Genomic DNA, 110262 nt, shown 5'->3' on the forward strand with positions numbered 1-110262 from the left:
AGAAGGCTCGGCAGAGAGCGCAGTGAAAGCTCCGGCCACTGGCGGGATATATTCAGCCGTCCGTATGCTTTGGGACGAGGCGCCGGAACCATAGAATAGCTGCGACACGATGAACGCGGGGCTTTGTCCCGCGGCTTACGTCCGCAGGCGTTTGCGCTGCGTTACGAGGCGATCAACCCCTTGACCTCCAACGTGACACGCGTTGCCTCATTGAGATCGTATTGCCCGAGATCGCCCGGCAGGACCCATGCAAAATCCTCGAACTCATCGCTGATGGAGACGCTGCGGTTGGCCGCCCTGCAATCAAAAATGAGATATATCATGTAAATCTGTTCGGACGTCCCGTCCGGGTAGGTCTTTGTCCTCACATCGTCACGGAACGTCCACGGCTGCACTGTCTCAATCGTCAGGCCGGAACCCAGTTCTTCTTCGATCTCTCGAAGCAACCCTTCCGTTATGCTCTCGCCTTGTTCCAGACCACCACCAGAAAGCGCCCATTGCCCCGGAAAGACCCCCCGGTCACCCGGCATCTTACAGAGAAGGTAAGCACCCTCGTTTTCGATCAATGGGCATACAATAATTCTTTGACGCATGGTTCTCTCAACCTATCTGACTGCTCAAGGAGATATCCGTTTCTTAAATCGTGGTAATGACCACACAAGTCCCAAAGCAACCATCACTCTATGATGGCAATGCCAGACCGCCTCAACTTTTTCAGCATGCGATGGAAAGGCAGCTTACGGATTATGTCATCGCGGCGATGGCGCTGTCGGATCGCACGCTTCCCCTGAATGATCGGCGAATGGGGCGCGGATGAACAGAGCGATTTTCTGGCCGGCAGTGGTAGCGTGGTAAGTCAATTTCATTAGTTGCGTTCGGATCGATATCCGCCATCGTTTCGCGAAGTCTAAATGGGGCCCGGACGAGACGGTATGAGAGCATTCGTTCTTCTTGCGCTTCTGTTTCAACTCGCGCTGACAGCGCCAGTTCCCGCTCTGAATCTGGAAGTATGCAATTCAGGTGAGGAAACGATCTTTATCGCTCATGCGGAGTCTTCCTTCAATTCACCGTACCGCGCCGTCGGCGGATGGACGGAATTGACGCCACATAAATGCTGGAAGCGCGAAGCGCCAAAGATGGACAGAATGTCGGTTCTCGCGGCCTACATAGATGGGCAGGGACGCCTCGGCGCCGTGCAATTCAATCCAGATTTCCGGGCGGGCGGGCAGTACTCGTTGTCCCGAGGCCCCTATTCTTTCTGCGTTCACCCAAAGGACGGGTTTTTCCGAGGACGGGTTCGCACCGCCGGTGCTCGCTGCCCGCGCGAAATGGTTCGCGTCAAGTTTCCCTTCTACATTGCAGGACAAAAAAGGCTTGGCGCTCTTGCCAGGCTGAAGGTTGCCGTGAAGCAAGGCACGCTCCATGAAGATTACGCCGTCATTCCCTGGGAGCCCGAAGAAGTTCCGCCTGACCCGCAGGAAGAGCGCTACGCGAATTCAGGCAAGATAGACCTGCTGCGCGGCCCGAGCGCACGGCAGATCGAAGCTGCGGAGTATCGGAACCTTCAGCTTCGCATGCAGATCGCGAATGCCCTGATTCTGAAGGATGCAAAGCTGAAGATTCATTCGCTTGACCTGGACAAATGTTTGTCGACCAAGGATGGGCCATTCTATTGCCGATACAAGCTCGACGCCCAGATTGAAGCGTCGAAGAAGATGCGACCGATGGCCCAGCTCCTGAACCTCGGATTTCTGTTCAAAGGCTACTATTGGTCCTCATTCACGGTAAGCCGGGGTCGCTGGGTGATCGTCAAGCAGTATGAAGGCTGCAGGGTCTCGGATGTGGATATCAGGTGCTGGAGCCGCAAATAGCTGCGGCAGAACCCGGTGCGTGGAGTGCCGGGAGCTGGCCAAATCAGCAATCGAGAGAATCAACGTGTCCCGCGCATAGGTCTGACGTGGGCCACTTTCGCGTCCAAATCATTGAAAGCCATACTCTTTGGGAGAGAGCTTGGTGCGGTCGAGAAGACTCGAACTTCCACGGGTTGCCCCACAGCGACCTCAACGCTGCGCGTCTACCAATTCCGCCACGACCGCACGCAGCTGGAGGCCGGTTCGCACCGGCACCGGGCATGTAGCAAATCGGATTTGGGGAAACAAGCGCCCTTCTTCAAAAAGACGAAAAAAATCACCGACAAAACCACAGAAGCCACACACTGGACCCGCAGCCGGTTTATCTCCATATGTGACAGGCAGTTTCAGTACCTGATGGGATGATGCGATGAGCGAACGCGGCCAGATCGACACGGAATTCCTGCCGCGCATGGCGGGCGTGCCCGTCGAATGGCGAATCGAACCGGGGCTTACCGATTACGAGAAAGCCGTCGCCTTCATGGAAGAGCGTGCCGGCCTCATTCGCGAAGGAAAAGCCGCCGAGATGGTGTGGCTGGTGGAGCACCCGCCGCTCTACACCGCCGGCACCAGCGCCAACAGCGCCGACCTGCTCGAAAAAGGCCGCTTCCCGGTCCACAAGACCGGTCGCGGCGGCGAATACACCTATCATGGGCCAGGCCAGCGGGTCGCCTATGTGATGCTCGACCTGAAGACCCGCCGCGAAGATGTGCGCGCCTTCATCGCTGCCTTGGAAGCCTGGATCATCGCCACGCTGGAACGGTTCAACGTCAAAGGAGAGCGGCGCGAGGACCGTGTCGGCGTCTGGGTGGCGCGGCCGGAGAAACCGCCCCTGCCCGGCGACCTGCCCGCCGAAGACAAGATTGCCGCCATCGGCATTCGCCTGCGGCGCTGGGTCAGCTTTCACGGCATCTCGATCAATGTCGAACCGGATCTGGCTCATTTCGGCGGCATCGTCCCCTGCGGTATAAGCGGTTACGGCGTCACCAGCCTGGTCGATCTCGGCCTGCCGGTGACGATGGAGGATCTCGACCTGGCGCTCAAGGCGGCTTTTGCGGAGGTGTTTGGCCCTGCGGAAAGCCGTTGACGTCCAGGACGGGTCCGACATGAACAGGCGGGGTGCGATCGGCAAATCGCCGGCAGCCGCGCCATTCAAGGCTTGAGAGCGTTTCGACGGTCCGGTCCCGGATGCGGCGGCGCTCTGACGGAGGAGCGCGCAATGCGATTATCACATGCCTTTGGGGCGTTTGCCCTTGTTGCCCTGACCATGGCTCATGGGGCGTTCGCCCAGCAGGCGACGGACGCCCACGCGCCCGAGATCGCCAGCGGGCTGACGGACAAAACCACGGTTCACGCAAAAGAACAGATGGTCGCGGCGGCCAATCCGCTCGCTGCGGAGGCTGGCCTCGACATCCTGCGCAAGGGCGGAAGTGCGGCCGATGCGCTTGTGGCAGTGCAGACTGTGCTCGGCCTCGTGGAGCCGCAGTCCTCCGGCATCGGCGGCGGGGCGTTTCTCGTCTGGTATGACGCGGCAAGCGGCAAGGTGACGACCTTCGACGGACGTGAGACCGCACCCGCCGCAGCCACACCGAACCTCTTCCTCAACGAACAGGGCGAGCCGCTCGCCTTCTTCGACGCCGTGGTCGGCGGACGCTCGGTTGGCGCACCCGGCGTGGTGCGCCTGATGGAAACCGTCCACAAGCGCGCCGGCAAGCTGGAGTGGCAAACACTTCTCGAACCGGCGATCCGGCTTGCCGAGGGCGGCTTTACCGTCTCGCCGCGGCTTCACGCACTGATCGAGGACGACAGGGGACGCCTCGACACGCAACCGGCCACCCGCGCCTATTTTTACGACAGCGACGGCAAGGCGCTGGCGGCCGGCTCGATCCTCAAAAACCCGGACTATGCCGCAACACTGAAACGAATCGCCGAATACGGTGCCGACGGCTTTTACAAAGGGCCGGTCGCAGAGAAAATCGTGGCGGCGGTGAAAGCGCATGACGGCAATCCGGGGCTTCTGACACTCGACGATCTCGCGGCATACGAGATCAAGGAGCGTGAGGCCGTTTGCGCGCCCTATCGTGGGCTCGAGGTCTGCGGTATGGGGCCACCCTCCTCCGGTGCCCTGACCGTCGGGCAGATTCTCGGCATGGTCTCCACATTCGACCTGGGCAGTCTCGGACCTGACGATCCCGAAAGCTGGCGCATTATCGGCGATGCAACGCGTCTCGCCTTTGCCGACCGTGGCCGCTACATGGCCGACAGCGACTTCGTCAAAATGCCGAAAGGCCTGCTCGACCAGGATTACCTAAAAGCTCGCGCGGCGCTGATCCGCCGCCCGACCGCGCTTGGCGCGGACGATGTGACCGCCGGCGACCCGCCATGGGACAAGGCGGAACTGCGCATGGACGGGATGAGCCTCGAACAGCCCTCCACCTCGCATTTCGTGATCGTCGACAGGGATGGCAATATCGCTTCGATGACGACGTCTGTGGAGAGCGCTTTCGGCTCGCGCCAAATGGCGGCGGGTTTCATCCTCAATAACCAGCTCACGGATTTCTCATTTGCGCCCGATGCCGATGGCGAGGCTGTCGCAAACAGGGTTCAGCCCGGCAAGCGGCCCCGCTCCTCCATGTCACCAACCATCGTTCTCAAAGCCGGAAAACCGCTCCACGCGCTTGGTTCGCCCGGCGGCAGCAACATTATCCCCTATGTGGCAAACACGATCATCGCGCTGACCGACTGGGACATGAACATGCAGCAGGCCATCGACCTGCCGCATCTGACCAACCGCTTTGGCACCTACACGCTGGAAGCCGGCACCAGAGCCGAGGAAATGCAGAACGACCTCGACGCACTCGGCTTCAAGACGTCCATCGGCGATCTCAACTCCGGCCTGCACGGCATCACCATCACCGCGCAGGGGCTGGAAGGCGGTGCGGACCCGCGGCGCGAAGGCGTGGCCGTCGGAGATTAGGTCGCCATGCGGCGCCAACTCGGCCACCGAAAAGGCGCCCCTAACCATTGATGAAGTATCGGGATAACCGGAAACCGGCTTTCCCGCTTCGGTGCAATGTGCCGAGAACGCTTCGCATCTGAAAAAGCACCGGACAGAGAGGCGGGCCTTCCCGCCTCTTTTTCATTCAGACGATGCCGACAGCCCTGCGCGGCACCGGTAAACGTCAGATTGCGCCGATCACCACGGCGGCCATCATGATGAAGGAGCTGACGGCAACGAGCGAGACGACATCCTGAAAAAGATCGGTCATTTATCCCTCCTGATCACTTTATAATCCCTTTATGTTCTATTTTTGTTCCTTCGTCAAGCATGCCCGACGCGCCCGATGCCGCTCGCGCCGGTCAGGGTTTACGCGGGGTTAATCCAACGGGTTTTCGGCAGCCATGCGATGGCGGCATGTGATGCGTGGACAGTGGAGCGGGAATCAGCCCTTCCAGGGAACGACCTTGCCGCCGTCCAGTGTCACCACCCGATCCATTCGCGCGGCCAGCTCATGGTTGTGGGTGGCGATCAGCGCGGCAAGGCCGGACTGGCGCACCAGCGCCTCGAGCGCATCGAACACATAGCCGGCCGTCCTGGGATCGAGATTGCCAGTCGGCTCGTCGGCAAGCAGCACGCGCGGCGCATTGGCAACCGCGCGGGCGATGGCCACGCGCTGCTGCTCGCCGCCGGAAAGTTCGGCCGGCCGGTGGCTCGCACGGTGGCCGACACGCAGATAGTCGAGCAGCTGCCCCGCCCGCTCCTTCGCTTCGGCCGGCGCCATGCCGGTGATCATCTGCGGGATCATGATGTTCTCCTCGGCGGAGAACTCGGGCAGAAGATGATGAAACTGATAGACGAAGCCGATCTCGTTGCGGCGGATCGCCGTGCGCGCGTCATCGGAAAGCCGCCCGCAGGCCCGACCGGCGATGGTGACCTCGCCCGCGTCCGGCGCCTCAAGAAGACCGGCAAGGTGAAGCAGCGTCGACTTGCCGGCGCCCGACGGTGCGACGAGCGCCACCATCTCTCCCGGTTTCAGTGCAAACGCTGCATCCTTGAGAATGGTGAGCCTGCCCTCGCCTTCGCGATAGCTGCGCTCGATGCCCTTCAGTTCGAGAATTGGTCCCGCCATCAGTCATACCTCAGCGCATCGACCGGATCGAGCCGGGAGGCCCGCCAGGCAGGAAAGAGCGTTGCCACGAAGGACAGAACCAGCGCCATGATGATGACGGCCACCGTCTCGCCCGCTTCCATCTTGGCCGGCAACTGGCTCAGGAAATAAAGTTCGGGATCGAAGATCGTTGTGCCCGACAGCCAGGAAAAGAACTGGCGGATCGATTCCACATTCCAGCAAATGACGACACCGAGGATCACGCCGGCGACGGTGCCGGCAACGCCGATCGCAGCACCGGTCATCAAGAAGATGCGCATGATGGCGCCGCTGGTGGCACCCATGGTGCGCAGGATCGCAATGTCATGCCCCTTGTCCTTCACCAGCATCACAAGGCCGGAAATGATGTTGAGCGCAGCAACAAGCACGATCATCGTCAGGATCATGAACATGACGTTGCGCTCCACTTCGAGCGCAGAAAAGAAGGTGCTGTTGCGCTGGCGCCAGTCGGACAGCAGGATGGGGCGCTGAGCGGCCTCCTCGACCTTCGGCCGCAGCGTGTCAACGGCATCGGGATTGTCGACGAAGAGTTCGATCGACTGCACGAGCCCCTCTGCATTGAAATAGAGCTGTGCCTCCTGGAGCGGCATGTAAATGATGGAGGAATCGTATTCCGACATGCCGATCTCGAAGGTCGCAGAGATCGGATAGGTTTTCACGCGCGGCGTGGTGCCGAAGGGCGTGATGTCGCCCTCGGGGGCGACCAGCGTCACGGAATCGCCGACCGTGAGGCCGAGATTCTGCGCCATACGCGAGCCGACCGCCAGCCCTTCGCCAGCCGCGAAACCGACCAGCGAGCCGTCCTTGATGTTGTCGGAAACCAGTTCGAGACGGGACAGGTCATCCGCCCGCACACCGCGCACCACGGCGCCCGTACCGGCACCGCTGCGGCCGGAAACCAGCACCTGCCCCTGCACCATCGGCATGGCAAGGCGCACGCCCTCAACGCCCTCAATCCGGCTGGCAACGGCCTCATAATCATCCATCGGCATGTCGATCGGCTGCACGATGAGATGGCCGTTGACGCCCAGGATGCGGGTCAGCAGTTCGGCACGGAAACCGTTCATCACCGCCATCACCACGATCAGCGTTGCAACACCCAGCATGATGCCGATGAAGGAGATCGAGGCGATCACCGAGATCACCGTCTCCTTGCGGCGCGACCGCAGGTAGCGCCAGGCGATCAGCCGCTCGAAACGGGAGAACGGTCCGGCGCCCAGGGGTTTTCCCGGGGCGCTCTGCGCGGTTTCTCCGCTTGTGGCGGCTTCACTCATGGCTCGACCTCAAAGGCTTTTGCGCAAACAGAAATCGCGGCGCCGCCTCATGCTGCGCCCTGAGCAAGGCGGTTGAGCGCATCCGCAACCGACAGGGAGACCCGTTCGCCGGAGGCCCGGTTCTTGAGCTCGACCTCGCCATTGGCGACACCGCGCGGGCCGACCACCAATTGCCAGGGAAGACCGATAAGGTCCGCAGTGGCGAACTTGCCGCCGGCGCGCTGGTCCGTATCGTCATAGAGCACATCCTTGCCCGCGGCCTGCAGCTTTGCATAAAGCTCTTCGCAGATGCGGTCGCAGGCCTCGTCGCCCACCTTCATGTTGATCAGACCCACATCGAACGGGGCGACGCTCTCCGGCCAGATGATGCCGTTCTCGTCATGGCTCGCCTCGATGATCGCCGCCAGAAGGCGGCTCGGGCCAATGCCGTAGGATCCCATGGACACATGATGCTCCTTGCCGTCCGGACCGGTGACGGTCGCGTTCATGGGCTTGGAATACTTGGTCCCGAAGTGGAAAATATGGCCGACTTCGATGCCGCGCGCAGAAACCTTCTCATCTTCGGAAATGGCGTCCCAGGCGGCTTCGTCGTGCATCTCGTCGGTCGCCGCATAGGGCGTGGTCCAGGTGGTGACGATGTCGGCGATTTCCGCGTCATTGCTGAAATCGATATCCGCGCCCGGCACCTGCAGTTCAAGGAACTCCTTGCGGCAGAACACCTCGCTCTCGCCGGTGGAAGCCAGAATGATGAATTCGTGGCTGAGATCACCGCCAATGGGGCCGGTGTCGGCGCGCATCGGGATAGCCTGCAGCCCCATGCGGGCAAATGTGCGCAGATAGGCAACGAACATGCGGTTGTAGGCGGCCTTCGCGCCCTCGAAGTCGAGATCGAAGGAATAGGCGTCCTTCATCAGGAACTCGCGCGAACGCATCACGCCAAAGCGCGGGCGCACCTCATCGCGGAACTTCCACTGGATGTGATAGAGATTGAGTGGGAGATCCTTGTAGGATTTGACGTAGGACCGGAAGATGTCCGTCACCATCTCCTCATTGGTGGGGCCATAGAGCATCTTGCGCTCGTGCCGGTCGGTGATGCGCAACATCTCCTTACCGTAATCGTCGTAGCGCCCGCTCTCCATCCACAGATCGGCCGACTGAATGGTGGGCATCAGGATTTCCTGGGCCCCGGCCCGGTTCTGTTCCTCGCGGATGATCTGATTGACCTTGTCGAGAACGCGCTTGCCCAGCGGCAGCCAGGAAAAGCTTCCGGCGCCCTGCTGGCGGATCATACCGGCGCGCAGCATCAGGCGATGCGAGACGATTTCGGCCTCACGAGGGGTTTCTTTCAGGATCGGCAGAAAGTAGCGCGACAGTCGCATAAACGCATCCATTGAAGCGGCTCGGACGAGCCTGTTCGGAATCAAAGTGACAAATGGTTCAGGGCCGGTGTCTTAACCATTTCGCAATGAATTGAAAAGCCGAAGCCTTGCACCGCCCCCTGCCCGCCACACAAAAGGACGGCAGCATACGGATTTGATAACAATGCATTTCAAACGCGATTTTCCTCGTGACAATTCGTCTCAACTTGATCTATGGTGCCCTCCCATAACAAGAGGGTGAAGCTGAAAATTCATCCTCATTACGCGGTCAAAGTCTTGGGAGGATGCGGTCCAGGCGCGGTTACACGCAGCCGCCGACGATGATACGGTAAAGGATCGGACGCGTTGAGTTAGCAAGGCCTCTTGGCCTTGCATTTTTTTTGGGCCAAGCCCATCCCCCATGTCTTCAGGAGATGCCTGCGCCGCGCCGAAGCGGTTGTCGCATGACGGCTGCAGATTGCGTCAGTCGAACCTGGGTACGACCCTTGGAATATCGTCGAACGAATAGCCAAGGCCCCGTGTCACAAGGATCAGGAGACCGCAGATCACCAGGGCGATGATCGTGGTGCGGATCAGGGCGCGCAGCATATGCGGCCCGCGCGGCGCGCTTTCGGTGGTGCCAAGCGTCACCTCGCCGTCTTCCTCCTGCGTGCGCAGACCGAACGGCAGCGCGATGAAGAGCACCGTCCACCAGACGATGAAAAATACGGCGAGAAGAGAAACCCAGCCCATCGATGAACCTCAGACCTGTTCGAGTTCGACAAGGGTGCCAGTAAAATCCTTGGGGTGCAGGAAGAGGACCGGCTTGCCATGGGCACCGGTCTTCGGCTCCCCGTCTCCGAGGATGCGCGCACCATCCGCCTTCAATCGGTCGCGCGCGGCAATGATATCGGCCACCTCATAGCATATGTGATGCATGCCGCCGTCCGGGTTTTTCGAGAGAAAGCCGGCAATCGGCGATCCCTCGCCAAGCGGCTCCAGCAGCTCGACCTTGGTGTTATCGAGCTCTACGAAAACCACGGTAACACCATGCTCGGGCAGCGCCTGCGGTGCGGAAACCTTTGCGCCCAGCGTATCGCGATAAAGGGCCGACGCCTTCTCAAGATCAGGCACCGCGATCGCCACGTGATTGAGCTTTCCGAGCATCGGCCTTTCTTCTCCTGCAAAACGGCGGGGTGTCTGGCGCCCCGCCCTTTGCTTATTGCGTGACGAAGACCGTCACAATGGGCTTTTTGCCCCATGCGGCATTTGCCGCATTGCGCACGGCACGCCGAACCGATTCCGACACCAGGTCGAGATCCTTTCGACGGTTGCGCGGAATGCTGCGCACGGCGCCGGATGCTGCGTCCAGCATGATGTCCTCAAGCAGTTCCCCCTGTGCATCGCGATCGGCAACGCCGATGGAGACAATATCGGGGTCGCCATCGAGATTGAAACGATCATCAAGCACAACGTTGAGCGCAACATGGCCCGCATAGGAAAGCTTGCGGCGATCGCGGATGCCCATCTCCTCGTCGTCACCCAGAAGCCGGCCATCCTTGAAGAAACGCCCATGCGGGACCTCGCCGATGATTTCGGCCGGTCCGGGGGCAAGGCGCAGCATGTCGCCATTGCGCACCTGCGTGACCTCTGGAATGCCTTCCATGGCGCCAAGCGAGCCCTGCGCCACCAGATGCGCGGCCTCGCCATGCACCGGCACGAGAATCTGTGGACGCACCCAGGAATACATGCGCTTCAATTCGCTGCGGCGCGGATGGCCGGAAACATGCACCAGCGCATCGTCATCCTCGATGATCTCGATGCCCATCTCGATCAGGCGGTTCTTGGTTTCCAGAACCGCTTTTTCATTGCCGGGAATGAGGCGCGAAGAATACACCACCGTGTCGCCCGCCGTCAGCGCAACATTGCGCATCTCGTCACGGGCGAGTTTGGCGAGGGCCGCGCGATTCTCGCCCTGGCTGCCGGTGCACAGCACCACCACCTTGTCGCGTGGGACGTGCTGGAATTCGTCCTCGTCCAGATACTCCGGCAGGCCGTCGAGATAGCCGAGTTCCGTGGCCACATCGATAACGCGTTTCATGGAACGGCCGAGCACGAGAAGCTGGCGGCCGGCATCGCGCGCGGCTTCCGCAATGGAGCGAATGCGCCCGACATTCGAAGAGAAGGTGGTGACGACGACACGGCCCGACGCCGCCTCGATCACTTCTTTCAGCCCTTCGCCCACAGCTTGCTCGGTGGGGGATTCGCCTTCGCGCATCGCATTTGTGGAATCGCAGACCAGCGCGAGAACGCCTTCATCACCGATCGCGCGGAAGCGCGCCTCGTCGGTTTTGGGCCCGATGGCGGGAGCCGGGTCGATCTTCCAGTCGCCCGTATGCACCACCCTGCCGAGCGGGGTTGTGATGGCGAGCGAAACCGGCTCGGGAATGGAGTGCGCGACGGCAACGGCCTCGATGCTGAACGGACCGATCTCGAAGGTTTCGCCGGCCCTGAAGATCTTCACCGGCACATCGGGCGCACCGGACTCGGACTGGCGCTTGGCCTCCAGAAGCCCGGCGGCAAAAGGCGTCATCCAGACATCGGCCTTGAGCAGCGGCCAAAGATCGAGCACCGCACCGTAGTGATCTTCATGCGCATGGGTGATCACGATGCCGCGCAGCCGGTCGACCTCACCGCGAATGAAGCTGATGTCGGGCAGAACCAGATCGACGCCCGGAAGCTCCGGCCCCGGAAAGGTCACTCCGCAATCGACAACGATCCATTCGCGTTTGCCGGCGGGTCCAAAACCATAGAGGCCGAAATTCATGCCGATCTCGCCGACACCGCCAAGCGGACAGAAAACCAGCTCGGCATTCTTCAGATCGCCGCTCTTGGCCTGCTTTTTTGTACTGGAACGCGCCATGGGTCCCCTTCTCTTAATCTGCCTGCGCAGAGGCGACCGCGCCGAAATGCACGTCGCCTGCTGCAATTCTCAACAATGAACCGTCCGCCTCGCGGATGACGAAGCGACAGGCCTCGTCGATGGTTTCGAACGTGCCGCGCGCCACGCGCCCGTCGACACGGATGGACACCTGAGTGCCAAGCCCTGCCGCTCGCTTGAGCCAGCGGCTGCGAATGGCATCGAGCCCGCGCCCGCCATTCCAAAGGCGACTGTTATCGACCCAGGCGTCCGAAAGCGCAAGGAAGAGATCGCCCGCATCTCCGCCAAAGCCCAGCGCCTTGAGCGAGGTGGCCGGGTAAGGTGTGTTGTCTGGATGGGAAACGACATTGACGCCGATACCAACCGCAATCGCAAAGCGGCCATCGGGCAAAATGGCCGATTCCAGCAGAATGCCGGAAAGCTTCGCCCCGTCGGCCAGAACGTCGTTCGGCCATTTGAGCGCAAAGCGCCCGCCCGGCATGTCGCCGCCATCGGCAGCAACCGCAATGTGCTTTCCCGGCACGACCGCCAAAAGCGCATCGGAGAGGGCGAGCCCGGCAACAAAGCCGAGCGTGGCCGCCGTCGCCGGCTCGAAATGACCGACATTCAGAAGCGTTGCGGCAAGATTGCCGGGCGGCGTTGCCCATTCGCGCCCCCGGCGCCCGCGCCCGCTCTCCTGTCTGGAGGCGACAACCCAGAGATTGCCGGGGTCGCCGGCGCGCGCATGATCGAGCGCCAGCGCATTGGTAGAACCGACGCTCTCATGGGCTTCCAGCCGAAACCCGGCCGATTCCGCCGACGGCGCCAGACGAAAGGCCATGACCTAGAAGAAGGTCTTTGCGGCGGCCTCGGCAAAGCGCCCGACAGGGCCACCGATCAGAACGTAGAGCAGCACGAAGGCACCCGACAGGAGCATGACGAAGCGCAGTTCGCCCGCCATGGGCTGGAAAGCGCCCGAACTCTCGTCGAACCACATGAGCTTGATGACGCGCAGATAGTAGAACGCGCTGACCACGGAAGCGACAAGACCGATCACAGCAAGCGGATAGAGCCCTGCCTCAATGGCGGGAAGGAACACGAACCACTTGCCCCAGAAGCCTGCCAGAGGCGGAATGCCTGCGAGCGAGAACATCAGAATGGTCATGACCGTCGCCATCATGGGATTGGTTGTCGACAGGCCTGCCAGATCGTCGATCTGCTCGACATTGGCGTCGTTGCGGCGCATCGCCAGGATGACGGCAAAGGTGCCGAGCGTCATGGCCAGATAGATCAGCATGTAGATCACCACGCCCTTGACGCCTGCCTCGGAATTCGCGGCAAGACCGACCAGCGCATAACCCACATGGCCGATCGACGAATAGGCCATCAGGCGCTTGATGTTGCGCTGACCGATGGCAGCAAACGCACCCAGAACCATGGAAGCGATCGACACGAAGATGATGATCTGCTGCCAGTCGCTGGCGATCGGCTCGAACGCGCTCATGGTGACGCGCACCAGGAGCGCCATGGCGGCCATCTTGGGCGCCGCCGCGAAGAAGGCGGTGACCGGGGTCGGCGCGCCTTCATAAACGTCCGGCGTCCACATGTGGAAGGGAACAGCGGAAATCTTGAAGGCAAGACCGGCAAGCACGAAGACCAGACCGAAGACGAGACCGAGCTGACGCTCCGCACCCGTCAGCGTTGCGGCGATGACGTCGAAACCGGTGTTGCCCGTGTAGCCGTAGACCAGCGAAATGCCGTAAAGCATCATGCCCGAAGAGAGCGCGCCAAGAACAAAGTATTTCAGGCCCGCTTCGGTGGAGCGCGCGCTGTCGCGGTTGATGGCGGCAACGACGTAGAGTGCGAGCGACTGCAGCTCGAGGCCAAGATAGAGCGCGATCATGTCGTTGGCCGAGATCATCAGCATCATGCCGAGCGTGGCCAGCATGATGAGAACCGGGAACTCGAACTTGTCGAATTTCTCCGCCTTGGCAAAACCGACAGACATGACAAGCGTCACAACGGAGCCGACCAGCGTCAGGATCTTCATGAAGCGGGCGAACGCATCGCTTACGAACGCGCCGCCGAAGGCGCGGCCATCGGCCGGGAAGATCACCATCAGTGCAATCACGGCGACCAGAAGCGCGACCGCAAGGCCGGTGACGGTGGAATTGGCACGGGGGCCGGAAAAGACACCGACCATCAGGAGCGCCATAGCGCCCACCGCCAGGATCAGCTCCGGCGTTGCAAGGATCAGGCTTATCGTCAGATCAGGCGTCATTCGCTTTCAATCCGTTTACTGCGCGGCAGCCGTTGCCGCTTCCCGTGCCATGTCGGCCGACAGGGAGACATTGTTCACAAGTGCTTCGACCGAAACCGCCGTCGCATCGAGGATCGGTGCCGGGTAGACACCGAAGAAGATGACCAGCACCACAAGCGGGTAAAGGATCAGCTTTTCGCGCGCGGAGAGGTCGAGCATGCCCTTGAGGCTTTCCTTGGTGAGCGAGCCGAAGATCACCCGGCGATAGAGCCAGAGCGCATACCCCGCCGACAGGATGACACCGGTGGTGGCAAAGAGCGCGACCCAGGTGTTGACCTTGAACACCGACAGAAGCGTCAGGAACTCGCCGACGAAGCCGCTGGTGCCCGGCAGGCCAACATTGGCCATGGTGAAGATCATGAACACGGTGGCGTATTTGGGCATGTTGTTGACCAGGCCGCCATAGGCCGCAATTTCACGGGTGTGCATGCGGTCATAGATGACGCCGACACACAGGAAGAGCGCGCCCGAGACGAGACCATGCGAGAGCATCTGGAAGATCGCGCCCTGCACGCCCTGCTCGTTGATGGCGAAAATGCCCATGGTGACGAAGCCCATATGGGCAACCGACGAGTAGGCGATCAGCTTCTTGATGTCTTCCTGCATCAGCGCCACCAGCGAGGTGTAGATGATGGCGATGACCGACAGGGTGAAGACCAGCGGCGCCAGGTCGATGGAGGCGACCGGGAACATGGGCAGCGAGAAGCGCAGGAAGCCATAGCCGCCCATCTTCAACAGAATGCCTGCAAGGATGACCGAACCCGCCGTTGGCGCTTCAACGTGCGCATCGGGCAGCCAGGTGTGGACCGGCCACATGGGCATTTTGACCGCGAAGGAGGCGAAGAATGCCACCCATAGCCAGTATTGCATGCCCTCCGGGAAGACATGGGTCAAAAGTGTCGGGATATCCGTCGTGCCGGCCTGCCAGTACATCGCCATCATGGCGATCAGCATCAGCACCGAGCCGAGCAGTGTGTAGAGGAAGAACTTGAAGCTCGCATAGACGCGCCGCTTGCCGCCCCACACGCCGATGATGATGAACATCGGAATGAGGCCCGCCTCGAAAAAGACGTAGAAGAGCACGATGTCGAGCGCACAGAACACGCCGATCATGAGCGTTTCCAGGATCAGAAACGCGATCATGTATTCCTTGACGCGATGCTCCACCGCGTCCCAGCTCGCCAGAATGCACAGCGGCATGAGGAAGGTCGTCAGGATGACGAACAGCATGGAAATGCCGTCGACACCCATGTGATAGGAAATGCCGGAACCGAGCCATTCGCGCTTTTCGACCATCTGGAAGCCGGGCGTCGACGCGTCGAAGCCGATCCAGATGAAGAGCGACAGGACGAAGGTGAAGACCGTCGTCAAAAGCGCAACATTGCGAATGTTCCGGCGCGCACCGGCGCCATCCTCCCGGATCAGGAGGATCAAAAGCGCACCCACCAGCGGCAGGAAGGTGACCGTGGAAAGAATTGGCCAGTCGGTCATGGCTTAGAACGTGCCTCCGAGCATCATCCAGGTAACGAGGGCCGCAACGCCGATGAGCATGGCGAAGGCGTAGTGATAGAGATAGCCGCTCTGCAGCTTTACGATCCGGTTGGTCACATCGACCACACGGGCCGAAATGCCATCCGGGCCGAGACCGTCGATGACGGCGCCGTCGCCCTTCTTCCACAGGAAGTGGCCGAGGCGCTTGGCCGGACGGACAAACAGGAAGTCATAGAGCTCGTCGAAATACCACTTGTTGAGCAGGAAGGCATAAAGCCCGCTGAACTGCCTGGCCAACTGCTTGGGACGTTCCGGGGAACGGATGTAGTAGACCCAGGCGACATAGAGGCCCAGAAGCATGGCGACGAACGGAGCAAGCTTCACCCAGACGGGCACGTGGTGGAACTCTTCCAGCATGTGATTATCCGGCAGTGTGAAGAGAGCGCCTTTCCAGAAGTGCTCATACTCGTGGCCGACGAAGAACTCCTTGAAGGCAACGCCGGCAAAAAGCGCTCCGGCTGCAAGGATGAACAGCGGCACGAGCATGACCAGCGGCGATTCGTGCACATGGTGCATCACATCGGCGGAAGCGCGCGGCTTGCCGTGGAAGGTCATGAAGATCAGACGCCAGGAGTAGAAGCTGGTGAAGACGGCCGCCACGGTGAGCAGGATGAATGAGAACGTCGCGAAATAGTTCTCTGCCGCGAACGCACCTTCGATGATGGCGTCCTTGGAAAAGAAGCCTGCCGTACCGATGACCGTCAGCGGAATGCCCACGCCGGTCAGCGCGATCGTGCCGATGATCATCATCCAGTAGGTCTGCGGGATCAACTTCCTGAGACCGCCCATCTTGCGCATGTCCTGTTCGTCGGAGACGGCATGGATGACCGAACCGGACCCAAGGAACAAAAGCGCCTTGAAGAAGGCGTGCGTAAAGAGGTGGAAGATGGCCGCGCTGTAAAAGCCGGTGCCAAGCGCGACGAACATGTAGCCGAGCTGCGAACAGGTCGAATAGGCGATGACGCGCTTGATGTCGTTCTGCACCAGACCGACGGTCGCGGCGAAGAAGGCCGTGAACGCACCTACGAAGGTGACGACCGTGAGGGCCGTGTGCGACAGCTCGAAGATCGGCGACAGGCGCGCGACCATGAAGACACCTGCCGTCACCATGGTGGCGGCGTGGATGAGCGCGGAGACCGGGGTCGGGCCTTCCATGGCGTCGGGCAGCCATGTGTGCAGCGGCACCTGCGCCGACTTGCCCATGGCGCCCATGAACAGAAGAAGGCAGATCGCCGTCAGCGCGCCGCCCTTATCAAGCGCATAACCGAGGAAGGTGAGCACGGGCTCGCCCGCCTCCGCGCCTTCAGCCGGAAGATAGGTCGCGGCGTTGGCGAAGATGGTGCTGAAGTTCACCGAACCGAACAGCATGTAGACGCCGAAAATGCCGAGCAGGAAGCCGAAATCGCCCACACGGTTGACAACGAACGCCTTGATGGCCGCGGCATTGGCCGAGGGCTTCTTGAACCAGAAACCGATCAGCAGATAGGACGCAAGACCGACGCCTTCCCAGCCGAAGAACATCTGGATCAGATTGTCCGATGTCACCAGCATGAGCATGGCGAAGGTGAACAGCGACAGATAGGCAAAGAAGCGCGGCCGATGCGGGTCATGGTGCATGTAGCCGATCGAATAGATGTGAACCAGCGCTGAGACCGTGTTGACGACGATCAGCATGACGGCGGTCAGCGTGTCGACGCGGATCGCCCAGCTCACATCCAGATTGCCCGAGGTGATGAAGGCCAGAAGCGGCACGGTGAATGCCTCGCCGCTGCCCATCGCCACCGTGAAGAAGGCCACCCAGGACAACAGCGCGGCAATGACCATGAAACCGCTGGTGATCAGCTCGGACCCCTTCGCGCCGATGGAGCGGCCGAACAGCCCGGCAATCAGAAAGCCGATAAGCGGGAGAAATACGATCGCTTGATACATGGCCGTATGCTCAGCCCTTCATCATGTTGATGTCTTCGACGGCGATGGTGCCGCGATTGCGGAAGAAGACGACGAGAATGGCAAGTCCGATCGCGGCTTCCGCCGCCGCGACGGTGAGAACGAAAAGCGCGAAAACCTGGCCGACCAGATCTCCAAGAACCGAGGAGAAGGCGACGAAATTCAGGTTGACCGCAAGCAGGATGAGCTCGACCGACATCAGGATGATGATGACGTTCTTCCGGTTGAGGAAGATGCCGAACACGCCGAGCGTGAACAGGATGGCCGAGACGGTCAGATAGTGTGCGATGCCGATTTCCAGCATGATCAGAGCCCCTCGCCCGTTTCGACTTTCTTGATTTCAATCGCCGTTTCAGGCGTGCGCGCCACCTGGACAGAGATGTTCTGCCGCTTGACGTTTTCCTTGTGGCGCAGCGTCAGCACGATGGCGCCGATCATGGCCACCAGCAGCACCATGCCGGCGATCTGGAAGAAATGGATGTAATCCGTGTAGAGAATGTCGCCGAGCGCGGCCGTGTTGTGGCGCACATCGATCGGCGGCGTGGGCTGGGCAACCTCGCCCGAAAGCTCCGGCGCGAAGGCGTAACCGCCAAGAACGATGATCAGCTCTGCGGCCAGGATGATGCCTACCAGCGCACCGACCGGCGCATACTGCAGCGCGCCGCGCTTCAGCTCCGCGAAGTCCACATCCAGCATCATGACGACGAAAAGGAACAGCACGGCAACCGCGCCGACATAGACGACCAGCATGATGAAGGCCAGAAACTCGGCGCCCGTCAGAAGGAAGAGACCGGCCGAGTTGAAGAACGCGACGATCAGATAGAGCACCGAATGCACGGGATTGCGCGCGGAAATGACCATAAAGGCCGCCGCCACGGTTAGGAAGGCGAACAGATAAAAGAAAATCGCCTCAAGTCCTGTCAGCATGGTTCCCTCGGTACCTAGCCTGCCGAAGCAGAGCGCTCCGGCTTTTCAAGAAACCCGGCAAGCCGGGCATTCACGATGCTTCGTTTAGACGGGCGCCCCGCCCCCGTCCACGGGTCAAACCGTCACCGGTATGGTGCATCCAGCGCGATGTTGCGCGCCAGTTCCCGCTCCCACCGGTCGCCATTGGCGAGCAGCTTGTCCTTGTCGTAGTAAAGCTCTTCGCGCGTTTCCGTCGCGAACTCGAAGTTCGGCCCCTCGACGATGGCGTCAACCGGGCAGGCCTCCTGACAGAAGCCGCAATAGATGCACTTCACCATGTCGATGTCGTAGCGCACCGTCCGGCGCGTGCCGTCATTGCGGCGGGGCCCCGCCTCGATGGTGATGGCCTGCGCCGGGCAGATCGCCTCGCACAGCTTGCATGCAATGCAGCGCTCTTCGCCATTGGGATAGCGGCGCAATGCGTGCTCGCCACGAAAGCGCGGGCTGACCGGGCCTTTTTCATGCGGATAGTTCAGCGTGTATTTCGGAGCAAAGAACTGCCGCATGGACAGGATGACAGCCCCGACGAACTCTTTGAGAAGCAGCGATTTGGCTGCCTGTGCAAGCGCACTCATCGATTTTCTCCGAAGCGTGTTTCAGGGATGAAAAAGGTCATGGTCATGCCATCCCCGTGATTTTCAGGAAGGCCGCGGTGGCAACGACCATGAAGAGCGACAGCGGCAGGAACACTTTCCAGCCAAGGCGCATCAACTGATCGTAGCGGTAGCGCGGCACGAAAGCCTTCACCAGCGCGAACATGAAGAAGACCATGCACATCTTCAACACGAACCAGATCACACCCGGCACCCAGGTGAAGGGCGCGAAGTCGAGCGGCGGCAGCCAGCCACCCAGGAACAGGATGGTGGTGAGCGCGCACATCAGGACGATTGCCACATACTCGCCGAGGAAGAAGAGCAGGAACGGCGTCGAGGAATACTCGATCATGTGACCGGCCACGAGCTCGGATTCAGCCTCCACCAGATCGAAGGGAGGACGGTTCGTCTCGGCGAGCGCCGAAATGAAGAACACGATGAACATGGGGAACAGCGCCAGCCAGTTCCAGTCTAGGAACGTGTTGGGCAGGCCGAGCATGGTGCCGAGACCGTCGCCCTGCGCGAGCACGATGTCGGTCAGGTTCAGCGAGCCGACCGTGAGCAGGACGGTGACGATCACGAAGCCGATGGAGACCTCATACGAGACCATCTGTGCCGCCGAACGCAGCGCGCCAAGGAACGGATATTTCGAGTTGGACGCCCAGCCGCCCATGATCACGCCATAGACTTCCAGCGAAGCGATGGCGAAGACATAGAGAATGCCGATGTTCACATTGGCAATCGCCCAGCCTTCATTGACCGGGATCACCGCCCATGCGGCAATCGCCAGAACCGAAGCGACGACCGGCGCGAGCAGGAACACACCCTTGTTGGCGCCCGACGGGATCACCGGCTCCTTGAAGACAAACTTGAAGAGGTCGGCAAACGCCTGGAACAGGCCCCACGGGCCGACCACGTTCGGACCACGGCGGCGCTGCACGGCGGCCCAGATCTTGCGGTCGGCGTAAAGGATATAGGCGACGAAGATCAGGAGGATGACGATCATCGCCACCGACTGCAGAAGGATCAGAAGCCCCGGAAGGACGTAGGTTGAAAAGAAGGTATCCATTCGTCTCTACTCGGCCGCCTGTTTTACGTCGCCGCGCGCCAGTGCCGAACATTCAGCCATCACAGCCGAGGCACGGGCGATCGGATTGGTGAGATAGAAATCCTTCACCGGCGAGGTGAAGGGAGCCTTGGTAAGCCGCCCGCCAAGCTTGGCGAGTTTCTCGACATCGCCTGCATCGGCCGGCGCAACCGTGTCGATGGCCGCGAAATGCGGGAATTCGGCATAAAGCGCTGCGCGAAGGGCGCCAAGCGAATCGAAGGGCAGCTTGTGGCCAAGCACATCGGATAGCGCCCGAAGAATGGCCCAGTCTTCCTTCGCCTCACCCGGCGCGAAACCGGCGCGGTTGGTCATCTGCACCCGGCCCTCGGTGTTCACATAGGTGCCGGACTTTTCCGTATAGGTGGCTGCCGGCAGGATGACATCGGCGCGGTGTGCACCGGCATCGCCATGGGTGCCGATATAGACGGTGAAGGCCTCGCCGATGGCACTCATGTCGATCTCGTCGGCGCCGAGCAGGAAGAGCACGTCCATCGCGCCCATCATACCCTTCACGTCCTTGCCCTCTTTACCGGGCACGAAGCCGAGATCGAGACCGCCGACGCGGCTTGCCGCCGTGTGAAGGACGGCAAAACCGTTCCACTCGGCAGAAACCGCCTTGACCGATCCGGCAAGCTTTGCCGCGAGACCGAGGATCGCCGCACCGTCGGAGCGGGCCAGAGCCCCCTGCCCCACGATGATCATCGGACGCTTGGCTTTCTTGAGGACCGAGGCGAATTTGCCATTGCCTTCGGCCAGTTCCTTGAGCGTTTCGGCCCCGGCACCGAGCATGTCGTATTCGTAACGCAGGTCACCCATCTCGCCGATGACGCCAATGGGGAAATCGCCCATGCGCCAGCGCTTGCGGATGCGGGCGTTGAGAACGGACGCCTCGAAACGCGGATTGGCGCCGACGATCAGAAGCGCGTCGGCCTCCTCGATGCCCTCGATGGTCGGGTTGAAGAGATAGCCCGCACGCCCAAGCGCCGGATCAAGCACTGCGCCATCCTGGCGGCAGTCATAATTCGGGGAGGCGAGCGACTGCATCAGCGCCTTGAGTGCGTACATTTCCTCGACGGCTGCGAGATCGCCGGCGATTGCGCCGATCTTTTCCGGCTGAGCCTTCGTCACAGCTTTTGCAATGGCGTCGAACGCCTCGCCCCACGATGCCGGCTGCAGGCGGTTGTCCCTGCGCACATAGGGGCGGTCAAGGCGCTGCGTGCGCAGGCCGTCCCAGATGAAGCGGGTCTTGTCGGAAATCCACTCCTCGTTCACCGCCTCGTTGATGCGCGGCATGATGCGCATGACTTCGCGGCCACGCGTATCAACGCGGATGGCCGAGCCAACCGCATCCATCACGTCGATGGACTGGGTCTTGTTGAGCTCCCACGGACGCGCCTGGAACGCATAGGGGCGCGACGTCAGCGCGCCAACCGGGCACAGGTCAATCACATTGCCCTGAAGCTCGGACGTCATCGCCTCTTCGAGATAGGTGGTGATCTCGGCATCCTCGCCACGGCCGATCAGGCCGAGCTCCGAAATGCCGGCCACCTCGGTGGTGAAACGGACGCAGCGCGTGCAGTGGATGCAGCGCGTCATGATCGTTTTGACGAGCGGGCCGATATATTTGTCTTCGACGGCGCGCTTGTTTTCCTTGTAGCGGGACGAATCCACGCCGAAGGCCATCGCCTGATCCTGCAGGTCGCATTCGCCGCCCTGGTCGCAGATCGGGCAATCGAGCGGATGGTTGATGAGCAGGAACTCCATCACACCTTCGCGGGCCTTCTTGACCATCGGCGTGTTGGTGAAGATTTCCGGCGCCTCGCCGTTCGGGCCGGGGCGCAGATCGCGCACGCCCATGGCGCAGGAGGCGGCCGGCTTGGGCGGTCCGCCCTTCACTTCCACCAGACACATGCGGCAGTTGCCGGCGATCGACAGACGCTCATGAAAACAGAAGCGCGGCACCTCCGCGCCCGCCTCCTCGGCGGCCTGCAGCAGCGTGTAGTGATCGGGTACCTCGATCTCCGTGCCGTCGACTTTCAATTTTGCCATGGTCGCTGTCCGCTTACCTCTCGCCCCTTCCGGAGCAAACCTTCACTTTTATTCCGCCGCCACCAGCGCCGGCCGGGCCTGATGCGCATTGCGGGTGAATTCATCGATGCGCCGCTCGATCTCCGGGCGGAAATGACGCACGAGACCCTGGATCGGCCACGCGGCCGCATCGCCAAGGGCGCAGATCGTGTGGCCTTCCACCTGCTTGGTCACATCGAGCAACATGTCGATTTCGTGCTTTTGCGCCTGGCCGACGACCAGACGCTCCATCACACGCCACATCCAGCCAGTGCCCTCGCGGCACGGCGTGCACTGGCCGCAGCTCTCGTGCTTGTAGAAATAGGAAAGCCGCGCAATCGCCTTCACGATGTCGGTCGACTTGTCCATGACAATCACCGCGGCGGTGCCGAGACCGGACTTCAGTTCGCGCAGGCTGTCGAAGTCCATCGGCGTGTCGATGATCTCACTGGCCGGCACCAGCGGCACCGAAGAGCCGCCGGGAATGACCGCCAGAAGATTGTCCCAGCCGCCGCGGATGCCGCCGCAATGGCGCTCGATCAGCTCGCGGAACGGAATGGACATTTCCTCTTCCACCGTGCACGGATTTTCCACGTGGCCGGAGATGCAAAAAAGCTTCGTGCCCTTGTTGTTCTCGCGCCCGAAGGACGAGAACCACGATGCGCCGCGACGCAGAATGGTCGGCGCAACGGCGATGGATTCGACGTTGTTCACGGTGGTCGGGCAGCCATAGAGGCCGACATTCGCAGGGAATGGCGGCTTGAGGCGCGGCTGGCCCTTCTTGCCTTCAAGGCTTTCCAGAAGTGCCGTTTCCTCACCGCAGATATAAGCGCCGGCGCCGTGATGGACGTAAACGTCCATGTCCCAGCCGCATTTGTTGTTCTTGCCAAGCAGGCCCGCTTCGTAACACTCGGCAATGGCACGCTCGAGCGCCTCGCGCTCACGGATGAACTCGCCGCGCACATAGATGTATGCGGTGTGGGCGCCCATGGCGAAGCCGGCGATCAGGCATCCCTCGACCAGCGTGTGCGGGTCGTGGCGCATGATGTCGCGGTCTTTACAGGTGCCAGGCTCCGATTCGTCGGCATTGACGACGAGATAATGCGGGCGGTCGCCCGGCTCTTTCGGCATGAACGACCATTTGAGACCGGTCGGGAAGCCGGCGCCACCGCGCCCGCGCAGGCCCGACGCCTTCATCTCGTTGATGATCCAGTCGCGGCCCTTGTCGATCAGCCCCTTGGTGTTGTCCCACAGGCCGCGCGACTGCGCGCCCTTCAGGGAACGGTCGAACTGGCCGTAAATATTGGTGAAGATGCGGTCTTTATCCTGGAGCATGGCTCAGTCCCTCACCTCGGCTTCTTGCCGAAAACCCTGATGTATTCGGCTTCGCCGCCCTTGGCGAGCGCCTTGGCCTGTTTGACCCAGTCCTCGCGCTCGATGCGGCCATGAAAACTCAGATAGCCGTCGACCCATTCGCGCTCGGCCTTCTTCCACTTCGAAACCTGCTCGAAGGTGAAAATGCCAAGATCGTGCAGAATGCCCTCGATCTTCGGGCCGACGCCGGAAATCATCTTGAGGTCGTCGGGTTCTGCCGGGCGCTCGATGCCGACCGGACGGTTCTTGTCTTCAAGCGCGGGCTTGGCCGGTTTCGCTGTTTTTGCCGCTTTTCCGGCCGCAGACGCTTTGGATGCGGTGGCGGATTTGGGCGAGGTGCCAGGCTTTTTCTTCGGCGCGGCCTTGGCGGAAACAGCGGCGGCTGCCGATGTCTTGCCATTGTCTGCCTTGACCGGAGACGGCGACTTGATGGCCGGGTCGGTTTCGGTTGCGGACGTGTCGGGCTTTGCGGCGCGCGACGGCGGCACCTCGGTGCCTGCTGCTTTCGCCCTGCTGCCGGCCTTCGCTTTCGTCTTGCCCGTAACGGCCTTTTCGTCGGTCAGCGCCGTCAGGCCGCTCGCCGGGGCCGAGTAGATGCGGTCGATCTGCGGACCGGGCTTGATCGTGTCGCCCTTGCCGGCTTCGAACGCATCGATGATTTCTTCCAGACGCTCGGGCGTCAGATCTTCATAGGTGTCCTTGAAGATCATGACCATCGGCGCGTTCACACAGGCACCCTGACACTCCACCTCTTCCCACGACAGCGTGCCGTCGGCATTTGGGTGGAAGGGTTCGGGATTGATCTTCTTCTTGCAAAGCTCGATCAGTTCGCCGGAACCGCGCAGCATGCAGGGCGTGGTGCCGCAGACCTGAATGTGGGCGCGGGTGCCGACGGGCGCGAGCTGGAACTGGGTATAGAAGGTCGCCACTTCGAGCACGCGGATCAGCGGCATGTCCAGCATTTCGGCCACATGCTCGATGGCTGCGCGCGTGACCCAGCCTTCCTGCTCCTGCGCGAGCATCAGAAGCGGGATTACCGCCGACTGCTTGCGGTCTTTCGGATATTTGCCCAGCCAGCGCTTCACCTCCCCGTTCATGGCACGGGAAAAAGCGAAGCTCTGCGGCTGGACGGCTTCGTCTGCGAGACGGCGGACTGACATTTATCTGTCTACCTCACCAAACACGATGTCGAGGGAGCCAAGCACGGCGGCGACGTCGGCCAGAAGATGGCCGCGGCACAGGAAATCCATTGCCTGGAGATGAGCAAAGCCCGGCGCGCGCAGCTTGCAGCGATAGGGCTTGTTGGAGCCGTCGGAGACCAGATAGACGCCGAACTCGCCCTTGGGCGCTTCCACACAGGCATAAACCTCGCCTTCGGGGACGTGGTAGCCTTCGGTGTAGAGCTTGAAGTGATGGATCAGCGCTTCCATTGACCGCTTCATCTCGCCGCGCTTGGGCGGGACGATCTTGCCGTCGGTGTTGGAGACCGGGCCGACACGCTCCTTGCCAAGAAGACGATCAACACACTGGCGCATGATCTTCGCCGACTGGCGCATCTCTTCCATACGGATGAGATAGCGATCATAGCAGTCGCCATTCTTGCCGATCGGAATGTCGAATTCCATCTGCGGGTAGCATTCATAGGGCTGGCTCTTGCGCAGATCCCATGCCGCACCCGAACCACGCACCATGACGCCCGAAAAGCCCCAGGCCCATGCGTCTTCCAGCGTGACAACGCCGATATCGACATTGCGCTGCTTGAAGATACGGTTGCCGGTCAGGAGATTGTCAAGATCATCCACCGTCTTGTGAAAGGGCTCGATCCAGTTGCCGATGTCCTCGACGAGCTGGTCTGGAATGTCCTGATGAACGCCGCCGGGGCGGAAATAGGCCGCGTGCATGCGCGCGCCACAGGCCCGCTCATAAAACACCATCAGCTTTTCGCGCTCTTCAAAGCCCCACAGCGGCGGGGTGAGCGCGCCCACGTCCAGCGCCTGCGTGGTGATGTTCAGAAGATGGTTCAGGATACGGCCGATCTCGGAGAACAGCACGCGAATGAGCTGCCCGCGGATCGGCACGTCAATGCCGATCAGACGCTCGACGGCCAGCGCAAAAGCGTGTTCCTGGTTCATCGGCGCCACATAGTCGAGCCGGTCGAAATAAGGCACGGCCTGCAGATAGGTCTTGTGCTCGATCAGCTTTTCGGTGCCGCGATGAAGAAGGCCAATATGCGGATCAACGCGCTCGACCACCTCACCGTCGAGCTCAAGCACAAGGCGCAGAACGCCGTGCGCCGCCGGATGCTGCGGGCCGAAGTTGATGTTGAAGTTGCGGACGGAGTGTTCAGTCATGACGCATGGCCCCTTCGTGGCCAGAGCGAATAGCGAATAGCGAATAGCGAATAGAAAGCGATCCCGTCATGCCGATTTTTCCTGTAGTCGCCGGATCATTGATCTGATCATCTTTCCAATCTCTTCAGCCGCCTGGAGCAACTCCTGCAGCCTGCTTTCTTCCAATAAACTCAAACGCGACGCCAACATCAGATGCGTCTCTAATTCCTTCAGCGAACCCTGCGCAACGCGCAGAAACTGAATAAAGGCTCCGGTAAGTTCGCGCCCATGCCCTTCAGCAATGTTCGCCGGTACCGAACCGGCCGCGCGGCGTATCTGACTCGTAAGACCGTAAATCTCTGTTTTTGGAAAGTCTCCGGTTGCACGATAGCAGTCCGTAGCCAAATCCATCGCTGCTTTCCATATCAGAAGGTCCCTGTACGAGTTGATCGTCAACCGAGCCTCTCTATTCGCTATTCGCTACTCCCTATTCGCTTCCTTCACTCTTTCGCCTTTTCATCGCCCGGCAACACATAGTCCGTCCCCTCCCATGGCGAAAGGAAATCGAAATTGCGGAATTCCTGTCGCAGTTCGACGGGTTCGTAGACGACACGCTTCAGATTGTCGTCGTAGCGCACCTCGACAAAGCCGGTCAGAGGGAAATCCTTGCGCAGCGGGTGGCCCTCGAAACCGTAGTCTGTGAGGATGCGCCGCAGGTCCGGATGCCCGGTGAAGAGAACACCGTACATGTCGTAGATTTCGCGCTCGAACCAGTTGGCGGCCGGAAACACTTCGATGGCCGAAGGCACCGGCGTGTCCTCATCCGTCGACAGTTTCACGCGGACGCGCTGGTTCTGACGCGGCGACAGAAGATGGTAGACCACCTCGAAACGCTTCTGGCGCGAGGGATAATCCGCGCCCGAAATATCGACGAATGCGAAGAACTGACACTGAACATCGTTCTTCAGAAAGTTGAGCACATCGACGATGTCGCCCGGCTCGACCAGGAAGGTCAGTTCGCCATAGGCGACGACCGCATCCTGAATCTGCGCGTCGAGCTTTTCCGTGACGTAGGCCGCCAGGTCCTTCAGCGCTTCGCTCATATCCGCCTCTAACGTTCGATCGTGCCGGTGCGACGGATCTTCTTCTGGAGAAGAAGAATGCCGTAAAGCAGCGCTTCCGCCGTGGGCGGGCAGCCGGGCACATAGATATCGACAGGCACGACGCGATCGCAGCCGCGCACCACCGAATAGGAATAGTGATAATAACCGCCGCCATTGGCGCAGGAGCCCATGGAGATGACGTAACGCGGCTCGGGCATCTGGTCATAGACCTTGCGCAGCGCGGGCGCCATCTTGTTGGTCAGCGTGCCGGCGACGATCATCACATCCGACTGGCGCGGTGACGCACGCGGCGCGATGCCGAAACGCTCTGCATCATAGCGCGGCATGGAGATGTGCATCATCTCAACGGCGCAGCAGGCCAGACCGAAGGTCATCCACATGAGCGAGCCGGTGCGCGCCCAGGTGATCAGCGCTTCCGAAGACGTGACAAGAAAGCCCTTGTCGGAAAGCTCGTTGTTGATGCCCGTGTAGAACGGATCGTCCGAACCGATCGGGTTGCCGGTGTTCGGATCAATCAAACCCTTGGGCTGGGGCGCTACGAGCGTGTCGTTGTTCAGTCCCATTCCAGCGCTCCCTTCTTCCATTCGTAGATGAAGCCGATGGTCAGAACCCCGAGGAACACCATCATAGACCAGAAGCCGAGCCAGCCGATATCTCCGAACGCCACCGCCCACGGGAAGAGGAAAGCCACTTCCAGATCGAAGATGATGAACAGAATCGCCACCAGATAGAAGCGCACATCGAACTTCATGCGGGCATCGTCGAATGCATTGAAACCGCACTCGTAGGCCGACAGCTTCTCAGGATCCGGATTGCGATAGGCCACCAGGAATGGCGCAACCACCAGCGCAAGAGCGACAACAAGCGCAACGCCGATGAAAATAACGATAGGTAGGTATGAACTCAGAAGCTCATTCATGGTCCGACTTTCCGTTGCCCGCCGCGGGCGAGGCTGCGTATCGAGGCCCGTGACCGGGTTTTTGCGCCTACGGCCAAGGCAGCAAGGCTAGGCTCATGTTGCAACGCGGCGAGGGTTAGCGCAGGGCGCTTGGCGACGCAAGTCAAACCTTGGCCAGATTGCGGCATTGTCGCACGCATATCCGCCATTGTTCACACACTACGCCCTCCCGACGTGCTGCAACTGCGGACTTAACGCATAAATGCCGTGTGTAAAGCGTTATGCGTTTCCTGTCAGGAGACTCCGCTCTTTTGGAACAATCGGGTGGCGCCCGATCCATCCACTGTCTAGGTCTTGTACAAGACAAAAAAAGCAGGACGAGGCGCCGCGAATGCAAAGAGAGCGACTCACACCGGGCGAGGTGCGGCGAATTGCCCTCGGTGCCCAGGGGTTTTCCACCATTCCACTCAGGGGAACCGTTACCCGGCTACATATAAAGCGCATGCTGGGCCGCACCGGACTCCTGCAGATCGACTCGGTCAACGTTCTGGCGCGCGCACATCTCATGCCCCTCTATGCGCGGCTGGGCCCTTATCCGGTCGATCTTCTTGGCCGCGCACAGTCGAAGAAGCCGCGCATGCTTTTTGAATACTGGGCGCACGAGGCATCCCTCCTGCCTGTCGAGACCCAGCCCCTCATGCGCTGGCGTATGGAGCGCGCGGCGCGTGGTGAAGGTGTCTACAAGGGGCTCGTTCGTTTTGCCCGCGAGAAGCGCGAACTGGTGGACCGTGTTTACAGGCAGGTGGAGACCGCCGGCCCCGTGGCCGCATCCGACTTCGAGGGAGAGACGGGAAGCGGCGGCTGGTGGGGCTGGAGCGAGACCAAGAAGGCGCTTGAATGGCTTTTCTGGTGCGGACGCATCACCACGCATTCGCGCCGCCCCAGTTTCGAGCGCCTCTATGATCTTCCCGAACGTGTTCTGCCGCGAGAGGTCTTCGAGACGCCCACACCGCGTGAAGACGACGCGCAACGCGCCCTCGTCGACATCGCGGCGCGCGCGCTCGGTGTTGCCAGCGAACCGGATATCAGGGATTATTTTCGACTGAAGCCCGCCGCCTCGCAGGCGCGCGTCGCCGAGCTCGTGGAAGAGGGTGCGCTGCAGCCAGTGGAGATCAAGGGCTGGCGTCACCCCGCATATCTCCACAGGGACGCACAGCTCCCGCGCCGTATCGACAGACCCGCCCTCCTCGCCCCTTTCGACCCGGTCGTGTGGGAGCGCGACAGAGCCGAGCGCATTTTCGGATTTCGCTACCGGATCGAGATTTACACGCCTGCCCACAAACGTGTGCATGGCTATTATGTCCTGCCCTTTCTCCTGGGGGATCGCATTGTCGCCCGCGTCGATCTCAAAGCGGATCGCGCCGGACGGGTTCTTCTTGTCCAGTCGAGCCATGCGGAACGGCACGCACCGGCTCATACGGCAGAAGCCCTCTACGCGGAACTTCGGCGTCTGTCGCAATGGCTGGATCTGGATACCATCGACATCATGCCGCGCGGAGATCTCGCGGACCGCCTGAAAGCCGTGGCTTCCAGGCATCGGGACTGACACCGGGAACGGCATCCAAATTTCAGGTTACAATAAAATTTTTTGCAACTTCTGGCGTTTTTACTATGGAGTTACAAAATTTTTTTGAGTTTTTTTTCGATCGCTGATTTTCAGGAAGCAAATATTGTTTCGATGGATCGACAACTGTTTCCAAACCCACTGGATTTCTCCTTTCTCAATTTAAAGGCGAGATAACCGATCCAGATCAAACAGCTCATTTCCTTCAAACCCGGCATTCCCGGGGAAATCAGAGAACCACAATCCTGACTTGTGTAACCTTGAGTTGTCAACAAATATAGGAATGATATAAATCAAAGGTTGCTTGAAAATTTTCTACAACCGATCGGCAAAAACCATCAGTATTTGAATTCGCCTTATATGTTTAAGCTTTGTTTATTTCTGCTCCTGAATCCTATTCCCGGGCTTGGGAGTATTGGAAATGAACAGAAGACTTTTCCTAAAATTTTTCCATCGTTCAGATGGCACCGCCGCGCTTGAATTTGCAATCATAGCACCGGTGTTTTTTCTCACTGTCTTTTCCATGATTGCTTACGGAATCTATCTGAGCGCGTCTCATTCCGTACAGCAGGTCAGCGCAGATGCTGCCCGAGCCGCAGTTGCAGGGCTTTCACAGCCTGAAAGGCAGAAGCTGGCGCGCGACTTCATCGAGCGGTCGATGATCAAGCATCCATTTATCGACGTCCGGAAATTCGACGTTCAGGTCGCCGACGATGCGACAAATCCCAGTCAGTTTACTGTCACCGTCAAGTATGATGCCGCAGATCTACCTATCTGGTCGCTCTATTCCTACGCCATGCCCGACAAGGAGATCGTCGGCTTCTCGACAATCAGGCTCGGGGGACTCTGACATGTCCTTTGAGAAAAAGAGCGCCTTATGCAGCTTCGCCCGGGATCGGCGGGCAAATGTGGCGACACTGTTTGCGCTTTTCCTGCCGATCATGATCGGCTGCGTGGCACTCGGCGTGGATTACGGCAATCTCACCCTGCAGGACCGGAAGCTACAGAAGACGGCAGACCTCGCCTCGATTGTCGCGGCCGCAGACATCGCCAAAGCCGAGCAGGCCGTTGCCAAGTTCTTTGCCCTGAACAATCAGAACATCGCCGTTGAAACCGACCACGGGCTTCTGCTCGATGAGCGCTACCTGTCTGCCGAAGAGTATATTGATCAGGAAAAACGCGGCATAGCGCGGCTCGTGCGCGGGCGCTATTACCCCGACCCGTCGATCGCCAGCAATCTGCGCTTCGTCGAGATGGAGACATCGCCGGATGCGGCGAAGGTGACAATCAGAAAACTTGGCGATCTTTACTTTGGCGCGATGTTCATCGATCCGCCGCAACTCTCCGCGGTCGGCACGGCTTCGGCAGAGAAGCTTGCCGGCTTTTCCGTGGGCTCCCGTCTTGCAAGCCTCAATGGAGGCATACTGAACGGCCTCCTGGGCGGCCTTCTGGGCACGACGATTTCGCTGAAGGTGATGGATTATGAGGGGTTGCTCGACACCGACATCAACGTCCTCTCCTTCATGCAGACCCTTGCGACACGCCTGGACCTGGACGCCCTGACCTATAGCGAGATCCTGGAAACAGAACTCACCCTGCCGCAATTGCTGTCTACAATGCGTCTGACGAGCGGCGTCCCGCCAACGGTGCAGAGCGTTCTCAAGACGCTGGAGACGGCAACCTCGAAGAACAGCAGCAAGATCAGGCTGGAACGGATTCTGAATCTCGATCCGAAAGGGCCGTTGACCATCGCTACCGATGCTCCCTGGGACATGAAGATTTCGGCGCTGGAAATGATTACCGCGAGCGCCGCGCTTGCCAATGGCGACAACCAGATCGCGATCGATACAGGCCTCAACCTTCCTCCCCTCACCAGTCTCTCGGTCAAGCTCGCCATCGGTGAACCGCCTGTGGGCACCCCCAGTCATGCGCTTGGCCCCATCGGCACCGCCGTGCGCACGGCGCAGACGCGCCTCAAGGTTTCCTTCGAAGTCGGCATAGACCTTGTGGTTCTGAAAACGAAACTGCGGGTGCCGCTCTACGTGGAAGTGGCGCATGCGGAGGCACGGCTTGCCGATATTCAGTGCAGCCCCGCCCACCCGAACAGAGGCAGCGTCGTCGTGGATGCGATGCCGGGCCTGCTTGAGATTGCACTAGGCGAGGTCGATGACAGTGTTCTGTCCACCTTCTCGGATGAGGCGCGGGTCACGCCAGCCAAGATGATCGATGTCGGCGGCCTTTTGAGCGTATCGGTGGAAGGCATGGCGCATGTGGAGACGCAGAACATGCAGCCTTCCCGTCTGCGCTTCTCAAGCTCCGACATCCAGAACGCCCGCGTTCAAAACGTGTCGACGCGCGACGTGCTGGGTTCCACGACCAGTTCGCTGCTCGATAATCTGCAGCTCGACGTCAAGGTTCTGGGCGGGTCGCTTCTGGGCGGAACGCTCCTAAACGGCACGCTTGTGAAAAGCACGGTCAAGACGCTTCTCTCAAGCCTGTCGGAACCGATCGACGAGCTCCTCTACAATGTGCTTGCACTGGCCGGCGTGAAGATCGGCGAAGCCGATGTGAGGGTTACCAGCGTAAGCTGCGAACGCCCGGTGCTCGTACAGTAGCGCCCAGGGAAAACTATGCAGCCACCTGCGCCTCGCAAGCCGGCTTGCGGGGCATTTTTTTATTCCCTGCCAGGAAGCGGGCCTACCGACCAGCCGTAGCAGCGGACACAATAGCCGGTTGGTGCCAGCGAACAAAACGGTGTATAATGGCGGCTTCCCGCCATATGCCACGACTGGAGCGTGGACCTTTGGCGATGTGGAGGAAATCATGAAACGCTATGCACTTCTTGTCGCGCTGATCGGTCTGTCGCCGGCAGCGGCCTATGCACATTCATGCCCGGTCCTGATGGGTGAAATCGACCAGGCAATGCCGACCGCCTCGCTGTCGGAAAGCGACAGGGCCCGGGTCCAGGAGCTGCGCGCCCTTGGCGAGGAACAGCACAAGGCTGGCGATCACGACGCATCCATGTCGAGCCTTGAGGAAGCCAAGGCCTTGCTCGGCCTGTAGAGCATCGGACCGAAAAGTGGAATCCGGTTTTCGGATTATTCCGATGCTCCATTTATAGTTTAGATCGTCCTTTGTGCGTCCGGACGGACGCACGGCGATCTAGCGCATCGGACCGAAAAGTGGAATCCGGTTTTCGGATTATTCCGATGCTCCATCAATCGTTTAGATCGTCCTTTGTGCATCCGGGCGGACGCACGGCGATCTAGTGTCGACGGCAGCCGGGCTTGCCGCAGAAAACAAAAAAGCGGGCCGTGGCCCGCTTCCTTCGGTCCTGAGAGCCAACCGGGTGCCGGTACCTTCATGGTCACCACGGGGTCGTTCAGGTCGAATACAGCGGCTGCCCGGGGAACCTCGCCACACATCCTGCAGGACGTCCCGCTCCGGCTCAGCCACCGCTTATCCCCATGTGGTGGCGAGGGCCGACCGTTGCAAGAGCACCAATTAAATAAAACCACCATCCGTTGGGAGGGCTGCCCCATCAGGCCCGGGCCAGATACCTGCCGCAACGGCTAGACCGATTTCCAGCCCGGCGCATGACCGTGTATCTCGGCGCGGTTGCGGCCGAGATGCTTGGCGCGATAGAGCGCCCTGTCGGCTTCCTCCAAGAGCGCCTCAATCACGGCTGAACCGTCTTCCGATGATGCCAGCCCGACGCTGACCGTCACGGGGATAGCAACCTGCCTGTCCGGCTTTACGGGTGCCTGTGAGAAGGCGCTGCGGATGCGTTCGGCCACCTCAAGCGCCTGTTCGCGGCGGCATTTGGGGAGGAGAATGGCGAATTCCTCGCCACCGACCCGACCGATGATGTCGTTGCCGCGCAGACACGCCGAAATCCTTGCCGCTGCGATCGAAATCACCTGGTCTCCGGTCGCATGACCGAAGCGGTCGTTGATGGATTTGAAGTGGTCGATGTCCAGCATGAGGACGGAATAGGGCTGAGCCTGTCGGGCGCAGGACCGCACGAGCCTCAATGCCTCTTCCCCGAAAGCACGCCGGTTGAGGAGATTGGACAGGGGATCGTGCCGGGCAAGATGGGAGAGCTGGGCGATCAGATCCTTCTGCTTCGCCATCGCACTAGCAAGCATCAGGGGGGCAAGGGTGATCAGGCTGACGCCAAGCCGCATGGAGATCAAAGCACCTTCTGCGGAGACATCAACCATCTTGTCGAACAGGTTTGCAGAGAGCGCGATCAGGCTCCAGAAGCTGAACACCGACGTCAGGAGGACCGTGACGAAACGCGGATACACGATCGCCGCCCACAGGAGCGCCGGCACGGGGAAGGCGACGGCGCCAGGACCGCCGATCTGAAAACTGGCAAAACATGTGAGCACAAGCGCAATCATCGGCATTGCGAGATAGGCCAGCCGTTTCGCCGACGCGCCGCGCGGGAACGAAATCACGCGGGCCGTGAGAATGACTGGCAGGATCGCGACAAAGTTCGCAAACTCGGTGACGAACCAGAATGTCCAGCCACCCAGTGCGGTACCGCTGAACAGAACCGGATTTGCCACCGCCCCCACCAGCCCCGCCATACAGGCGCCAAAACCGATCGCCGAAACAAGCTGGGGAACCGATTCCGGCGTCTGCAGCCGGATCGCCTCCCGCGGAAACATCCGCAGAACAACGAAGGCCCCGCCGATGCTGGCAAGGTTTGCACCCGTCAGTATGAGCGTCTTGCCAAGTGGAGAGCCGGTGAGAAGGTCAGCCGCAACGAACCCGGCTGTCGCAGCGCCCCAGCCATAGTGCGATGCCGTGGCAGGCATCCGCAAAAGCAGGCCGAGCATGACGGCATTGGCGGGCCACACCGTGGCGAGGAAATCGACCGGCCGCGTGTAGATTCCAAAGAGACAGGTACCGAACACGACAAGGCCGAGCAAAATAGCGGCCTGGATTGTCGCTACGAACGATCGCTTGGGCGTTCGTTCGCTGGCTATAGAATTGGTCACCACTGGCTGCGACCCCCACAAACTGAGGTAGCAGACTAGCATTGAATGCTGTCAGTCGAGTTAAAACGGGCCGCCGAAACCATGTCTGTCGAACATTACGAGCCATGGTTAACATAAGCGTGCAGGGTCCATTAAAGTTCGAGCTTTAGTCTCTTACGCCATGAGCCCGATCAAACTGTTCTCGTATGTGTTGCGCGTTGCGCTCCTGCTGTCACCGGCGGCGGCTGCGGTGATCATGTTCGTTTATCTTCTCGACAGTGCGGAACGAACGAACGATCTTCCGAGCGTGGATCCCTTCCGCACAGCCACAATCCGCTGACTGCGGCGCATCTCGGGAGCTCTGGCAGGCCGTTTTCCCGGCCACACACCAACACAGGACGCGCCGAATCCCCGGAGTGGAAACTCCGTGCTTTTACTTTAGAAAGCGACGGAATTCTCGGAAAAGTGCAGGGAGATTTTCATTCCAGCTTGGGAGATTTTCTCCGAGCGCCACTTCTTCATTTTCTGTGAGAAGTGGCGCGAGTGACGGGGCTCGAACCCGCGACCTCCGGCGTGACAGGCCGGCACTCTAACCAACTGAGCTACACCCGCGCTTGAGGCGTTGTGCCGAAGCAGCAACGCGTCGATGAGCGCTGAATTAGGGGGTTCTTGATGTGGTGTCAAGCAGCCAATCTGCAGTTTGTGAAACTTTCTTGATGTTGTTCCAATATGCGTTGGAGAAGCCGTTTTTTGCTTGCGATCCTCGCGCGAACGCCCTAAACGATCCGCTTGGAATGGGCGATTAGCTCAGTTGGTAGAGCGCTTCGTTTACACCGAAGATGTCGGCAGTTCGAGCCTGTCATCGCCCACCATTCCTCTCTCCCTTACTGGACCGCATTTTTATCGGCTCTCCGATTTCGCCCTGCTCCAGGCCATCATTTCCTTCCTCAGGGAGCGCGTTACGTGCCCGAGATTCGCAAGGCCCGGAAAGATGATCTCGTCGACCTGATGGAGATCTGGCGGCGGTCGGTTCGCGCCACTCATGATTTTCTATCCGAATCGGATTTCCGCGCAATCGAAGCCGATGTTGCCGGCACTTATCTACCGGAGGCCAGTCTCTGGGTGGCTGTGGACGGGCGCGATTCTCCCCTCGCATTCATGGGTTTGACGGCAACGCATGTCGACAGCCTGTTTGTCGACCCCGATGCGCGCGGGAAAGGCCTCGGCGCGCAACTTATTGCCCATGCCCGTCAGGTCGCCGGAAGGCGGCTCACACTCGATGTCAACGAGCAGAACGAGCAGGCGCTCGGCTTTTATCAGAGGATGGGCTTCGCGGTGACGGGACGTTCCCCGCGCGATGGCGACGGCCGCCCATATCCGCTACTGCATATGAGCCTGCGCGCGCCCTGATCGCACTCAAAAAAAACGGGAAGCCGTACGGCCAAAAGAAAAGCCGGGTCGAAACCCGGCTTTTCTTGCATTCCTTCAAGGGCGCAATCAGCTGTTGACTGCGTCCTTCAGGCCCTTGCCGGCCGAGAACTTCGGCACGTTGCGGGCCGGGATCTGAACCGTGGCGCCGGTCTGCGGGTTGCGGCCCGTGGAGGCCTCACGCCGCGAAACGGAGAAGTTGCCGAAGCCGACGAGGCGCACGTCCCCGCCCTTCTTGAGTTCGCCTTCGATGACGGCAAAAACCGCATCGACCGCGGACTGGGCATCGCTTTTCGAGAGGCCTGCCTCTTCTGCGACTGCGGATACGAGCTCGTTCTTGTTCATGTAATTACCCCTTCCTGATAAGGACCAAGTGATGCGACTCACTCGGCTCGAGGCAGTCTAGGGAGAACATTTGCCGCCACCAAGCACGAAATGCTTCATCCCCCCTCGAAAACCCATGTTTTCTGCGGTTTTCGACAGAAAAGCCGGGCGCGAAGCCCGGCTTTTGACAGTTTTGCCGAAAAAGCGGTCTTAAAATGGGCGATCCCTTGCGCTGCACCGGTTCAGCGCACCTGCCGAACCAGCTTTGCGGGAAGGCCTTGGAGCATCGGACCGAAAAGTGGAATCCGGTTCTCGGGCTATTCCGATGCTCCATCCATAGTTTGGATCGTCCTTTGTGCGTCCGGACGGACGCAGGGCGATCTAATGGGCGATCGTCTGCCCCTCGCCCTCACCGGCTGCCACCTTCGCCGGCTCCACGGGCTCAACCCAGTCAATCGGTTCGGGCGTGCGGGTGAGCGCATGTTCGAGCACTTCCCCAACGCGGCTGACCGGAACGATCTCGAGACCGTTCTTCACGTTCTCTGGAATATCGGCCAGGTCCTTTGCGTTCTCTTCGGGGATCAACACCTTCTTGATGCCACCACGCAATGCAGCAAGGAGCTTTTCCTTCAATCCGCCGATGGGCAGCACGCGACCGCGCAGGGTGATCTCGCCGGTCATGGCGATGTCCTTGCGCACCGGGATGCCGGTCATGATCGACACGATGGAGGTCGCCATGGCAACGCCTGCCGAAGGGCCATCCTTGGGCGTAGCGCCTTCCGGCACGTGCACGTGAATGTCCTTCTTGTCGAAGACGGGCGGCTCGATGCCGAAATCGACGGCGCGCGAGCGGACATAGGATGCCGCTGCCGAAATCGATTCCTTCATCACGTCGCGCAGATTGCCGGTGACGGTCATCTTGCCCTTGCCGGGCATCATCACACCTTCGATGGTGAGTAGCTCGCCGCCGACCTCGGTCCAGGCGAGGCCGGTCACGACACCCACCTGATCCTCGCCCTCGGCCTGACCGAAGCGGAAGCGCTGCACGCCCAGATAGTCCGACAGGTTGTCCTCGGTCACTTCGACCTTGTCCTTGCCGCCGTCCTTCTTGGCATTGCGCAGGATTTCCGTCACCGCCTTGCGGGCGAGCTTCATCAGCTCACGCTCGAGGTTACGGACACCCGCCTCGCGTGTGTAAGTGCGGATGATCTGCTGCAGTGCGCCGTCGGTCACGGAGAATTCGTGCGCCTCGAGCGCATGCTCGCGCACGGCCTTGGGCAGGAGGTGCCGCCTGGCGATCTCCACCTTCTCATCCTCGGTGTAGCCGGCGATGCGGATGATCTCCATGCGGTCCATCAGCGCCGGCGGAATGTTCAGCGTGTTGGCCGTGGTGACGAACATCACGCTCGACAGGTCATATTCCACCTCGAGATAGTGATCCATGAAGGTCGAATTCTGCTCGGGATCGAGAACCTCAAGCAGGGCCGATGACGGATCGCCGCGGAAATCCATGCCCATCTTGTCGATCTCGTCGAGCAGGAAGAGCGGATTGGACTTCTTTGCCTTCTTCATCGACTGGACGACCTTGCCGGGCATCGAGCCGATATAGGTGCGCCGGTGACCGCGGATTTCGGCCTCGTCGCGCACGCCGCCGAGCGCCATGCGGACATATTCGCGTCCGGTGGCCTTGGCGATGGACTTGGCGAGCGAGGTCTTGCCGACGCCGGGCGGTCCGACGAGGCACAGGATCGGGCCCTTCAGCTTCTTCTGACGGCTCTGGACGGCCAGATACTCGACAATACGCTCCTTGACCTTCTCAAGGCCGAAGTGATCCGTATCGAGCACGTTCTCGGCGAACTCGAGGTCGTTCTTGATCTTGCTTGGTTTCTTCCACGGAAGGGAAAGCAGCCAGTCGAGATAGTTGCGGACCACCGTGGCCTCGGCCGACATGGGCGACATGGTCTTGAGCTTCTTCAACTCGGCTTCGGCCTTTTCGCGCGCTTCCTTGGAGAGCTTGGTCTTGTTGATGCGCTCTTCCAGTTCCGCCGCCTCGTTGCGGCCGTCCTCGCCCTCGCCGAGCTCCTTCTGAATGGCCTTCATCTGCTCATTCAGATAGTACTCGCGCTGGGTCTTCTCCATCTGGCGCTTGACGCGCGAGCGGATACGCTTTTCCACCTGCAGCACGGAAATCTCGGCTTCCATGAAGCCCATGGCCTTTTCAAGCCGCTCACGCACGGAGAGCGTGGCAAGCATTTCCTGCTTTTCGGGAATCTTGATGGCCAGATGCGAGGCAACCGTGTCTGCCAGCTTCGAGTAATCCTCGATCTGGTTCGCAGCACCGACCACCTCGGGCGAAATCTTTTTGTTGAGCTTTACGTAGTTCTCGAAGTCGGAGACAACGGAGCGCGCCAGCGCCTCGATCTCCACCTGGTCCTCTTCCGGCTCGGGAAGAAGATCGGCCGTGGCCTCGTGAAACTCCTCACGGTCGGTGAACTCAGAGATGCGCGCACGCGAGGTGCCTTCGACAAGCACCTTGACCGTGCCGTCGGGCAATTTCAGAAGCTGCAGCACATTGGCAAGCGTACCGACGTCGTAAATGCCACTCGGCTCCGGATCATCATCCGCAGCGTTCATTTGCGTGGCCAGCAGGATCTGCCGCTCGGCACCCATCACCTCTTCCAGCGCCTTGATCGACTTGTCGCGGCCGACGAAGAGCGGAACGATCATGTGCGGGAACACCACGATATCGCGCAGGGGCAATACGGGATAAGGAGCGCCACCAGCGGTCTTGGGGGTATCAGTCATGTTTCAGCCTTTTCAAACCGCGACCGCTCAAGAGCCAGTCGCGGGCTTCAGTCTATCCGGCCAGAGCGTTATCCACCAGAAGCAACCGCATTGTTGCGCGATGCGTGAATGGAAACCACCCCACCTTTGCTCCTCCCTTAGTTGGAGACATGAACCGAGAAGATCAAGGGCTTAGGCAGGATGCGTTGACCGGACACACAGCCTGCAGCCTCTGGCCATCCCGATTGGGGCGGTCTGGTGGTTATCAACACCGCAAAACGCGAACGTCACCGGAGCGGGGCCCCGGTGACGCACACATGAACACAAACACTTACAGAAGAAAGTGATTCGTCAGGCGCTGGCGTTGCCCTTTTCCTGCTCGCGCTCTGCATAAATGTAGAGCGGGCGGGCATTGCCGGCGACGACCTCGTCGGAGATCACAACTTCCTGAACGCCTTCCAGCGCCGGCAGCTCGAACATGGTGTCGAGCAGGATCGCCTCCATGATCGAACGCAGACCGCGGGCACCCGTCTTGCGCTCGATCGCCTTGCGGGCAATCGCGGCAAGCGCGTTTTCATGGAAGGTGAGTTCCACATTCTCCATGTCGAACAGACGCTGATACTGCTTGACCAGGGCGTTCTTCGGTTCGCTCAGGATCTGCACAAGAGCGGCCTCGTCCAGGTCTTCCAGCGTCGCCAGCACCGGGAGACGACCAACGAATTCGGGGATAAGACCGAATTTCAGAAGATCCTCCGGCTCAACCTGGCGGAACAGTTCGCCCGTCGGGCGATCCTCCGGCGATGCCACTGTCGCGCCAAAGCCAATGGACGTCTTGCGGCCACGGTCGGAGATGATCCTGTCGAGACCGGCAAATGCGCCGCCGCAGATGAAGAGGATGTTGGCCGTGTCCACCTGCAGGAACTCCTGCTGGGGGTGCTTGCGTCCGCCCTGCGGCGGGACGGAAGCAACCGTGCCTTCCATGATCTTCAGAAGCGCCTGCTGCACACCCTCGCCCGACACGTCACGCGTGATGGACGGGTTGTCGGACTTGCGCGAAATCTTGTCGATCTCGTCGATATAGACGATGCCGCGCTGCGCACGCTCGACATTGTAGTCGGCTGACTGCAGCAGCTTGAGAATGATGTTCTCGACATCCTCGCCCACATAGCCGGCTTCGGTAAGCGTCGTCGCATCGGCCATGGTGAAGGGCACGTCGATGATGCGGGCCAGCGTCTGCGCCAGCAATGTCTTGCCGCAGCCCGTCGGGCCAATCAGCAGGATGTTCGATTTGGCCAGTTCCACATCCGCATTCTTCGAGGCGTGGGCAAGGCGCTTGTAGTGATTGTGGACCGCCACGGACAGCACGCGCTTGGCATGGCCCTGGCCGATCACATAATCGTCGAGCACTTCGATGATTTCCTGCGGTGTGGGCACGCCCTCGCGCGACTTCACCATCGAGGATTTGTTTTCCTCGCGGATGATGTCCATGCACAGTTCAACGCACTCATCGCAGATGAAGACAGTCGGTCCCGCAATCAGTTTGCGGACTTCGTGCTGGCTCTTGCCGCAGAAGGAGCAGTACAGCGTGTTCTTGGAGTCCCCGCTGCCGTTGCTGGCCTTGCTCATGTCTTACGTCCTTTCACTACCCACCGGCATGTCGCCCCGTACCTGCCGGGCGGTCATGGCACCCGAAGACGGAATAGCCCCCAGGCGGTCCACGCTCTGTCTTCGAAACGAAACACAAATCCGAAAACGCGGCAACCATACCGAGCCCCTGTCCAGACCTTGGCTTCGGAAACTCAATATAGGCTTAACGTAGGCGTTCACACACCGGCTGCAAACACAAAAATGTGACAGAATTGACGCAATCGACCGCAAATGCGGGCGAAACGCGTGCCGCCCGGCACCAGGCCGGGCCGTCCGTTGATGAAAGCCTGATCGGGAATCAGGAATCAGAGGCTTTCTCGGTCGCGTCGCGCGAACTGACCACCTTGTCGATCAGGCCGAAAGCCAGCGCCTCGTCCGAGGTCATGAAGTGATCGCGGTCGAGCGTCTTCTCGATCGTCTCGTAATCCTGCCCCGTGTGTTTCACGTAGACTTCGTTCAGGCGGCGTTTCAGCTTGATGATGTCCTGCGCGTGGCGTTCGATATCGGACGCCTGCCCCTGGAAGCCACCGGAAGGCTGGTGCACCATGATGCGCGCATTGGGCGTTGCAAGGCGCATGTCCTTGTGGCCCGCACAAAGAAGCAGCGAGCCCATCGACGCGGCCTGACCGATGCAGAGCGTGGAGACCGGGGGCTGGATGAACTGCATCGTGTCGTAAATGGCCATGCCCGAGGTCACCACACCACCCGGCGAGTTGATGTAGAGCGCGATCTCTTTCTTGGGGTTCTCGGCCTCAAGAAAAAGAAGCTGCGCGCACACCAGCGAGGCCATGCCATCCTCGATCGGGCCGGTGATGAAGATGATGCGCTCTTTGAGAAGACGCGAGAAGATGTCGTAAGCCCGTTCACCCCGGTTCGTCTGTTCGACGACCATGGGCACCAGATTCATGGCGGTATCGACGGGATTCGGCATGAAAATACCTTTCGGTTGGAAGTCGCACGCCGCAAATCTGGCGCGCGCAAAGCGGCAGAATCGTTTGGTTCAACGGGATAGATAGGATGCCCCCTTCCCCTGACGCAAGAGCAAGCGCTTATCAAGATGGTCGGTGGGTGTCGTTTATCTCATTTCGAATGGCGATAGATGCACATGGCGCCGCCAGCCAGGATGCCCGCGCTCCAGCTGCAGGCGCAAACGAAGCCTGTCTCTCTCCAACTCAATGCCGAATGGGCGCGCAGGCGCCTCCCCCGAACCAGAAGTGTGGTTGATGAGCCCTGTGGGGGAATGAGCGGGTACGGCTCTGCGCTCCATGAGACCGTGCACTATGTTGCTGCAAGCAATACACTGAAGCCAATCAGCACTGCCCCCAGCCCACGGGTGACCCAGGACAGAATTCCCTTTCCATTTGCCGCGCGCCCCAGGCTGGCTCCGAAGAGGCAATAGCAGCCGGCAGCAATCCATTCGAGTGTCAGCGAAACCACCACCATCGAGGCAAACAAAACGGCGAAGCCCGGCTGGCCCGGCGTGACGAACTGCGCGTAGAAGGCAGTAGCAAAGATCACGGCTTTCGGGTTCATGATCGCGACGATGAACTCCCGTCGCATCAGGCCGAGAATTTTTCCGCTTTCAACCGCGCGCGTCGGCGACGAGATCTCGAGCGCCGAGCGGATCAGTCGATACCCCATATAGGCAAGGTAAAAAGCGCCGCACCATTTGATGAGCGTGAACAAAAGAGGTGAGGTGTTCAACACGGCGCCAAGGCCCAGTCCTGCAGCAAGGAAGATAAGCAGATAGGCCGGATAGCGGCCGATCGAACCCAGATGGCCCGTCCAATAGCCCATTCGAATGGCCCGCGAGAGGGCGAGAATATTGTTGGGCCCGGGAGAAAAATGCACAGGCAATGAAGCCAGGATGAAGGTGAGCCAAAGCTGCGTGGACATGGGTAGTACTCCTGAAGTGCGCGTATATTGGCTCCGACAGGCCACGCATGTCCTTGCGAAATAGTCTTCTTTAGCGCTCTAATTTGGCATAAGCTGCCAACAGGGAAATCAAAATGGCTTGCACATGCCAATATCACTGGATTCTATCGATCTGAGAATTCTGAGCGCGCTGCAGGCGGACGGGCGTTTGACAAATGTCGAACTTGCAGACTTTGTGGGCCTCTCGCCCTCGCCGTGTCTGAGGCGCGTGAAACGGCTGGAGCGCGAGGGCGTGATCCGTGGCTACCGCGCCATCATCAATCGCCGTACCGTATCGCTCGGCCTCACCGTTTTCACCGAGATCAAGGTCAACCGCCACAACCGGGCGAACGCTGACGGGCTCCAGAAAGCCCTTGAAGCCATCCCCGAGGTGGTGGCCTGCCACATGGTGTCCGGCGCACCGGATTTCATTGCTGAAATCGTGGTGCCGGATCTGGCCGCCTACGAGGTTCTTCTGAGCAACGTCCTCCTGGAACTGCCGATGGTGGAGGACATTCGTTCAAACTTTTCCATGCGCACCGTGAAGACGGAGGGGCCCCTGCCCATCCCGCAAAAATAAAACGGCGCAGACCGAAAGCCCGCGCCGCTCCAATTTTCGAGAAGCTAGCCCGATCAGATCTGGCCCAGCGCCTGCTCCAGATCGGCGATGATGTCTTCCACGTCCTCGATACCGATCGACAGGCGGATCACATCGACGCCTGCACCAGCAGCAGCCTTCTGCTCGTCGGAAAGCTGGCGATGCGTGGTAGACGCCGGATGAATGATCAGGGATTTCGTGTCGCCGATATTGGCCAGATGCGAGAAGAGCTCCACGCTCTCCACCACTTTCACGCCGGCATCGAAACCGTCTTTCAGGCCGAACGTGAAGACAGCACCCGCCCCCTTGGGCGAATATTTTTTCATAAGGCCGTGATTGGGATCGCCGGGCAGGCCCGGATAGGAAACCCAGGACACCTTGTCGTGCCCCTTCAGCCATTCGGCCACCTTGAGCGCATTGTCGCTGTGGCGCTGCATGCGGAGCGCCAGTGTCTCGATGCCGGTGAGAATCTGAAATGCATTGAAGGGCGAGATAGCCGGGCCGAAATCGCGCAGGCCAAGCACACGGGCAGCAATCGCAAAGGCAAAATTGCCGAAGGTCTCGTGCAGCACCATGCCGCCATATTCGGGGCGCGGCTCGGACAGCATCGGATATTTGCCCGACTTCGACCAGTCGAACGTGCCGCCATCGACCAGAACACCGCCGACGGAATTGCCGTGGCCGCCCATGAACTTGGTCAGCGAGTGCAGGACAATGTCTGCGCCATGCTCAATGGGGCGCAGCAGATAAGGCGAGGCCATCGTGTTGTCGACGATGAAAGGCAGGCCGTGCCTGCGAGCAATGTCGCCGATCTTCTCCAGATCGACAAAAGTTCCGCCGGGATTGGCGAGGCTTTCGACGAAGATCGCCTGTGTATCGTCGTCGATCTGGCTTTCGAAACTGTCGAGATCCTCCGGATCGGCCCAGCGCACATGCCAGTCGAAATTCTTGAAGGCATGGCCGAACTGGTTGATCGAACCGCCATAAAGCTTTTTGGCCGCGATGAAATTCGCACCCGGCTTCATGATCGTGTGGAACGTCAGAAGCTGTGCGGCATGGCCCGACGCTGTTGCGAGTGCCGCCGTGCCGCCCTCAAGGGCCGCGACGCGCTCTTCAAGCACAGCCTGGGTCGGGTTCATGATGCGGGTGTAGATATTGCCGAATGCCTTGAGGCCGAACAGCGAGGCGGCATGGTCCGCATCGTCGAAGACATAGGAGGTGGTCTGGTAGATCGGCGTGGCGCGTGCGCCTGTCGCCGGGTCGGGCTGGGCTCCTGCATGCACCGCCAGCGTGTCGAAACCGGGCGTACGCTCACTCATGACTATTCCTCCATAAACAAATATTCGGTGGGGCATCAATACAGAGCGCGCCCTCACAGGAAAAGGCGTTTTGTCCCTGCCGGCCGCACGCGCCTGAAAAATCAGCGCTGACGAATGCCGAAACTCTGAAAACCTTTGCGCATGATGGGCTTTTTCGAGGAAATGACCCGGCTGTTGACACCGTTCCAGCCTATTTCGCGTGAAAGCCGCGCATATTCGATCTTCGGACAGCGGTCCATGACCACCCTGATACCCTTTTCCTCCAGCCTGACGGCCGAGGCGTCGTCGCGCACGGTAAGCTGCATCCACACAACCCCGGGGAGCGGGTCCATCGCCAGGATTTCATCCGTCACGCCAGGAATGGCTGCGGAGGGACGGAAGATGTCGACCATGTCGACCGGCTCCGGCAGATCGGCGAGCCGGGCCACGACCGGGCGGCCGGCGATCTCCCCACCCGCCTGCCCCGGGTTGACGGGAAACACCGTATAGCCCTTGTCGATCAGATATTTCGTCACGAAAAAACTCGGGCGCACCTCATTGGCCGACGCGCCGACAATGGCGACGGTCTTCACCGTGTTCAAAATACTGGAGATGTAGGCGTCGTCGTACTTGTCGTGATTCATCGTTGCTCCCGGAATCTTTGGTGTCAGACCACCAGCCGCGCCGCGCGGTGCCACTGGCAGCATGGTCGCCTGCGCCGGCCCTGAAAATCACGGCCAACCTCATTGTCGGCGCAAACGCAGTTCATGATAAGGTTTCCGATCAGCACAGCCGCGGATAATCAGAGGGGTCGAACATGTTGAGATATGCAGCACTGGCCTTCGGAGCGATCGTCATCTCCAGCCCGGCCGAAGCCATATCCCGTTACACCTCAACTGCCATGAGCTGCGCCGAGGTGCAAGCGAGGATCGGCTCCGAGGGCGCTGCGATCATGCGCTACCAGTCGCGCAACAACCCCAGCCTTCCGCGCTATGACCGCTATGTGGCGAACGAGCAACTTTGCCCCGTCGGCCATATCGGCGCGCGCGACACCATTCCCACCGCAGACCGCGCCCACTGTCCGGTCCTGCGTTGCAAGCCGGAGATAAGGGAGCGGCTTTTCCGGCGCCCCTGGGTGTTCTCGAACTGATCTGCTGCGGCATCGCATATGACGGAATTGCGCATTCGGGCCAGCCTCTGATGCACGCTGAATTGATATATTCAGGAATAGAAAAAATCCTTTATTTATTTATGTTTATATCCGCTTTTGTCTCCAATTGACCTGCGGCACTACTTCCCGCCGCGCCTCTCCGGACGCCGATTTCGATCGGAGAGGCGCGGTCTTGTAACGATGCTCAGAAAGGGAAGCTATGCACAAGTCGTTGGTCATAATCGTCTGTATGGCCTTGCTGTCTCCAAACAACAGCGCATGGGCGGCCGGTCAGTCCTGCCAACAGATCCAGGCAGCCATCAGGGAACACGGATCCATCATCCTTCGCTATCCATCGGGCAATGGCGGTTCCATCCAGCGCTATGACCGGTTCGTCGCGAACCTCAATGAATGCCCCGCGGCCTTCAATACACTGAAGATCCGCCGCGTCCCCACCCTCGATACCGATGCCTGCCCCCTGCACATATGCTGGAACAATGATTGAGACCTGGTGGGGGCGGTGTCCGCTGCGGGCGGCTCTTCTACCGCCCGCAGCCTGCACGTCTCATTTGCCCTGCCATTCAGGCGCACGCTTCTCGATGAAGGCACCGATGCCTTCTTCCGCGTCCCGCGCCATCATGTTCTCCACCATCACCCGGACCGTGTAGTCATAGGCCTGCGACAGCGCCATTTCGGCCTGTGCGTAAAACGCTTCCTTGCCGATCTTGAGCGTCAAAGGTGATTTGGAAGCAATGGTTTGTGCGAAGTTCATCGCAGTTTGATTCAAGATACCCTGTGGCACCACGCGGTTGACGAGACCGAACGTAAGCGCGGTCTGCGCATCGATCATCTCTCCCGTCAGCAACATTTCCATGGCGTGTTTGCGCGAAACATTCCGCGACAGCGCCACCATCGGCGTCGAACAGAAAAGGCCGATATTGACGCCGGGCGTGGCAAACCGCGCCGTCTCGCCTGCGACCGCCAGATCGCAGGAGGCGACGAGCTGGCAGCCAGCGGCGGTGGCGACCCCGCTCACCTCGGCAATCACCGGCTTGGGATGACGCACGATGGTCTGCATCAAGCTGGAGCAGAGACGCATCGTTTCTTCAAAGAACTCCCTGCCCCGGTCCGCGTCGGCCCGATGCGCCGTCAGCTCCTTCAGGTCATGACCCGCGCAAAACACCTTGCCTTCGGAGCGCAGAACGATGACACGCACCGCGTCGTCGTCGCGGACGCGTTCGAGAGCGCCCTTCAGCGCCTCCATCATGGCAATCGACAGCGCGTTGGCAGGCGGGCTCGCAAGCGTCAGCTGCAGGATCCCGTCCGCCTCGCTCACCGCGACCGGTGCCTCTATCGTCTCCTGAACTGCAGCCGTGTCGGCCATGGTCTTCCTCCCTGGGTCAGATGCGTCATCACCTTAGTGCCGCTTGTGTTGTTGCCGCAATCCGGCAATTCTCTCATTTGCCGGCCGCCGTTGCAAAGCGCCAGCCAGAAAAGCCGGAAAAGAATGGGAGGACAGTGTTTATGGATGCCCGAAGCGGATCGAGCACGTTTCAGCCGGTGATGGACGCCGAGGAGGTCAATCTCTATCTGCGCGACGTGTTTCCGCAGGCCTGCAGCGGTGAGGTTCCCGATTATCGCGCGCTCAATGTCTCTCCGGGTGGCTGTACGGTGCGGCTTGAGGCCGGGTTCCGGCATCTGCGTCCCGGCGACACGGTTTCCGGCCCATCACTCTTCGCGCTGGCCGATATCGGCGGCTATGTGTGCGCGCTCTCCCATATCGGCCGCAAGGCGCTCGCCGTGACCACCAACCTCAACATAAACTTCATGCGCAAGGCCGGCCCCGGCACGGTGGACGGCCATTGCCGCATTCTGAAACTCGGCCGACGGCTGATGGTTTTCGAGGCCGAACTGGTGGCAGGCGATACAGGCGAGATCGTCGCTCACGCCACCGGCACCTACTCCATCCCGCCCGCCGAGTGAGCCGTTTTGCCTCAGAAATGCGGCAAACAGCGCCGATTTATAGCGGTACCTGGATACCGTAATTTGAACGTGTTGTTTTTATTGATGTTTTTGCAACACGATCCAAAACATTGCACTTGACGCCCCTCCCGCTCCCCTATAGGTAACCAGCGCTGCAGCTCAAATGTGGTGCTGTATCGGTTTGGACTGGTCGTTGCCCCATGGGCGAGACAGTCGCAAACGCAAGCAACAAGAAACGCCCAGCCTCCGGGCCGGGTTCATGAAAGTGGAAAAAGACCCATGAAAACCTTTTCGCAGAAGCCTGCGGAAGTGACGAAGAAGTGGATTCTGATCGACGCCGAAGGCGTTGTCGTCGGCCGTCTCGCTTCCATCGTCGCAAACCGTCTCCGCGGCAAGCACAAGCCCACCTTCACCCCGCATGTCGACGATGGCGACAACGTCATCATCATCAATGCCGACAAGGTTGTGCTGACCGGCAAGAAATACACCGACAAGAAATACTACTGGCACACGGGCCATCCCGGCGGCATCAAGGAGCGCACCGCGCGCCAGCTGCTCGAGGGGCGGTTCCCTGAGCGTCTGCTGGAGAAGGCCGTTGAGCGCATGATCCCGCGCGGTCCGCTTGGCCGCCGCCAGATGAAAAATCTGCGCGTCTACGCCGGCGCCGAGCATCCGCACGCCGCCCAGAACCCGGAGACGCTCGACGTCGCCGCCATGAGCAAGAAGAATGTGAGGGCCCAGTAATGGCCGAAATCAATTCCCTCGAAGAGCTGGGTGCGGCAACCGCTGCGCAGACCGCCGAGCAGGAAGCTCCGGTGCATGTGCAGAAGCTGGACGCCCAGGGCCGCGCTTACGCCACCGGCAAGCGCAAGAACGCCATTGCCCGCGTGTGGGTCAAGCCGGGCTCCGGCAAGATCACCGTCAACGGCAAGGAGTTCCAGGCATATTTCGCACGCCCGGTTCTGCAGATGATCCTGCAGCAGCCGATCGTCGCTGCCGACCGCAACGGTCAGTACGACATCGTCGCAACCGTCGTCGGCGGCGGTCTGTCCGGCCAGGCCGGTGCCGTTCGTCACGGTATCTCCAAGGCCCTGACCCATTACGAGCCGGCGCTGCGCGGTGTGCTCAAGAAGGGTGGCTTCCTGACCCGCGATAGCCGCGTGGTCGAGCGCAAGAAGTATGGCCGGGCAAAGGCTCGCCGCTCGTTCCAGTTCTCCAAGCGCTAAGCTTCCAGAACTGCCGGATACGAAAAGCGGGCCTTCGGGTCCGCTTTTTTCTTGCGCAGATTCTGGCTTGACCCTACCCATTTGGGTCGCCACAGGAGGAGCCCATGCCGTCGACCTCGATCGACCACGCTTTCACCGCCCGCACGCTGACGGGTGCAGCCAGCGACCCCACCTATGCGGGGGCGCTCTCCTTCATGCGCCGCAAATTCACCAAATCGCTCAAGGGCGCGGATGCCGTGATCTGGGGCATCCCGTTCGACGCCGCGGTATCCAACCGGCCCGGTGCACGCTTCGGCCCGCAGGCGATCCGCCGTGCCTCGGCGATCTTCGACAACGATCCTCAATATCCGTTTGGCGCAGATCTGTTCGAGACGATGTCCGTCATCGACTATGGCGACTGCCTGCTCGATTACGGCAATCATCAGAAGACGCCGGCGACGATCGAGCGGGAAGCTGCGAAAATTCTCAAATCCGGCGCATTCCTTCTCTCACTCGGCGGTGATCACTTCGTCACCTGGCCGCTTTTGAAAGCGCATGCGGCAAAGCACGGGCCCCTCGCCCTCGTCCAGTTCGATGCGCATCAGGACACATGGCACGACGATGGCAGGCGGATCGATCATGGTTCATTTGTCGGGCGCGCGGTGCGCGACGGCGTGATCGATCCGGCGGCATCCATCCAGGTCGGCATTCGCACCCACGCGCCGGAGGATTGCGGCATCGCCATCCTGCATGGCTATGACGTGGAAGAAATGAAGGCCGGCGAAATCGCCGAAGCCATTCTCGCACGCGTCGGCCATCGCCCCGCCTATGTCACCTTCGACATTGACTGCCTCGACCCGGCCTTCGCGCCGGGCACCGGAACGCCGGTGGCCGGCGGCCCATCCAGCGCGAAGATGCTTTCAGTGCTGCGCCAGCTCGGCGCGCTGGAGATTGTTGGCGCGGATATTGTTGAGGTGGCTCCTGCCTATGACCACGCGGATGTGACAGCCATCGCGGGGGCGACCATCGCCATGCACTATCTCGGCCTTCTCGCGGCGAAAAAGCGACGATAAGAGCTGAAGCATCGATTCAGGCGCTTTACGGGTTGATTCCGAACGCGTGTGTAACCAGTTGAAATACGACTCTTTTTCAGGACTGACATCATGACGGCGAAAATCTTCATCGACGGCGAACACGGCACCACCGGCCTGCAGATCAGGGCACGTCTGGCCGAACGCCGCGACATCGAAGTGATCTCCATCCCCGCCGAGAAGCGCAAGGATCCGGCAGCGCGGGCGGAATTCCTCAACGCCGCCGACATCGCCATTTTATGCCTGCCGGACGACGCCGCACGCGAAAGCGTCTCGCTGATCGAGAATGACACAACGCGCGTTATCGATGCCTCCACGGCCCATCGCGTCGCCGAGGGCTGGGTCTATGGCTTTGCCGAGATGGACAAGGCTCAAAGCGCTGCGATCCGCAATGCCAAACGTGTTGCCAATCCCGGTTGCTGGCCGCAGGGCTCCATCGCCTTCCTGCGTCCGCTGATCGGTGCCGGCCTGCTGCCGGCCGACCTGCCTGTCACTGTCAACGGCATTTCGGGCTATTCGGGTGGTGGCCGTACCATGATCGAAGATTATGAGGCCAAGGGCGTCGATGCGCCGAGCTTCATGCCCTATGGGCTGACGCTCAACCACAAACATCTGCCCGAACTGCAGACCTATGCCAAGCTTGCCGGTGTGCCGCTGATGCAGCCGGCAGTGGGCAATTTTGCGCAGGGCATGCTGACCGCCCTGCCCCTGCAGCTCGGCCATCTCGACCGCGTGCCCCCGGGCGCGGAACTCCACACAGCACTTGCCGACCATTACGGCGCGATTGAGAGCGGTGTGGTGAAGGTTGCCCCGCTCGCGTCAATCGAACGCACGGCGGATATCGATCCCGAGATCCACAACGACACCAACACGATGACGCTGCACGTCTTTGCCAACGACGCCCGCGCGCAGGCGCTGCTCGTCGCCGTCTACGACAATCTAGGCAAGGGCGCTTCGGGCGCGGCCGTGCAGAACATGGATCTGATGCTGGAAGGACTTTAAGCTTCGGCTCATGGCAAAAAATGAAGGCGCGCCCCGACGGACGCGCCTTTTTCTTTGGCCAGGCTGCGGAGGTCACACGGCGGCGTAGACCTCGTCCTCGTCGCGCCGGCGCCGTGGCGCTTCAGGCAGAGGATAAGGCCCCTTGGTTGCCCGCCAATGCGCACAGGCGAAGAAGAGCACGACGAGCGCCACGCCCTGATGGGTCAACGCAACATCGATCGGCACGACCATGATGAGTGTCACGATGCCGATGGCCGCCTGCGCCAGAACCAGAACCGCAAAGAGGATCGTGCGGCGCGCATGTGTCGTCCCCGGCGCGCGGCGGATCGCGAACACCATCTGCCAGAGCGCCAGAACGAGCAGCGCATAGGCACCCAGCCTGTGCACGAACTGCACCATCTTCGGGTTCTCGAAGAAATTGATCAGGGCCGGCGTCTGCGCGAAGAGACCTCCGGGCACCAGCGCACCGTCCATCAACGGCCAGGTGTTGTAGGTCATGCCCGCACGCAGACCGGCAACAAGGCCGCCAAGATAGATCTGGAACAGCACCGCCACCACCATCCAGCCGGCGAAGCGGCGTATGCCCTCGTCCGCCCTTCCCGCCGAGTGTGGCGCGAGGCCACGCGCGACGAGCGCGGTCGCGGCGAAGATCAGGCAGGCAATGGTGAGATGCGTTGCAAGCCGGTACTGGCTCACATCGACCCGGTCGACCAGACCGGAGGCGACCATCCACCAGCCGACCGCACCCTGCAGGCCACCCAGCGCCAGAATGCCAAGAAGCTTCGGCTTCAGGCTGCTTTCGAGCCGCCCCGTCAACCAGAAAAAGGCAAGCGGCAGCGCAAAAACGAAGCCAACACCGCGCGCCAGCAGCCGATGCGCCCACTCCCACCAGAAGATGGTCTTGAAATCATCGAGGCTCATGCCCTTGTTGATCTGCTGATATTCGGGAATCTGGCGGTATTTCTCCAGTTCCTCCTGCCATTCGGCCTCGCTCAGCGGCGGGATAACGCCATGGATCGGCTTCCATTCGGTGATGGAAAGGCCCGATTCCGTCAACCGGGTCGCCCCGCCGACGATCACCAGCGCAAACAGGGTCAAAAGCACGAAATAAAGCCAGAAGCGCACGAATTTGCGGTTGCGCAAAAGTGTCTCCTGCGAGACGTCTACCCTTGCAGCACTGGAAGCGGTCATATCCACAGCGTCAGCCATCGTCATTTTGGAAGTTGACCGTTGGTGAACCAAAGCCACCTGACTTGCAAGCCGAACCGGCCTTTGCGCGACAAGCCGTCGCGCTGCGTGGGGCCTGCGATTGCATCGCGTCTCCGAGCGTTTTATGAAGCGCGCGAAAGGTGTTTTTCATGCCCGTACGTCTTCGAAAATTCATCGGCATGGTCGCGCTCGTCGCGCTTGTGGCCGTCTACGCCATCCTCTCGACCGCGATCGCCGTGGCGCAACTGGCCGAATCCGGCCCGCTGGTTCACCTTGCCTATTTCTTCCTGTCCGGCCTTCTGTGGATCATCCCGGCGATGTTCATCATCCGCTGGATGATCGGCAAACCCGAGGGCGGCGCCTGATCCGTCGATCTTTCTTTCACCTTTTGTCGGTATTCAGAAGCAACGCTGCCAGAGAGGCGGCTTTGACGACTGCGATGAAAGATGACGTTTGCAAAGCAGCCAGTAAGGGTGTCTGCCACCGGCGGTAACGCTGAGGAAGGCCTCGGCATTGAGGTCTGCGACGCCGACGCCGTAACGCTGCAGCGCTATCGCGAAGACTGCAGCGATGCCCGCTTCATGCCTGCTCAAAGCCCCGATTGGGTGGCGGCCTGGGCGAAGCATGCACCGCACCCTCCTATCATCGCCCGGCTTTGCGACGGGGATGGCCACCTGATGAGCCTGGCGCTCGAAGTTGCCCGACAGGGCCGCTTTGGCGTTGCCCGCTTCATCGGCGACCGCCACGCCAATGGCAATTTCCCGGCACTGAACCGCAGGGTTCGCGACGGGTTGCCCGGCTCACACCTTCAAATGCTGGTCGACGCTATCCGTCATGCCCGGCCGGATATCGACCTGCTGGTGCTCGAGCGGCAGGTACGCAACTGCGGAGATCAGACCAACCCGCTCTCTGGCTGGCCCCACGGCGACAGCCCCAACGTCTCGCTCGCCGTCGACCTCGAAGGCGGCTTCGACGCGGTTCTCGAACGCTCCAGCGGAAAGCGGAAGCGCAAGCAGCATCGCTCGCAGGCGCGCAAGCTCGAGGCGGCGGGCGGCTATGAGCGCCGTCTGGCAGGCTCACGTGCCGAGGCCGAGGCGATGCTGGACGCCTTCTTTGAAATGAAGGCGCACCGCTTCGCGCTGATGGGCGTTCAGGACGTTTTCGCGCCTGACCGCGTAAAAGCCTCTTTTCGTACGCTCTTTGGCGATGCGGCGGAGATGCAGAACCCGGGCTTTGTGCTTCACGGGCTGGAGGTGGCCGGCAGGCTCCGCGCCGTGACCGGGTCGAGTCGCGTTGGCGCACGCCTGATCTGCGAGTTCAGCTCGTTTGCCGACGATGAGCTGAGCGAAGCGAGTCCGGGCCGCTTTCTGTTTTACGAAAACATCGAGAGCGCCTGCTCACAGGGGCTGAAGATCTACGATTTCAGCGTTGGCGACGAATATTACAAACGGCTTTGGTGCGACCTGGAAACCATCCAGTTCGACACGTTCGTGCCCCTGACGGCGAAAGGCCGCGCCCTTGCCCTGGCCCGCGGCGGCATCGCCCGCGCCAAGCGCCTGATCAACAACAACCCCAGGCTCTGGGCAATTGCGAAAGCGGTCCGGCGCCGGCTGACGCCGCTGCGCGGCTGAACCGGGCTCAGGCCGCGTCGCGTCACCAAAATCAGGCCGCGTCGCGTCACTAAGATCAGGCCGCGTCGCGGCCGGGCGGGGCCGGCGGCATGCGGTGGCCAGCCGGTGAAACGAGGATCGGGGCATCGACGCCGCTTTCACGCAGGTCGTCGAGCATCTCGACCGCCATGTCCCCCTCCTCCGGATCGACCATGCTCACCAGAACCTCGGTGTCGGACGACAGGAGGCGCCGGATATCCCGGGCATCCGATGGACCACACTCGACAATCACCACATCATAGGCGGCCGACAGGGATTCCATGATGATCGGCAGCCGGTCAGCCGCCCGCATGGCGCGCTTCGGATCGGCCGTTCCGACCGGAATGATGTGGCACTCGGAAAAGAGGTCCGTGTGGATCACATCGGCAAACTGCGCTTCCGAGGCGAGAAGGTTTGTAATACCGGCATAGGCGACGCTTTCGAGCATCGGCAGCGACGCAGCGCCGGAAGCGGTGAGGTCGAGCAGCAGAACGCGCAGGCCGGAATCGGCCACGTCCCGCGCCACCAGAACCGAGGCCGCCGCCGCTTCGTCGCCCTCCGGCGAGATGAACAGGGCGCGGCCTGCGCCTCCCGCCACCAGCCGTTCCGACGCCTGTTCAATGTCGATCTCGCCATAGCGCGCCCGTTTCACGGGCTCCTGCCGCACGTCCGGTCGCTCGGGAAAGATCGGTATGTGCGCCCTTTCGGCATCCAGATCCGTGAGTTCCGGCCCGTCGGCATGGACCTCCATCCGTGGTTCTGCGCGCGGCATTCGCGCCGTCGCGGGGACCTGAGCCGGGACACCGGCTGTCGGGCGCATGGCCCGGCCGCTGAAAAGCTCCTGCAGGAGCGTCATGACGGCCATGATGAGAAGCGACGCGACAAAGGCCGCCACCGTGATCGGCACGATTTTTGGAAAATAGGGTTCGCTCGGCGTGATGGCGCGCGAGAAGATGCGCACGTCCGCCGGCAGGTAATTCCGGTCGCTGCGCGACGCGGCCTCACGATAGCGCGTCAGATAGGATTCGAGCAGTTCGCGCTGGGCGGCCGCTTCGCGTTCCAGAGCCCTTAGCTCCACCTGTTCTTCTTCGGCAACCGCGGATGCGGCTTTGAGGCGGTTGAGTTCTGCGTTCAGTTCTTCCTCACGCCGCTCAGCCGTCGCTGCCTCGGCCTCGAACCCGGCAAGCACCTTGTTCGCTTCACTCCGGATCTGCGCATCGAGATCGGCAAGCTGGGACCGCAGCGCGCGAATGCGCGGATGATTGCCGAGCAGCGTCGTGGAGAGATCGGCAATCTGTGCATTGAGCTCCACCTGTCTTTCGCGCAGGCGCTGGATGAGCGGCGACGCCATGACTTCGGGCAGCGTTTCCACCGAAGCGCCGCTTTGAAGCGCACTGCGAACCGAAGCGGCCTGTGCCGTCGCCGCAGACCGGTTCGCCCGGGTGCGGGAAAGCTCGCTCGACAGTTCGGCAAGCTGCTGTGTGGCCAAGACGGTGTTGTTCTGGCCAAGCAGAAGGTCGGACTGCGCCCGGTATTCGGCGACACGCGCTTCGGCTTCCTTCACGCGCTCGCGCAGATCCTGGATTTCCGGCTCGAGCCACTGGGTCGCACTGGTGTTCGACTGGAGCTTTGCATCGCTCTGCACCGCCACATATGCGTCGGCCACGGCATTTGGAATTTCAGCCGCGAGCTTGGGATCTTCCGACGAAAACTCGATGACGATGACGCGCGAATTCTCCACACGGTAGACGGTCAGGCGCTCGCGGAACGCGCGCAGAACCTTTTCTTCCGCCGTTCCTTCAACCGGAGCACTCTTGAGGCCGGCCATCTCAAGCAGACCGGACAGAAGGGAACCACCGTCACCGGCAAACTCGCCGCGATTGGCAAGATTGTAGTCCTCGGCCACGCGCGTGAGAATTTCGGTGGAGGTGATCAGCTCGACCTGGCTTGCCACTCCCTCCCCGTCGAGGATAGGTCGGTCGCCATCATTCACGCCCTGCGGGCGGGTGTAGATGGATTCGCGTGTCTCGATCAGCAGCCGTGTCTGGGCGCGATATTGAGGCGTCACCGTATAGGTAACTGCAAAAACCAGTCCCGTGATGACGAGCGCGGCGAAGAGAATGCGTGGCCATTTTTGCCGGACGCTGGCAAAAAGCCGGCCCAGGTCGACATCCACGTCACCATGCGCGATCTGATCGCTGTTCATCCAGTTGGCTCCCAATCTGCTCGGCGCCAAGGTAAACGGGCATAGTAACCAGCCGGTTAAAGCTTCGCGCCACCCGCTAGATTGAAAAAGCATGCGCGTTATGGGGGTATAAGGCGCAGCTTTACCCGACATTAACCCTAACGGATGGATAAAACGAGCATGGTGCCTGCTTTCGTGAAGATGTCGCAGACAGATCACGGGCGGGACTGGGTGACGTCAGAGGTTTGCAGTCGGTCATGATGAAAACAGCCAAACTCCTGCCAGTGCTGGCAGCTTTCGTCCTTGCTGCGGGCTGTTCGGGATACCGCCCGGCGCCGGCGGCATTTCACGAAGCGCTTTACCAGCCCTATGTGCTCGATGCCGGAGATTCGCTGCGTGTCACCGTTTTCGATCAGGACAACCTGACCAACACCTATAGCGTCGACCAGGCCGGATACATCGCATTTCCGCTGATCGGCTCGGTTCCTGCCCGCGGCAAGACCTCAAAACAGGTTGAGCAGTCGATTGCCGGCATGCTGAGGCAAGGCTATCTGCGCGATCCGGATGTAACCGTGGAGATCGACCGCTACCGCCCTGTCTTCGTGATGGGTGAGGTCGGAGCACCCGGGCAGTATTCCTATGTGCCAGGCATGACGGTTCAAAAGGCCGTGGCCGCCGCCGGCGGTTTCAGCCCGCGCGCCAACCAGAACAATGTCGACATAACACGCGATATCAACGGCAAGGTCATGACCGGTCGTGTCGTTACGTCCGATCCGCTGCTTCCCGGTGACACGGTCTATGTCCGCGAACGCCTGTTCTGAAGCACATCCTCCAATAAGGGCCGAGGCCTTGCCAACCGGCGAAAAACTGAGGATCGTCCACTGTTTTCGCTCTCCCGTTGGCGGAATTTTTCGCCATGTTCGCGATTTGTGCGATGCGCAGCGTGCCGCCGGGCACGAGGTCGGCATTATCTGCGATTCCACCACGGGCGGGACGTATGAGGCGAACCTCATCGCGGAACTGGAACCGCGTCTTTCGCTGGGGGTGAAGCGGACGCCCATGCAGCGTCATATAGGACTTGGCGATCTGACCGCTGCGCGGCGCGCCTATGGCGTCGTACGCGGGATGCGCCCCGACGTCCTTCACGGTCACGGCGCCAAGGGCGGCGTCTACGCACGCGTCTTCGGCACCCTGATGCGATTGTCCGGCCAGAAGCCCGCACGCATCTATTCCCCCCACGGCGGCAGCCTGCATTACGCCGCCGAGACCGCCACCGGTCGCTTCTTCTTCTCGATCGAGCGCATGATGGATCGCCTGACCGATCACATCCTGTTCGTTTCGGACTACGAGCGGCGCACATTCGAGCAAAAGGTCGGCGTACCGCGCGCGCCCTTCACGCTCGTCTATAACGGCCTGACCGCTGACGAATTCACCCCGGTCCGGACAATGCCGGGCGCGGCAGATTTCCTCTACATCGGCATGATGCGCGACCTGAAAGGTCCCGACCTCTTCATCGATGCGCTGGCACTGGCGGAGAAATCGCTTGATCGCAGTCTCTCCGCCGTCATGGTTGGAGACGGCGACGATCTCGGGCGCTACAGGCGCCAGGCGCAGGATCTTGGATTTGGCGACCGCATCCGCTTCCTGCCGGCCATGCCCGCCCGCGATGCGTTTTCACTGGCACGAATCATGGTGGTCCCCTCGCGCGCCGAGGCCATGCCCTATATCGTGCTGGAGGCACTGGCGGCAGGCCGCACGCTGATCGCCAGTTCGGTGGGCGGAATTCCAGAGATATTCGGCGAGGATTCCCCTGCCCTCACGCAGCCGGACTGCGAAGCCATTGCCGCAAAAATGCATCTGGCATTGTCCGATCAAACAGCCTTTCACGCGATCATGCCGTCACTCGATGATCTTCGTATGCGCTTCGGCGCGAACGTCATGGCCACAGCCATAGAGACTGCCTACCGGGCCAGCCTGAAAGCAAATCGTTAAGCAAGAAAACGAGCATTTCCGGCAATCCGTTGCCTGAAACAGAATCTTAGCCCCCTCCCACTTATGTTGCGGTCGCAAAAGTCAGGGGGCATTGCCGTTCATGAACCAGATCGACCCGAAACGGCTCCAGACGTCGAGGGCACCGCGAAAGCCGGGCATGCTGAAGGCGGGAGACGAGCACAGCAGGCTCAATCCCATCGCCTGGCAGGTCGCACAGCAATACAAGCGCGAAACCATGTCGCCGGTCATGGTTCTCGGCGTCATGCGTCTGGTGGAATTCTCCATGCTGCTTTTGAGCGGCTTCGTTCTCTACACGCTTTATGTCGGCCTTTCGCCGGTTCTCTTCTGGCACTACATGACCGTCATCGGCGGCGGCTCGGTCCTCATGGTGGTGCTTTGCGAGTTCACCAGCTGCTATCAGATGCGCGCGCTGCGCAATCCCACCGGGTCCATGGGGCGGGTGCTGGTTGCGTGGATGGCCACATTCGCGGCCCTGGCCCTGACGGGCTTCTTCCTGAAGATTTCCGACAGTTTCTCGCGCTTCTGGCTCGGTTCCTGGTTCGTGTGCGGGTTTGGAGCCCTTCTTGTGCTGCGCATCACCATGTCGCAGCTCCTGCGCCGCTGGGCTCGCAATGGCACGATCGAGCGCCGCGCGGTCATCGTCGGTGGCGGTTCCAATGCCGAACAGCTCATCCGCTCGATCGAACAGCAACCCTACAACGACATTCGCATCTGCGGTCTGTTCGACGACCGCGACGACCTGCGCTCGCCACCCGTCATCGCCGGTTATCCCAAGCTCGGCACCATCACCGAGCTGGTGGAGTTCACCCGCATCGCCCGTATCGACATGCTGATCGTCGCCCTTCCGATCTCGGCTGAAAAGCGTGTTCTATCGCTCCTCTCGAAGCTCTGGGTGCTGCCGGTCGACATTCGGCTGTCGGCGCATGCCAACCATCTGCGCTTCCGGCCCCGCGCCTATTCCTATATCGGCTCGGTGCCGATGCTCGACATTTTCGACCGGCCCATCAACGATTGGGATTCGGTTGCCAAGCGGGGTTTTGACATCCTCTTCAGCCTGATCGGCATCATCGTCTTTTCACCGATCATGCTTGCGACGGCCATCGCCATCAAGCTCGACAGCAGGGGACCCGTGCTCTTCAAGCAGTTGCGGCACGGCTTCAACAACGAACCGATCGAAGTCCTGAAGTTCCGTTCCATGTATGTCGAGCAATGCGACCCGACCGCTAAGGCGGCAGTCACCAAGAACGACCCGCGCGTCACGCGTGTCGGCCGCATCATCCGCAAGACCTCCATTGATGAGCTGCCGCAGTTCTTCAACGCGCTGTTTGGCAGCCTCTCCCTTGTCGGTCCACGGCCGCATGCGGTGACGGCGCAAACCCACAATCGTCTCTATGAAGAAGTCGTCGACGGTTACTTCGCCCGTCACAAGGTCAAGCCGGGCGTCACCGGCTGGGCGCAGATCAATGGCTGGCGCGGCGAGATCGACACGGACGAAAAAATCCGCAAACGCACGGAATACGATCTCTACTACATCGAGAACTGGTCGCTCTGGCTCGATCTCAAGATCCTGTTCCTGACGCCGATCAGCCTGTTCAACACGGAAAACGCCTATTGAGCCTGCTCGCCTACGATAGACCGCCGCCGGGCCTGCCCCGCGCCGCCGTTGACGCCAAGCTGGTTTCACTCATGAAGCTGGCGGCGATCGGTCTTGGCGTTTTTCTGTCCGGCTTCGTCATTCGCGAACCGGCCCCCTATGAGCTCTACATGGTCGGTCTCATCGCCGTCTGGGCGCTGGCGGGCCTCAGGATATCGCGGCGTGTCGCACCGCTTCTGGCGCTGCTCATCGCCTTCAATATCGGCGGTCTCATTTCGCTCTCGCAGCTGGCCGATCTCGGCACGATCCCGCTCTATATCGCGGTCTCTCTGTTTCTGGCGCTCACATCCGTGTTCTTCGCCGCGATCGTCGAGGCGGAGGCCGAGCTGCTTTCGGTTGTTTTCCGCGCCTGGGTGGCCGCCGCCGCGATCACGGCGCTGTTTGGAATTCTCGGTTACTTCAACGCCTTTCCGGGCGCTGCGATGTTCACCAAATTCGGGCGCGCCGCCGGCGTTTTCGAAGACCCGAACGTGTTTGGTCCGTTCCTGACACTACCGGCGATCTACCTTCTCTACCTGATCCTGACGGCGCGGCCGGGCATTGCCTTTCTTGCCGCGCCGCTCCTTCTCATCGTTACGGGTGGCATCTTCTTTTCCTTTTCGCGCGGCGCGTGGGGCCTCCTCGTCTTGACCTCGAGCCTTCTGGTGCTTGTCGTCTTTCTCAATGCCGGAACTGCCACCGCGCGGCTGCGCATCGCCGTCACCGCGCTTCTGGCGGTTGCCGGCATTGCGCTTGCCCTCATTCTCGCGCTTCAGATTCCCGCCGTATCGGAACTCTTCACCCAGCGCGCTCAGCTCGTGCAGGATTACGACAGTGCCCGCCTTGGCCGCTTCGCACGTTTCGGCATCGGTTTCGGCTGGGCCACAGAACATCCGCTCGGCATCGGCCCCCTGCAGTTCGGCCAGATTCTCGGTGAGGACACGCACAATATCTGGCTGAAGACGCTGCTCGATTATTCCTGGCTGGGTTTCGCGGCCTATCTGACGCTGATCCTGTGGTCGCTCGCGGCAGGTTTCCGCATCCTCTTCCGCCGCCGTCCCTGGCAGCCCTATCTGATCTGCGTCTACATCGTCTTCGTTGGCCATGTGGCGCTCGGCACGGTGATCGACACCGATCACTGGCGCCATTTCTATCTCCTGCTTGGTCTGCTTTGGGGGATGATCGCGCTGGAGCAGCGATGGATGGCAAAGCGCGGCCCACAATGACGACGCGGCTCCTGCGTCCCGACTCCTGAAAAATTCAGTCAGCCGCGAACGTTTTTCGTTTTTGTGCATCCAACATGTCGAACGTCCGCACAAGGCGTTCCACATGATTGGAAAGGACAAACAATGAAATCGTCAGTTTTTGCACTGGTGACCGCGATTGCTCTGACTTCCGCGCCGGCTCTTGCCCATGACGAGGAAGCTCTCAAATCCGCTCCTCCGGGGGAGCCCTATGTTCAGGTGAGCGACGTGCTGCCGCTGCCGGAGTTCATTCCCGGCCTCGGCACGCTCTTCGTCGACCCGGAAACCCTTCCGGCCGGGCCATTCCTTTCCTATGACCACGCAGGAAAGCTGTCCGCCACCGTCTACATGACGCCGCTTGAAGAGCTTGAGAACGGCACGGCTTACGAGGGGCTGGCTATCGGATCGCACACGGTGAGCAGTGCAGAGGTCTACTACAATGCAGGGCACCCGGGCGTCGACAAACCGCACGCGCATATCGTGCTCTATCATGATGGGGACGCCAGAACGCGTCTTGCCAAATGAAACCGTCACGTCGCAGATTCCTCCAGTTGGGGGGTGGCCTGGCGGCCACCCTCGCAACCGCACGAACGCTGCATTCAGCGCCGCTTGAAGTCATCGAGATGCGCGGAACACCGCGTGGCGAACGCATCTGGTTTTCGCCTGTCGGGCTGGCCGTCGCGCCCGGGACGGTATTGCGGTTTGTCAATCGTGACCCGGTCAACAGCCATACCGCGACCGCATACCATCCTGAAAACTTCGACCGGAAGCGCCGCATTCCCCTCAAGGCATCCCCTTGGGACAGCGGCTTTCTCCTTCCCGAAGAGAGTTTCGAGGTCGTTCTGGATGTGCCGGGAGTGTATGACTATCATTGCATCCCCCATGAGATGGCGGGAATGGTGGGCCGCATCGTTGTGGGGCAGCCGGATACACCGGGGTTTGAAGATGCCAGCAGCGCGTCTGACGACCTGCCGCCCGGTGCCCTTGAGGTGTTTCCGGCAGTCCCGGACATTCTCGCTCGCGGTCGCATTGAGGGAGACGCCGGATGAGCGCTCAGGCTCAACGCAGAGCATCTGCAACACCCGGTCTGGCACAGAGTTCGGAGGGGCAGCTGGTTGCAGCTGCCCTTTCAAGGGACGAAGCAGCCATACGCGAGCTCATCCGCCGGATGAACCCGCGACTCTTCCGTGTTGCACGAGGCATTGTCTCCAGCGACGCCGAGGCTGAAGAGGCCGTGCAGGAGACCTATCTCTCCGCCTTCACGCGACTGGGCGAATTTCAGGGCCGGTCAAGCTTTTCGACCTGGGTCACCAGAATTGCCATCAACAATGCTCTCATGCTTCAGCGCAAAGTGCGTCCGCAGGAGGAATTTGACACTGTGAGCGAAGCATCAAATCCACAGATTGTGAATTTTCCCGGATGCGATCTGAATGATCCCGAAGCCTCCACGGGGCGTTCGCAGCTTCGCAGCCTGCTCGAACAGGCCGTTTCCAACCTGCCGGCCGATCTTCGGTTGCCGCTTCTGCTGCACGAGACGGAAGGGCTCAAGGTTCGTGCGATTGCAGAACTCCTGAATCTCAATGTGGTGACGGTGAGAACGCGATTATACCGCGCACGACGCCAGATGCGCACCGAACTCGAAGCGCAACTCGAGCGCGGTTTCGATTCGATCTTTCCATTCGACGGTGCGCGTTGCGCTGGAATGGCTGACCGCGTTGTCGCCAGGCTTCAGGACTGAAAACCGGAACCCGGATTTCGGTCGCTCCAACGCTTCATCCACGTTGGATATCGTCCAGACAGCGCCCTATCCGGGAACGTTGTCCAATGGACGGCGTCTGGTGCAGTGGATGGCCGCGAAGAGCTGTTCAAGCGAACAGGGTGGCGCATTCTTGCAGACGCGGCAACACCTTGAAGTGAAAAGAAAAATGGTCGGAGCGGCGGGATTCGAACCCACGACCCCTTGACCCCCAGACTAGGCGGCGGAACGATTTTCACCGAAATGCCAATACTTTACAGCGGATCGGTTTACATCACCCACCATCTGACACCCGTCGAAACCAAGGCTTTCCGCCGTCAAGTGTAAACTGATTTGGCCCTGAAGACGGGGCTGTCAGATGGTCATTTTCGCAAGACCATGATCCCCCACTTAGGCACCCTCCACTGTCGAATGAACATGTCTACATCGTGAGAACGGAAAGGGAGCTCGCTGAGCTTCGAGACATTGCATCTGGCCGCTCACATGCGGATGATGTCCGATGCTTACGTCTATTGCTGCGCGCCACCAGCGCAATCCCAGACCTGAACCTCGCGGCCACGTTAAGCGGCCGCGCATGCCTCATGATTTCGACACTCGATATGGTCGAAGCGCTCGGGGATGACCGCAACCACCATGTCAGTAGAATTGTAGAGATTATTGTTGAAATAGAGGCCGCGTGCAGATGCAGCTAAATGTATCAGACAGGAGCGCAATGCCCCTGTCTGATATTTATGTTGGCTTCCCTACCAGCGCACTCGGAGCCCGGCGTTTGCTTTCACCTGATAGCTATCGCCGAAATGCCTCACGCTGCTGTTCAGCGAGGCTTCGCCGTAGAGGGAGTATTGATCGTTATTCCAGTTGTAGGATCCACCTACACCTGCACCAACCCACAACGGCTCTTTTTGATTGACGAACTCGACTCCCGAAACTGTCGAGCGTGAACCATCGAGGAAATCATAATAGAGATTTGCGATGCCGTAGATGTGGCTACGGCGCGCCTTCCCTGCAGGGTCATTCCACTCCTGTGTCCGATCAACGCTGATTCCGAGCCTGGAAATCAGAGAATCGCCATTCTCCAAGCCAACGACTGCTCCAAAGGCGTCCGTGAAGGTGTCAAAGGTCACATCGGAATAGACAAGCTGCGCCTGCGGTGTAACCGACCAGATTTCGTCGAGCGCGATCTGCTTTCCCACCTCAACGCCCAGTGCGTAACCGAAGCCGTTGTTTCCGCTAACAAGGTTGCGCGACGCTGTGCTGGAAGCCAGGTCACTATCAAACCAGGTCGCCTGCGCCTGAGTATCCACGTAGAGGCCAGAGTTACCGTACCAGGTCAGCGTGCCGCTCAGGCCGTATCCGGTCGAATCAATCGATCCATTTCCGAACAGGGATGTGACATCCGATGAGACCGTTCCGTAGTGAACCGAGACACCACCGATAAAGCGGCCATTCTCATTCTCGTGGATCAGACCGTCTGCTCCCGCCTGCATCTTCCACAGATCCAGATCGTATTCCGCGCCGCTTGTGGAGGCCTTGGGATCAATCTTGCTGTGGCTGGCCACGATGCGGCCCCATACGCCGGAATTGTCCGATGTGGTTTCGGACCACATGCGATTGCCGACCCTCTGCTGAAGGGTTTCAAGTGAATTGAAGCTGCCCAGGACACCTGCGTAGGTTTCATAGATTGGGACGCCCGGCTGATAAAGCGGTGTTGGGCTGGGTGTCGGAGCGGGCGTCGGGTCAGGAGCCACGGGCAGAAGTGACGACCGCAGATACCAGTCACCATCTGTGGGTGTGCTCACTCCATTCTGATAGAGCCGGTAGGCGTAAGCCCCCCCGACCACCGCCTGGTCACCCTCAAACACATAATCGCCGTACAGGACAAACGCATTTGCGTCTGAAGTGCCTGCAACATCGACAATGCGAATACCTTCGACGGTGGGGGCGCCAGCTCCTCCAAGATTGGTAACTCGCACCTGTGTCGCCCCCGTACCCAGAATTGAGTTACCGGTAATGACAAGAAGGTCGGTGTCAGAAGCATCATCCCCGAGCACGGATTCGATCTCCAGCGCGCCGCCATTGCTGGTGTAGTCTCCGTCGATCGTCAGCGTGCCTATTGAGTTGCCTGGCGCGATCGTGCCACCAGCATAGTTGGTGGTTGCGCCAACCGTGCCCGTGCCAGACAAAATACCGCCACGAACTTCCGTGGTTCCTCCCAGAACGCCGTTCACTTCAAACGTACCCGCGTGGATAGTGGCGAGCCCGCCGAAGCCGAGCTGATCCGCGGTAAAGATCGTTTTCCCGGGACCGGTATGATTGATGGCTCCATCGCCGGTGATCGCGATGTCGAAGCCGTACGCTTCCTCGGTGTGATTGAAGTTTACTTCACTGTTGGTCGCGAGTTGTATGCCCGACGCACCAAGCGTTCCTGCTGCTGAGGCCGGCTGCCCGACCGCACCACCGATGTTCAGCACAGCTTCGCTGTTTGCATCGGCACTTCCGAGGATCAATGGCGCACCACCACTGCCAACAACCACGGTGCCGCCATCAGAGATGGTCAGAGTGCCCCGACCATTCTGACCCACTCGCAGCGTATCGGCAATCATCTGAGATCCACCGCCGGACACCAGAACATCGAACCCGGGCACTACAGTCCTAACCCGCTTGAAGGCGATCTCGACATCTGTTCCAGAAAGTACACCACCATCCAGAACTGAGATCGAGCCCTGATAGCCGGTGATGGCGTCAGACTCGTATCTGGAGCCTGGCCCGGTTATTTCCAACCTGGCATCGGAAGTGTCAAAGACTTGCAACGCACCACCGATGTGAGTACTGCCGTTGACCTTGACTGTACCTCCTTCACTGACGCGTAAGAGCGTCTCGCCATTTGCCATAGTCATGCCGGTCGTTTCATACCGCGAGCCCGCGCCGTTCACATAAATCGAGGCTTTGGCGTTACGAAAGCTGGTTGAGTGGACCCGCGTACCGCCATTGGCGATGAAGTGAGCACCATCCTTAATCGACAATGTCGATTGCGATGAAATGCCCATGCTTAGGTCCACTGTACCTGTTCCCGAGGCGAGCAGGCGTGTGCCAGTCCCGGTTACCGTCAGGCTCGAAACCGCGTTGTCAGATCGAGACAGATCAAGCTGGGCGAACGTAGTGCTGTTTGACGTCGAGAGTTCGGTATCTCCACCGCTGTTTATAACTGCACTCCCTCCGTTTACGTGGAACCGGGCGAACCCTGAAGCTGTGCTCGATATCGTGAGCGCCCCCTCTCCAACCTTGTTGAGGGCGTCACCCGTGCCGGCAATGTTTCCAGTAATCGTAAGTGAGGCGCCAGCAGCGACGTTAAGGTCCGTAGCAGGGAAGAACGACAGGGTGTTCGCCCCTGTTTCAATCGAGATGTTCTTATCATTGACGACCGGCAATGGACCCGTGATTGAAAAGCTGTTGGTGAGAGTGATGGTCGATGACGCGTCTCCACTCGCCTGAGCAAGTGAAATCGCACTCGCCAACTCCGCTTCGCTAGACGCAGTAAAATTTGCAGCGTGAGATGTCGTTGCCAAGGTCAGCAATGCCACACCTGTCATAAGAAATTTATGGCGCCTGCGTATGCGGTTACATTCAACCAACCCGGTTTCCGTGCCTCTAATCGGCATCACCATCTCTCCGTAATATGCTTCAAATTTCGAAATCGTCAGCCGGCTCACTGACTCGGACATACTGTTATCGTGAAACTCGATTCTATCAACCACTTATTGATTGAAATCGAAATGACGATCACCATTGCTTAATTGAATCTAAAATTCTGAAATACCCATCTTTCTATATGACAATACGCCCCTGATTACATTAATGTTTATGGTATTATATCTTTTTTTGATAAATAGATCTCTTTTCCCCAATAGTTTACCCTATTCTGGCTCACTCCGACTTATGAAACGCTCTCAGCCTGAGGCCGGAGATCATCTTCGCGTTGAGCGCTCGGAAACCTGTTGATCGTTGCGCTTTGGTTTGATCGTGAGTTCGGTTGGCTCTGCATTCCTGTTCGGGGCCAGATCCCAAAACCGCTTGCGGTCCCCCTTCCCTCGATCCCGCTTCGGATCGAACGGAATGCCCTCAAACTCGGCCGCGAACAGCTCCGCGTCTTCCTTCTCTGCAAAGCAGAAGATGATGAAGTAGCAGCCTCTCGGCCCGGCCCATCCGGCGAATGCGGTTTGCGTCCTGTTATGCAGGGACAAGCCTTTGCAGAAGCCATGCACGACTTCGTAATTTGCACCCATCACCTTGTGATCAGGGATCCCAACCTGGTGCGGGTGGGTGCGGTCGATCTGAGCCCCGGTCGGCTCTCCTTTGCGGCGTGACATTGGTTTCTCCATCTCGTTTTCGGTCGTCACGTCGCCGCATGCGTGACGAGAACAAAAATGGAACAAACTCTGGACTCGTCAAGAGGGATTGGATTACGATCTGGCCTTCTGATGGAGAAACAGCATGACCACCTACACCGTCTTCAACATGGAAGATGACGACGGGTTCGAGGACGAATCGGGCCTGTCTATCGAACAAGCCGTCGAGCGCCTTATCGAGCGCTCCGGCTGCACCTATCGCTTCGAACGCATCGATGGGGTGATGCACATCTGCGTCGAGCCCTGGCGCTGGTTCGGAAAGCCGGACGGTCTGTCCTCGCTCCTGCCGGACGATGAGGACGCCAAGCAGGAAATCCTTGAGCGCTTTGCCACCGGCAAGGCCGACTTGCCGTCCACCTGGTGCATTGAGCCGGACGAGAAGCACGCCGCTGAAATGGCAAAGAACGATCTGGGAGATGGCGCGTGGACCATTCAGTGAAGCCACAGACCGAGCCCGATCCCTATGCGCCGGCGGCCGATGCCATCATAGAAGCCTGCGGGGGCGATCCGCGCGAGGCCGTCATCGCGCTTCTGGGCGAGCGGGATTACCTCTCCGGACGCATAGAAGCGCTGGAGCGGTCTGTCAGTTGGGGATTTGTGCGTGCCGGGGCGGCGCGTCGATGAAGGAAACAACGATGCGGCACATGTTCTGCGGAGCCGCCATATGCGCCAGTTCAAACCACTCCACCTGACAGAGGTGGTTTTCTTCACCCGTGACGGTTTTATCCGTCTGAAGGACATCCAGCCCTATTACGTGCTCGGAGCCGTCTGCCGGCGCTGCAAATCGATAGGCGAGCTCGACAGGAAAGTCCTTGAGCGGCGCTATGGCCGGGATGCCATGCCCGCCGACCTGTCAAAGCGCCTGAAATGCAGGAGTTGCCAAAACACCCGCGGCAATATCATCATGGTCATCAACCAATGGCCAAGGTGACGATCGGGCGGGTCAATGAGCGAGCATTCCACCGATGAATTGACATGGCGACCGGATCCGGAACGCTGGAATGGTGAATGGGAGCGGCCCGAAACCGGTAGTGGCGTCTCGATCATCTTCAACGAGACGGACACGATCGGATACGGCCCGGCGCTTCACTCCCATCCATATGCCGAGACGTTCATTGTCAGAAGGGGCCGCGCGCGCTTCTTCGTGGGTGACAGGGTCATCGTAGCTTTCGAGGGCGATATTCTCGTGGCGCCGGCCGACACACCGCACCGCTTCGAGAACATGGGGCCTGACCGGCTGGAGATGATCGACATCCACGCAAACCCCACCTTCATCACCACCTGGCTCTAGGCCGGCCGATCTGAATGGGAGGCGACCATCTGCAATCTCTACAACATGACCTCGACGCGCCAGGCGATCCGCGATTTCATCAAAACGACGCGAGAATACGCCTTCAATGAGCCGTCCCTACAGGTCTATCCGAACCGCTATGCGCCGATCGTTCGCCTAGGAGAGGATGGAGAACGGGAAATGGTGCGCGCCCGCTGGGGCATGCCGACACCGCCCATGTTCATCAAGGGGCAGCACGACAGCGGCGTCACGAACATTCGAAACACTTCATCCGCCCACTGGCGAAAATGGCTGTCGCCGGATAGCCGGTGCCTTGTGCCGGTCACGAGCTTCGCCGAACCCGATCCCGCCAGCAAGAAGGAAGGCGACAAGCGAACGCCGAACGCATGGTTCGCATTGAATGAGGAGCGGCCGCTGTTCGTCTTCGCCGGCCTCTGGACACCATGGCACGGCAAGCGCATGGCGCGTGAGGAACCGGACGATCATGAGGTCTATGGCTTCCTGACCACGGAGCCGAACAGCGTCGTCGCCCCGGTCCACAAGAAGGCGATGCCGGTAATCCTAACCACGGAAGACGAAATGACTGCATGGCTGACCGAGCCATGGGAAGAAGCAAAGAAGCTGCAACGCCCCCTGCCCGACGACAAGCTTATGATTGTCGACCCGCCGGATGTGCCGGGTTAGTATCCATGATTAAGGGGCGGGAACCATCTCACTAATCATTGTATGCAAAGCGAAGCTTAAACACCACATAACTAAAAATTAATAAAAAATCAATTTATTAAGAGTAAATAGACTATTAAACTTTATCACGCGCAAAATTCTGATGGACCAGAAAATTTGCCAAACTACTCAAATCAGGATTGCAAAAAGGTCTTCTATATACTTCTAGTAATTCAGCCCCAACCTTCTTTGCAGTATGTTCAGCAAGAAAGTACTCTCTAGATCTCAACCCGATTCGCATACGAAGGCTACTGTCTTTGATAAGCACACGAAGAACGTCAGCCACATTGTCTGGATTGGCGTTTACAATCGGTAGGGTCGATCCGTGGTCCCTCCACAGATCATCTCGGATGTACGCGACCGTTGGCTTGCCTAACGCCATAGCTTCAACCGCGAGGACCCCGTACCAACCAATCCGAAGCTGATCGACAATAATGTCAGCCTCTCGATACGCGCACACTGCTTCAGAATACGGCACATCTTCGATCAACTTAACATCGAATCGGCAACCCTCAGATTGTAGCTGATCAGCAGCAGCCAAGAATGCATCAGTCCCCTTAATCTTTCTACTCGACGGAGCATGAACGATGAGGGGGCGCTTGTTCTGATTAAAACCTGAATACTCCCAATCTGCTTCGTGCAGGGCCCTGGGCATAATTTGAGCGCCAGGAACGTAGGTGAGAATTTCAGGATCCAACACAAATACGGCATCGCAAATTGACACCAGAAAATCCCGCATTAAGACTTTAATCCTGTCGGGTTGATGAATGAATATATCCCTAAGTTCTCTTACATAGTGATAGGGGTTCACATCAGCAAATACGGTGGATAATCGAACTTCCTGCCCGGGAAAATGAAAATACACCTTCTTTCCAAGCAATTTTAGAAAAATAATGTCTTGGAACGCAGGAAAACCCTGTAGGGGCCACTTATTTATAAAACTCCGCCCATGAAAGTGAAAAATGTCGTAATTCTCTGCGAGTTTTTTCAATATATTGAAGACATCGTTAAGAGGCTTTCCTTCGGTCTCTACGAAGATGTCACTACGGTACCCAAACTTGTGCTCAACAATTGAGCACGTGTCCGCGATCACACCGTTTTCACGCAGTCCAATAGCATAAGCGCCAGGCTGTGCGGCCTGCCCCGTAACTCCTTGAAGTACTCTCTCAGTCATCACGCATTCCTCCCAGAACGCCGATGCACCAAACCTCTAAATAGGCATGCGGCGCCGGACCCCCTTTACCAAGCGACGCAACATAGATGACCCCGTATCCACCTTAGCCCTGGTGCTAAGGTACCTGTCCCGAAGCCGATTATAATCTTCCTGCTTTAACCTTAAGCGCTCTCGCAGATAGGCAACTTCGTCGGTTGACTCGTGCGAACTGGCTTGTCCGTTGACGTGCGCTGAATTGGATTTGGCCCGCTCAGCGGCAGGAATGATCGTCTCAGGCCGTTCCTGATACTTGAACCAGCGGATCAGAGCATCGACATCGAAGTCCAAATCTGATGTACGGTTAAAGCACTCTTCATATATCTTTTGGAACTTCGAGGCTATCACCTTCGAGTCGTGCACTTCTTCCGCGAAAGATCGACCGACTGAACCGCGCCGGGTTTGCCGGAGGCTCCAACTCCTGAGTAGGATGGAGCACGATGAGCAAAACGACGAACAAGTTTTCCCCTGAAGTCCGCGAGCGGGCGGTTCGCCTTGTGCTGGACAATGAAGGCCAGCACGGGTCTCGCTGGCAGGCGATCGTATCGATTGCGGCGAAGATCGGCTGCTCTGCGCACACGCTGAACGAATGGGTCAAGAGATCCGAGGTTGATAGTGGTGCGCGGGCCGGCATCCCGACGGAGATGACCGAGAAGATGAAGGCCCTGGAGCGGGAGAACCGTGAGCTTCGTCAGGCCAACGAGGTCCTGCGCAAGGCGTCAGCATATTTTGCCCAGGCGGAGCTCGACCGCCCATTGAAGCGATGATTTCCTTCATCGATGAACATCGCCCGGTGTTCGGGGTCGAGCCGATTTGCAGAGTTCTGCCAATTGCCCCGTCGACTTATTACGAGAATATCACCAAGCGGGTGGACGTGGATCGTCTGTCGTCCCGCGCTCGCCGCGATATCGCTCTGAAGATCGAGATACGCCGTGTCTTTGAGGAGAACTTCCGGGTCTATGGTGTGCGCAAGGTCTGGCGGCAATTGCAGCGGGAGGGTTTCGATGTTGCCCGCTGCACGGTGGCACGGCTTATGAGGGCTATGGGGCTTCAGGGGATCATTCGTGGCAAGCCGGTCAAAACGACGTTCCCGGACAAGTCGGCCCCCAGTCCGCTCGACCGTGTGAACCGCCAATTCAAGGCACCGGCGCCGAACAGGCTCTGGGTTTCGGACTTCACGTACGTGGCCACCTGGCAGGGCTTCGTCTACGTCGCCTTCGTCATCGACGCATTTGCCCGGCGTATCGTCGGCTGGCGCGTCAGCCGGACGGCGCATGCGACCTTCGTTCTCGATGCCCTGGAGCAAGCGCTTCATGATCGGCGTCCCGCCTACGGCGGCGGCCTCGTGCACCACTCCGACAGGGGAGTTCAATACGTGTCCATTCGCTATTCCGAGCGACTGGCCGAGGCCGGGATCGAACCGTCGGTCGGCAGCGTCGGTGATTCTTATGACAATGCCCTCGCCGAAACGATCAACGGTCTCTTCAAGGTCGAGGTCATTCATCGGCGCGGGCCGTGGCGAAGCTTCGAAGCCGTCGAGTTCGCAACACTCGAATGGGTCGACTGGTTCAATCACCGGCGCTTGCTGGAGCCCATAGGAAACATCCCTCCGGCTGAAGCTGAGGAACAATATTACGCCATGCTCGATCAAACGGCCGTGGCCGCATAACTTAAACCAAATGGCCTCCGGCAAACCCGGCGCGGTTCAGACTTGCCCTTGCTCTTTCCTCAACTGAGGATCTGAAATCAGCCTTCGAAGAGTCTCCTTGATCGAGTTGGGACTACAGTTGACGATCGGCATTCTTCCATCGAAATTATCAACCAAGTCATCTCGGATATAAGCAACTACCGGTTTGCCTAATGCCATGGCCTCGCAGGCCAAGACCCCGTACCAGCCTATTCGTAATTGATCAACAACGATGTCGGAACGTTGCATCACGTTGCGAACCTCGTCGTTCGAAAGCCCCTCCAACAACTGAAAGTCAAACTGGACCCCCTCCCCTTTGAGCTCCTCAACCGCCTGAAGAACGTAGTTCGTGCCCTTGAACAACCTATTCGAAGGTGCATGGACGACAAGCGGTCTACTTTCGTGCGCAGGCCCGACATATTGCCATTCTCCTAGATCTATCGCCCTCTCAACAATCTGAGCGTCAGGTACGTACGTGCGCAGCTCGGGATCGAGAACTATCATTCGGCTTGATAGGGCGCGACAGAGATCGATAAACTTTAGCTGAGCGCGCTCAGGGATTTTCTGCGCAACGCTGTCGTCTTCATCAAGCCAATGAAACGGATTCTTCTGACGAAAACTACTGGCAAGCCGGACCTCTGATCCTTGAAAATGCATCACCGTCGGGATGCCCATTGCCTTAGCCATAAGCAGGTCGCTCCCTGAAGGGAAAAGATGAGCGCCAGTTCTTTGCACCAACGGTCGCGTATACAGATGTAAGAGGTCGTACTCTTTCAGCACACGCGAGACACTTGACCAGGTTGAAAAGCCGCTTCGAACGGCAAGAGTTCGATGCGCAGGATAACCTCGAGCAATACCGCTCGGGTAGAGCAACACGTGGTCAGACTGCAACCCAATTCCACGCTCTGCATTGGCAATCATCCATGGCTGCCCGGCGACCGAAACGGGACCGTGAAAAATGCGGGCAGTCGCGACAGAGCGAGCTGCGCCGGCTTTTCGGCGTTCGCCCCTCGCATCAAGCTCAAGGAGGCTACGGTAAGTATCTCGGACCTTCTTCTCCTGTTCCTCCCAAGAATACTTACTCTTCAACTCTTCAGTAATTCGCGATCTGTAGACGTCAGCGTTCTCCAAGACACTCGACACAGCTCGCGCTAGGTCATGAGGGTCTTCAGACGCGAACACCTCACCGACCATTGTGCGAGTCACAAATCTCTTCATTTCCTGGACGTCTGACACAGCGACTGGAATACCAGCGTGGATATACTCAAAGAGTTTGTTCGGCAGAGCTACTTCGCCGTTTGGGAAATGGGTCATTGGGTGACAGCCAACATCCGCGGTGCGCAAAAACGAAGTTACTTCATCGTTGGGCACATACGGATGAAAATGCACTCGATCGGCAACCCCGAGTTCCAATGCTAATTCTTCGAGCCCCTTTACTACGGGCCCTGCGCTCGAGGAGACGAACGCCGCGTGCACGTTCTTCGCTAAAAATGGGAGTGCCTCTACGAGAGAATGGGCCCCCCTTTCCCGAGAACCAAGATTACCACTATAAACAATAATCTTATCAGTTGAGAGCAAGTTGAGGGCCGACCGAATTTCCCGACTGCCCTTTCTTCGCTGCGACGGACAATTAAGAACCACGCTCGGGCGCACGGCCAAGCGGAATTTTTCCGTTAGTATCTCTGATATTGGCTCACATACGGTAATTAGTGCTTCCGGCTGCCGTATGAAATCTTCCTCAAACTGCCGCGCAACATCCTGGTAATTCTTTGGAATAGTAGTTAAGCCATCTGCATATTCATGAATATCATGAACCCATGGCAAAAAATACTCAAGGTCTCCGAAGTGATTTTGACAGTAGGCCCCGATATAAAGTCCGTACATATCGTGCGTGTGCAGTAGCGCGGGTCGATCTACTTTCAGGAGTGTCCACATACGCTCTGCCGCAAGGCGCACAAAGCGCACCATATCCCTTTTCTCAGGGTCACTCGGCCATGCAGAGTCCGGCAGCCCGAAGCGCGGATTCGCAATTCTGCGTACTCGAACCCCGTTAAGCTCGGTGTCGTCACTCTCCCGGGAGCCTGTCATGCCATAGATTGTAACATTGTAACCGAGATCACGCCCTGTGTAGGCTGTCTTTAGAACTCGTGCGTCATCGAATACGCCATTAAGAACAATGTACGCAATGTCTCTGCGCTGACAGGGTGTCTCGGAAATCTGTACTGTAGTTGATTCCGCGCTTAGAGCTTTAGTGGACATAATATTTCAGCCTAAACAACTTTTCTCGCGCTCGAACCTCGATCCATAAGGTCACGCTCAAATTCCACAGTAGCCTTCAACCCTTCAACTAGCCCAAACTTGGGATAGTGGCGCAGTTCCAAACGTGCTTTCTCGACATTTAACACCCTACGACGAATATTATCGATGTCACGGCGCTCGTGATGAGTGATGTTGGAACGAGATTCACATAGTTGTATGATGGTGTCAGCGAGCTGGTTCACGCTGGTCTCAACGCCGCTGCCAATGTTGTAGACTTGACCAATAGCTCGAGGCGACAACGCAGCCATCAAAGTGCCTTCACATGCGTCTTCAATGAAGGTGAAGTCGCGCGTCTGATATCCATCCCCGTGAACCTTCAGTTCTTCGTTTCTCAGCGCCCAATGGATGAATTTCCCGACTACACCACTATAAGGATTTGTCAGATCCTGCTTAAAGCCATATACATTTGTGTAGCGCACTACCGAAATTGGAAGCATTTCGCGCTCCCAAAAGCATTGCGCGTAAGCTTCACCTGTATATTTGCTAACAGAGTAATTGTTTAGAAATTGGAAGCTCACGTTTTCAGAAACCGGGAGATACTGCGGATTACCGTATATAGACGAAGTAGACGAGTAGACAACTCTCGGAACATCAGCTCGTAGGCAGCTATCGAATACGTTGTAAGTCCCAATAATGTTGGTCTCAATATCTTCAATTGGATGCATATTTGAAACAATAACGTTTCTGGCCGCAAGATGAAAGACGATGTCCTTCCCCTTGACGCACTCAGCGACAACCTCCTTGTCGGCAACGCTTCCTTTGGTGATCTTCAGATCTAAGCCATCTAGGTTTTCACGCTTTCCCGTAAAAAAATTATCCAGGACTTCCACATCATAGCCCCCCTTGTACGTCAGATAGCGAGAGAGGTTTGAACCGACAAAACCCGCTCCGCCTGTGATCAATACCTTTTTGGTCATTCGATTCTCCCTTATCCGGCGCGCAGTCCTAGCAAAAGGCGGACATATAGCGGTACTGAGTGACAGGCAAGCGAATAGCACATCTGGTACGTGTAGCCGTTGGCGCGTCATCCAAATAGCCGGACTTTATCTGTGCTAAGATGACCGAGCCATCTACGCCCTAGTGCGGCAGCTTGTTTCTGGCTTCGATGACCCTGTCCAACCTCTCTGTCATCCCATCAAGACGCTTGTCGAGGCGCTCGCCTACATCTTTCACAATTTTAGCGAGCACATTCATCTGCTCTGACATGCCGGCCTTGGTAGCGTATTTCTGAGCGACTTCGATCTTGTGCTCGGCCAGATGAGCTGACGTCATCTCCACTTTGCTCCGCAACTCGTCGATCTTATCATTGACTTCGCTTACCTTCTCTAGCGCGTCGTTCTTGGCCCAATCCATGCGGCTTTCGATACGCCACCAGATTGCAAAGCTACAGGCCACGATAGCCGCTATCACGCCCACAACCGCCCACAGCGCTTCCCATGTGATGTTTTCTGCCACTGCGCCCGCTCCTACCGTCCGTGCCGCTCACACTCGGATCGAGTCCAAACTCCACTGGCGCAGAGCCCGGCCACCGTCTCATCGATTGCCATCTGATCGTTTTCAGTTCTACCCTTTGCGCCGATCAATGATGTCCCGGCTACCTGTCTAAGCCCTTCACGGTTCACAGGTACCGGTCGCGAAGTCGAACATGCGGCCACGCTCAGCGCAGCGGCGATAGCGAACACGCCAGTCTTCAGCCGCATTGCCGGCCTCCTCGTTTTCCTGATTGATCTTCGCAGCAAACGCGGCCTGTTCGTCCACACGTCCCCGGTGGTGGCCGTAGCGGTAGATGCCGCCCGCCAGCGCCAACACCAGCAGAACCGCTCCCAGCGCCTGCCCCAGCTTCGAGAACAGGGCTTTGTAGACCAGACTGGCGCCGATCATGACGCCAGCCCTAGCTTCTTGCGCACGGCCGGCATGCTGGAGATCGCGTAGATTGCAAAGCCAGCGATGAGAACCACGATTGTGATTTGGGCCGCCGGGTGCAGGTCGCCCAGCGCGGCAAATGGAGCGCCAATACCGGTCAGCAACCAAGTCCAGAAGCGCTTCGACTTGGCAACAGGCTCAGGCTTTCCCTCCGGCTGCGGGCGGGGCTCGGGCTTGTGAGCCTTGGTGTTTGCCAGGGCATAGACCTTATCCAGAACCGCCTCAACTTCCTCAGGCGAGACCAGTTGTTTGTTCAGGCCATCACCGGCATAATAGCTCTCTCCCCTGCGCACTTGTCGTTTCGCGCCGCGCGTGGCATCCAGCACAGGAAAAGACGCCCATTCGCCCGCGAGGCGCCGACCGAACTCGGTGCGATCGATCTCACCATTGACGAACTGGTGATAACCGCGGCGGATCAGCAGGTGATAGGCAAGCCTGTCCTGCAGGTTCGCATCGAATATCTGAGAGCCGCGAAGGCCGAGCTCTTCCTTAAGCCCCATCAGCGTTTTGCGGATGAACTGCGGCGCACCGGCCGCTGACGATCTATGACGGCGCGACCAGTTGCGCTGTGCGGCGATCACCTCGTCCACAGTCATCCGTGTGAGCGGCTTCGACAAGCGGTCCTGTCGATGACCATAGATCACTTCATAGCATTCAGGCGGCGTGAGGCTCGTTTCTGTCTCATAGACGAATGCAAGCAGCAGCGCCGCGCCGGCGGGAACCGTGCGGTCCATATCGTTTCCTTTCTGATGATGAGCCCATGCGAAAGCGCCGCACCGGTGGGCACGGTCTCGCAATGATTCTGAATTGGGTTGAGGTGACTATCGGCCGAGCACGCGCCCGGCTCCGTGGCTCTGAATTACCGTGCGCAACAGAATGTCATTCGCAATCAGCACGGGAGGTCTGCCATTTGATCCCGCGGCGGACCTGACCCGGACCGCCCGGCCGGCGCTGACGAGCCGCCCTCCGAAGCGTCGGCCGACCTACGTCATCGCACCAGTGCCGGGGCCAGTTCGAGAACCTACCTTCGGCCGCCAGCGAGCGAAAATCCCCCCCCTTGAGCGCCCCAAGCCTTAAGGTGTGAACCCCAACAATTCGCTCGTTGGCGCTGCTTAGAAAATCCACCAGCAATGTCGAATGACTCGCACCGATTTCAGTGCCATATTAATCGATCGGAGAAATGCGTGATCATGGGTAGGTGGTGTGGGAAGCTCCAATCAATTGAAAAACCAGAACCCGAACGACCTAGCTCGGCAAGCAAGGAAGGCTGAGAAAGATGGTTATGATGTCGACGCGGCATCACTCTATTCACATGCCATTGGCTTGAAAGGCCCTGATTCACCTGCGTGGTGGTTTGTTCGTCTTGCCAATGCACACGTTCGGATAGGCAACAAGCGCGAGGCGCTCAAGGCGTATGACCAAGCTGCTCGACTTGATCCGAGCAACAAAGGATGGGCAGCGGCAGTCGAGGAACTGCGCAAATGGCAAGAATCGAACAACTCTTCAATCGAAGCGTCTGCCGAGTACTATGATCGAGTGTATCAACAGTCAGACGCCTACCGACAGGCCGGAGAAGACACGCCCTATGCCGAAATGTGGACCAGGATCCGAGAGAAACTTTGTCTCGCAGGCTCTACGAAGGTTCTGGACATAGGTTGCGGGCCCGGCCAGTTTGCAGCATTCCTCCACGCCGGTTGGGACGGTAACTATCACGGATTGGATTTCAGTGATGTCGCGGTTCAACAGGCAAGTTCACGCGGGCTGCCCTACATATTTCACTGTGGAGATGCGCAGAACTCTGAGCTCTTGACCTCACACGATTACGATGCGGTCGTCTGCACCGAGGTGTTGGAGCACGTCGACGGTGACATCCAGTTGCTCCAACGGATCAGACCGGGCGTCTTCTGCCTGTGTTCAGTCCCTAGCTTTTATGCCTTCGGGCACGTTCGATTTTTTCAAACTCCCGAGCACGTTTCTGATCGATACAGCCCATTGCTCAATGAGCTAGAAGTTGAAGAGTTTCTACTTCCATCGAACGAGAGGATTTATCTGTTCTCAGGCACCCGCAAGGATGACTAGAGTTCTTCATCCAAACACTCGGGTTATCCCCCGCCTAAAAGCGTGAAGCAATCCCTCGTTCTTGGCAATATTCATAAACGTTCCCACGCTCGACTTAGTCTGAGTTTTCGACATTGGAGCCGCGTTGTTTAAGGCCTGCAGCGGGCGAGCGATCTTTGCTGCTTTTTCCTGTTGTATTTGTGCCCGGCGCATCACCTCGGCCAAACGGCATGAGAAAGCAGAGTCCAAAGAGGCCGATTCATTTACTTCCCATTGAGCCGCCGCTTTACGCCGCTCAACTGCGACCTCATCTCTGCGCTCCTTCAGGAGATGATCGTAAATCTCTTGAATCTTCTCCTCTTGCCGCTCCCAGCAATATCTCAGCTTCAAGCCCGCATCGATCCGGCTCCGGAAACTCTCGCGCTTAGAAAGCACGGTCCGAATCGCATCTGCGCAAGAGGTCACATTGCCGGCCTCAAATGTCGCGCCAACCCCGTACTCATCGATGAACGCTTTCATACTCTCAACGTCGCTGAGCACCATGGGAAGGTCAGCATGGAGGTATTCAAACATTTTGTTTGGTAGCGCCACTTGAGCATTGCCGTAGTGTACGAGCCCATGAATTCCCAAATCTGCCGAGCGGATGAATGATGAAACCTGATCACTCGGGACGTATGGATGCGTGTGAAAGCGGCCACTCATCCCCATCCGTTGTGCGCGAGACTTCATCTCTTCGACGTACTTGCCCTGGCTCACGAAGACGAGATGCAACCCCTCAACTTGCGCACATGCGTCAACAATGGTGTCGCACCCACGCAATGGAGTGGCTCCGCCGACAAACACTGCCAAAGGTGTACCTGACGGCAAATCAAGGGCGGATCGAACATCTCGCCCCGTAGACGAAAATGCGCCCGCGACTGGCACGTTATAAGTGACCTGAGGCGCTTCCTTTAGACAGTAGCGCCGCACAAGCTTCGATGCGAGAAGATCACTTACAGTGGTCAGCTTGTCTGGCAGAATAAGGTATTCGCGCTCCCATCCCAGACATATTGGCTTGTAGGTTACGGATCTTGCATTCCCCTCCAAGCCTGCGACAAACTCGTGCAGGTCGTGCACCCAGGGTATGTCGTGTCCACTTGCCAAGAGAGCGTGCTTTGCCGCGGCTCCGATCTTCAGACCGATCATGTCGTGGGAGTGGATGATATCTGGATTGAGGTCTAGAATTTCAGGAATTGCGCGTCGGACATAAAACCCCATCAGCAGACGCAAATCGTCGTGCTGTTCATGTCCCCAGAGCCCCAATTTCCCAAGACTGCCGGATGGATTTGGTACCAGCACCACCGGGACACCCTCGATTTCCGCCCTCTCGACACTCGTAGCGCTTGTCACACCGACAATCGTTGCACTATATCCCGCATTCAATGCGGCCTGCGCGGTCTTAATCACCCGACTGTCGCCGGCAACTCGATTGTAGACCATCGAAACTACATGTGGGCTTGTGTTCGACATCGAATCCCCGTCAGCTATCGCTCCGCGCAGTGCTTACAATTGCCAGCGCGATAAGCCAAGCTAACAGTTGCAACAAGTTTTTTTTCAACCACACCAAACGCTAGGCGGGTATTCTCCTTGTCCAACATAAGAATCGCCACTGTAGTCGGTGCAAGACCACAGTTTATCAAGGCAGCTCCCCTTTCACTGGAGCTCGCGCAAAACGCCGATTTCCAGGAGATTTCAATCCATACTGGTCAGCATTTCGATGCAAATATGTCCGACGTGTTCTTCAATGAATTGGCTCTGCCCGCACCAGCCTATAACCTCGGCATTGGCGGCGGGTCTCACGCTAGGATGACAGGAGATATGCTCGCGGCAATTGAGCGCATCCTGCTCGATGAGGCGCCAAATGCGGTGTTGGTATATGGGGATACCAATTCTACGCTCGCGGGCGGCTTGGCTGCCGCAAAGCTCAATATCCCCGTGATACATGTCGAGGCAGGGTTGAGGTCGTTCAATCGCCAAATGCCCGAAGAGATCAACCGCGTGTTGGTGGACCATCTCAGCACATTGTTGTTTTGTCCTACCTCCACATCAGTCCAGAACCTTAAGAACGAAGGCATAACGCAAGGCGTTCACCAAGTGGGCGACCTAATGTTCGACGCCACGTTAGCGCTCACCCCAATTGCAGCCGAGCGATCGAGCCTACTGGAGGATCTGGGCTTGGAACCCGGAGCGTATTGCGCTGCTACACTCCACCGCGCAGACAATACGGCGTCGGCAGAGGCTATTGAACGAGCGGTTAGTTTTATGGTCGAGTGTGCGAACGGCAACGAGGTTGTTCTTCCTGTGCATCCGCGCACGAGGCTTGCTGCCGAGAAGTTTGGCATCTCGATACAGCGCCCCGGCGTGCGTGCCATTGAGCCCCTCGGCTACTTAGATATGATCGCATTGGCAAAGAACGCATCCATGGTTTTCACTGATTCTGGAGGACTCCAGAAAGAAGCGTATTTTCACGGCGTCCCGTGCGTTACGTTGCGAAGTGAGACGGAATGGACAGAGACTGTCAGCGCAGGCTGGAACCGACTCTGGATCACTGAAACCTATGAGCCAAGAACTGATATCGTAGAATACGGCGACGGGAAGTCCGCACAGACTATGGTGGCGACTATTCGCGACTGGATACACACCAACCCGTCAACGAATGACCGGTGAACGGGAGGTTTCATGTCAGAAAACATCGTCCAGCTTTTTCCGGTAGTGCCGGAGCCAGACATTCTCCTCGAGTGCACTCAATGCGGCCACAGCGATCTCTACTTCCTCCCCGTCGAAGACTGCCCGGACTGCGGTCACCAGATGAAGCTCCATACGGGCACGGACTTCATGGATGAGCATATGATGGAGGAAGGGCTTGCGCGCCAGGCTGAATACGAAGCGGCCATGAAGGCGCGCAACAATGAGCCCCCAACCGAGGTCAAGTGAGGTTGCCGCCCTCTATGGATTCTGCCCCTGCGACTGATACTCCGGCCGTTGTAGTGCCATAGAAGACGTTGCCATTCGTATTGATGCGATTAGTATTCACGCCTCGGCAGCCATATGCGCCACCGCGGATCGAGTTACCAGAAACGGCTACATATTGGATGTATCCGGCTGTCGCGGCGACAAGGTAAATCCCAGTGCCCCCCGCCGCCACCCGCCCCGAATTGGCGGAAATGACTCCATCATTGCACGTGTTTGTCGACTGGCTTTCGACCTTGATTGCCTGAGTTGTGCCAGCACTGCTTTCGTAGTACGAATTTCCGACAATCGAAAAACTATTGATAATCGCCGTTTGTGCGCGGAGGAAGATTCCGCCGACATAGTCCCGGATGGTATTTCCGTTGATGATCACGCTCTCGATGACGGAGGCGCCCTGTGCATTTACGAAGACGCCATAGTTGCCAGCAGCGCCCGCGACATCGTTCCCCGAAACAATTGAAGTTACCGCCCCGAAATCCGAAAGAACCTGATGGAAGACGCCATAGCGTTTTGCCCCACGCACTGTATTGCCAGTGATTTCTGCATTGCCGCCCTGAACGATGATACCGTCCACGGTAACAGCTCCATCTACGAAGATATAATTGTCAATGAAATTGATGTGGTCACCAGCGGGATGACAGTCGAATCCGGCTTCGACCGAGCCAAAAGCATTGTTATTCTGGACAGTTATATGTCTGTTCACTCCGTCTGTGCCGCCAATAGTGACACCGTGTCGAACGCGCTCAAAGGAACATTCCGTAATGTTGACCCAGTGACACCCATTGACGATGGCGACGCCATAAGCAAGGCCGGCGCGGAGGGCACGTTCGCAACGCGTTCTATGGATATTTACGTGAGCCGTTCGGCCAATCATCAAAGCGCGATCATCGAAGTCAGCGAAGCGACAACCCGTGATGGTTAAACCACTCAACAGGGTTAGATCGGCTGCATACTGCTCACCCGCGACGCCCGAGCCGAACGCCTCTACAGCTTCTAGCTCGATATCTTCCAGAAAGTTGAGCCTATTGACCTTTGCGTTGTCCGCAATGGTGTAAGAGTATGCGAGAGGCGCAGTCAGAGTGACGACAGACCCGGCAATGGATTTGACACGTACCATCTCGCCGAAGGTGGTACCATCGAGAGCACACCATTCACCATCAGATGATATCCAGAGATAGTCATTTTCGGCCAAGCCCGCCACTGACGAGAGTGACACAGAGCTTGCGCCAGTGGTTGCGTCGGAACTGAGCGCCAGGTCGCCGCCCATAGTTCCCGAAGCCTCAAACAACTTGTCGCCATTCGCGGCATTGGAAAAATCCAGCACCAGATTTCGGATTTTTATGTTTGCCTTTAGCGCGAGAGTACTGTCGACCCGATATGTCTTACCGAGACCATCCAGAACTCCACCGGCAGGCAATGAAGCTATTGCAGTGTTTATCGCGGAGGCATCATCAACCAACCCTCCTCCGGAAGCACCGAAGAGCATAGGCGTGGACGCGATCGCTTGCGATAGCTCTGCCGAGAGCTTACCCCGGGTAATTCCTTCGTCGGCAAGCTTGCTGGTGCTGACAGCACCATCAGAGAGTTTTGATGTGGTAATGGCGCCATCTGCCACGGTCGCATATGGGAAAGTCTGCCACGCGCTACCATCCCAATACCTCCATACATCAGAGGCGGTATTGAAATAGATCGTTCCAGGCTGTTTCGTCAGACCTTCGCCAGCCAGAAAGGCATCGGCTGCAGCGTCATCCGGAAAGGGCCCGGCAGACTTCTCACGCATTTCGCTCAGTGCAGCTTCCGCCGCAACTTGTGCAGCTTCCGCAGCTGCCTGAATGGCCGCACTGGCCTGATCGGACAGGAGCCGGAAATTACTGCCCTGGATCACACCAAGCATCACGGAGCTTGCCGGAAGGCCCGCAACGCTCACATCGTTTCCGGCAACGGTCTTCACCGTTAGTGACGTTGCGCCGTTGAAGGCCACGGTGACAGGAGAGCCCGTGTTCTCCGCCACGATAGGCAGGAGGATCAGTTGGGTTTCGTTCACGGCCACGGGCGTTGTGGCTTCAATCGCGTTTGCCGTTCCCGTCCCTGCGTTGGTGGCTTTGACAAAGCCCTGACCCGGAACATTGCCGACCTTTACCCACGAGCCTGAGCCGGACGCGCCCTGCTTCATGTAGAGGCCATCGTCGGCAATACTCTCGCCGATGAGGATGGCGCCGGTATTGGCCGGGTGGTCGAGGTCACCATCCAGCGCGGCAAGGCTGTCGAAGACCAGGAGATCGCCGCCAGTGACTGCAAGGTCGATGACCTTCTCGACTTCGGTCATCCACGTCTGCATTTCGCCATTGACGACATTGCGCGGGTTTCCGGCCGCATCGGCAGGCGCAGCAATATCAACGCCAAGCTTGGTGAAAAGCGTCATGAAGTATCTCCGATTTTGGATAGGCTTTGCCGGCCGAGGCGCGCGGGCCGCGGTGGCTGGATCAGGGATCAGGAATTACGGGTAGTAGGGTGCGCTGCGGGTACCGTTCGACGTGACAGCCAAAAAGCGCCGCTCTTCGAGATCGGGATCGTCAACCGGCGGCGCGACAACCGTCACATCTTCTCCGGGGCGAACCTGATCGTTGCTGGCAAGGTCCTCCCAAGGTCCCCAGGCACCTGCGCTAATGGGGCGCGTGCGGTGCTGAAGTACGAACTGCACCACCTGGATGTCCTTCGTGCCAAAATACTGGGGCTGAATGGGGCTTCCGTGGACCGCAGGCGGGTTCGGCTGCGTGTTGTCGATGCTGGCCGGTCGCATCTCCTCTGGATCGGAGAAATACGAGGCATCACCATCGCCGTTGAACCAACGAACACGCAGATCGGCGTCTTTGCCAAGTGCGTTCACCGGTGCGCGCGCAAACCAGACTGACGCGGGTCTGTCAGTTGGCACCGCTCCCCCCGACGCTTCAAAATCATCCCATTCCGTCATTCCCTGCCACGCGTCCGGAAGACCGCCCGTATAGACCCGATAGCTTGCTTCGGCAGTAGAGCCCCCGGAAGGGTGCGTATACTGGAGGCGGAGCTCATAGGTGCCGCTCGGATATTGCACGAGAGCAGCGTCGAGGATGTCCGGCGTGTCCAGATCGCTTTCATATTGGAACTCTGGAAGAATGGGCGGTGCGGGAACCTCCATTGTTTCCGGGTCCCATGGCACCGAAAGTTCATCCGGGATGATGTGAAAGGCGATCTCGCATTCGCCCTCGTTGTCATCCACGCGAACCGGCTGCGTGCGTGCTCGAACCATGATGCTGGCGCCATCTTCGCCAACGTCCGGTATCTCGATAAGTGCCGTACGCTTCCCCCATGCCGCAACGCCGGCCATGGTGGTCTTGATGACCCCGAAGTCAGCCCGAGCCATCAGAAACAGCCTGCGCGCGATCCTCTGTGCCTGGCTGGCGTTGCAGCAGAAGATCAGATCGACCGGGAACTCCTGCTCGCCATAGACATCGATCTCGTGCTGCACCCTCGCCCAAGGCGCATCTGTCAGGTCAATTTCCGCCATCTCGAACCCACGCTCGGGAGAGAAGTAGCGCAACTTGCAAACGTTGGGTCGTTTTGCCCCTTCCGGCCCGGCCTGCGGGAACCGGTCAATGATGTGCCGGTTCAAAAACGTGATCTCGGGTTCCGGCCAGTCCTCGATGAAGGCAAGTGTCTCTTTGCCCTCGCCGGTCTCCCGGACCTCGAGTCCCGCACTTTCCAGCATGTCCTCAACGATGTCGTAGGTGAGCGGCCCTTCCCATCCGCCCGAGAGCTGACAGCGCGGGGCAGTGCCGGTCAGGGTGGGCACCAACGCCTCACCCTGCGTCACAACTGGCTCAATGGCATCGAAGTCGATGTGCGTATCCCGCATACCCGGAAGCCGGCGCCACCAATGCAGGACATGCAGTACGCCGTTGATCGACCAATCCGTCGAGTTGTCACGCGGATCGTAGAACTCGCCAACTCGGGCCGTTATTTCGACGGCTTTGATGCCACCCTGAAACAGTCGGAGAAAGCGGTCACTGCCAGTTCCCGGATTAATCGCTCTGATCAGGGTCTGTGCGATTCCGCGAACACGATGTTCCGGTTTCCAGAGTGACGGGAAATCGCCCATAAGCTCCGGCCATGCCGTCTCTGAGCCATCGCCGACCTTTGTCTTGAGGTAGAGATTGGAGCCGCCACTGTGCGCCCAAGGCGGCGACGTGACTGCGCCGTCAGGGTCGACCGTGACCGAGAGCTTATCGTAGAAATACTCCTCAATTGCAGAGAGCGGGCCAAAGCAGTGCAGCAGAAGGCGATAGATGTCGTATCCGGCCGTATTGCCAAACCCGACAGTGCCAGCGAGACGCACGCGGCCAAAGGCATAGCGCCCCGGCCCTTCTTTGCCTTGTGTGGTGTTTTTGATCTCGTTCGGGTCGACTGATGGCTGCCGACCGAACAGCGCGGCCTGTAGCGCCACCTGGGCGGCCGTGACAGCAATGCCTACCGTTGCGAGGCCGATTGCTGCTGCACCCACCGAAGGCAGCAGAGCACCGGCACCAACTGCTAGAAATGCCGAAATCACCGCCGAGCCAATTGCCACGAAGGCATAGGCAGGCGAGAGGGTCGCCAGCATAATGCCAGCGGCCAGAATAACAGCTCTGAATTTCATGTCAGACTTGCCAGCTTTTCACGATGCGGTGCGAGCGGACACCGAGGATGCGAACGCCCTCCTCGGCCCGCCAGATAAAGGTCTGGCCGTGCAGCCAGATACCTCCGACATGACCGAGGCTGGTGTCGATGATGCCGATGTCGCCAATCTCCGGCGTGTCATGGCGCTCAACCAGTCCTAGCTTGCGCGTGATGGGTTTCCAGACCTCGACCAGACCACCGGCTTCAGCGATGATGCGCGCCGCTTCTTCCTCAGTGTCGTAAAACGGCCAGTCGAACTCCCGGCCGGCGACCTCGGCCACCCATTGGGCAGGTAACGTGGAGCAATCATCGACACCCCATTCCACCGGCTTGCCCTTGAGAGCATCAGCGATTGCCCGCAGGCGCTCACCACGCTCTCTCTGCTCAACCGAGACCGTCACTTCTTGTAATCCTCGATGATCGGCGCGTTGATGAAGTCCAATCCCTTGTCACCGGGGTAGCGCTGACGCTGACCGGCCGGAGACCACTGCGCACCGGCGGCCGGAAAGTTCAGGCCCTCCCAAATCGAGACAATGCGCTTCTGAATCGCTCGTATTGCCACGCCGACGAATGCGAATTTCGGGGCGGTGATCTTGCCTGGATAGAGCTTCTTGAGCCCGATGATCGCTTCACCGGTCTCAGCATCGAAGGTCGCGAAGTAGAGGTCGCACTGCGCGCCCTCGACCGCATGACGGTCATCCCAAACCGTCTTGAGGAATTCCCGGTTCGCGCCAGAAATCACAACATCGACAGCCGGTGCCTGCCCGAAGCGAGGCTCCTCAATCGAGCCAACCGAAACAAGCTGCCCGCCGAATGGATCACTGACTCCCTCCCACACATGCCCACCGATCTCGACCGGCCCCAGCCCCGTGTGAAGTCGGCGTTCACCAGACGGCAAAGCGACATGGGCGAACCATGCACGCTGGATGTGCGGCCCGGACAGCTTGTCCAGGTCTTCAACCGTGTAGAAGGTCATGGATCAATCCGTGAAATACTGCCGAACGTAGGGATCAATGATCTCGGACAGCTGCACGCCCTGCCCCTCGGTGTGTACGACACCGCGCGCCATTGATGTGCCGCCGGGCACAGTCTTCATGACGAGGGTTGGATGCAGGGTCGCGAAGTCGTCGGTGGTGAGTGCTTTGCGCAGACGAGGCCAGATCCGATACTGGCCCGGCGCAATCACCTGAGTGATCATGTAGAGGCCGAAATGGAACGGCATGAACCCGAGATAGTCGCCAATCCCAAGCTGATGCCCCCAGAACGCATCCGAGATGGTTACAATGCCACTCTTATAGGCGGCTGCTGCAGCCACCGGCACAACCGGATAGGAAGGTTTCCAGCCTTTTCCGTTGCTCCAAGGCTCACCATTCGACCAAGGCTGCTGAACGAAAGGCCCTACAACCCCGGCTTCTTTTGGTGTCAGAGCATCGCCGTCAACGAACGTAACCCGAGCAGCGTTCGCGCCCTCCATCAATGCAGTTAGGAAGCCTCGCTCACGCCGCGCCTCACGCCCCTTCTTGAGTGTGAAATCCAGGCGAAATGAGACCACCTCACCTATGCCGCTCCGTGTCTGCTCTGAGCCGTCCGAGGCAGTTGTCGTACCGGAGTTGCGCGCATTCGGCCCGCTGGTCCACGTGACCTTGGTAAGCCGGATCGGCTCTGGAAAATCGACAAGCCGATACATCAGAACGGGCTCCTTGGTCTGATCCTGCGGACACGGCGCTCTTCGTCCCGACCGTCAATCCGCGCATCAAAACTACGGGATACCCGAGCACTGGACGCCGCACTCTCTTCACGGGCAACCGGGCGGGATGCTCGCTCAACCGCTGTGTCGAAACCGCCATCGGCATCGAAGCGTGAAACGAGCTCGAGACGCATAGGCTGATCGTTTGCTGCCTGACGGGGCGCAGTGACACCAAGACGGCCGTCAGGGCCGCGGCGCAGCGGCATGATCGCCTCCGGCCCCGCTTCACCCATCAGGCCAGCGCCATTTGCCATCGGGAATACCGTTGGCCGATTGACCACGCCACCATTGGCGAACGGCACGACGTTGCCCTGCGCAATCACACCGCCACGCGAGAAGCCGAGAAGCCCTCCGAGAAGTCCCTGAACGAAACCACCCCCGAACAAGCCCGGATTGAACTGCATCATGAGCTTCATGGCCACGGACAGAGCCTGCGAGAGCGCATCCTTCCAGCTCAAAGTGCCATCGATGAGCCCTTTGAGGATGCCGCCAGTCTCTCGACCTGCGTCCTGAAGCGCGTTCTGCATGCGCTCCATCTCTTTCGTGAGCCCATTCCACGGGTCTTTGGCGTTGTCGGCTGCATCCTTGAGCGCCTTACCTGCCGCCCCGGCCTTGTCCTCAATGCCGTCGAGCGCATTCTGAACGGCCTGCGCCTGCACCGCATCGAAGAACTGCCCCATGTAGTCGGTATTCATGATGTCGGTTGCTCGGGCATCTAGGGCACCATATCGATCCGAGTGCCGCTGACTGGCCGCGGCACCCCCGATATCGACACGCCCGACCTTTACCGACATGGGAGCCGGAGCAAGCGGCAGTTCAAAGCCCGTGCCGCGCAGCATCCCGTTGATATCTGTCAGTAGACCGTTGAGCGCGACCAGCGCCTCGCGCACCATCTGCTCGATTGCGGACAGAAACCCATTCGCGGCTGCTTCTCCTGCCGCGATGAACGCATCCGGTGTCGCCAGGATGCCGGCCTTGATGATCTCGAACGAGCCGAGCACCAGACGCACGAGATTGTTACCCATGGTCTTTGTGGCGGTAACAACGACATCCCAAGCTGCGGAGAACCACGGCGCCATGGCGTTGATCGCCGGCTGGAGCATCGTGAAGATGCCGTCGCGAATGACCTGGAACGTGGCTAGCGCCACGTCGCCAAATCCGACCGTTACCGCGCTCGTCTGGTTGATCTCGTGCTGCATACCGGCGATAGCGGCCGTCACCCCACCGGCAAGGAGTGCGATCGGACCAAGGCGAGCAGCGAATGCGCCAACCTGTACAGCACTGTCCTTGATGGCCTGATTGAAGCCGCCTCGCCCCATATAGAGCTGACCGATCTGCGCGACCTGAAAGCCCAGGTTCTGTAGGGCATAGATGCCCATCGTTGGGGCGGTGGCGAGGGCCTGACCGATATCGATCAACTGGAAGGAAAGTTGGCGATTGTTGTTCATTGCTATGCGAGCAGCACGAGCCTGCGCCTGCATAGCCGCGGTGCCAGCATGTGTTGCGGCCGTCTGTCGCCCTTGAGCCGCCGCTGCCATATCGGTGGCGGCCCTAAGTTGTGCAGTTGCCGCGCTGGCATCCCTCGCTTGCCTGGCGAATTGGCCCGTCGCGGTCTCCGCGCCCTGCGAAGAAGCCGCAAGGCCACGCTCAGCCCTCTCTGCCTTACCGGCGCTAGACGTCAGTCGGTCGAGATCGACTGCGGCTGTTTTGGCCTGTGAGGAATCAACCTCAAAGCCAAGGCGAGAGACCGACATGGCAAATCACCTCTATCCAAACAGGGCTTTGACGAGTGCGGGCGTTACCGGCTGGCCTTCAACGACTTCTGGCTCGTCTTCCGGGTCTCGGCCGAGCCAACGGAGACGGATGATTTCCATCTCATCGAGCGCGCGGATTTCCCAGGGCTTCAGGCGCGTGCCGGACACCCGGCACCACGCATCAATCTCTGTCGGGCTGATCGCGTTGGCCGAGTAGCCATTGCTGCTGCGCCGCGCATCAAGCCGCCAGAACACCCACCAGAGCCGTTCGGCCACCGTAGGCACGAGTGGCCTACGCTTGTCGTGGACGGCCTCCAGCGCTTGGCAGAGCGCAGCGATCAGCCCTTCGTAAAACGCGCCCGGTTGCCGGCGGCTTTGTCGACCTGCTCACGAATAAAGCGGTGCCGGCGATAGAGCTTCTCCGCGTTCTCCTCGCTGAACTCCAGTTCCTGCCCGTCGAGAATGATGTTGGGCGCCCAGCCCATTGTAAGCTTGGCGAGATACCGGATGCCGCGCTGTGCAGCCTCACGCGCCTTGAGCCGGGTCAGGTTCTCCTGCTCTATCAGCTCGTCGGCGAGCTGTTCCTGTGCGGTCTGGGCGCGTTCACTGTCGGGACCGGCAGCGCGAATGGAGAAACCCATCGGAGTCTTGCCGTCCGGTCCCACAATCGCGATCTCAATACCGGCTTCGTGCTTGGCCTTCGCATCATCGAACGACGACAGATCGACGGCCTTCTTATCGGTCTTTGCGGTCATGGTGTGCTCCTTACGCCCCCGTCGCCGCAGCGACATGGACGATATTGCTGTTGATTTCGACGGTGGAGTTCATCCGGCGCGGGTCGTTTGCGCCCCCACCTGCGCGCGACTTCGACATGACCAGCCCAATGAACAAGCTCTCCGATGGGGTCGGAGCTGGGCCGGTGGTCGGCGCGTCATTGTAGACAGTGCGAAAGGGGTAGTTGTCGTCGGTCTGTTCCGCGGCGATCATGGCCAATTGGCCGGGATCGTCAGCAACGACATCGAAGGTGTTCTCCATTGAGCCTGCATTGCGCGTGCCCTTGGCCTTCTTCGTCCGCTTGTTGCCAATCTGGTCAGAGGTGACGAGCGTTGCAGAATCACCGCTTGCGCCCATGGTCACCCATCCTTTGACTTCGATCCATGTGACCGCATCGAAGTCAGCCGCAACAAAGTCATCGTCTTGATCATCGATTGCGGCTGAGCCGATATAGAACTTGCACCCTGCGACGGGATACATCTTGGCCATGCCGGCCTCCTATGCTGATAGGGATGCCTTGCCGAAGGGCTTGAAACGGCTAGTGGAAACACTCCCACTGAATGGTCACCGGGATATGCACCCGGCTGTCTTCCGGAAGCATGTCAGCGACGGTCGGGCGCTCCATGACGCGCACCGTCACATCGTCCTCAGTCATCTGGTGATCACACGGAAAGTGTGCCGCAACCTGCCCCGCGATCTCGCGCGGCCGGAGCTCACCCTCGAATTGTCCCTTGGGCCAGAACACGCTGACCTGGAGCAGCCCGATGTAGCGATGCACTCCATCGGATGCGATCCACTGCCTCTGCGTGACATTCGGCACGAACTGGACGCGCAGGAACTTCTGGTTCTCCGGCGGTGTGAAATCGACATTGGGCCACGCGATTGGCAGCCCCAGCGCCGACAGGCCGGACGCCCGCGCCATCAGCGCAGCAAAAATCCGACCTTCCGTTGTTGCGGCCATTCCTATACCTTCCCCGCGATGTCAGAGATAAAGCCCCTGTCAGACGATGAGATCGAGACAGTGCTGCACGAAATGATGCGGCAGATCGTTTCGTTGCGCGCAGAGACAGAGATCGGGCAGGAAGCTCTCCGCACCGCCCTCGTCGGTCCCTATGGAGCATTGATGCGCATGGAGCGCCGGAAGTCCGGTGCTACAGACCAAGACGCCCCTTGAGTTCAGCTTCCTTGGCCGCGACGATAGCGGGCCAGCGCTGCGCGACCATCTGCACCCACGGTCGACCGGCCATCCTTGATGTCCCGAAATGGACGAAGCCGGCATAGTTCGCCGTGTAGCCCACATAGAGAGTCTCGCCGAGTTCAGCCCCGGCAATCACAACGGTGATTTCGGCCAGGTAGTCGGCATCAGGAACGCCTTGCGGCCGGTCTGCCAGCGGTATCGATGTTCTTGACACTCTCACAGATGATCGAAGGAAGCCCGTGCGCCGATAATTCGGACTGGCCGGGGCCTCGTAGACCATCTGCGTAAGGAGCCGGTCAGCCTCTGCTACCAGTTCTTGAACGCTTTCCTTGAATATCGCCTCTGTCGCGCCATCCACTGCGTGACACCAGTCGGCCACCGAAGCAGCGAAGCTATCCCCCTGGGCCATCAAGCAGCCCGCGCCCTGAACCGGCGCTCCACCGATGCGAAGTAGTCGATCCTGAACGAGAAATGGCACTTGCAGAAAGCCTTCTCGCTGATCGGGGCATCCGATGCATGCGGATGCGCCATCCTCACTCCATTCGGAAGAACGAAATCCTCGCCATAGGCCACGCTCTTGCCGTTCATGGCGCGGTGGTGAAGCCTCGGGTTTTCCTGCGTCGTGTGATGCCAGACCTTCGTGACCGCATCGGCATCAATCTTCCCCGCCGCGATCTGCTGGCGAATGGCTTCAGTGCGCGCCTGTGAGATGGCCTCCTGTGTCTCGTTCTGCGCCAACATCTCGCCCCTGAGAGCAAGCAGCCGGTCTGCATATCGCCCAGTGATCCGGTTGACGGTTTCCGCGTCGAGCGGCTGTTCTTCGCGGATCGCCTTCATCACGGCACGATCAAAGCGCCTGTCCCGCCGGCCCCGCGTCAGGTAATGGCGCATGGCCCGAACATCGCCCGACAGAAGCTCCTGACGCGCTCGCCTGACGAACTCCTCCTGCGGAACCGTCAGGCCGATGACGCCACCCGTACGGCGGTTGCTGGACCGGTCCACGCGCCCCACGACGCCCAAGGCCGTCTGGCGCGGGTTCTTCCCCTCGGCCAGCCCTGCTGTCAGATGCTGGCGGATTGCCTCACGCTGATCATCAACGATCCGGGTGACGAGCGTTGACGAGTGATCGCGCAGCCATGCCTCGGCCTCCGGATTGCGCAAACCAAAGCGGAACACCACGCGGTTTCCGTCTGGATCGCGGACCTTAGGCAAATTCCCCACTTCCGCCTGTCCTCCATCTGCATAAACATCAAACAGTGCCTGCTCGAAGCGAGAGAACGCCTCTCGTTCGATCTGCATGGCCTCGATAGCGCCCAGCGCATCCCCGCGCTCCAGTCTCTCCACTACGATGCGCAGCGTGATCGAGTTGCGGATATCATCAATGGCCGTGAGAAAGGCTTCACGCAGCAGTGGTTCGTGACGAGCAATCAATGCCTCAATGCTACGTCGAATTGATGTGGTCACCATACTCAACCGCTTTGCTAAGATAGCCTGACTGAAGGGAGGATAGTGTCGTGCCGATTTTTGACCCGGTGCTCACTGCGGTGTTCGCGTCAATCATGTTCACCACCACAATTGTCGCCACAGCCGAGAACTTTGCCTCTGGTGACAATCCGTGGCCCTGCATGCGTAAGGGCTTCGCCAGTGGCGCTTTGGCAGGCGTGCTCGCTGTATTCTTCAAAATCTGGCTCGGGGTGTAGCAATGAATTTCAAGGTAGCCGACACTGGCGCCCCGCTTCTCGCGCCACACTCTCTTTTGCGCTACATCGTGTTCAACGTAGCCGCTGTACTGTTCTCGACGTTCCTCGCCTTGATCAGTTCGGCCGATTATCTGGTCACTTCTGTCGTCGCTGTGGCGATTGCCACTTGGCTCTGTGGTTACACATCGAGGAATGCCGGGTAGAGTGCTCAGAACGCCACCTGCGCCGTCCACATCACGACAGTATCGCCAGGTTCCAGCGGATCGACCCGCACCACCTCGTGCGCCCTGCCCTTGATTACGATCTGATCGCGCTCTGTCGGGGCGTTTTCACTGTCTGGCGCATCTGCATAGGCCGGGATTGAAACGCCCTCAGTCGAGATCAGCACCTTCTTGTCGGATGTCCCAATGAGTGAGCTTTCCCGCTCCTTGAGGCTGTATTCAGTCACCACGAGCGTGCAGGGATAATCGTTGGTCTCAGGCGTCGGGTTCCATGGATCACCGCCGGTCATCGTCGTGCGGCGGATGGCGCCGGCCTGACCGAACTTCTTGATCAGACGGGCGGCAGTGGCCCGAGATTTGGCGTAGTTGAAGCCGGCCATCATACCACCATGATGGCGAGATCATTGAGAGATGAGGTCAGCAACGGTTCAAGAAGCCCTTCGACAGAAGCAAGGAGAGGTGTGGCGGAGGTGACAGCATCGCCAGCACTACCGTCCATGTACTCGGTCTCAAGCGGCCCCACCTTCTCACGCTTTACGCGCTCCGCTGCCACAACGACAGGTTCAAGGCTGCCGGGGGTTTCCATCTCCTGCAACGTTGCATGATAGCTCGCATTGACCACCCGTAACGGCACCACATCTGAGGCAATCGCATTGCCCCATTTGTCGGTTGCACCCACGCGCGGCCAGGCCCGCTCCTGATCTATGCCCCCTGCCGGCTGCCCAAAGAAGCGATCACCATAAACGGCGTCGATATAGGCGCTTCCACGCTGGCGGGCTGCGGCAACGGTTCCGGACGGCACGGTATACCCGTTCTCAGTCGCCCAATCCTGAAAGCCCTGATCTGTGCCATAACCCGCCATGGATCAGTCCTTCTTGGAAACGAAAGCTTCGCGGTCCTCAGCGCTCATTTCATTGAACGCATCGGCGTCAGCCTTGGATAGACCCGACAGAAGCACGTCATCACCCTTGACGATCTTGAACTTTCCACCGCCATGATGAACGGCTTTCAGCTCGCCATCCTGCGTGGCCTCGTCCTTCATTGGCGTCATTGTCACGCCGCGGGCCTTCATGCGATCGATGAAATCTTCCGAAACATCACCCTCGATATCGATGACTTTCGTCTCGCCGGGCTTCACGTCTTCGGAACCGCCAAACACCTTGAACGCCTGGGTACGGTGATACCCGTTTTTGATCTTGAATTTCATGGTTACGATCTCCGATGAGAGGGAGACAGGGGCCGAAGCCCCTGCCCTTAGGCGTTGCCGATACCCTTCTGGAGGACAGACGGACGCTGGCAGAAATACAGCGGGTAGCTGTAGAGTTCGCCTTTGGTCCAAGCCTGACGATCCCGGTCGGGGATATTCAAGGCGTACACGTCCTGTCCGGCAGTGTTGACGTATGGGCCGAACTCGGCCGGCGCCATGGCCTTCTTGAACACGTCACGCGCGCCCACCGGGAAGAATTTCGCCTCATTGGCGGCGATTGCCACCGTCGAGTTGTCATCCGTGCCCTGGTAGTTGTGGAACGTGATTCCGCCGTAGGGGAAGCTGCGGAAAGTGAGGTTCTGGCGCAATTCAGAGGCAGCGGCCCAGTTCTTGTAGGTGTCGCGCACGTTCGGATGATCGATGAGGTTGTCATAGAACGTGTCGCCCACAAGGGCATGGACCGAGGTGGCCGGTGTGAATGCTCCTTTGGCTGCCCGCTGCATGAGGCGGATCACCTGCGAGCACTTGCCGCGGACATTGGTTGTATCCGTGGTCAGGGCGAAGTCGATTGCCGAGGGCTCCGCGATGCCAAATTCCGTGAAGTAGTTGTAGATCACGGTCGTGCCGTCAGCATCGAGCAACTTGCCCTGCAGCGCGCCCAGACGATGGTACTCGTGGGTGAGGTCCATATCGTCGCGGATGCGCGCCATGCGGCGCATATATTCGGCCTGCACCTGCATCAGTTCGGTTTCGGATCCGAACTGGCGGATACCCTGCACTTCCTCAGCGTAGAGCGTGAAGCTCTTTGCAAGGCGCGTGGTGCGCAGCGATACCGCGTCGCGGTCATCGCCTTCCAGTTCCGTGGGAGGCGCTCCGGTGGGGCTGGACGGGATGAGCGTCAACGAGCCGTTGCGCCGATCCACGAACACAGTGCGGGTTCGCACCGGCATCGGTTCGAAGATTCCGAGCTGGCCGAGCAACTGCGGCTTGTAGTCGATCTTGTCGACTGCCCCGGTCAGCGAGACCATGATGAAGGCCGAGGAATTGAAGACGTCCATGGAAGCCATTTTGTCGGCCCTCCTTATCGTGCCACGATCCCGAGAGCGGCGAGTGCTTCCGTCCCGGTTTCGATCTGGTTGGTGGTGGCACCGTCGAACCAAGCGAGATCAGAGGCGCGAACCTCGCAATCCCGCACCATCACAGTGCGTTCGTCATCAGCCGCGCCGCCCTCGTAGAGAACGCCCGCAACCGTTTCTGTCCCGTCCGCATTGCCGGGATTGTAGGTGGCGTAATGGCCCGTCGCGGTGACGATGCCGACCACAGTGCCAGGCTCAATCGTGCCGGTGACGCCGGTATCGATGATCCCCTTTTCACGGGAGCGATAGCCGTTCGCCTCGGAGACGATGAAATCGGCCGTACGCTTGCCTTCGGTGAGAGTTGCCATGGATTAGGCCTCCTTCTTCGTCTGGACACCGGCGGCAGCGAAAACGCTGTCCGACCATGCGCCGTTTGCGTCAGCAGCCTTGAGGCCACCTTTCAGGGCATCGCGGACCTGATCGCCATCGCCCTTGCCCGCGTCTTCGGCAATGAAGTCGAAGGCCGCATCGATGTAGGCCGCGCTTCTGTCCTTCACGGCATCCTCACCGCGCTTGGCGATGACAACGGCCTTTCGGATGTCAGCGTCAGCAACGCCTTCCGTCTTGACGTCAGGGGCGAGTGCTTTTGCCTTGCCGACGAGATCGGCTCGCGCCTGCACCAGCGCATCGAGCGCCGCAGCGTCGATGACCTTCTTCTCAAGGTCCGCGATCTTGGCGTCCTTCTCGGCCAGTTCCGTGTCTTTCGCGTCGAGGGCCTTCTTGTGGGCCGTCTCAGCATCGGAAAGCTTCGTCTGGAGCGCTGCCGCGTCCTTCTGGAGCTTGTCAATGGCCTGGGCGCCCTGATCGGTGGTGCTCACCGACAGCCCGTCCACGACCACAGTGCGAAGTGCATCACTCATGGTGATGGTCTCCTTATCCATGGTTGGAGTGATCGGGGCAGCGCCCCATTTATTCGCATCGTCACCGATACGAACCTCGGAGCCGGCGCGACCTTGGTGCACGACGGCGATATGGTTGGCTCGAATATTGCGCTGGATGGCGTCGTAATGCTCACCATCGGCAGTTTTTCCCGCAGTCCAATCCAGCGTGGCCATGTAGCCGGCTGAGAGCTGGCGCTTGCCCCCCTCGATGCCGGAGATCATCTTCCCGTCCGCCACCATCAGTGGGATGCGCAGAAACGTGCCGTCTCTTGCGACTTCATCTCCGGACTGCCCGACAGCCAGTTCCTTCCAGTTGTCGGCGGTGACATCTTCGTCGGGATGATCATTCGTGATCGGGCGGTGGGCGAAGGACGCCATGGCATCACGGGAAAAGACTTCATCAGGCGGTCGATAGACCCGCACGACAGGCATTTGCGGTTTGCCGACTTCCCATCCCGCATAGTTCTGTATGCCGGTTCTGGCCACGCGAGCATCTGCAACAAGGTAGCCGTCATCGCGCAGCCGCGTTCCCGCGACGGTAACTCTGTCAGTAAATTGCATGGTTCAGTCCTCCCGGACCTCTTCAAAGACTTCCGGGCCAAGCACGATGCGCCCCCGATAGGGCTCGATCTTCGCCAGGTCGACATCACCGCCAATCTGGATCGAGATATGTGGCTGATAGTCCGGCCAATTCCACGAGGCTCCGGCCTCGACAATCTCGCGATGACGCCAGACCAATTCGTTGGCGGTGATCAGGAGCGCGAAATAGCGTCCGTCATCGCCCAGCCGTTCCATCTGGCGCGGCCCACCGGCAGCGATATCCAGCTTCTCCGACCATGAGTTACCGACCTTGAACCAGTCTACCGGCGCGCGGCTGTACGCGATGGTGACATGAAGATCGGGCACTATGTCCGTAAAACCCTGTGACTTTGCCCACCGGATGATATCGGACTTGTTCACCACATCTCGACGCACATACAGCGTGCGCGGTGCAGCGTCGGTGGCTTGCTGCCGCTCTTCCTGTGCCGGCGCTGCCACTGCGATCAGATCGTCGTCGTCGTCATCTTGATCGGCCAGACCGCCATACTTGTCGATGGCCGCTTCAAGCCCCGGCAAGCTACCATCCTCGACAAGAGAATTGACGAGTGCGTCAGACAGGGCCTCGATAGGCATGAGAGACGGGGAAGCCCCGCCGGTGCCAGCAATCGCCCGACCCGCGTCAGCTTTGATTTTGAGAATGTCGGCCTTCTGCTTCTCTGACATCTGCTCCAGCGGTGCCCAGACATAGAACACGCTTGGATCGCGGGTTCCGAGAGCGGAACGGATCAAAGCTTCATCCAACCGGGTCATGGCCGGCTGCATTTCGAGCTCCTGCGCCGACTGGATCCGATCATGGTAGTTTCGCATGTCGCTCTCGCCCGTGGCGTTGAGCCCGCCGGGGGACTGACCAAACAGCCGCGTCATCGGGATGTCTGCGGCGCCGGACACGTTCTGAAAGAACCGATCCATGATATCCGGCAGCGTGGAGAACTCGCCGTTCTTCTGTTCGTAACTCTCTTTGGCGTCGAGCAACAGCATGCCGTTGTTGCCCTTCATCGTCGCAGCAAGCCGGTACCGGTTGCGGATTGCCTGCTCCTGCACCGGGTCTTTTACTGCATCGGCAAAGCCCTCTGCCGTGATGACGTCGATCTTGGCCTCGAACACGAGACTGGCGATATTGGCGGAGGTTGCATCCGCCTGCTTTACCGCCTCCATCACGGATACCAACACGCTGTCGCCCCATCCGTGCTTGAGTCCGGAAGCGATGTCATTGTCGGGATGCTCGTTTCCAACAAAGATGACCAGGCGCGTGGGATGTATCCTCACCATGCCCAACGTGGTCGAGTTTATCTGGTAATCCTTCGGCTTCCCGTAGAACTCCGAGAGCGGGTCCTGCTCGATGTCGCCTGGCGTAAGCTGGCGGGTGGTCAGGACGGTCAGGAAGCGAATGCCCCCCTTCTTCACTGCCTCAAGGTTCAGCGGCTTGGCCGGGTCATCGTCACCCACATCGAAATAGATCGCCGCCCCGCCGAACAGCCGAGCCTTCTTGCGCGCTTCCAGCACCTTTGCCTTGACGCCAAGGCGTTTTTCTTCGGCCTCCAGAAGCTCGATCTGCTTTGCCTTCGCCTGCCAGTCACGCCAATTCCGGCATGAATCAAGCGCCGGGATATCCACGATCTTCCGAGGAAGCCACGATCCCCGATAGGCATTGACAAGCTGCTGTTCGTCAATTTCCGGCTCGGCATAGTAGACCGACGCCGCCTTGTCGCGTTCTGTCCCCAGACCGGACGTCAGGCTTGCAAGCCCATCGCGAACCTTTGTCAGGATATTGGCCATCTACAGTGCTTCCCAGATATTGGTTGTGCCGCCGCAGATTTCCGTCACTGCATCCATGAACGGGTCCACCTGGTCATCGAAAGAGCCATCAGGGAATGCCAACAGCTCGGACACGAGGGTCTTGCGCCATGTCGCATTTCTCGGGATCGACACCAGGCCAGCGGCGACGGCCGGCACAGCATCGAGGCCGCGGGTCAGCTTGTCTTTGTCGCGCTGGATTGCCACCACTGGGATGGACTTGCGCCTGAGGCCCTGAATAAGCCCTGTTCCAGACACCTTGTCCTCGACAGCCATCTTGCGAAGAACGCCATATTGATTGGCGTCCATTTCCTTGCAGCGCGCCCATAGGCTGAGAGCTGTGCTTTCAAGTTCCGGCGCCTCAAACCTGCCGCGCACCAGGTCGAGCAAGTATGCCTTCCCATCCTCGCCGCATCCCCAATGCTCAAAGACGGTGTAATCGTTTCGTTCCTTGGTCTTTTGGGCCGTATCGACGTAGATCGCACGCCATCTCAATTTCGGCGGCTGGTCATGCTCTTGCAGCCAATCGGCCTTGAACAGATTTCCGCCCGCAACTGTCGGCTCCTGGGCATACTGACCCGAATAGACATGCGCTGCAGTTTGGAGCACATGTATTTGCTCAAGCGTATGCTTCTCCTCCCACAGCGGCCCATTAGGCAGCCCGTGCGGGATCAGTGTCACCTTGCCTGCCAGCGGTTCCGCCTCACCGTCTATCAGGACCGGCAGCTTGAGCAGGTGCCAGTTCTCGCCGCTCTCCTCCATCAGGTGCGCTGCAAAGTCATCCACATGCAGTCGCTGCATGATGACGATGACCGGAACATCCTCATGCGCGAGACGCGACTTGAATGTGTTCTCCCAGCGGGCGTTGATGAACTTGCGTGTCGCATCCGATGCCGCGTCATCCGGTTTGAGCGGGTCATCGATGATCAGAGCACCGGTAAAGCCCGGCTCTGCCAGAATGCCCGCACGAAATCCCGTAATGGGCTGGCCGGCAGCTGCTGCGCGCAGATGCCCGCCAGCCGTTGTTCTCCAGAGCCCCTTGGCGTTCTGGTCCGTCCGCATCTGTACCGGCCAGTGGGTCTGATACCCCGGCAGGCTGATGACGTCCTTGACCTTGGTCGAGTTGTCCAGCGCCAACGGCTCGGCGTAGCTCGCATGAATGAAGCGCGCCCGTGGATTGATGGCAAAGCCGCGTGCGATGAAGTTCACCACCGCGAGCTCGGTCTTACCGTAGCCCGGCGGAATATTGATGATCAGCCGCTTGATGTCGCCCCGGAACACCTGGTCGAGAACATCGCAAATCAGGCGGTGGAACTCGGCAACCGAAAACGGCTGCCCTTCCTTCTCCTTGAAGAACTTGACCGTGAAGGCGAGATGCGATGCGAGAAGCTGATGCCTCTCACGCTTGCGGTCCTCCTCGGTCCTCCTCGCTTCCTTCTCCTGCCGGATCGCCGTCAGCAATTCCGATCTGGACCAATGCGCGCTCAAGAAGATCTAGCTCCTCATTGGTCATGCCTTTGAGTTTGGCGACGTCCATCGTTTGAATTGGTCCGCCATTACGCCCTGTGTGCTGCATAGAGGCGAGTTTGGGATGGACGTATGGCGCCGCAGCCTTGGCCATATCATCGCGTCGCCCGGCATCTGCCTTCTCGTCCCGCATAACCTTCAACATGTAATCGAGCGGTGTGATCCCCGTGGCCGCGACCTTCTTTTGACGCTCTACTGTCGCTTTGTTGGGGATGCCTCTTTTGCGCCCCGCACCTGGTCTATTGCCGCCTCGTGCCATCTTTGATCTTCTACCGTAGCATTTGATTGTTTTTCAAAGGAGGTGGGAGGTGGAGCAATTGTTCTCCGCGTTCCAATCAGCATTCGATTTCTCGGCCCGTAAAGGCTGGATTATGTTTCTGTTTGGAACGTTAATGATCGTTCTAATGAAGGCTGGATCAATACCAACTGAGGACACACAGCCGGGTTGGTTTACCCTCTTCGTCGCTGTCGCAGTTCTTGGGGCCGTTATCCTGCTGGTCCATCTTTTCGCCTGGATGATTGGAAATCATCGATCACATGCGGCATACGAGGCCAAGAAAAAGTCACAGGCGCGACAGCTACAAGCGCTTTTCGAAGAGGGCCGCAGAAACCTTGACGTTCTGAACAGTACCGAAACGATGGTTCTTATCTGGCTTCTACGGCAAGAGAAGGAACGTTTCTCAGCTGAAATCAAAAACAGCAACGGAGCAATGGGGCTGCTCAACAAGGGCCTAGTTTACCGTGATGCTGGAACTCGCGCTGACAATGTATGGGTGATCAATCCTATGGTCTGGAATGAGCGCGAACCGATACTCGCACGACATGAAGATATCCAAACTCCACCTCAGCCGCCTTGGGACCCTTGGAACTCGTGGTAGGTTGAATCCTGCAGCAGAGCTGTTATTGCGGTTGGACGATGTTCTCGCGAATGTCATCAAAGCTCCGCGCCCTCGGCTCCTGATGCGCCGTACCCTTTGCGAACACCACCAGGTCACCATCTGCGATTTCACGCTGTGCACGATTGTCCCAGCCGCGATGAATGAAGTCCGGCGGCCCGAAGGCCTTCACCGCTGAGTGGTATTCCTCACCACGAAAGCCGACGAAGTGGGTGCAGTGCCTCAAATCAGTCCCACCACCCATAGGCAGAGAAGGCCGATGCCCCACAAGGGAGCGGTGACGACGGCGAACATGGTCAGCGCGATCCCGAGACTGGCGAGCGCCACCAGGCTGCCCAAGAGGATCAATGCCGCGTTTTCGAGCCGTTCGCGCATACCAGGTCTCCACATACGAGAAGCCCCAGCGCATGGCCGGGGCGTTCTGTGCATTTTTTGCAAAGAAGTCAGGACGGAACGGCCGGGATATCCCAACCATCTCGACTTGCGCCGCCGTCCTGGTCTGATCCCCCGCCTAACAGTCTTGTCGCTCGGCGGATTAGGATGCCTCTTCCTGCGTGTGTCGCTGAACCTCAGTCGCCCCGCCAACGCTTGTCGCTGAGCGCCATGTGTGCTTACCTTCCAACTTCGTCGGGTGGTGAAATCAAGAGGAACACAATGGTTCGGAATATGCTTGTCGTTGCGGTTGCGGCCATTGCCCTAGCTGGATGCACCACTACAGAACGGGACCTCAGTGTCGGAACGGCCGCAGGAGCAGTTGTAGGTGGACTGGCCGGCGGTGGTCGAGGTGCACTTATCGGCGCCGGTGCAGGAGCGCTTGGCGGCCTTCTCGTTCGTAACCTACGAAATGGCTACTGTGAGTACCGGGGCCGCAACGGTCGGATATACAGGGCTCGCTGCAGGCGATAGTTTGCAGGCTTCAAGCATTCCTGATTGTGGTTGCAGCGGGCGGATTCGAACCGCCGCTCTTCTGGTTATGAGCCAGACGGGATAGACCACTTCCCCACGCTGCTGAAACTCTATGCCGCTTCCTGCTTCCGCTTCTTGGCCTCTCTCTGGCGCCGGCGCTCATTGCGCCGCTCAGCCCAGGAGAAGTCCGCCGGATCGTTCGAGAAGTAGCTGGTGAACGCCTCGTCCGAGGCCCATGACGTGACGCCTCTTTCCTCGGCGCGCTCGTCTTCGATGTTGGGCTCAATATGCCCGTTTTCAGGGGGAACAGGGAACCCCTCATATTCGCAGTTATCGCAATTCTGCACACCCCTGCGAACAAGATGTGCGAAAATTGATGCAAGAGCGCGATTTTTCCGCGCCCTTCCCGTCTTCGGCGTGATGTCCTGACCGGCGCACCAGTCCTTGAAGAACAGCCGCTTGTGGTCGGCCATGCACCTCACCCAGGCGGCAAGCGCGGCTCTGTTGACCTCGTTGTCGACCAGCGCATACCAGCCCTGCGCCTCCTCGGCCTCCGAGATGTCTCGCGCCGTGTATTCGGTTTTCTCGAAGAACTCCCGCCGATAGAGCGCATGGGCGTCCTCGTCCTCTCGGAGAAGGCGGCAGGCGTTGGCCAGAGGATCGCGGCTGCGGCGCTCCCCTCGCCTGTGGCCCCAATTCCTCATGTCGTCGTCGGAATGGACGTAGGGGAGCTGCTGGGCGCGCAGCGGGGCCGGTCCCACGCGGTTGCCCACGTTCTCGATCTCCGCCGCCCTGATAAGGCGCTCTGCGATCTCTTCGATGTTCATGTCATCCTCCGGCGGTCATCCAGCATGTCGAGTTGATCAGAGTTTGGGCCGAAGCGGCGGAAAAGGCGCTCATAGACCATACCGCCGAGAGCGAAGCGCGTCGGGACAACGCTCCTCAGTTCCTGCGCCACAAATTGAAGCTCACCACCGGGGATCATGTCCCATGTCTCAAGCCATGCGCTTGCATCGCGCTCAATGATGCCCTGACAGGCCCTCACCATGTCCGAGACCATCCAAAAGCCGCTCTCATCCATGAGGAGTAGGTTGTTGCCGGCTTCCCTGATCGTGGTCAGTACCAGCCTTACATGGGCCTCTCCAAATTTGCGGTAGATCCGATCCAGCGTCACCACGGCCCGCGTTTCTCCCACTTCGGGATAACGATGGCCATCGATGACTTTGATGCCGAATTCATCGCAAAGGCGTTGGATATGAGCTGGGATGGCTGTCATAGGCCCATCTCCTCTAGAAACGCGTCGAGACCTTCGGGCTTCTCAGGGACAAGAAACATCGGCTTGATATCCTGGGCCCAATGCCTGCTGAGTTGCCATGAGAGCCGCGTCACGATGTTGTGCATTTTCACGATCTTCATCTCATCGCTGGTGCGCGCGATGCGCCGCTCCCACTTCCTGATCTCGCGCCACAGCCGTCGGTGTTCTCTGCGCACGCCCTCCGGCAATGATCGAAAGCACTTGCCGCAGATCATTTCTCCGGGGAACTCATCCGCTGGGCCTGTTCGCCGGCAACGCGGGTTGATGCAGGGAGTGCGATCGTTCACGCCTTTACGACCTCCACAGGCCGCTTTCCGGCTCGAAACAGCTTTCCGGCTTCCCAACGGTGCTCCGCCTTCGCGCGCTCGCTGGTGTAGTTGCCGTTCATGTAGGCGATCAGGGCAGCATGAGCGCCCTCCCTCGCTTCTCTGGCATTGCGGAATGGCTTGATCTCGCCATTCTCCATCACGGGCTTGTAGGCGCCGTGTTCACCGGCTCGGAATTCACCGATCCAGATGTATCCGTTGTGCCGGGCGCGGGCGTCGAAAGCGTTCATTGGTCCCTCGCCTTCTCATATCGATGGATTGCAAGTCGAAGCTGGTCCGACCGTTTCACCGTATCGGTGGAGATCAGACCGCCATTGCCTGACCAAGGCATGCCGGGGATGCCGTTAAGATCAACGTTCACGGCTTCGACCAGTGCCTTGGCAGCGTTCAGAAGGTCTGTGCTCATATCGGTCACAGGATCGCTCCTTCATCGAAGTCAAAACCGGGAGCCGTGTCTTCCACCAAGGAAGAGAACATCGTGTATTCGCCCTCGAACTTGATCTCAGGGCAGCGTCCGGGTTCGCCGCGCCGGCGCTTGTGGTTGATGATCGCGGCCTTGCCTTTCGATGCTTCCAATTTCTGGATCATGATCTGCTTTTTGGTGAGTTCCCCTTCCCGAACGCGCTCAGTCGGCATCGACGGTATCAATTCGCGATAGAGCGGTTCAGGACGATAGATCGAAAACCACACGTCGAGGTGTTGCTTGATCGAACTGCCGCCATAGGCATCTCCCATGACAGGCCGCAGGCTGCCGCCGGACTGGAACCTCTTCTTCCACTCATCGTTTCGCTGGATCAGGATCACGATGGCGACGTTCAGCGACTTCGCCATAGCCTTGAGACCGCGATAGAGTGCGTTGATCCGTTCGGCGAAGATGTCTCTGGGGTTCGGCAAACCGATCATCTTCGCGTGGTCGATGAACACCAGATCCAGCCCCTGGCTTTTCACCAGCCCTTCCAGTTTCACCCGGATATCGGAAAGCGTGCAATCGCCGAAGCCAACAATATGGAATGGGAGGTCTGTCGAGTCAGCCATTTCCCGCTCGATTTCCTCTTTCTCTCGGCTGTTGAGATTGAAAGCGTCCACACGGTCAAGAGGAATGCGGGCCTTTTGCGCCGCAGCTTGGAGCGCTGCCTCTTCTTCACTGATTTCGATGGAGAACAAAGCGGATCGGTATCCGCGCTCCGCCGCGAAACGAAGCTGTTGCAGAGAGAACGATGTCTTGCCGCCGCCGCTGTCCGACATAAGACCGATCAGGTTCCCACGCCTCATATCGCCAAGCGCCTCGGTGATTTCAGGCAAGAACCACGGGATGCGCGAAGCATGATCCCCGCTGTCTTTGGCTGCCCGGTCTACAGCGCGGGGAAGCACCACGCCATATTTGAGAGACGAGGCGCGCTCATTGCCTTCTCGAGCGACGTGAGAAAGCTGGTCGACTATCGTCGCGATGATCTTTTCCGGGTTGATGTTCGCCGGCATGTGGCGCGATATCTCGTCCAGCTCTTGAGCGATGCCAATCATCCGATGGCGCGACCACATTTCAATGATGGCGCGGCCATAGTCATAGGCGTTGATGACGTTCACCGCCTCAACGGCGAGCTGGGCGAGATACTGACCAAGTGTTTTCTCCCCGACCATCTCGGCAGAGGGCAGATATGGCTTCATCGTAATCGGGTTCGCCGCCCTGCCCTCGGCAATAAGCGTGCCTGCCGTCTCGTAGATCAACTGGTGCAACTTCTCTTGGAAGTGCATCGGCTGCAGAAAACCTGCGACACGCCAATAAGCATCGTTGTTGATCAGGATGGCGCCCAACAACGCCTGTTCGGCCTCAAGGGCATCCGGAAGCGCGTTCTGGAAATGCTGAGCGTGCACGTTCATGCTGCCCTCGCCTGTCCGGTGCGCAGGGCCATGAATGCCTGCTGGTGACGCTTAGGAATGAAGGTGCAGCGCTCCCACGAAACCGCGATGCCAAGTGCTTCTGCGGCGTCCCTTTGGGCTGCCTTGGTTGCAGGAAGACCAATGCCCTGCATTCGCGCATGCTGGATTGCGAGGTCCTTCCAGTCATCTTTCCCTTGCGGCTTCACGCCTTTGCCGAAATAGGCGCTCCGCCATGTGACCGGGGCAATGAGCCCCCAAGGGATGCGATAGGCGTCGAGAATGGCAATCGCAGCGCCCGCCAGAGACGAAAGCTGCAGCGCGTTTGGGTTGATCGTGGTTTCGGTCGCCTCGCCAGCCATATCCTTACGCTTGCGACCAAACGTCTGGACGTTGCGCTGCGGCATCTCAATCGCAACAAAATCGGGCTTGTTCGCCTTTAGATAAGGGATCATCTGCATGGCGAGGTGCCCGGCCTTCTCCTCACCATTGTCGCCAGCCGATTTCCACACATCGCAGTTCCATGTCCCGGGTCGTTCGCTGCGATCGATCAGTGCTCTCCCGCATGAAGTCGCGATATCCAGTCCCAAAATGAGTGCCATCTATGCTGCCTCCCCGAATTTGCCCGCCTCATCGCCCCAGACTGTCCAGTCGGGGCGGTTGGTGCGGCTGAAAAGCTCGATCCGGCGCGCGCGGGGCATCAACTGCTCGGCAGCCCGGTAAGCTTCTTCCGGTTTGCGGGAGTGCTCTCTGGCCTGCCCCATGATCAGCGACCGGACGGATTTGGTGGTCTTCGGCTCACCCCGCGTTCCGATCAGGATGGGTTCGTGAGCACTGCGGAAAATGTAGCCGGTTCCGAAGGCGAGCTTGCCGTTGACCGTCGTCTTGCCCCACGCTCCGGCTGTCTTGAAGGTAAAGCCCCAGGCATTCAGAACCTCGAGCGCCTGCGGCAGCATTGGATTGGTGGCCCAGAGCCACAGGAGCGCGTCTGGTGCGGCCAAATCGAGAACCGGCAGCGCTTTGATCTCGTCAAGGCTCTGACACCGGTACTGCGCCTGCGCAGACTTGCCCTCGCCCTTCTCCGAACGAAGCTCGAATGACCAAGCAGGGTCTGCCATAATCAGATCGAAGGAATGCGGGTTGATGTCGCCAAATGGCCAGTCGAACAATCGCATCACTCCCCTCCCCACATAGCCGCGCCAAGGATGAGAATGCCCGCAATGGCGATGGTCCAGTTGATGATCAAAAATCGGGTGCGCTCGGTCATGCTGCGGCTCTCATCGTGGAAACAGGAACGCCGTAGACGTCCATGAATGCCGCGATCACTTCCGCCGCGGCTTCCGGTACGATTGCATTGCCGCCAACGCGCCAGAGATCCACTCGGCCGGGAAGCCCATCAACCAGAAAGCGAATACCGGATTGGGCGCGCCGCGCTTTGCCATCGTGGCAGGCGATCCATTCGGCGTCAGACCAGTAGGTTCCGTTCCTTTGAGGATGCCGGGCACCGTGGGGTAGATCTTCCCACCCCGGTCGCGTTGATAGCCCCGTCCGGTCGCGTCGATAACCGTAGGCGTCGGGCTGTATGCCGGAAGTGGGTGCACGGTCGACAGCCGCTGCATCGCTTCGCCCAGATACAGAGGCGTAGTGTTCTGGCCAGCATTGCGCTTTCGAAAGGCTGCCGACTTGGCCAACGTCTGGTCTGATCTTGGCCGATCCAACGCCGTCATTGTTGGCCATTGACCAGCATTCTGCACCATCTGTCGCGGCAACTGGTCGATCCGGTTCCTTTCGCCCGCTTCCGTCGCCATGCCCGCGCTGTCCTTCCAGTCCCGTGCCGATGCCGTGATCCAATGCGCCGCTTGGGGCGGTGCAGTTCCCGCAGATGGTGGACAAGCCCCCGGGGAAGAATGGTCCAACTCGCCCACTTCCGCCGCAGGCTGGGCATTCGCCATGACGTATCCCAGATTGGGGCTGTTCCGGTTCGCTTCGCTCGGTGCCGGTCCCCGCTCGCCCTCGCTCGCTTTCACGGCCGGCCACGGCGATCCAATAGAGCCGGTTCCGTTGGTGTGGCGCGTCGACACTGCAAGCCGGGAAATCGATTCCCCGAGCGGTGAAGTCTTCTCGCGCCAGATCAGCGCGGACTCCGTCGAACCAACCATAGCCAGCCTTTCCCGCAACCTGCTCTCCCATGACGACAGCGGGCCGGCAGGCACTGATGAGGCGATGAAAGTCCGGCCACAAATGCCTTGGATCATCGGCTCCGAGCCCTTTGCCGGCCGCCGAGAACGGCTGACAGGGGCAAGAGCCGGTCCAGAGCGGTGCGTCGTCAGGCCATCCAGCAAGTCGAGCTGCGACTGACCACAATCCTCCGCCGGCGAAGAAATGGCATTGCGTGTAGCCTTCAAGGTCATGGGGTTCGACTTCCTTGATTGAACGCGTGTCGACGTCGCCATTCGCAATCACGCCTTCCTTGATGAGCGCGCGAAGAATGTGCGCCGCCGCAGGATCGATCTCGTTGTAGTAAGCTTTCATCATTCACCCTCTGTCGGGGTGCGCCGTCTAAGCCGCGGCGCAGGGCACGTAACGGCTACTCGGCGGCGACGGCCGTAGGCTCTTCGTCGGGAAACTCGGGATCGTCCTCATTCAGGACATGCGACAGATCCTTGTTGGCGAATGCGTGCCCGTCGTTGAGACCGCGCTGCCACTCCTGCCCTGCCTTGCTGTCGGCGCCATATGGGTTCGTCGCATCCTTGCGGAGCTTGCCGGCTGCAAGACCTTCCTCGTAGGCGCGCTCTTCGATGGGAGTGCGGTCTTCATCGAACATGTCAAACTGGCGGGCGACACCGTGACCGAACATGCGAGCAATGCGCAGGCGGCGCTTCATCGTGGCAATGATGTCGCCGGCATCCTTGTCTTCGAGTTCCTTCGCCCACTTCACGTCGGCCTTCGTGAAACCCAGGTTCTTAATCCGGTCGTAGATGCCGGCCATTTCGCCTTTCAGCCCGGCCATGTCGGAGTCGTGCTCCTTGATCTGCCGGAAGGCTGAGAGAAACTGCTGTTCCTCGAATTGTTCGCGTTCGGAGTTGTGGCCCACAGTGGCGGGTTCAGTCTTCTTCGACTTGCTCATAGATCAGACTCCACCTTGAAGATCAGGAGAGCGCCCCACGCCTGGAAGCGACCGCCCAAGGCGATCAATCTCCGGCCCGTAAAGATCAGGGTCGATCTCACGAAGCTGCGCGGCCAAGAGCGCGTTCTTTTGTTGCGCGATAAAGAGTTCGTGTTTTGCACGGCCAAGGCTTTCCTCGTTGTGGCGCGCGACGGCCTCACGGATGGCATCCGCAAGATCGGCCGGCACCCTCTTGATTTTCTTCCACCGCAACCTCTCGATGACGGTGATCGGCAGGCGCGCCGCACGCGCTGCCTTGTTGATTTGCTCCTTTGCGGAGCCTTCCCCGCCGAGCAGTCGAACTGCCGACGCCATTTCGTCTTGGATGGCTTCAACTCGAAACATTTCCGCCTCGCGCCGTGAGATTTCCCGGTCGCGCCTCTGTTTTTCCGTCATTTGGAAATTCTCGCTCGCTATGTTCGTGACGGTCGAACACAGCGACTGGGCCGGGAACTCCGGCGAGAGAGCCGAAGGGCTCAATTGGAAAAGGAAGGAAAGGAACGACGAATGAGCAGGACGACGCGCAAACATCAGCCTGGTCAGCTCGATTTGTTCCCTGAAACACTGCGGAGGTCATTTGCGCCTCCGCTGAAACGGGCTCATGGCAATGGCGGCGGCAACCGCCAGAGGCCAGACAACGCAAACTGCCCATTCACGGAGGCCCGTGGGCGCTTCCCGCTTTACGGCAGCAACCGCGCCTATGACGCCCAGCCCGTATAGGATGATGGCGAGGATCGTCATGCGGAGCTCTCCAGAACCGGAACTCCGGCATTTCTTAGAACGCGCTCAACCTCACAGGGAGCGCAGGGCTTGTCGGTTTCGCGCCGGATGGTTCTCGCAATATGCGTGGGCGTCTGACCGCGTCGCGCAGCCGCGAGCATCAGGTCAGTGTCCGCCACGGTCCATTTAAGGTTCAAATGCCATGCGGTGACGCTCTCGGCATGGTCGTGTGCCGGCCGGTCTTTCACAGTGCGATTTTCCATTTTGTCATCGAGAGGACGCGAGATGCCGGCCGGCTGGCCCTTGGATACCGTCTCGCACCCGAAGATCGTGCTGGAAGCAGAAGCCCCGCCACACCCAAGGGAATTTGTGTTCTGATAGGAGGTCATCGGTCACTCCATCATCGACATGCCGCACCGACCCTCGCAGGCCATGTGCAGGTGATTTCGTGGTCCGGCGAACCTGCCGTGAATGAAGTTGCCGCAGCGCGGGCATTCACATCGAGCGCGCTTCAGGCCCTTCCGAAGCATGACCTTTTTCAGATTGGAGGCGGTTTTGATGACCTCG

The 110262-nt window shown here is 59.3% G+C and carries 119 protein-coding genes, 4 tRNA genes and 1 other annotated feature; of the genes, 41 read left to right on the plus strand and 82 right to left on the minus strand.

Features of this window, described 5'->3' with window-relative positions:
* Window positions 1-161: 161 nt before the first annotated feature.
* Window positions 162-593, minus strand: coding sequence for a nucleoside triphosphatase NudI (gene nudI, locus KUG85_RS04280; RefSeq protein ID WP_223004246.1), 432 nt, complete (start codon window positions 591-593; stop codon window positions 162-164).
* 56 nt (window positions 594-649) lie between these two features.
* On the opposite strand from nudI, the gene KUG85_RS04285 reads away from it, so the two are divergent.
* Together KUG85_RS04285 and KUG85_RS04290 are read left to right on the plus strand one after the other, a co-directional pair.
* Entirely contained in the window at window positions 650-817 is a 168-nt protein-coding gene (locus KUG85_RS04285) for a hypothetical protein (RefSeq protein ID WP_223004247.1), read from the plus strand.
* Window positions 818-932: 115 nt separating this feature from the next.
* The gene (locus KUG85_RS04290; RefSeq protein ID WP_223004248.1) at window positions 933-1871 is read left to right on the plus strand and encodes a hypothetical protein; all 939 of its coding nucleotides are present in this window, start codon (window positions 933-935) and stop codon (window positions 1869-1871) included.
* Window positions 1872-2011: 140 nt separating this feature from the next.
* Here KUG85_RS04290 and KUG85_RS04295 read toward each other — a convergent pair.
* Window positions 2012-2096: transfer RNA gene (locus KUG85_RS04295), tRNA-Leu, on the minus strand.
* A 184-nt stretch (window positions 2097-2280) separates the two neighbouring features.
* On the opposite strand from KUG85_RS04295, the gene lipB reads away from it, so the two are divergent.
* Complete coding sequence (lipB, locus tag KUG85_RS04300; RefSeq protein WP_223004249.1) at window positions 2281-2997, plus strand: lipoyl(octanoyl) transferase LipB; 717 nt, start codon at window positions 2281-2283, stop codon at window positions 2995-2997.
* A gap of 132 nt (window positions 2998-3129) precedes the next feature.
* Complete coding sequence (gene ggt, locus KUG85_RS04305; RefSeq protein ID WP_223004250.1) at window positions 3130-4887, plus strand: gamma-glutamyltransferase; 1758 nt, start codon at window positions 3130-3132, stop codon at window positions 4885-4887.
* Window positions 4888-5353: 466 nt separating this feature from the next.
* Here the strand turns inward: ggt and KUG85_RS04310 are convergent, their stop codons facing one another.
* The 22 genes from KUG85_RS04310 to KUG85_RS04415 form a co-directional block, all read right to left on the minus strand.
* Window positions 5354-6040 (minus strand): ABC transporter ATP-binding protein, encoded by a 687-nt coding sequence (locus KUG85_RS04310; protein ID WP_223004251.1) that lies wholly within the window; start codon window positions 6038-6040, stop codon window positions 5354-5356.
* The gene (locus tag KUG85_RS04315) at window positions 6040-7353 is read right to left on the minus strand and encodes a lipoprotein-releasing ABC transporter permease subunit (RefSeq protein ID WP_007007886.1); all 1314 of its coding nucleotides are present in this window, start codon (window positions 7351-7353) and stop codon (window positions 6040-6042) included. Before KUG85_RS04315 ends, KUG85_RS04310 begins: the two co-directional genes overlap by 1 nt.
* A 47-nt stretch (window positions 7354-7400) precedes the next feature.
* A complete protein-coding gene (gene proS / locus KUG85_RS04320) occupies window positions 7401-8732 on the minus strand; it encodes a proline--tRNA ligase (protein WP_223004503.1) in 1332 nt (443 codons plus the stop codon).
* Window positions 8733-9194: 462 nt separating this feature from the next.
* Window positions 9195-9464 (minus strand): DUF1467 family protein, encoded by a 270-nt coding sequence (locus KUG85_RS04325; RefSeq protein WP_065817658.1) that lies wholly within the window; start codon window positions 9462-9464, stop codon window positions 9195-9197.
* A 9-nt stretch (window positions 9465-9473) separates the two neighbouring features.
* Window positions 9474-9878, minus strand: coding sequence for a methylmalonyl-CoA epimerase (gene mce, locus KUG85_RS04330; RefSeq protein ID WP_223004252.1), 405 nt, complete (start codon window positions 9876-9878; stop codon window positions 9474-9476).
* 52 nt (window positions 9879-9930) lie between these two features.
* On the minus strand, window positions 9931-11634 hold the full coding sequence (locus tag KUG85_RS04335; protein WP_223004253.1) for a ribonuclease J: 1704 nt from the start codon (window positions 11632-11634) through the stop codon (window positions 9931-9933).
* Window positions 11635-11647: 13 nt separating this feature from the next.
* Window positions 11648-12472 (minus strand): biotin--[acetyl-CoA-carboxylase] ligase, encoded by an 825-nt coding sequence (locus KUG85_RS04340; protein WP_223004254.1) that lies wholly within the window; start codon window positions 12470-12472, stop codon window positions 11648-11650.
* Window positions 12473-12475: 3 nt separating this feature from the next.
* Window positions 12476-13912: an NADH-quinone oxidoreductase subunit NuoN gene (nuoN, locus tag KUG85_RS04345; protein ID WP_223004255.1), complete on the minus strand. Its 1437-nt coding sequence runs from the start codon at window positions 13910-13912 to the stop codon at window positions 12476-12478.
* 15 nt (window positions 13913-13927) lie between these two features.
* Window positions 13928-15442, minus strand: a complete 1515-nt coding sequence (locus KUG85_RS04350) for an NADH-quinone oxidoreductase subunit M (protein ID WP_223004256.1) — start codon at window positions 15440-15442, stop codon at window positions 13928-13930.
* A 3-nt stretch (window positions 15443-15445) separates the two neighbouring features.
* On the minus strand, window positions 15446-17431 hold the full coding sequence (nuoL, locus tag KUG85_RS04355; protein WP_223004257.1) for an NADH-quinone oxidoreductase subunit L: 1986 nt from the start codon (window positions 17429-17431) through the stop codon (window positions 15446-15448).
* A 10-nt stretch (window positions 17432-17441) separates the two neighbouring features.
* Complete coding sequence (nuoK, locus tag KUG85_RS04360; protein WP_025030250.1) at window positions 17442-17750, minus strand: NADH-quinone oxidoreductase subunit NuoK; 309 nt, start codon at window positions 17748-17750, stop codon at window positions 17442-17444.
* 5 nt (window positions 17751-17755) lie between these two features.
* Window positions 17756-18376: an NADH-quinone oxidoreductase subunit J gene (locus tag KUG85_RS04365; RefSeq protein ID WP_065817665.1), complete on the minus strand. Its 621-nt coding sequence runs from the start codon at window positions 18374-18376 to the stop codon at window positions 17756-17758.
* A gap of 122 nt (window positions 18377-18498) precedes the next feature.
* On the minus strand, window positions 18499-18990 hold the full coding sequence (gene nuoI, locus KUG85_RS04370; RefSeq protein WP_065817666.1) for an NADH-quinone oxidoreductase subunit NuoI: 492 nt from the start codon (window positions 18988-18990) through the stop codon (window positions 18499-18501).
* A gap of 43 nt (window positions 18991-19033) precedes the next feature.
* The gene (nuoH, locus tag KUG85_RS04375; RefSeq protein WP_007007897.1) at window positions 19034-20077 is read right to left on the minus strand and encodes an NADH-quinone oxidoreductase subunit NuoH; all 1044 of its coding nucleotides are present in this window, start codon (window positions 20075-20077) and stop codon (window positions 19034-19036) included.
* A gap of 6 nt (window positions 20078-20083) precedes the next feature.
* A complete protein-coding gene (nuoG, locus tag KUG85_RS04380) occupies window positions 20084-22165 on the minus strand; it encodes an NADH-quinone oxidoreductase subunit NuoG (RefSeq protein ID WP_223004258.1) in 2082 nt (693 codons plus the stop codon).
* Between the two features lie 48 nt (window positions 22166-22213).
* A complete protein-coding gene (gene nuoF / locus KUG85_RS04385) occupies window positions 22214-23518 on the minus strand; it encodes an NADH-quinone oxidoreductase subunit NuoF (protein ID WP_223004259.1) in 1305 nt (434 codons plus the stop codon).
* A gap of 11 nt (window positions 23519-23529) precedes the next feature.
* Window positions 23530-24717 (minus strand): NADH-quinone oxidoreductase subunit E, encoded by a 1188-nt coding sequence (locus tag KUG85_RS04390; RefSeq protein ID WP_223004260.1) that lies wholly within the window; start codon window positions 24715-24717, stop codon window positions 23530-23532.
* Complete coding sequence (locus tag KUG85_RS04395) at window positions 24718-25908, minus strand: NADH-quinone oxidoreductase subunit D (protein ID WP_223004261.1); 1191 nt, start codon at window positions 25906-25908, stop codon at window positions 24718-24720.
* 66 nt (window positions 25909-25974) lie between these two features.
* Window positions 25975-26343: a four helix bundle protein gene (locus KUG85_RS04400; protein ID WP_223004262.1), complete on the minus strand. Its 369-nt coding sequence runs from the start codon at window positions 26341-26343 to the stop codon at window positions 25975-25977.
* A gap of 44 nt (window positions 26344-26387) precedes the next feature.
* A complete protein-coding gene (locus tag KUG85_RS04405; RefSeq protein ID WP_065817673.1) occupies window positions 26388-26990 on the minus strand; it encodes an NADH-quinone oxidoreductase subunit C in 603 nt (200 codons plus the stop codon).
* A gap of 8 nt (window positions 26991-26998) precedes the next feature.
* A complete protein-coding gene (locus KUG85_RS04410) occupies window positions 26999-27574 on the minus strand; it encodes a NuoB/complex I 20 kDa subunit family protein (RefSeq protein ID WP_065817674.1) in 576 nt (191 codons plus the stop codon).
* The gene (locus KUG85_RS04415) at window positions 27565-27930 is read right to left on the minus strand and encodes an NADH-quinone oxidoreductase subunit A (RefSeq protein WP_223004263.1); all 366 of its coding nucleotides are present in this window, start codon (window positions 27928-27930) and stop codon (window positions 27565-27567) included. Before KUG85_RS04415 ends, KUG85_RS04410 begins: the two co-directional genes overlap by 10 nt.
* A 370-nt stretch (window positions 27931-28300) precedes the next feature.
* On the opposite strand from KUG85_RS04415, the gene KUG85_RS04420 reads away from it, so the two are divergent.
* Complete coding sequence (locus KUG85_RS04420; RefSeq protein ID WP_223004264.1) at window positions 28301-29515, plus strand: winged helix-turn-helix domain-containing protein; 1215 nt, start codon at window positions 28301-28303, stop codon at window positions 29513-29515.
* Between the two features lie 22 nt (window positions 29516-29537).
* Here KUG85_RS04420 and KUG85_RS04425 read toward each other — a convergent pair whose 3' ends face one another.
* Window positions 29538-29675 carry a hypothetical protein gene (locus KUG85_RS04425; protein WP_223004265.1) on the minus strand — a complete coding sequence of 46 codons (138 nt, stop codon included), beginning with the start codon at window positions 29673-29675 and terminating at the stop codon, window positions 29538-29540.
* Window positions 29676-29954: 279 nt separating this feature from the next.
* Here KUG85_RS04425 and KUG85_RS04430 point away from each other — a divergent pair, with 279 nt between their 5' ends.
* The 3 genes from KUG85_RS04430 to KUG85_RS04440 all read left to right on the plus strand — a co-directional run bounded on the left by KUG85_RS04430 (window position 29955) and on the right by KUG85_RS04440 (window position 32596).
* A complete protein-coding gene (locus KUG85_RS04430) occupies window positions 29955-30383 on the plus strand; it encodes a TadE/TadG family type IV pilus assembly protein (RefSeq protein ID WP_223004266.1) in 429 nt (142 codons plus the stop codon).
* 1 nt (window position 30384) lies between these two features.
* Window positions 30385-32148, plus strand: a complete 1764-nt coding sequence (locus KUG85_RS04435) for a pilus assembly protein TadG-related protein (RefSeq protein WP_223004267.1) — start codon at window positions 30385-30387, stop codon at window positions 32146-32148.
* Window positions 32149-32356: 208 nt separating this feature from the next.
* Window positions 32357-32596 carry a hypothetical protein gene (locus KUG85_RS04440; RefSeq protein ID WP_065817678.1) on the plus strand — a complete coding sequence of 80 codons (240 nt, stop codon included), beginning with the start codon at window positions 32357-32359 and terminating at the stop codon, window positions 32594-32596.
* 509 nt (window positions 32597-33105) lie between these two features.
* Here KUG85_RS04440 and KUG85_RS04445 read toward each other — a convergent pair.
* The gene (locus tag KUG85_RS04445) at window positions 33106-34458 is read right to left on the minus strand and encodes a GGDEF domain-containing protein (RefSeq protein ID WP_255606249.1); all 1353 of its coding nucleotides are present in this window, start codon (window positions 34456-34458) and stop codon (window positions 33106-33108) included.
* A 244-nt stretch (window positions 34459-34702) separates the two neighbouring features.
* Between KUG85_RS04445 and KUG85_RS04450 the strand changes: the two genes are divergently transcribed.
* Window positions 34703-34861: a hypothetical protein gene (locus KUG85_RS04450; protein WP_223004268.1), complete on the plus strand. Its 159-nt coding sequence runs from the start codon at window positions 34703-34705 to the stop codon at window positions 34859-34861.
* Between the two features lie 195 nt (window positions 34862-35056).
* Here the strand turns inward: KUG85_RS04450 and KUG85_RS04455 are convergent.
* Window positions 35057-35133 (minus strand) — tRNA-Asp (locus tag KUG85_RS04455).
* 184 nt (window positions 35134-35317) lie between these two features.
* Between KUG85_RS04455 and KUG85_RS04460 the strand changes: the two genes are divergently transcribed.
* Together KUG85_RS04460 and KUG85_RS04465 are read left to right on the plus strand one after the other, a co-directional pair.
* A tRNA-Val gene (locus tag KUG85_RS04460) sits at window positions 35318-35393 on the plus strand.
* Between the two features lie 91 nt (window positions 35394-35484).
* The gene (locus KUG85_RS04465) at window positions 35485-35931 is read left to right on the plus strand and encodes an acetyltransferase (protein WP_223004269.1); all 447 of its coding nucleotides are present in this window, start codon (window positions 35485-35487) and stop codon (window positions 35929-35931) included.
* An 87-nt stretch (window positions 35932-36018) separates the two neighbouring features.
* Here KUG85_RS04465 and hupB read toward each other — a convergent pair whose 3' ends face one another.
* The 5 genes from hupB to KUG85_RS04490 all read right to left on the minus strand — a co-directional run bounded on the left by hupB (window position 36019) and on the right by KUG85_RS04490 (window position 42600).
* The gene (gene hupB / locus KUG85_RS04470; RefSeq protein ID WP_007007911.1) at window positions 36019-36294 is read right to left on the minus strand and encodes a DNA-binding protein HupB; all 276 of its coding nucleotides are present in this window, start codon (window positions 36292-36294) and stop codon (window positions 36019-36021) included.
* A 360-nt stretch (window positions 36295-36654) separates the two neighbouring features.
* Window positions 36655-39078: an endopeptidase La gene (lon, locus tag KUG85_RS04475; RefSeq protein ID WP_223004270.1), complete on the minus strand. Its 2424-nt coding sequence runs from the start codon at window positions 39076-39078 to the stop codon at window positions 36655-36657.
* 330 nt (window positions 39079-39408) lie between these two features.
* The gene (gene clpX, locus KUG85_RS04480) at window positions 39409-40683 is read right to left on the minus strand and encodes an ATP-dependent Clp protease ATP-binding subunit ClpX (protein ID WP_007007913.1); all 1275 of its coding nucleotides are present in this window, start codon (window positions 40681-40683) and stop codon (window positions 39409-39411) included.
* Between the two features lie 319 nt (window positions 40684-41002).
* On the minus strand, window positions 41003-41635 hold the full coding sequence (locus KUG85_RS04485; RefSeq protein ID WP_065817681.1) for an ATP-dependent Clp protease proteolytic subunit: 633 nt from the start codon (window positions 41633-41635) through the stop codon (window positions 41003-41005).
* Between the two features lie 347 nt (window positions 41636-41982).
* Window positions 41983-42600 (minus strand): LysE family translocator, encoded by a 618-nt coding sequence (locus KUG85_RS04490; RefSeq protein ID WP_223004271.1) that lies wholly within the window; start codon window positions 42598-42600, stop codon window positions 41983-41985.
* A gap of 124 nt (window positions 42601-42724) precedes the next feature.
* On the opposite strand from KUG85_RS04490, the gene KUG85_RS04495 reads away from it, so the two are divergent.
* Entirely contained in the window at window positions 42725-43198 is a 474-nt protein-coding gene (locus tag KUG85_RS04495; RefSeq protein ID WP_223004272.1) for an Lrp/AsnC family transcriptional regulator, read from the plus strand.
* A gap of 53 nt (window positions 43199-43251) precedes the next feature.
* Here the strand turns inward: KUG85_RS04495 and KUG85_RS04500 are convergent, their stop codons facing one another.
* Window positions 43252-44535, minus strand: coding sequence for an O-acetylhomoserine aminocarboxypropyltransferase (locus tag KUG85_RS04500; protein ID WP_223004273.1), 1284 nt, complete (start codon window positions 44533-44535; stop codon window positions 43252-43254).
* A gap of 101 nt (window positions 44536-44636) precedes the next feature.
* Complete coding sequence (locus tag KUG85_RS04505) at window positions 44637-45158, minus strand: CoA-binding protein (protein WP_065817685.1); 522 nt, start codon at window positions 45156-45158, stop codon at window positions 44637-44639.
* A 173-nt stretch (window positions 45159-45331) separates the two neighbouring features.
* Between KUG85_RS04505 and KUG85_RS04510 the strand changes: the two genes are divergently transcribed.
* Window positions 45332-45664: a hypothetical protein gene (locus tag KUG85_RS04510; protein WP_065817686.1), complete on the plus strand. Its 333-nt coding sequence runs from the start codon at window positions 45332-45334 to the stop codon at window positions 45662-45664.
* 220 nt (window positions 45665-45884) lie between these two features.
* On the plus strand, window positions 45885-46169 hold the full coding sequence (locus KUG85_RS04515) for a hypothetical protein (RefSeq protein ID WP_141686058.1): 285 nt from the start codon (window positions 45885-45887) through the stop codon (window positions 46167-46169).
* Between the two features lie 60 nt (window positions 46170-46229).
* Here the strand turns inward: KUG85_RS04515 and KUG85_RS04520 are convergent, their stop codons facing one another.
* Window positions 46230-47048 (minus strand): enoyl-CoA hydratase, encoded by an 819-nt coding sequence (locus KUG85_RS04520; protein WP_223004274.1) that lies wholly within the window; start codon window positions 47046-47048, stop codon window positions 46230-46232.
* 140 nt (window positions 47049-47188) lie between these two features.
* Here KUG85_RS04520 and KUG85_RS04525 point away from each other — a divergent pair, with 140 nt between their 5' ends.
* The 5 genes from KUG85_RS04525 (at window position 47189) to argC (ending at window position 50945) form a co-directional block, all read left to right on the plus strand.
* Window positions 47189-47647, plus strand: a complete 459-nt coding sequence (locus KUG85_RS04525; RefSeq protein ID WP_223004275.1) for a PaaI family thioesterase — start codon at window positions 47189-47191, stop codon at window positions 47645-47647.
* A gap of 279 nt (window positions 47648-47926) precedes the next feature.
* On the plus strand, window positions 47927-48391 hold the full coding sequence (rplM, locus tag KUG85_RS04530; RefSeq protein WP_007007923.1) for a 50S ribosomal protein L13: 465 nt from the start codon (window positions 47927-47929) through the stop codon (window positions 48389-48391).
* Window positions 48391-48873, plus strand: coding sequence for a 30S ribosomal protein S9 (gene rpsI / locus KUG85_RS04535; protein WP_007007924.1), 483 nt, complete (start codon window positions 48391-48393; stop codon window positions 48871-48873). Before rplM ends, rpsI begins: the two co-directional genes overlap by 1 nt.
* A gap of 104 nt (window positions 48874-48977) precedes the next feature.
* Window positions 48978-49925: an agmatinase gene (gene speB, locus KUG85_RS04540; protein WP_223004276.1), complete on the plus strand. Its 948-nt coding sequence runs from the start codon at window positions 48978-48980 to the stop codon at window positions 49923-49925.
* A 90-nt stretch (window positions 49926-50015) separates the two neighbouring features.
* Window positions 50016-50945, plus strand: coding sequence for an N-acetyl-gamma-glutamyl-phosphate reductase (gene argC / locus KUG85_RS04545; protein WP_223004277.1), 930 nt, complete (start codon window positions 50016-50018; stop codon window positions 50943-50945).
* A gap of 72 nt (window positions 50946-51017) precedes the next feature.
* Here argC and KUG85_RS04550 read toward each other — a convergent pair whose 3' ends face one another.
* Window positions 51018-52136, minus strand: coding sequence for a COX15/CtaA family protein (locus tag KUG85_RS04550; RefSeq protein WP_223004504.1), 1119 nt, complete (start codon window positions 52134-52136; stop codon window positions 51018-51020).
* Window positions 52137-52303: 167 nt separating this feature from the next.
* On the opposite strand from KUG85_RS04550, the gene KUG85_RS04555 reads away from it, so the two are divergent.
* Window positions 52304-52519, plus strand: a complete 216-nt coding sequence (locus tag KUG85_RS04555) for a DUF2842 domain-containing protein (protein ID WP_007007928.1) — start codon at window positions 52304-52306, stop codon at window positions 52517-52519.
* Window positions 52520-52600: 81 nt separating this feature from the next.
* Window positions 52601-53785 carry a GNAT family N-acetyltransferase gene (locus KUG85_RS04560; protein ID WP_223004278.1) on the plus strand — a complete coding sequence of 395 codons (1185 nt, stop codon included), beginning with the start codon at window positions 52601-52603 and terminating at the stop codon, window positions 53783-53785.
* A 55-nt stretch (window positions 53786-53840) separates the two neighbouring features.
* On the opposite strand, the gene KUG85_RS04565 is transcribed toward KUG85_RS04560, so the two are convergent.
* On the minus strand, window positions 53841-56009 hold the full coding sequence (locus tag KUG85_RS04565) for a GumC family protein (protein WP_223004279.1): 2169 nt from the start codon (window positions 56007-56009) through the stop codon (window positions 53841-53843).
* A gap of 236 nt (window positions 56010-56245) precedes the next feature.
* Here KUG85_RS04565 and KUG85_RS04570 point away from each other — a divergent pair, with 236 nt between their 5' ends.
* The 7 genes from KUG85_RS04570 to KUG85_RS04600 all read left to right on the plus strand — a co-directional run bounded on the left by KUG85_RS04570 (window position 56246) and on the right by KUG85_RS04600 (window position 62616).
* Window positions 56246-56809 (plus strand): polysaccharide biosynthesis/export family protein, encoded by a 564-nt coding sequence (locus tag KUG85_RS04570; protein ID WP_007007931.1) that lies wholly within the window; start codon window positions 56246-56248, stop codon window positions 56807-56809.
* Window positions 56810-56855: 46 nt separating this feature from the next.
* Window positions 56856-57980 (plus strand): glycosyltransferase family 4 protein, encoded by a 1125-nt coding sequence (locus tag KUG85_RS04575; RefSeq protein WP_223004505.1) that lies wholly within the window; start codon window positions 56856-56858, stop codon window positions 57978-57980.
* A 100-nt stretch (window positions 57981-58080) separates the two neighbouring features.
* Entirely contained in the window at window positions 58081-59616 is a 1536-nt protein-coding gene (locus KUG85_RS04580; RefSeq protein WP_223004280.1) for an undecaprenyl-phosphate glucose phosphotransferase, read from the plus strand.
* Window positions 59613-60860 (plus strand): O-antigen ligase family protein, encoded by a 1248-nt coding sequence (locus KUG85_RS04585; protein WP_223004281.1) that lies wholly within the window; start codon window positions 59613-59615, stop codon window positions 60858-60860. The genes KUG85_RS04580 and KUG85_RS04585 overlap by 4 nt, the downstream gene beginning before the upstream one ends.
* 123 nt (window positions 60861-60983) lie before the next feature.
* Complete coding sequence (locus tag KUG85_RS04590; RefSeq protein WP_065817698.1) at window positions 60984-61403, plus strand: hypothetical protein; 420 nt, start codon at window positions 60984-60986, stop codon at window positions 61401-61403.
* Window positions 61400-61927 carry a plastocyanin/azurin family copper-binding protein gene (locus KUG85_RS04595; RefSeq protein WP_065817699.1) on the plus strand — a complete coding sequence of 176 codons (528 nt, stop codon included), beginning with the start codon at window positions 61400-61402 and terminating at the stop codon, window positions 61925-61927. Before KUG85_RS04590 ends, KUG85_RS04595 begins: the two co-directional genes overlap by 4 nt.
* Window positions 61924-62616, plus strand: coding sequence for an RNA polymerase sigma factor (locus KUG85_RS04600; RefSeq protein ID WP_223004282.1), 693 nt, complete (start codon window positions 61924-61926; stop codon window positions 62614-62616). The genes KUG85_RS04595 and KUG85_RS04600 overlap by 4 nt, the downstream gene beginning before the upstream one ends.
* Window positions 62617-63377: 761 nt before the next feature.
* Here KUG85_RS04600 and KUG85_RS21075 read toward each other — a convergent pair.
* Together KUG85_RS21075 and KUG85_RS04610 are read right to left on the minus strand one after the other, a co-directional pair.
* Window positions 63378-66356 carry an autotransporter family protein gene (locus KUG85_RS21075; RefSeq protein ID WP_255606250.1) on the minus strand — a complete coding sequence of 993 codons (2979 nt, stop codon included), beginning with the start codon at window positions 66354-66356 and terminating at the stop codon, window positions 63378-63380.
* A 243-nt stretch (window positions 66357-66599) separates the two neighbouring features.
* Window positions 66600-67001 (minus strand): hypothetical protein, encoded by a 402-nt coding sequence (locus tag KUG85_RS04610; protein WP_223004283.1) that lies wholly within the window; start codon window positions 66999-67001, stop codon window positions 66600-66602.
* A 124-nt stretch (window positions 67002-67125) separates the two neighbouring features.
* Here KUG85_RS04610 and KUG85_RS04615 point away from each other — a divergent pair, with 124 nt between their 5' ends.
* Genes KUG85_RS04615 through KUG85_RS04635 form a run of 5 tightly spaced genes read left to right on the plus strand, consistent with a single transcriptional unit; the run spans window position 67126 to window position 69015 of the window.
* On the plus strand, window positions 67126-67479 hold the full coding sequence (locus KUG85_RS04615) for a hypothetical protein (RefSeq protein WP_223004284.1): 354 nt from the start codon (window positions 67126-67128) through the stop codon (window positions 67477-67479).
* Complete coding sequence (locus KUG85_RS04620; RefSeq protein ID WP_223004285.1) at window positions 67464-67664, plus strand: hypothetical protein; 201 nt, start codon at window positions 67464-67466, stop codon at window positions 67662-67664. Before KUG85_RS04615 ends, KUG85_RS04620 begins: the two co-directional genes overlap by 16 nt.
* A gap of 40 nt (window positions 67665-67704) precedes the next feature.
* The gene (locus tag KUG85_RS04625; protein ID WP_223004286.1) at window positions 67705-67971 is read left to right on the plus strand and encodes a hypothetical protein; all 267 of its coding nucleotides are present in this window, start codon (window positions 67705-67707) and stop codon (window positions 67969-67971) included.
* A gap of 15 nt (window positions 67972-67986) precedes the next feature.
* Window positions 67987-68331, plus strand: a complete 345-nt coding sequence (locus tag KUG85_RS04630; protein WP_223004287.1) for a cupin domain-containing protein — start codon at window positions 67987-67989, stop codon at window positions 68329-68331.
* Window positions 68332-68358: 27 nt separating this feature from the next.
* On the plus strand, window positions 68359-69015 hold the full coding sequence (locus KUG85_RS04635) for an SOS response-associated peptidase (RefSeq protein ID WP_223004507.1): 657 nt from the start codon (window positions 68359-68361) through the stop codon (window positions 69013-69015).
* Window positions 69016-69130: 115 nt separating this feature from the next.
* Here KUG85_RS04635 and KUG85_RS04640 read toward each other — a convergent pair whose 3' ends face one another.
* The gene (locus KUG85_RS04640) at window positions 69131-70228 is read right to left on the minus strand and encodes a glycosyltransferase family protein (RefSeq protein WP_223004288.1); all 1098 of its coding nucleotides are present in this window, start codon (window positions 70226-70228) and stop codon (window positions 69131-69133) included.
* A gap of 476 nt (window positions 70229-70704) precedes the next feature.
* On the opposite strand from KUG85_RS04640, the gene KUG85_RS04645 reads away from it, so the two are divergent.
* A protein-coding gene (locus KUG85_RS04645) for an IS3 family transposase (RefSeq protein WP_223004289.1) occupies window positions 70705-71933 on the plus strand; the annotation gives its coding sequence in 2 pieces (ribosomal slippage) (window positions 70705-70993 and window positions 70993-71933; 1230 coding nt in all).
* Window positions 70986-71102: a sequence feature (AL1L pseudoknot), on the plus strand. (Overlaps the previous gene by 117 nt.)
* Window positions 71934-71969: 36 nt before the next feature.
* Here KUG85_RS04645 and KUG85_RS04650 read toward each other — a convergent pair.
* The 5 genes from KUG85_RS04650 to KUG85_RS04670 all read right to left on the minus strand — a co-directional run bounded on the left by KUG85_RS04650 (window position 71970) and on the right by KUG85_RS04670 (window position 76927).
* Window positions 71970-74210 carry a glycosyltransferase gene (locus tag KUG85_RS04650; protein ID WP_255606251.1) on the minus strand — a complete coding sequence of 747 codons (2241 nt, stop codon included), beginning with the start codon at window positions 74208-74210 and terminating at the stop codon, window positions 71970-71972.
* Window positions 74211-74221: 11 nt separating this feature from the next.
* Complete coding sequence (locus KUG85_RS04655; RefSeq protein WP_223004291.1) at window positions 74222-75187, minus strand: NAD-dependent epimerase/dehydratase family protein; 966 nt, start codon at window positions 75185-75187, stop codon at window positions 74222-74224.
* A 160-nt stretch (window positions 75188-75347) separates the two neighbouring features.
* The gene (locus KUG85_RS04660) at window positions 75348-75725 is read right to left on the minus strand and encodes a hypothetical protein (protein WP_223004292.1); all 378 of its coding nucleotides are present in this window, start codon (window positions 75723-75725) and stop codon (window positions 75348-75350) included.
* 156 nt (window positions 75726-75881) lie between these two features.
* Complete coding sequence (locus KUG85_RS04665; protein ID WP_223004293.1) at window positions 75882-76151, minus strand: hypothetical protein; 270 nt, start codon at window positions 76149-76151, stop codon at window positions 75882-75884.
* Window positions 76148-76927 carry a lysozyme family protein gene (locus tag KUG85_RS04670; RefSeq protein ID WP_223004294.1) on the minus strand — a complete coding sequence of 260 codons (780 nt, stop codon included), beginning with the start codon at window positions 76925-76927 and terminating at the stop codon, window positions 76148-76150. Before KUG85_RS04670 ends, KUG85_RS04665 begins: the two co-directional genes overlap by 4 nt.
* A 487-nt stretch (window positions 76928-77414) precedes the next feature.
* On the opposite strand from KUG85_RS04670, the gene KUG85_RS04675 reads away from it, so the two are divergent.
* Window positions 77415-78272 (plus strand): class I SAM-dependent methyltransferase, encoded by an 858-nt coding sequence (locus tag KUG85_RS04675; RefSeq protein ID WP_223004295.1) that lies wholly within the window; start codon window positions 77415-77417, stop codon window positions 78270-78272.
* 6 nt (window positions 78273-78278) lie between these two features.
* Here KUG85_RS04675 and KUG85_RS04680 read toward each other — a convergent pair whose 3' ends face one another.
* Window positions 78279-79730, minus strand: coding sequence for a glycosyltransferase (locus KUG85_RS04680; RefSeq protein WP_223004296.1), 1452 nt, complete (start codon window positions 79728-79730; stop codon window positions 78279-78281).
* Between the two features lie 147 nt (window positions 79731-79877).
* Between KUG85_RS04680 and wecB the strand changes: the two genes are divergently transcribed.
* On the plus strand, window positions 79878-80957 hold the full coding sequence (wecB, locus tag KUG85_RS04685; RefSeq protein WP_255606252.1) for a non-hydrolyzing UDP-N-acetylglucosamine 2-epimerase: 1080 nt from the start codon (window positions 79878-79880) through the stop codon (window positions 80955-80957).
* A 12-nt stretch (window positions 80958-80969) separates the two neighbouring features.
* Window positions 80970-81224 carry a hypothetical protein gene (locus KUG85_RS04690; RefSeq protein WP_223004297.1) on the plus strand — a complete coding sequence of 85 codons (255 nt, stop codon included), beginning with the start codon at window positions 80970-80972 and terminating at the stop codon, window positions 81222-81224.
* Here KUG85_RS04690 and KUG85_RS04695 read toward each other — a convergent pair.
* The 10 genes from KUG85_RS04695 to KUG85_RS04740 all read right to left on the minus strand — a co-directional run bounded on the left by KUG85_RS04695 (window position 81217) and on the right by KUG85_RS04740 (window position 91188).
* Window positions 81217-83682, minus strand: a complete 2466-nt coding sequence (locus KUG85_RS04695) for a hypothetical protein (RefSeq protein ID WP_223004298.1) — start codon at window positions 83680-83682, stop codon at window positions 81217-81219. The genes KUG85_RS04690 and KUG85_RS04695 overlap by 8 nt on opposite strands.
* A gap of 75 nt (window positions 83683-83757) precedes the next feature.
* A complete protein-coding gene (locus tag KUG85_RS04700) occupies window positions 83758-85932 on the minus strand; it encodes a phage tail protein (RefSeq protein WP_223004299.1) in 2175 nt (724 codons plus the stop codon).
* A 1-nt stretch (window position 85933) separates the two neighbouring features.
* Window positions 85934-86353: a DUF6950 family protein gene (locus tag KUG85_RS04705; RefSeq protein ID WP_223004300.1), complete on the minus strand. Its 420-nt coding sequence runs from the start codon at window positions 86351-86353 to the stop codon at window positions 85934-85936.
* Window positions 86350-86928, minus strand: a complete 579-nt coding sequence (locus KUG85_RS04710) for a transcriptional regulator (RefSeq protein ID WP_223004301.1) — start codon at window positions 86926-86928, stop codon at window positions 86350-86352. The genes KUG85_RS04705 and KUG85_RS04710 overlap by 4 nt, the downstream gene beginning before the upstream one ends.
* 3 nt (window positions 86929-86931) lie before the next feature.
* Entirely contained in the window at window positions 86932-87639 is a 708-nt protein-coding gene (locus KUG85_RS04715; protein WP_223004302.1) for a hypothetical protein, read from the minus strand.
* A complete protein-coding gene (locus KUG85_RS21205) occupies window positions 87639-89147 on the minus strand; it encodes a phage tail tape measure protein (RefSeq protein ID WP_322098556.1) in 1509 nt (502 codons plus the stop codon). The genes KUG85_RS04715 and KUG85_RS21205 overlap by 1 nt, the downstream gene beginning before the upstream one ends.
* A gap of 318 nt (window positions 89148-89465) precedes the next feature.
* Window positions 89466-89795 (minus strand): phage tail assembly chaperone, encoded by a 330-nt coding sequence (locus KUG85_RS04725; protein ID WP_456094046.1) that lies wholly within the window; start codon window positions 89793-89795, stop codon window positions 89466-89468.
* A complete protein-coding gene (locus KUG85_RS04730) occupies window positions 89792-90208 on the minus strand; it encodes a hypothetical protein (RefSeq protein ID WP_223004304.1) in 417 nt (138 codons plus the stop codon). Before KUG85_RS04730 ends, KUG85_RS04725 begins: the two co-directional genes overlap by 4 nt.
* Window positions 90209-90218: 10 nt before the next feature.
* On the minus strand, window positions 90219-90716 hold the full coding sequence (locus tag KUG85_RS04735; RefSeq protein ID WP_223004305.1) for a hypothetical protein: 498 nt from the start codon (window positions 90714-90716) through the stop codon (window positions 90219-90221).
* Window positions 90717-90765: 49 nt separating this feature from the next.
* Window positions 90766-91188 (minus strand): DUF4128 domain-containing protein, encoded by a 423-nt coding sequence (locus tag KUG85_RS04740; protein WP_223004306.1) that lies wholly within the window; start codon window positions 91186-91188, stop codon window positions 90766-90768.
* Between the two features lie 18 nt (window positions 91189-91206).
* On the opposite strand from KUG85_RS04740, the gene KUG85_RS04745 reads away from it, so the two are divergent.
* On the plus strand, window positions 91207-91401 hold the full coding sequence (locus tag KUG85_RS04745; RefSeq protein ID WP_223004307.1) for a hypothetical protein: 195 nt from the start codon (window positions 91207-91209) through the stop codon (window positions 91399-91401).
* On the opposite strand, the gene KUG85_RS21080 is transcribed toward KUG85_RS04745, so the two are convergent.
* Both KUG85_RS21080 and KUG85_RS04755 read right to left on the minus strand, forming a co-directional pair.
* On the minus strand, window positions 91379-91639 hold the full coding sequence (locus KUG85_RS21080; RefSeq protein WP_255606253.1) for a hypothetical protein: 261 nt from the start codon (window positions 91637-91639) through the stop codon (window positions 91379-91381). The genes KUG85_RS04745 and KUG85_RS21080 overlap by 23 nt on opposite strands.
* Window positions 91640-91833: 194 nt before the next feature.
* Window positions 91834-92892, minus strand: a complete 1059-nt coding sequence (locus KUG85_RS04755; RefSeq protein ID WP_223004308.1) for a structural protein — start codon at window positions 92890-92892, stop codon at window positions 91834-91836.
* 47 nt (window positions 92893-92939) lie between these two features.
* On the opposite strand from KUG85_RS04755, the gene KUG85_RS04760 reads away from it, so the two are divergent.
* Window positions 92940-93125 (plus strand): hypothetical protein, encoded by a 186-nt coding sequence (locus KUG85_RS04760; protein WP_223004309.1) that lies wholly within the window; start codon window positions 92940-92942, stop codon window positions 93123-93125.
* Window positions 93126-93333: 208 nt separating this feature from the next.
* On the opposite strand, the gene KUG85_RS04765 is transcribed toward KUG85_RS04760, so the two are convergent.
* Genes KUG85_RS04765 through KUG85_RS04805 form a run of 9 tightly spaced genes read right to left on the minus strand, consistent with a single transcriptional unit; the run spans window position 93334 to window position 100750 of the window.
* Window positions 93334-93726, minus strand: a complete 393-nt coding sequence (locus KUG85_RS04765) for a hypothetical protein (protein ID WP_223004310.1) — start codon at window positions 93724-93726, stop codon at window positions 93334-93336.
* Complete coding sequence (locus KUG85_RS04770) at window positions 93726-94208, minus strand: DnaT-like ssDNA-binding protein (protein ID WP_223004311.1); 483 nt, start codon at window positions 94206-94208, stop codon at window positions 93726-93728. Before KUG85_RS04770 ends, KUG85_RS04765 begins: the two co-directional genes overlap by 1 nt.
* Window positions 94209-94211: 3 nt before the next feature.
* Window positions 94212-94553, minus strand: a complete 342-nt coding sequence (locus KUG85_RS04775; RefSeq protein ID WP_223004312.1) for a hypothetical protein — start codon at window positions 94551-94553, stop codon at window positions 94212-94214.
* A gap of 47 nt (window positions 94554-94600) precedes the next feature.
* A complete protein-coding gene (locus KUG85_RS04780; protein ID WP_223004313.1) occupies window positions 94601-95620 on the minus strand; it encodes a major capsid protein in 1020 nt (339 codons plus the stop codon).
* 14 nt (window positions 95621-95634) lie between these two features.
* Entirely contained in the window at window positions 95635-95997 is a 363-nt protein-coding gene (locus tag KUG85_RS04785) for a head decoration protein (protein ID WP_223004314.1), read from the minus strand.
* Window positions 95998-96000: 3 nt separating this feature from the next.
* A complete protein-coding gene (locus tag KUG85_RS04790; RefSeq protein ID WP_223004315.1) occupies window positions 96001-97131 on the minus strand; it encodes a DUF2213 domain-containing protein in 1131 nt (376 codons plus the stop codon).
* 3 nt (window positions 97132-97134) lie between these two features.
* Window positions 97135-98946 (minus strand): anti-CBASS protein Acb1 family protein, encoded by a 1812-nt coding sequence (locus tag KUG85_RS04795; protein WP_223004316.1) that lies wholly within the window; start codon window positions 98944-98946, stop codon window positions 97135-97137.
* Complete coding sequence (gene terL / locus KUG85_RS04800; RefSeq protein WP_255606254.1) at window positions 98947-100425, minus strand: phage terminase large subunit; 1479 nt, start codon at window positions 100423-100425, stop codon at window positions 98947-98949.
* Entirely contained in the window at window positions 100364-100750 is a 387-nt protein-coding gene (locus KUG85_RS04805; protein WP_223004317.1) for a hypothetical protein, read from the minus strand. The genes terL and KUG85_RS04805 overlap by 62 nt, the downstream gene beginning before the upstream one ends.
* 49 nt (window positions 100751-100799) lie before the next feature.
* On the opposite strand from KUG85_RS04805, the gene KUG85_RS04810 reads away from it, so the two are divergent.
* Window positions 100800-101369: a hypothetical protein gene (locus KUG85_RS04810; RefSeq protein WP_223004318.1), complete on the plus strand. Its 570-nt coding sequence runs from the start codon at window positions 100800-100802 to the stop codon at window positions 101367-101369.
* Between the two features lie 22 nt (window positions 101370-101391).
* On the opposite strand, the gene KUG85_RS04815 is transcribed toward KUG85_RS04810, so the two are convergent.
* Together KUG85_RS04815 and KUG85_RS04820 are read right to left on the minus strand one after the other, a co-directional pair.
* Complete coding sequence (locus tag KUG85_RS04815; RefSeq protein ID WP_223004319.1) at window positions 101392-101613, minus strand: hypothetical protein; 222 nt, start codon at window positions 101611-101613, stop codon at window positions 101392-101394.
* The gene (locus KUG85_RS04820; RefSeq protein WP_223004320.1) at window positions 101610-101762 is read right to left on the minus strand and encodes a hypothetical protein; all 153 of its coding nucleotides are present in this window, start codon (window positions 101760-101762) and stop codon (window positions 101610-101612) included. Before KUG85_RS04820 ends, KUG85_RS04815 begins: the two co-directional genes overlap by 4 nt.
* 291 nt (window positions 101763-102053) lie before the next feature.
* On the opposite strand from KUG85_RS04820, the gene KUG85_RS04825 reads away from it, so the two are divergent.
* On the plus strand, window positions 102054-102293 hold the full coding sequence (locus tag KUG85_RS04825; protein WP_370633321.1) for a YMGG-like glycine zipper-containing protein: 240 nt from the start codon (window positions 102054-102056) through the stop codon (window positions 102291-102293).
* Window positions 102294-102320: 27 nt separating this feature from the next.
* Here the strand turns inward: KUG85_RS04825 and KUG85_RS04830 are convergent.
* From KUG85_RS04830 to KUG85_RS04890, 13 genes are all read right to left on the minus strand, one after another.
* A tRNA-Met gene (locus tag KUG85_RS04830) sits at window positions 102321-102397 on the minus strand.
* Window positions 102398-102403: 6 nt separating this feature from the next.
* Window positions 102404-103120, minus strand: coding sequence for a hypothetical protein (locus tag KUG85_RS04835; RefSeq protein ID WP_223004322.1), 717 nt, complete (start codon window positions 103118-103120; stop codon window positions 102404-102406).
* A complete protein-coding gene (locus tag KUG85_RS04840; RefSeq protein ID WP_222474264.1) occupies window positions 103117-103569 on the minus strand; it encodes a hypothetical protein in 453 nt (150 codons plus the stop codon). Before KUG85_RS04840 ends, KUG85_RS04835 begins: the two co-directional genes overlap by 4 nt.
* Window positions 103566-103895 carry a hypothetical protein gene (locus KUG85_RS04845; protein WP_223004323.1) on the minus strand — a complete coding sequence of 110 codons (330 nt, stop codon included), beginning with the start codon at window positions 103893-103895 and terminating at the stop codon, window positions 103566-103568. The genes KUG85_RS04840 and KUG85_RS04845 overlap by 4 nt, the downstream gene beginning before the upstream one ends.
* Window positions 103892-104164, minus strand: coding sequence for a hypothetical protein (locus KUG85_RS04850; RefSeq protein ID WP_223004324.1), 273 nt, complete (start codon window positions 104162-104164; stop codon window positions 103892-103894). Before KUG85_RS04850 ends, KUG85_RS04845 begins: the two co-directional genes overlap by 4 nt.
* Window positions 104161-104349 carry a hypothetical protein gene (locus KUG85_RS04855; RefSeq protein ID WP_223004325.1) on the minus strand — a complete coding sequence of 63 codons (189 nt, stop codon included), beginning with the start codon at window positions 104347-104349 and terminating at the stop codon, window positions 104161-104163. The genes KUG85_RS04850 and KUG85_RS04855 overlap by 4 nt, the downstream gene beginning before the upstream one ends.
* The gene (locus KUG85_RS04860; protein WP_223004326.1) at window positions 104346-105812 is read right to left on the minus strand and encodes a DnaB-like helicase C-terminal domain-containing protein; all 1467 of its coding nucleotides are present in this window, start codon (window positions 105810-105812) and stop codon (window positions 104346-104348) included. The genes KUG85_RS04855 and KUG85_RS04860 overlap by 4 nt, the downstream gene beginning before the upstream one ends.
* Window positions 105809-106411: a RuvC family protein gene (locus KUG85_RS04865; protein WP_223004327.1), complete on the minus strand. Its 603-nt coding sequence runs from the start codon at window positions 106409-106411 to the stop codon at window positions 105809-105811. The genes KUG85_RS04860 and KUG85_RS04865 overlap by 4 nt, the downstream gene beginning before the upstream one ends.
* On the minus strand, window positions 106412-106984 hold the full coding sequence (locus KUG85_RS04870; RefSeq protein WP_223004328.1) for an MT-A70 family methyltransferase: 573 nt from the start codon (window positions 106982-106984) through the stop codon (window positions 106412-106414).
* Between the two features lie 88 nt (window positions 106985-107072).
* Window positions 107073-108344: a DNA cytosine methyltransferase gene (locus KUG85_RS04875; RefSeq protein ID WP_322098557.1), complete on the minus strand. Its 1272-nt coding sequence runs from the start codon at window positions 108342-108344 to the stop codon at window positions 107073-107075.
* A gap of 52 nt (window positions 108345-108396) precedes the next feature.
* A complete protein-coding gene (locus KUG85_RS04880; protein ID WP_223004330.1) occupies window positions 108397-108936 on the minus strand; it encodes a hypothetical protein in 540 nt (179 codons plus the stop codon).
* Window positions 108937-108939: 3 nt separating this feature from the next.
* Window positions 108940-109506: a hypothetical protein gene (locus KUG85_RS04885; protein ID WP_223004331.1), complete on the minus strand. Its 567-nt coding sequence runs from the start codon at window positions 109504-109506 to the stop codon at window positions 108940-108942.
* Between the two features lie 42 nt (window positions 109507-109548).
* Window positions 109549-109716, minus strand: a complete 168-nt coding sequence (locus KUG85_RS04890; RefSeq protein WP_223004332.1) for a hypothetical protein — start codon at window positions 109714-109716, stop codon at window positions 109549-109551.
* Between the last annotated feature and the right edge of the window lie 546 nt (window positions 109717-110262).

This window comes from Nitratireductor rhodophyticola, from assembly GCF_019891355.1.
Classification (GTDB): Bacteria; Pseudomonadota; Alphaproteobacteria; order Rhizobiales; family Rhizobiaceae; genus Nitratireductor; species Nitratireductor rhodophyticola.

What these genes read in the sequence shown, in the direction of transcription:
- nudI (WP_223004246.1), bottom strand. Translation starts at nt 593, where the DNA reads ATGCGTCAAAGAATTATTGTATGCCCATTGATCGAAAACGAGGGTGCT.
- KUG85_RS04285 (WP_223004247.1), top strand. Translation starts at nt 650, where the DNA reads ATGACCACACAAGTCCCAAAGCAACCATCACTCTATGATGGCAATGCC.
- KUG85_RS04290 (WP_223004248.1), top strand. Translation starts at nt 933, where the DNA reads ATGAGAGCATTCGTTCTTCTTGCGCTTCTGTTTCAACTCGCGCTGACA.
- lipB (WP_223004249.1), top strand. Translation starts at nt 2,281, where the DNA reads ATGAGCGAACGCGGCCAGATCGACACGGAATTCCTGCCGCGCATGGCG.
- ggt (WP_223004250.1), top strand. Translation starts at nt 3,130, where the DNA reads ATGCGATTATCACATGCCTTTGGGGCGTTTGCCCTTGTTGCCCTGACC.
- KUG85_RS04310 (WP_223004251.1), bottom strand. Translation starts at nt 6,040, where the DNA reads ATGGCGGGACCAATTCTCGAACTGAAGGGCATCGAGCGCAGCTATCGC.
- KUG85_RS04315 (WP_007007886.1), bottom strand. Translation starts at nt 7,353, where the DNA reads ATGAGTGAAGCCGCCACAAGCGGAGAAACCGCGCAGAGCGCCCCGGGA.
- proS (WP_223004503.1), bottom strand. Translation starts at nt 8,732, where the DNA reads ATGCGACTGTCGCGCTACTTTCTGCCGATCCTGAAAGAAACCCCTCGT.
- KUG85_RS04325 (WP_065817658.1), bottom strand. Translation starts at nt 9,464, where the DNA reads ATGGGCTGGGTTTCTCTTCTCGCCGTATTTTTCATCGTCTGGTGGACG.
- mce (WP_223004252.1), bottom strand. Translation starts at nt 9,878, where the DNA reads ATGCTCGGAAAGCTCAATCACGTGGCGATCGCGGTGCCTGATCTTGAG.
- KUG85_RS04335 (WP_223004253.1), bottom strand. Translation starts at nt 11,634, where the DNA reads ATGGCGCGTTCCAGTACAAAAAAGCAGGCCAAGAGCGGCGATCTGAAG.
- KUG85_RS04340 (WP_223004254.1), bottom strand. Translation starts at nt 12,472, where the DNA reads ATGGCCTTTCGTCTGGCGCCGTCGGCGGAATCGGCCGGGTTTCGGCTG.
- nuoN (WP_223004255.1), bottom strand. Translation starts at nt 13,912, where the DNA reads ATGACGCCTGATCTGACGATAAGCCTGATCCTTGCAACGCCGGAGCTG.
- KUG85_RS04350 (WP_223004256.1), bottom strand. Translation starts at nt 15,442, where the DNA reads ATGACCGACTGGCCAATTCTTTCCACGGTCACCTTCCTGCCGCTGGTG.
- nuoL (WP_223004257.1), bottom strand. Translation starts at nt 17,431, where the DNA reads ATGTATCAAGCGATCGTATTTCTCCCGCTTATCGGCTTTCTGATTGCC.
- KUG85_RS04365 (WP_065817665.1), bottom strand. Translation starts at nt 18,376, where the DNA reads ATGCTGACAGGACTTGAGGCGATTTTCTTTTATCTGTTCGCCTTCCTA.
- nuoI (WP_065817666.1), bottom strand. Translation starts at nt 18,990, where the DNA reads ATGAGTGCGCTTGCACAGGCAGCCAAATCGCTGCTTCTCAAAGAGTTC.
- nuoH (WP_007007897.1), bottom strand. Translation starts at nt 20,077, where the DNA reads ATGGATACCTTCTTTTCAACCTACGTCCTTCCGGGGCTTCTGATCCTT.
- nuoG (WP_223004258.1), bottom strand. Translation starts at nt 22,165, where the DNA reads ATGGCAAAATTGAAAGTCGACGGCACGGAGATCGAGGTACCCGATCAC.
- nuoF (WP_223004259.1), bottom strand. Translation starts at nt 23,518, where the DNA reads ATGCTCCAGGATAAAGACCGCATCTTCACCAATATTTACGGCCAGTTC.
- KUG85_RS04390 (WP_223004260.1), bottom strand. Translation starts at nt 24,717, where the DNA reads ATGTCAGTCCGCCGTCTCGCAGACGAAGCCGTCCAGCCGCAGAGCTTC.
- KUG85_RS04395 (WP_223004261.1), bottom strand. Translation starts at nt 25,908, where the DNA reads ATGACTGAACACTCCGTCCGCAACTTCAACATCAACTTCGGCCCGCAG.
- KUG85_RS04405 (WP_065817673.1), bottom strand. Translation starts at nt 26,990, where the DNA reads ATGAGCGAAGCGCTGAAGGACCTGGCGGCCTACGTCACGGAAAAGCTC.
- KUG85_RS04410 (WP_065817674.1), bottom strand. Translation starts at nt 27,574, where the DNA reads ATGGGACTGAACAACGACACGCTCGTAGCGCCCCAGCCCAAGGGTTTG.
- KUG85_RS04415 (WP_223004263.1), bottom strand. Translation starts at nt 27,930, where the DNA reads ATGAATGAGCTTCTGAGTTCATACCTACCTATCGTTATTTTCATCGGC.
- KUG85_RS04420 (WP_223004264.1), top strand. Translation starts at nt 28,301, where the DNA reads ATGCAAAGAGAGCGACTCACACCGGGCGAGGTGCGGCGAATTGCCCTC.
- KUG85_RS04430 (WP_223004266.1), top strand. Translation starts at nt 29,955, where the DNA reads ATGAACAGAAGACTTTTCCTAAAATTTTTCCATCGTTCAGATGGCACC.
- KUG85_RS04435 (WP_223004267.1), top strand. Translation starts at nt 30,385, where the DNA reads ATGTCCTTTGAGAAAAAGAGCGCCTTATGCAGCTTCGCCCGGGATCGG.
- KUG85_RS04440 (WP_065817678.1), top strand. Translation starts at nt 32,357, where the DNA reads ATGAAACGCTATGCACTTCTTGTCGCGCTGATCGGTCTGTCGCCGGCA.
- KUG85_RS04450 (WP_223004268.1), top strand. Translation starts at nt 34,703, where the DNA reads ATGAGCCCGATCAAACTGTTCTCGTATGTGTTGCGCGTTGCGCTCCTG.
- hupB (WP_007007911.1), bottom strand. Translation starts at nt 36,294, where the DNA reads ATGAACAAGAACGAGCTCGTATCCGCAGTCGCAGAAGAGGCAGGCCTC.
- lon (WP_223004270.1), bottom strand. Translation starts at nt 39,078, where the DNA reads ATGACTGATACCCCCAAGACCGCTGGTGGCGCTCCTTATCCCGTATTG.
- clpX (WP_007007913.1), bottom strand. Translation starts at nt 40,683, where the DNA reads ATGAGCAAGGCCAGCAACGGCAGCGGGGACTCCAAGAACACGCTGTAC.
- KUG85_RS04485 (WP_065817681.1), bottom strand. Translation starts at nt 41,635, where the DNA reads ATGCCGAATCCCGTCGATACCGCCATGAATCTGGTGCCCATGGTCGTC.
- KUG85_RS04490 (WP_223004271.1), bottom strand. Translation starts at nt 42,600, where the DNA reads ATGTCCACGCAGCTTTGGCTCACCTTCATCCTGGCTTCATTGCCTGTG.
- KUG85_RS04495 (WP_223004272.1), top strand. Translation starts at nt 42,725, where the DNA reads ATGCCAATATCACTGGATTCTATCGATCTGAGAATTCTGAGCGCGCTG.
- KUG85_RS04500 (WP_223004273.1), bottom strand. Translation starts at nt 44,535, where the DNA reads ATGAGTGAGCGTACGCCCGGTTTCGACACGCTGGCGGTGCATGCAGGA.
- KUG85_RS04505 (WP_065817685.1), bottom strand. Translation starts at nt 45,158, where the DNA reads ATGAATCACGACAAGTACGACGACGCCTACATCTCCAGTATTTTGAAC.
- KUG85_RS04510 (WP_065817686.1), top strand. Translation starts at nt 45,332, where the DNA reads ATGTTGAGATATGCAGCACTGGCCTTCGGAGCGATCGTCATCTCCAGC.
- KUG85_RS04515 (WP_141686058.1), top strand. Translation starts at nt 45,885, where the DNA reads ATGCACAAGTCGTTGGTCATAATCGTCTGTATGGCCTTGCTGTCTCCA.
- KUG85_RS04520 (WP_223004274.1), bottom strand. Translation starts at nt 47,048, where the DNA reads ATGGCCGACACGGCTGCAGTTCAGGAGACGATAGAGGCACCGGTCGCG.
- KUG85_RS04525 (WP_223004275.1), top strand. Translation starts at nt 47,189, where the DNA reads ATGGATGCCCGAAGCGGATCGAGCACGTTTCAGCCGGTGATGGACGCC.
- rplM (WP_007007923.1), top strand. Translation starts at nt 47,927, where the DNA reads ATGAAAACCTTTTCGCAGAAGCCTGCGGAAGTGACGAAGAAGTGGATT.
- rpsI (WP_007007924.1), top strand. Translation starts at nt 48,391, where the DNA reads ATGGCCGAAATCAATTCCCTCGAAGAGCTGGGTGCGGCAACCGCTGCG.
- speB (WP_223004276.1), top strand. Translation starts at nt 48,978, where the DNA reads ATGCCGTCGACCTCGATCGACCACGCTTTCACCGCCCGCACGCTGACG.
- argC (WP_223004277.1), top strand. Translation starts at nt 50,016, where the DNA reads ATGACGGCGAAAATCTTCATCGACGGCGAACACGGCACCACCGGCCTG.
- KUG85_RS04550 (WP_223004504.1), bottom strand. Translation starts at nt 52,136, where the DNA reads ATGACCGCTTCCAGTGCTGCAAGGGTAGACGTCTCGCAGGAGACACTT.
- KUG85_RS04555 (WP_007007928.1), top strand. Translation starts at nt 52,304, where the DNA reads ATGCCCGTACGTCTTCGAAAATTCATCGGCATGGTCGCGCTCGTCGCG.
- KUG85_RS04560 (WP_223004278.1), top strand. Translation starts at nt 52,601, where the DNA reads ATGACGTTTGCAAAGCAGCCAGTAAGGGTGTCTGCCACCGGCGGTAAC.
- KUG85_RS04565 (WP_223004279.1), bottom strand. Translation starts at nt 56,009, where the DNA reads ATGAACAGCGATCAGATCGCGCATGGTGACGTGGATGTCGACCTGGGC.
- KUG85_RS04570 (WP_007007931.1), top strand. Translation starts at nt 56,246, where the DNA reads ATGATGAAAACAGCCAAACTCCTGCCAGTGCTGGCAGCTTTCGTCCTT.
- KUG85_RS04580 (WP_223004280.1), top strand. Translation starts at nt 58,081, where the DNA reads ATGAACCAGATCGACCCGAAACGGCTCCAGACGTCGAGGGCACCGCGA.
- KUG85_RS04590 (WP_065817698.1), top strand. Translation starts at nt 60,984, where the DNA reads ATGAAATCGTCAGTTTTTGCACTGGTGACCGCGATTGCTCTGACTTCC.
- KUG85_RS04595 (WP_065817699.1), top strand. Translation starts at nt 61,400, where the DNA reads ATGAAACCGTCACGTCGCAGATTCCTCCAGTTGGGGGGTGGCCTGGCG.
- KUG85_RS04600 (WP_223004282.1), top strand. Translation starts at nt 61,924, where the DNA reads ATGAGCGCTCAGGCTCAACGCAGAGCATCTGCAACACCCGGTCTGGCA.
- KUG85_RS21075 (WP_255606250.1), bottom strand. Translation starts at nt 66,356, where the DNA reads ATGTCCGAGTCAGTGAGCCGGCTGACGATTTCGAAATTTGAAGCATAT.
- KUG85_RS04610 (WP_223004283.1), bottom strand. Translation starts at nt 67,001, where the DNA reads ATGTCACGCCGCAAAGGAGAGCCGACCGGGGCTCAGATCGACCGCACC.
- KUG85_RS04615 (WP_223004284.1), top strand. Translation starts at nt 67,126, where the DNA reads ATGACCACCTACACCGTCTTCAACATGGAAGATGACGACGGGTTCGAG.
- KUG85_RS04625 (WP_223004286.1), top strand. Translation starts at nt 67,705, where the DNA reads ATGCGCCAGTTCAAACCACTCCACCTGACAGAGGTGGTTTTCTTCACC.
- KUG85_RS04630 (WP_223004287.1), top strand. Translation starts at nt 67,987, where the DNA reads ATGAGCGAGCATTCCACCGATGAATTGACATGGCGACCGGATCCGGAA.
- KUG85_RS04640 (WP_223004288.1), bottom strand. Translation starts at nt 70,228, where the DNA reads ATGACTGAGAGAGTACTTCAAGGAGTTACGGGGCAGGCCGCACAGCCT.
- KUG85_RS04650 (WP_255606251.1), bottom strand. Translation starts at nt 74,210, where the DNA reads ATGTCCACTAAAGCTCTAAGCGCGGAATCAACTACAGTACAGATTTCC.
- KUG85_RS04655 (WP_223004291.1), bottom strand. Translation starts at nt 75,187, where the DNA reads ATGACCAAAAAGGTATTGATCACAGGCGGAGCGGGTTTTGTCGGTTCA.
- KUG85_RS04665 (WP_223004293.1), bottom strand. Translation starts at nt 76,151, where the DNA reads ATGATCGGCGCCAGTCTGGTCTACAAAGCCCTGTTCTCGAAGCTGGGG.
- KUG85_RS04670 (WP_223004294.1), bottom strand. Translation starts at nt 76,927, where the DNA reads ATGGACCGCACGGTTCCCGCCGGCGCGGCGCTGCTGCTTGCATTCGTC.
- KUG85_RS04680 (WP_223004296.1), bottom strand. Translation starts at nt 79,730, where the DNA reads ATGGTCTACAATCGAGTTGCCGGCGACAGTCGGGTGATTAAGACCGCG.
- KUG85_RS04690 (WP_223004297.1), top strand. Translation starts at nt 80,970, where the DNA reads ATGTCAGAAAACATCGTCCAGCTTTTTCCGGTAGTGCCGGAGCCAGAC.
- KUG85_RS04695 (WP_223004298.1), bottom strand. Translation starts at nt 83,682, where the DNA reads ATGACGCTTTTCACCAAGCTTGGCGTTGATATTGCTGCGCCTGCCGAT.
- KUG85_RS04700 (WP_223004299.1), bottom strand. Translation starts at nt 85,932, where the DNA reads ATGAAATTCAGAGCTGTTATTCTGGCCGCTGGCATTATGCTGGCGACC.
- KUG85_RS04710 (WP_223004301.1), bottom strand. Translation starts at nt 86,928, where the DNA reads ATGACCTTCTACACGGTTGAAGACCTGGACAAGCTGTCCGGGCCGCAC.
- KUG85_RS04715 (WP_223004302.1), bottom strand. Translation starts at nt 87,639, where the DNA reads ATGTATCGGCTTGTCGATTTTCCAGAGCCGATCCGGCTTACCAAGGTC.
- KUG85_RS21205 (WP_322098556.1), bottom strand. Translation starts at nt 89,147, where the DNA reads ATGAACAACAATCGCCAACTTTCCTTCCAGTTGATCGATATCGGTCAG.
- KUG85_RS04730 (WP_223004304.1), bottom strand. Translation starts at nt 90,208, where the DNA reads ATGACCGCAAAGACCGATAAGAAGGCCGTCGATCTGTCGTCGTTCGAT.
- KUG85_RS04735 (WP_223004305.1), bottom strand. Translation starts at nt 90,716, where the DNA reads ATGGCCAAGATGTATCCCGTCGCAGGGTGCAAGTTCTATATCGGCTCA.
- KUG85_RS04740 (WP_223004306.1), bottom strand. Translation starts at nt 91,188, where the DNA reads ATGGCCGCAACAACGGAAGGTCGGATTTTTGCTGCGCTGATGGCGCGG.
- KUG85_RS04745 (WP_223004307.1), top strand. Translation starts at nt 91,207, where the DNA reads ATGTCAGAGATAAAGCCCCTGTCAGACGATGAGATCGAGACAGTGCTG.
- KUG85_RS04755 (WP_223004308.1), bottom strand. Translation starts at nt 92,892, where the DNA reads ATGGTGACCACATCAATTCGACGTAGCATTGAGGCATTGATTGCTCGT.
- KUG85_RS04765 (WP_223004310.1), bottom strand. Translation starts at nt 93,726, where the DNA reads ATGGCCGGCTTCAACTACGCCAAATCTCGGGCCACTGCCGCCCGTCTG.
- KUG85_RS04770 (WP_223004311.1), bottom strand. Translation starts at nt 94,208, where the DNA reads ATGGCGGGTTATGGCACAGATCAGGGCTTTCAGGATTGGGCGACTGAG.
- KUG85_RS04775 (WP_223004312.1), bottom strand. Translation starts at nt 94,553, where the DNA reads ATGAAATTCAAGATCAAAAACGGGTATCACCGTACCCAGGCGTTCAAG.
- KUG85_RS04780 (WP_223004313.1), bottom strand. Translation starts at nt 95,620, where the DNA reads ATGGCTTCCATGGACGTCTTCAATTCCTCGGCCTTCATCATGGTCTCG.
- KUG85_RS04785 (WP_223004314.1), bottom strand. Translation starts at nt 95,997, where the DNA reads ATGGCAACTCTCACCGAAGGCAAGCGTACGGCCGATTTCATCGTCTCC.
- KUG85_RS04790 (WP_223004315.1), bottom strand. Translation starts at nt 97,131, where the DNA reads ATGCAATTTACTGACAGAGTTACCGTCGCGGGAACGCGGCTGCGCGAT.
- KUG85_RS04795 (WP_223004316.1), bottom strand. Translation starts at nt 98,946, where the DNA reads ATGGCCAATATCCTGACAAAGGTTCGCGATGGGCTTGCAAGCCTGACG.
- KUG85_RS04805 (WP_223004317.1), bottom strand. Translation starts at nt 100,750, where the DNA reads ATGGCACGAGGCGGCAATAGACCAGGTGCGGGGCGCAAAAGAGGCATC.
- KUG85_RS04820 (WP_223004320.1), bottom strand. Translation starts at nt 101,762, where the DNA reads ATGCGCGAACGGCTCGAAAACGCGGCATTGATCCTCTTGGGCAGCCTG.
- KUG85_RS04825 (WP_370633321.1), top strand. Translation starts at nt 102,054, where the DNA reads ATGCTTGTCGTTGCGGTTGCGGCCATTGCCCTAGCTGGATGCACCACT.
- KUG85_RS04835 (WP_223004322.1), bottom strand. Translation starts at nt 103,120, where the DNA reads ATGAACATCGAAGAGATCGCAGAGCGCCTTATCAGGGCGGCGGAGATC.
- KUG85_RS04840 (WP_222474264.1), bottom strand. Translation starts at nt 103,569, where the DNA reads ATGACAGCCATCCCAGCTCATATCCAACGCCTTTGCGATGAATTCGGC.
- KUG85_RS04850 (WP_223004324.1), bottom strand. Translation starts at nt 104,164, where the DNA reads ATGAACGCTTTCGACGCCCGCGCCCGGCACAACGGATACATCTGGATC.
- KUG85_RS04860 (WP_223004326.1), bottom strand. Translation starts at nt 105,812, where the DNA reads ATGAACGTGCACGCTCAGCATTTCCAGAACGCGCTTCCGGATGCCCTT.
- KUG85_RS04865 (WP_223004327.1), bottom strand. Translation starts at nt 106,411, where the DNA reads ATGGCACTCATTTTGGGACTGGATATCGCGACTTCATGCGGGAGAGCA.
- KUG85_RS04870 (WP_223004328.1), bottom strand. Translation starts at nt 106,984, where the DNA reads ATGCGATTGTTCGACTGGCCATTTGGCGACATCAACCCGCATTCCTTC.
- KUG85_RS04875 (WP_322098557.1), bottom strand. Translation starts at nt 108,344, where the DNA reads ATGATGAAAGCTTACTACAACGAGATCGATCCTGCGGCGGCGCACATT.
- KUG85_RS04880 (WP_223004330.1), bottom strand. Translation starts at nt 108,936, where the DNA reads ATGAGCAAGTCGAAGAAGACTGAACCCGCCACTGTGGGCCACAACTCC.
- KUG85_RS04885 (WP_223004331.1), bottom strand. Translation starts at nt 109,506, where the DNA reads ATGTTTGCGCGTCGTCCTGCTCATTCGTCGTTCCTTTCCTTCCTTTTC.
- KUG85_RS04890 (WP_223004332.1), bottom strand. Translation starts at nt 109,716, where the DNA reads ATGACGATCCTCGCCATCATCCTATACGGGCTGGGCGTCATAGGCGCG.